At 36.1% G+C, this 115,343-nt stretch carries 95 protein-coding genes, 3 tRNA genes, 1 other RNA gene and 4 pseudogenes (2 of these 103 only partly in view); 43 read left to right on the plus strand and 60 right to left on the minus strand.

Features of this window, described 5'->3' with window-relative positions:
• From IPG37_04435 to IPG37_04460, 6 genes and pseudogenes are all read left to right on the plus strand, one after another.
• Positions 1 to 587, plus strand: partial view of a cation-transporting P-type ATPase gene (locus IPG37_04435; GenBank protein ID QQR53675.1) — the final stretch only. It extends 2,143 nt beyond the left edge of the window; 587 of the gene's 2,730 nt are visible here — the last part of the coding sequence; the start codon falls outside the window, past its left edge; its stop codon occupies positions 585 to 587.
• A gap of 60 nt (positions 588 to 647) precedes the next feature.
• Entirely contained in the window at positions 648 to 1,289 is a 642-nt protein-coding gene (locus IPG37_04440; protein ID QQR53676.1) for an OmpH family outer membrane protein, read from the plus strand.
• Positions 1,290 to 1,297: 8 nt separating this feature from the next.
• Positions 1,298 to 1,846: an aminoacyl-tRNA hydrolase gene (locus IPG37_04445; protein QQR53677.1), complete on the plus strand. Its 549-nt coding sequence runs from the start codon at positions 1,298 to 1,300 to the stop codon at positions 1,844 to 1,846.
• A gap of 205 nt (positions 1,847 to 2,051) precedes the next feature.
• Positions 2,052 to 2,540, plus strand: a pseudogene (locus IPG37_04450) (pentapeptide repeat-containing protein).
• Positions 2,541 to 4,527: 1,987 nt separating this feature from the next.
• The gene (locus IPG37_04455; GenBank protein QQR53678.1) at positions 4,528 to 4,716 is read left to right on the plus strand and encodes a helix-turn-helix domain-containing protein; all 189 of its coding nucleotides are present in this window, start codon (positions 4,528 to 4,530) and stop codon (positions 4,714 to 4,716) included.
• Positions 4,717 to 4,808: 92 nt separating this feature from the next.
• The gene (locus IPG37_04460; protein ID QQR53679.1) at positions 4,809 to 5,207 is read left to right on the plus strand and encodes a hypothetical protein; all 399 of its coding nucleotides are present in this window, start codon (positions 4,809 to 4,811) and stop codon (positions 5,205 to 5,207) included.
• A gap of 74 nt (positions 5,208 to 5,281) precedes the next feature.
• Here IPG37_04460 and IPG37_04465 read toward each other — a convergent pair whose 3' ends face one another.
• Entirely contained in the window at positions 5,282 to 7,597 is a 2,316-nt protein-coding gene (locus IPG37_04465) for a hypothetical protein (GenBank protein QQR53680.1), read from the minus strand.
• A 151-nt stretch (positions 7,598 to 7,748) separates the two neighbouring features.
• Here IPG37_04465 and IPG37_04470 point away from each other — a divergent pair, with 151 nt between their 5' ends.
• The 4 genes from IPG37_04470 to IPG37_04485 all read left to right on the plus strand — a co-directional run bounded on the left by IPG37_04470 (position 7,749) and on the right by IPG37_04485 (position 10,986).
• On the plus strand, positions 7,749 to 8,855 hold the full coding sequence (locus IPG37_04470; protein ID QQR53681.1) for a hypothetical protein: 1,107 nt from the start codon (positions 7,749 to 7,751) through the stop codon (positions 8,853 to 8,855).
• A 34-nt stretch (positions 8,856 to 8,889) separates the two neighbouring features.
• On the plus strand, positions 8,890 to 9,984 hold the full coding sequence (locus IPG37_04475) for a hypothetical protein (GenBank protein ID QQR53682.1): 1,095 nt from the start codon (positions 8,890 to 8,892) through the stop codon (positions 9,982 to 9,984).
• A gap of 12 nt (positions 9,985 to 9,996) precedes the next feature.
• Entirely contained in the window at positions 9,997 to 10,560 is a 564-nt protein-coding gene (locus IPG37_04480) for a hypothetical protein (GenBank protein ID QQR53683.1), read from the plus strand.
• A 108-nt stretch (positions 10,561 to 10,668) separates the two neighbouring features.
• Positions 10,669 to 10,986, plus strand: coding sequence for a hypothetical protein (locus IPG37_04485; protein ID QQR53684.1), 318 nt, complete (start codon positions 10,669 to 10,671; stop codon positions 10,984 to 10,986).
• On the opposite strand, the gene IPG37_04490 is transcribed toward IPG37_04485, so the two are convergent.
• The 6 genes from IPG37_04490 to polA all read right to left on the minus strand — a co-directional run bounded on the left by IPG37_04490 (position 10,980) and on the right by polA (position 18,587).
• Complete coding sequence (locus IPG37_04490; protein ID QQR53685.1) at positions 10,980 to 12,185, minus strand: type II secretion system F family protein; 1,206 nt, start codon at positions 12,183 to 12,185, stop codon at positions 10,980 to 10,982. The two genes, IPG37_04485 and IPG37_04490, sit on opposite strands and share 7 nt — an antisense overlap.
• Before the next feature lie 12 nt (positions 12,186 to 12,197).
• Positions 12,198 to 12,488, minus strand: a complete 291-nt coding sequence (locus tag IPG37_04495; protein QQR53686.1) for a DUF167 domain-containing protein — start codon at positions 12,486 to 12,488, stop codon at positions 12,198 to 12,200.
• A 109-nt stretch (positions 12,489 to 12,597) separates the two neighbouring features.
• Positions 12,598 to 14,151: a transcription termination factor Rho gene (gene rho, locus IPG37_04500; protein ID QQR54286.1), complete on the minus strand. Its 1,554-nt coding sequence runs from the start codon at positions 14,149 to 14,151 to the stop codon at positions 12,598 to 12,600.
• Between the two features lie 267 nt (positions 14,152 to 14,418).
• Positions 14,419 to 15,300 (minus strand): protein translocase subunit SecF, encoded by an 882-nt coding sequence (gene secF / locus IPG37_04505; protein ID QQR53687.1) that lies wholly within the window; start codon positions 15,298 to 15,300, stop codon positions 14,419 to 14,421.
• Between the two features lie 67 nt (positions 15,301 to 15,367).
• Positions 15,368 to 15,625, minus strand: coding sequence for a 50S ribosomal protein L27 (gene rpmA / locus IPG37_04510; protein ID QQR53688.1), 258 nt, complete (start codon positions 15,623 to 15,625; stop codon positions 15,368 to 15,370).
• A gap of 124 nt (positions 15,626 to 15,749) precedes the next feature.
• Complete coding sequence (gene polA, locus IPG37_04515; protein ID QQR53689.1) at positions 15,750 to 18,587, minus strand: DNA polymerase I; 2,838 nt, start codon at positions 18,585 to 18,587, stop codon at positions 15,750 to 15,752.
• A 67-nt stretch (positions 18,588 to 18,654) separates the two neighbouring features.
• Between polA and IPG37_04520 the strand changes: the two genes are divergently transcribed.
• Both IPG37_04520 and IPG37_04525 read left to right on the plus strand, forming a co-directional pair.
• Positions 18,655 to 19,227: a hypothetical protein gene (locus IPG37_04520; protein QQR53690.1), complete on the plus strand. Its 573-nt coding sequence runs from the start codon at positions 18,655 to 18,657 to the stop codon at positions 19,225 to 19,227.
• A 358-nt stretch (positions 19,228 to 19,585) separates the two neighbouring features.
• Positions 19,586 to 20,359, plus strand: a complete 774-nt coding sequence (locus tag IPG37_04525) for a hypothetical protein (GenBank protein QQR53691.1) — start codon at positions 19,586 to 19,588, stop codon at positions 20,357 to 20,359.
• Positions 20,360 to 20,546: 187 nt separating this feature from the next.
• Here the strand turns inward: IPG37_04525 and IPG37_04530 are convergent, their stop codons facing one another.
• From IPG37_04530 to IPG37_04540, 3 genes are all read right to left on the minus strand, one after another.
• Complete coding sequence (locus IPG37_04530; protein QQR53692.1) at positions 20,547 to 20,867, minus strand: DUF4143 domain-containing protein; 321 nt, start codon at positions 20,865 to 20,867, stop codon at positions 20,547 to 20,549.
• A gap of 198 nt (positions 20,868 to 21,065) precedes the next feature.
• Positions 21,066 to 21,320: a TfoX/Sxy family DNA transformation protein gene (locus IPG37_04535; GenBank protein QQR53693.1), complete on the minus strand. Its 255-nt coding sequence runs from the start codon at positions 21,318 to 21,320 to the stop codon at positions 21,066 to 21,068.
• A 26-nt stretch (positions 21,321 to 21,346) separates the two neighbouring features.
• Positions 21,347 to 22,357 carry an aminoglycoside phosphotransferase family protein gene (locus tag IPG37_04540; GenBank protein ID QQR53694.1) on the minus strand — a complete coding sequence of 337 codons (1,011 nt, stop codon included), beginning with the start codon at positions 22,355 to 22,357 and terminating at the stop codon, positions 21,347 to 21,349.
• A gap of 157 nt (positions 22,358 to 22,514) precedes the next feature.
• Between IPG37_04540 and IPG37_04545 the strand changes: the two genes are divergently transcribed.
• Together IPG37_04545 and IPG37_04550 are read left to right on the plus strand one after the other, a co-directional pair.
• Positions 22,515 to 23,624, plus strand: coding sequence for an ISAs1 family transposase (locus IPG37_04545; protein ID QQR53695.1), 1,110 nt, complete (start codon positions 22,515 to 22,517; stop codon positions 23,622 to 23,624).
• Positions 23,625 to 23,728: 104 nt separating this feature from the next.
• Positions 23,729 to 24,280, plus strand: a complete 552-nt coding sequence (locus tag IPG37_04550; GenBank protein ID QQR53696.1) for a GNAT family N-acetyltransferase — start codon at positions 23,729 to 23,731, stop codon at positions 24,278 to 24,280.
• Here the strand turns inward: IPG37_04550 and IPG37_04555 are convergent.
• Both IPG37_04555 and IPG37_04560 read right to left on the minus strand, forming a co-directional pair.
• Positions 24,272 to 25,249 carry an alpha/beta fold hydrolase gene (locus tag IPG37_04555; protein QQR53697.1) on the minus strand — a complete coding sequence of 326 codons (978 nt, stop codon included), beginning with the start codon at positions 25,247 to 25,249 and terminating at the stop codon, positions 24,272 to 24,274. The two genes, IPG37_04550 and IPG37_04555, sit on opposite strands and share 9 nt — an antisense overlap.
• A gap of 91 nt (positions 25,250 to 25,340) precedes the next feature.
• Complete coding sequence (locus IPG37_04560) at positions 25,341 to 26,222, minus strand: aminoglycoside phosphotransferase family protein (protein QQR53698.1); 882 nt, start codon at positions 26,220 to 26,222, stop codon at positions 25,341 to 25,343.
• A gap of 228 nt (positions 26,223 to 26,450) precedes the next feature.
• Between IPG37_04560 and IPG37_04565 the strand changes: the two genes are divergently transcribed.
• The 5 genes from IPG37_04565 (at position 26,451) to IPG37_04585 (ending at position 31,376) form a co-directional block, all read left to right on the plus strand.
• The gene (locus tag IPG37_04565) at positions 26,451 to 27,902 is read left to right on the plus strand and encodes an ATPase (protein ID QQR53699.1); all 1,452 of its coding nucleotides are present in this window, start codon (positions 26,451 to 26,453) and stop codon (positions 27,900 to 27,902) included.
• Positions 27,903 to 28,059: 157 nt separating this feature from the next.
• A complete protein-coding gene (locus tag IPG37_04570) occupies positions 28,060 to 28,710 on the plus strand; it encodes an IS30 family transposase (protein ID QQR53700.1) in 651 nt (216 codons plus the stop codon).
• Between the two features lie 319 nt (positions 28,711 to 29,029).
• Complete coding sequence (locus IPG37_04575; GenBank protein QQR53701.1) at positions 29,030 to 30,046, plus strand: SPFH/Band 7/PHB domain protein; 1,017 nt, start codon at positions 29,030 to 29,032, stop codon at positions 30,044 to 30,046.
• Between the two features lie 66 nt (positions 30,047 to 30,112).
• Positions 30,113 to 30,802, plus strand: coding sequence for a hypothetical protein (locus tag IPG37_04580; protein ID QQR53702.1), 690 nt, complete (start codon positions 30,113 to 30,115; stop codon positions 30,800 to 30,802).
• A 22-nt stretch (positions 30,803 to 30,824) separates the two neighbouring features.
• On the plus strand, positions 30,825 to 31,376 hold the full coding sequence (locus IPG37_04585; protein ID QQR53703.1) for a hypothetical protein: 552 nt from the start codon (positions 30,825 to 30,827) through the stop codon (positions 31,374 to 31,376).
• Here IPG37_04585 and IPG37_04590 read toward each other — a convergent pair.
• From IPG37_04590 to IPG37_04625, 8 genes are all read right to left on the minus strand, one after another.
• Positions 31,361 to 33,616, minus strand: coding sequence for an ABC transporter substrate-binding protein (locus IPG37_04590; protein ID QQR53704.1), 2,256 nt, complete (start codon positions 33,614 to 33,616; stop codon positions 31,361 to 31,363). The genes IPG37_04585 and IPG37_04590 overlap by 16 nt on opposite strands.
• 10 nt (positions 33,617 to 33,626) lie before the next feature.
• Complete coding sequence (locus IPG37_04595) at positions 33,627 to 34,739, minus strand: hypothetical protein (protein ID QQR53705.1); 1,113 nt, start codon at positions 34,737 to 34,739, stop codon at positions 33,627 to 33,629.
• Positions 34,712 to 36,088 carry a hypothetical protein gene (locus IPG37_04600; protein ID QQR53706.1) on the minus strand — a complete coding sequence of 459 codons (1,377 nt, stop codon included), beginning with the start codon at positions 36,086 to 36,088 and terminating at the stop codon, positions 34,712 to 34,714. The genes IPG37_04595 and IPG37_04600 overlap by 28 nt, the downstream gene beginning before the upstream one ends.
• Before the next feature lie 187 nt (positions 36,089 to 36,275).
• Positions 36,276 to 37,652 (minus strand): hypothetical protein, encoded by a 1,377-nt coding sequence (locus tag IPG37_04605; GenBank protein ID QQR53707.1) that lies wholly within the window; start codon positions 37,650 to 37,652, stop codon positions 36,276 to 36,278.
• A 313-nt stretch (positions 37,653 to 37,965) separates the two neighbouring features.
• Complete coding sequence (locus IPG37_04610) at positions 37,966 to 39,705, minus strand: hypothetical protein (GenBank protein QQR53708.1); 1,740 nt, start codon at positions 39,703 to 39,705, stop codon at positions 37,966 to 37,968.
• A gap of 123 nt (positions 39,706 to 39,828) precedes the next feature.
• A complete protein-coding gene (locus IPG37_04615; GenBank protein ID QQR53709.1) occupies positions 39,829 to 41,997 on the minus strand; it encodes a hypothetical protein in 2,169 nt (722 codons plus the stop codon).
• A gap of 149 nt (positions 41,998 to 42,146) precedes the next feature.
• A complete protein-coding gene (aspS, locus tag IPG37_04620; GenBank protein ID QQR53710.1) occupies positions 42,147 to 43,913 on the minus strand; it encodes an aspartate--tRNA ligase in 1,767 nt (588 codons plus the stop codon).
• 28 nt (positions 43,914 to 43,941) lie between these two features.
• On the minus strand, positions 43,942 to 45,825 hold the full coding sequence (locus IPG37_04625; protein QQR53711.1) for a hypothetical protein: 1,884 nt from the start codon (positions 45,823 to 45,825) through the stop codon (positions 43,942 to 43,944).
• Positions 45,826 to 45,976: 151 nt separating this feature from the next.
• On the opposite strand from IPG37_04625, the gene IPG37_04630 reads away from it, so the two are divergent.
• A complete protein-coding gene (locus tag IPG37_04630) occupies positions 45,977 to 46,858 on the plus strand; it encodes a deoxyribonuclease IV (protein QQR53712.1) in 882 nt (293 codons plus the stop codon).
• Between the two features lie 568 nt (positions 46,859 to 47,426).
• Here IPG37_04630 and IPG37_04635 read toward each other — a convergent pair.
• Positions 47,427 to 47,687, minus strand: coding sequence for a TfoX/Sxy family DNA transformation protein (locus IPG37_04635; GenBank protein QQR53713.1), 261 nt, complete (start codon positions 47,685 to 47,687; stop codon positions 47,427 to 47,429).
• An 85-nt stretch (positions 47,688 to 47,772) separates the two neighbouring features.
• Between IPG37_04635 and IPG37_04640 the strand changes: the two genes are divergently transcribed.
• Positions 47,773 to 48,252: a hypothetical protein gene (locus IPG37_04640; GenBank protein ID QQR53714.1), complete on the plus strand. Its 480-nt coding sequence runs from the start codon at positions 47,773 to 47,775 to the stop codon at positions 48,250 to 48,252.
• A gap of 103 nt (positions 48,253 to 48,355) precedes the next feature.
• Here IPG37_04640 and IPG37_04645 read toward each other — a convergent pair whose 3' ends face one another.
• The 7 genes from IPG37_04645 to IPG37_04675 form a co-directional block, all read right to left on the minus strand.
• Positions 48,356 to 48,844, minus strand: a complete 489-nt coding sequence (locus IPG37_04645; protein ID QQR53715.1) for a hypothetical protein — start codon at positions 48,842 to 48,844, stop codon at positions 48,356 to 48,358.
• A 49-nt stretch (positions 48,845 to 48,893) separates the two neighbouring features.
• Positions 48,894 to 48,985, minus strand: a tRNA-Ser gene (locus IPG37_04650).
• Between the two features lie 5 nt (positions 48,986 to 48,990).
• A tRNA-Arg gene (locus IPG37_04655) sits at positions 48,991 to 49,067 on the minus strand.
• 15 nt (positions 49,068 to 49,082) lie between these two features.
• Positions 49,083 to 49,173, minus strand: a tRNA-Ser gene (locus IPG37_04660).
• Positions 49,174 to 49,310: 137 nt separating this feature from the next.
• Entirely contained in the window at positions 49,311 to 50,366 is a 1,056-nt protein-coding gene (locus IPG37_04665) for a hypothetical protein (protein QQR53716.1), read from the minus strand.
• A gap of 4 nt (positions 50,367 to 50,370) precedes the next feature.
• Positions 50,371 to 51,531, minus strand: coding sequence for a hypothetical protein (locus tag IPG37_04670; GenBank protein ID QQR53717.1), 1,161 nt, complete (start codon positions 51,529 to 51,531; stop codon positions 50,371 to 50,373).
• The gene (locus tag IPG37_04675; protein ID QQR53718.1) at positions 51,521 to 52,894 is read right to left on the minus strand and encodes a hypothetical protein; all 1,374 of its coding nucleotides are present in this window, start codon (positions 52,892 to 52,894) and stop codon (positions 51,521 to 51,523) included. The genes IPG37_04670 and IPG37_04675 overlap by 11 nt, the downstream gene beginning before the upstream one ends.
• 186 nt (positions 52,895 to 53,080) lie before the next feature.
• Here IPG37_04675 and IPG37_04680 point away from each other — a divergent pair, with 186 nt between their 5' ends.
• A complete protein-coding gene (locus IPG37_04680; GenBank protein ID QQR53719.1) occupies positions 53,081 to 54,211 on the plus strand; it encodes an ATP-binding protein in 1,131 nt (376 codons plus the stop codon).
• A 20-nt stretch (positions 54,212 to 54,231) separates the two neighbouring features.
• Here IPG37_04680 and IPG37_04685 read toward each other — a convergent pair whose 3' ends face one another.
• A complete protein-coding gene (locus IPG37_04685) occupies positions 54,232 to 54,858 on the minus strand; it encodes a hypothetical protein (protein QQR53720.1) in 627 nt (208 codons plus the stop codon).
• 124 nt (positions 54,859 to 54,982) lie between these two features.
• Between IPG37_04685 and IPG37_04690 the strand changes: the two are divergent.
• Positions 54,983 to 55,744, plus strand: a pseudogene (locus tag IPG37_04690) (IS5 family transposase).
• On the opposite strand, the gene IPG37_04695 reads toward IPG37_04690, so the two are convergent.
• Positions 55,727 to 56,602 (minus strand): hypothetical protein, encoded by an 876-nt coding sequence (locus tag IPG37_04695; GenBank protein ID QQR53721.1) that lies wholly within the window; start codon positions 56,600 to 56,602, stop codon positions 55,727 to 55,729. The pseudogene IPG37_04690 and the gene IPG37_04695 overlap by 18 nt on opposite strands.
• Before the next feature lie 168 nt (positions 56,603 to 56,770).
• Here IPG37_04695 and mutL point away from each other — a divergent pair, with 168 nt between their 5' ends.
• From mutL to IPG37_04710, 3 genes are all read left to right on the plus strand, one after another.
• A complete protein-coding gene (mutL, locus tag IPG37_04700; protein QQR53722.1) occupies positions 56,771 to 58,684 on the plus strand; it encodes a DNA mismatch repair endonuclease MutL in 1,914 nt (637 codons plus the stop codon).
• A 66-nt stretch (positions 58,685 to 58,750) separates the two neighbouring features.
• A complete protein-coding gene (locus tag IPG37_04705; GenBank protein ID QQR53723.1) occupies positions 58,751 to 59,644 on the plus strand; it encodes a hypothetical protein in 894 nt (297 codons plus the stop codon).
• Between the two features lie 11 nt (positions 59,645 to 59,655).
• Positions 59,656 to 60,561: a hypothetical protein gene (locus IPG37_04710; protein QQR53724.1), complete on the plus strand. Its 906-nt coding sequence runs from the start codon at positions 59,656 to 59,658 to the stop codon at positions 60,559 to 60,561.
• 123 nt (positions 60,562 to 60,684) lie between these two features.
• Here IPG37_04710 and IPG37_04715 read toward each other — a convergent pair.
• Positions 60,685 to 61,453 (minus strand): annotated as a pseudogene (locus IPG37_04715) (IS5 family transposase).
• A 186-nt stretch (positions 61,454 to 61,639) separates the two neighbouring features.
• On the opposite strand from IPG37_04715, the gene IPG37_04720 reads away from it, so the two are divergent.
• Complete coding sequence (locus tag IPG37_04720) at positions 61,640 to 62,110, plus strand: MerR family transcriptional regulator (protein ID QQR53725.1); 471 nt, start codon at positions 61,640 to 61,642, stop codon at positions 62,108 to 62,110.
• Positions 62,111 to 62,212: 102 nt separating this feature from the next.
• Positions 62,213 to 62,668, plus strand: coding sequence for a hypothetical protein (locus IPG37_04725; protein ID QQR53726.1), 456 nt, complete (start codon positions 62,213 to 62,215; stop codon positions 62,666 to 62,668).
• Between the two features lie 54 nt (positions 62,669 to 62,722).
• On the opposite strand, the gene IPG37_04730 is transcribed toward IPG37_04725, so the two are convergent.
• From IPG37_04730 to IPG37_04775, 10 genes are all read right to left on the minus strand, one after another.
• Positions 62,723 to 63,712 carry a hypothetical protein gene (locus IPG37_04730; protein ID QQR53727.1) on the minus strand — a complete coding sequence of 330 codons (990 nt, stop codon included), beginning with the start codon at positions 63,710 to 63,712 and terminating at the stop codon, positions 62,723 to 62,725.
• On the minus strand, positions 63,712 to 64,491 hold the full coding sequence (locus IPG37_04735; protein ID QQR53728.1) for a prolipoprotein diacylglyceryl transferase: 780 nt from the start codon (positions 64,489 to 64,491) through the stop codon (positions 63,712 to 63,714). The genes IPG37_04730 and IPG37_04735 overlap by 1 nt, the downstream gene beginning before the upstream one ends.
• 12 nt (positions 64,492 to 64,503) lie before the next feature.
• On the minus strand, positions 64,504 to 65,745 hold the full coding sequence (locus IPG37_04740) for a hypothetical protein (protein QQR53729.1): 1,242 nt from the start codon (positions 65,743 to 65,745) through the stop codon (positions 64,504 to 64,506).
• A 9-nt stretch (positions 65,746 to 65,754) separates the two neighbouring features.
• Positions 65,755 to 68,496 carry a hypothetical protein gene (locus tag IPG37_04745; protein QQR53730.1) on the minus strand — a complete coding sequence of 914 codons (2,742 nt, stop codon included), beginning with the start codon at positions 68,494 to 68,496 and terminating at the stop codon, positions 65,755 to 65,757.
• 96 nt (positions 68,497 to 68,592) lie between these two features.
• The gene (locus IPG37_04750) at positions 68,593 to 69,114 is read right to left on the minus strand and encodes a hypothetical protein (protein QQR53731.1); all 522 of its coding nucleotides are present in this window, start codon (positions 69,112 to 69,114) and stop codon (positions 68,593 to 68,595) included.
• Positions 69,115 to 69,153: 39 nt separating this feature from the next.
• Positions 69,154 to 70,341 carry a M23 family metallopeptidase gene (locus IPG37_04755; GenBank protein QQR53732.1) on the minus strand — a complete coding sequence of 396 codons (1,188 nt, stop codon included), beginning with the start codon at positions 70,339 to 70,341 and terminating at the stop codon, positions 69,154 to 69,156.
• Between the two features lie 72 nt (positions 70,342 to 70,413).
• Positions 70,414 to 71,925, minus strand: coding sequence for a hypothetical protein (locus IPG37_04760; GenBank protein ID QQR53733.1), 1,512 nt, complete (start codon positions 71,923 to 71,925; stop codon positions 70,414 to 70,416).
• Between the two features lie 32 nt (positions 71,926 to 71,957).
• Positions 71,958 to 72,315, minus strand: a transfer-messenger RNA (tmRNA) gene (gene ssrA / locus IPG37_04765).
• Between the two features lie 98 nt (positions 72,316 to 72,413).
• Positions 72,414 to 72,863, minus strand: coding sequence for an SsrA-binding protein SmpB (smpB, locus tag IPG37_04770; protein QQR53734.1), 450 nt, complete (start codon positions 72,861 to 72,863; stop codon positions 72,414 to 72,416).
• A 7-nt stretch (positions 72,864 to 72,870) separates the two neighbouring features.
• Positions 72,871 to 73,338 (minus strand): DUF2062 domain-containing protein, encoded by a 468-nt coding sequence (locus IPG37_04775; protein QQR53735.1) that lies wholly within the window; start codon positions 73,336 to 73,338, stop codon positions 72,871 to 72,873.
• A 65-nt stretch (positions 73,339 to 73,403) separates the two neighbouring features.
• On the opposite strand from IPG37_04775, the gene IPG37_04780 reads away from it, so the two are divergent.
• The 3 genes from IPG37_04780 (at position 73,404) to IPG37_04790 (ending at position 76,514) form a co-directional block, all read left to right on the plus strand.
• A complete protein-coding gene (locus IPG37_04780) occupies positions 73,404 to 74,084 on the plus strand; it encodes a hypothetical protein (protein ID QQR53736.1) in 681 nt (226 codons plus the stop codon).
• Positions 74,085 to 74,093: 9 nt separating this feature from the next.
• A complete protein-coding gene (gene tsaD / locus IPG37_04785) occupies positions 74,094 to 75,119 on the plus strand; it encodes a tRNA (adenosine(37)-N6)-threonylcarbamoyltransferase complex transferase subunit TsaD (GenBank protein QQR53737.1) in 1,026 nt (341 codons plus the stop codon).
• A 114-nt stretch (positions 75,120 to 75,233) separates the two neighbouring features.
• Positions 75,234 to 76,514 (plus strand): hypothetical protein, encoded by a 1,281-nt coding sequence (locus tag IPG37_04790; protein QQR53738.1) that lies wholly within the window; start codon positions 75,234 to 75,236, stop codon positions 76,512 to 76,514.
• A 5-nt stretch (positions 76,515 to 76,519) separates the two neighbouring features.
• Here the strand turns inward: IPG37_04790 and IPG37_04795 are convergent, their stop codons facing one another.
• The 6 genes from IPG37_04795 to IPG37_04820 form a co-directional block, all read right to left on the minus strand.
• Positions 76,520 to 77,158, minus strand: a complete 639-nt coding sequence (locus tag IPG37_04795; GenBank protein QQR53739.1) for a hypothetical protein — start codon at positions 77,156 to 77,158, stop codon at positions 76,520 to 76,522.
• A 317-nt stretch (positions 77,159 to 77,475) separates the two neighbouring features.
• Complete coding sequence (locus tag IPG37_04800) at positions 77,476 to 78,552, minus strand: hypothetical protein (protein ID QQR53740.1); 1,077 nt, start codon at positions 78,550 to 78,552, stop codon at positions 77,476 to 77,478.
• Between the two features lie 184 nt (positions 78,553 to 78,736).
• Positions 78,737 to 79,345 (minus strand): hypothetical protein, encoded by a 609-nt coding sequence (locus IPG37_04805; GenBank protein ID QQR53741.1) that lies wholly within the window; start codon positions 79,343 to 79,345, stop codon positions 78,737 to 78,739.
• A gap of 61 nt (positions 79,346 to 79,406) precedes the next feature.
• Entirely contained in the window at positions 79,407 to 79,985 is a 579-nt protein-coding gene (locus tag IPG37_04810) for a hypothetical protein (protein ID QQR53742.1), read from the minus strand.
• Between the two features lie 105 nt (positions 79,986 to 80,090).
• The gene (locus IPG37_04815) at positions 80,091 to 81,209 is read right to left on the minus strand and encodes a hypothetical protein (GenBank protein QQR53743.1); all 1,119 of its coding nucleotides are present in this window, start codon (positions 81,207 to 81,209) and stop codon (positions 80,091 to 80,093) included.
• Positions 81,210 to 81,254: 45 nt separating this feature from the next.
• The gene (locus tag IPG37_04820; protein ID QQR53744.1) at positions 81,255 to 84,002 is read right to left on the minus strand and encodes an insulinase family protein; all 2,748 of its coding nucleotides are present in this window, start codon (positions 84,000 to 84,002) and stop codon (positions 81,255 to 81,257) included.
• A gap of 142 nt (positions 84,003 to 84,144) precedes the next feature.
• On the opposite strand from IPG37_04820, the gene IPG37_04825 reads away from it, so the two are divergent.
• From IPG37_04825 to IPG37_04850, 6 genes are all read left to right on the plus strand, one after another.
• Positions 84,145 to 85,242, plus strand: a complete 1,098-nt coding sequence (locus IPG37_04825; GenBank protein ID QQR53745.1) for a ComEC/Rec2 family competence protein — start codon at positions 84,145 to 84,147, stop codon at positions 85,240 to 85,242.
• A 50-nt stretch (positions 85,243 to 85,292) separates the two neighbouring features.
• Positions 85,293 to 86,759 carry a hypothetical protein gene (locus IPG37_04830; GenBank protein ID QQR53746.1) on the plus strand — a complete coding sequence of 489 codons (1,467 nt, stop codon included), beginning with the start codon at positions 85,293 to 85,295 and terminating at the stop codon, positions 86,757 to 86,759.
• A 22-nt stretch (positions 86,760 to 86,781) separates the two neighbouring features.
• Positions 86,782 to 87,360: a uracil-DNA glycosylase gene (locus tag IPG37_04835; protein QQR53747.1), complete on the plus strand. Its 579-nt coding sequence runs from the start codon at positions 86,782 to 86,784 to the stop codon at positions 87,358 to 87,360.
• A 436-nt stretch (positions 87,361 to 87,796) separates the two neighbouring features.
• Positions 87,797 to 88,861, plus strand: coding sequence for a transcription termination factor NusA (gene nusA / locus IPG37_04840; GenBank protein ID QQR53748.1), 1,065 nt, complete (start codon positions 87,797 to 87,799; stop codon positions 88,859 to 88,861).
• Between the two features lie 26 nt (positions 88,862 to 88,887).
• Complete coding sequence (locus IPG37_04845) at positions 88,888 to 91,053, plus strand: translation initiation factor IF-2 (protein ID QQR53749.1); 2,166 nt, start codon at positions 88,888 to 88,890, stop codon at positions 91,051 to 91,053.
• Positions 91,054 to 91,225: 172 nt separating this feature from the next.
• Positions 91,226 to 91,663: a hypothetical protein gene (locus tag IPG37_04850; protein QQR53750.1), complete on the plus strand. Its 438-nt coding sequence runs from the start codon at positions 91,226 to 91,228 to the stop codon at positions 91,661 to 91,663.
• Here the strand turns inward: IPG37_04850 and secA are convergent, their stop codons facing one another.
• Positions 91,664 to 94,201 (minus strand): preprotein translocase subunit SecA, encoded by a 2,538-nt coding sequence (gene secA / locus IPG37_04855; protein QQR53751.1) that lies wholly within the window; start codon positions 94,199 to 94,201, stop codon positions 91,664 to 91,666. It abuts the gene before it with no gap.
• A gap of 318 nt (positions 94,202 to 94,519) precedes the next feature.
• Here secA and IPG37_04860 point away from each other — a divergent pair, with 318 nt between their 5' ends.
• Positions 94,520 to 95,539: a hypothetical protein gene (locus IPG37_04860; GenBank protein ID QQR53752.1), complete on the plus strand. Its 1,020-nt coding sequence runs from the start codon at positions 94,520 to 94,522 to the stop codon at positions 95,537 to 95,539.
• Between the two features lie 641 nt (positions 95,540 to 96,180).
• On the opposite strand, the gene IPG37_04865 is transcribed toward IPG37_04860, so the two are convergent.
• The 4 genes from IPG37_04865 to dnaG all read right to left on the minus strand — a co-directional run bounded on the left by IPG37_04865 (position 96,181) and on the right by dnaG (position 101,761).
• The gene (locus IPG37_04865; protein QQR53753.1) at positions 96,181 to 96,540 is read right to left on the minus strand and encodes a hypothetical protein; all 360 of its coding nucleotides are present in this window, start codon (positions 96,538 to 96,540) and stop codon (positions 96,181 to 96,183) included.
• Positions 96,541 to 96,690: 150 nt separating this feature from the next.
• Entirely contained in the window at positions 96,691 to 97,998 is a 1,308-nt protein-coding gene (locus tag IPG37_04870; protein QQR53754.1) for an HlyC/CorC family transporter, read from the minus strand.
• Between the two features lie 36 nt (positions 97,999 to 98,034).
• Entirely contained in the window at positions 98,035 to 99,987 is a 1,953-nt protein-coding gene (rpoD, locus tag IPG37_04875) for an RNA polymerase sigma factor RpoD (protein QQR53755.1), read from the minus strand.
• Between the two features lie 10 nt (positions 99,988 to 99,997).
• Positions 99,998 to 101,761 carry a DNA primase gene (dnaG, locus tag IPG37_04880; protein ID QQR53756.1) on the minus strand — a complete coding sequence of 588 codons (1,764 nt, stop codon included), beginning with the start codon at positions 101,759 to 101,761 and terminating at the stop codon, positions 99,998 to 100,000.
• 186 nt (positions 101,762 to 101,947) lie between these two features.
• Between dnaG and IPG37_04885 the strand changes: the two genes are divergently transcribed.
• Positions 101,948 to 103,189 (plus strand): hypothetical protein, encoded by a 1,242-nt coding sequence (locus tag IPG37_04885; protein QQR53757.1) that lies wholly within the window; start codon positions 101,948 to 101,950, stop codon positions 103,187 to 103,189.
• Between the two features lie 86 nt (positions 103,190 to 103,275).
• Here the strand turns inward: IPG37_04885 and IPG37_04890 are convergent, their stop codons facing one another.
• Entirely contained in the window at positions 103,276 to 103,641 is a 366-nt protein-coding gene (locus tag IPG37_04890; GenBank protein ID QQR53758.1) for a hypothetical protein, read from the minus strand.
• A gap of 172 nt (positions 103,642 to 103,813) precedes the next feature.
• On the opposite strand from IPG37_04890, the pseudogene IPG37_04895 reads away from it, so the two are divergent.
• A pseudogene (locus IPG37_04895) lies at positions 103,814 to 104,573 on the plus strand (IS5 family transposase).
• Between the two features lie 73 nt (positions 104,574 to 104,646).
• Here IPG37_04895 and IPG37_04900 read toward each other — a convergent pair.
• Positions 104,647 to 105,198, minus strand: a complete 552-nt coding sequence (locus tag IPG37_04900; GenBank protein ID QQR53759.1) for a hypothetical protein — start codon at positions 105,196 to 105,198, stop codon at positions 104,647 to 104,649.
• 24 nt (positions 105,199 to 105,222) lie between these two features.
• On the minus strand, positions 105,223 to 106,152 hold the full coding sequence (locus IPG37_04905; GenBank protein ID QQR53760.1) for a hypothetical protein: 930 nt from the start codon (positions 106,150 to 106,152) through the stop codon (positions 105,223 to 105,225).
• 347 nt (positions 106,153 to 106,499) lie between these two features.
• Between IPG37_04905 and IPG37_04910 the strand changes: the two genes are divergently transcribed.
• Entirely contained in the window at positions 106,500 to 107,501 is a 1,002-nt protein-coding gene (locus IPG37_04910; GenBank protein ID QQR53761.1) for a hypothetical protein, read from the plus strand.
• A gap of 55 nt (positions 107,502 to 107,556) precedes the next feature.
• Positions 107,557 to 108,849, plus strand: a complete 1,293-nt coding sequence (locus IPG37_04915) for an APC family permease (GenBank protein QQR53762.1) — start codon at positions 107,557 to 107,559, stop codon at positions 108,847 to 108,849.
• On the opposite strand, the gene mraY is transcribed toward IPG37_04915, so the two are convergent.
• The gene (gene mraY / locus IPG37_04920) at positions 108,805 to 109,890 is read right to left on the minus strand and encodes a phospho-N-acetylmuramoyl-pentapeptide-transferase (GenBank protein QQR53763.1); all 1,086 of its coding nucleotides are present in this window, start codon (positions 109,888 to 109,890) and stop codon (positions 108,805 to 108,807) included. The genes IPG37_04915 and mraY overlap by 45 nt on opposite strands.
• Before the next feature lie 132 nt (positions 109,891 to 110,022).
• Between mraY and IPG37_04925 the strand changes: the two genes are divergently transcribed.
• Complete coding sequence (locus IPG37_04925; protein QQR53764.1) at positions 110,023 to 111,519, plus strand: hypothetical protein; 1,497 nt, start codon at positions 110,023 to 110,025, stop codon at positions 111,517 to 111,519.
• Positions 111,520 to 111,591: 72 nt separating this feature from the next.
• On the opposite strand, the gene IPG37_04930 is transcribed toward IPG37_04925, so the two are convergent.
• From IPG37_04930 to IPG37_04945, 4 genes are all read right to left on the minus strand, one after another.
• Entirely contained in the window at positions 111,592 to 112,803 is a 1,212-nt protein-coding gene (locus IPG37_04930) for a hypothetical protein (GenBank protein QQR53765.1), read from the minus strand.
• A gap of 59 nt (positions 112,804 to 112,862) precedes the next feature.
• Positions 112,863 to 114,143: a hypothetical protein gene (locus IPG37_04935; protein QQR53766.1), complete on the minus strand. Its 1,281-nt coding sequence runs from the start codon at positions 114,141 to 114,143 to the stop codon at positions 112,863 to 112,865.
• Between the two features lie 114 nt (positions 114,144 to 114,257).
• The gene (locus IPG37_04940; protein ID QQR54287.1) at positions 114,258 to 114,794 is read right to left on the minus strand and encodes a dihydrofolate reductase; all 537 of its coding nucleotides are present in this window, start codon (positions 114,792 to 114,794) and stop codon (positions 114,258 to 114,260) included.
• A gap of 12 nt (positions 114,795 to 114,806) precedes the next feature.
• Positions 114,807 to 115,343 carry the 3' portion of a hypothetical protein gene (locus IPG37_04945; GenBank protein QQR53767.1) on the minus strand. Its footprint extends 204 nt past the window's final position, so only the last 537 of its 741 coding nucleotides appear in the window; its start codon lies off the right edge, out of view; it ends in the stop codon at positions 114,807 to 114,809.

The raw sequence follows: 115,343 nt of genomic DNA on the forward strand, positions 1-115,343 counted from the left end.
TAAACATATGGTTAAACTTCTTGCATCGCGGCATAGTTCCTTTCCCATTGAACATCGCCCAACTTTTATGGGTCAACCTTTTTGTTGATACTGTTTTAACTCTGAGTATTGCTTTTGAAAAACCTGACACTGAACTCGTTGCACAACCATGGTCAGAAAAATATATCTTAGATACATCATCTTTTTTTCAATCGATCGCAAAAGGTTTTTGGATTGCATCTTTCTGCAGTATCGTTTTTTATCTGTATTATCAAGACAATGTACTATACGCACGCTCAATGGTTACAGCATTGTTAGGCCTCTTCCATTTAATCGATTCTTGGAGTTGTAGATCAGAAAGAGTGCAAGCAAAAAAAATAGGTTTTTTTTCAAGTAAATGGTACTTAATATTGGTATCTATTGCTCTGTTCATGTATATTTTGCCCTTTTCAACCAGAAGAATGAATAGCCTATTTGAAACTGCACCGCTGGAACTTTATGATTTTTCAGTCACTGTCCTGCTCGCAACTACTATTTTACTTTTTGAAGAGATTCGTAAATGGTGGAAATATACTTTTTTGCATAAGTTTAAGTTGACTAATTGGTAAAACCAGATACATTTTGATAGGTATTAATAGTTTAAAATATTACAAATCAATGAGGATCCCATGGAAAGAGGATGTTTTAAAAAACTTATATTCATGAGCATGGCACTGATCATAACTGTAAATGCTGAGCAGGCAAAAAAAAAGGAAGCAAATCGTGGAATCAAAACAGAAGTTCCAACTGTTACGAAAACAAAAACTGAACTCCCATTCAAGCATCTGAAAGTTAAAGTCGTCAATGGACATCAGGTTGCTAGTAGTACCAAAAAAGGTGCAGTGGTTAGGGAAGATTTTATCGGCAAAAAAGAAAAGGCAGAAAAACAGCTACAAACCGATCATCAAAAATTGATCGAAGCCAACAAAGAGTTCACCGCAAAAGCTTCAACGTTAAGCGATACTGCAAAAGAGGCTGAGGAAAAAAAGATTGCAAAAATGGATCGCGATTTAAAATTAAAGGCTCAAGAATTAAAAGAAGAGCTTGAAGCCGATATGTACAAAAAAACTGAAGAGCTTGGCATTGAATTTGAAAACGTCGTTCGAACCTATGGAAAAGAGAATCAACTTGATCTAGTTATCGATGAGTCCTCTGGCAGGATCATCTATGTTGCAGATAACCTAAAATGCAGCGATGACATCATCAAACTGATGGATCAGAATTTCGACAAAAAAGATACCAAACTTTTAACTGACAAAACCCTTTCTTAAATAAAAGCATGTCAGACACAAAACATTCGATCAAAGCAGTGATAGGGCTGGGTAATCCCGACCCTAAACATTATTTTCAGCGGCACAATATCGGCTTTCGAATCATAGATGCTTTTGTGCAAACGTATGGAAACGGTACAGCACTGTGGAAAAATAAACCAGCAATGGAAATCTGCCAGATTGTCATTGCCGAAAAAGAGCTTACGCTCATCAAACCGATGACATTCATGAACAGTTCTGGCCAGGTGATTCCGCATCTTTTAAAAACAGGCATACAATCAACTGAAATTCTTGTTATTCATGATGAACTTGAAAAACCATTTGGCAATATATCAATCAAAATTGGTGGCAGCCACAAAGGCCACAACGGCCTGAAGTCTATCATTCAATACTGTGGTCCAGAGTTTGCAAGACTCCGTTTTGGCATCGGCCGTCCGGGAAAAAAAGAGGATGTGCCTGAATATGTTCTGCGACCATTTTCTGAGCCAGCAGAACAGGTTAATCAATGTATTGAACAAGCGATTGAAGCTCTGCAGAATTATTTAAAAGAATTATAAATCGAGGTTGCCTTGATTTTACTGATCTGTTGGTATTGTTTTTGGATGCCATGGATTCCAAGAAGAAAGATATTGATACACGGTTGTAGCGATTGAGGATCCAAAAGCCCACGTTTTTTCTTTGATCCAACTAAAAGATGCAGATAAGAAATTAGTGCTCTTTTTTTCTTCCTGTACTGTTGAGTATGAACTTTGACTTTCTTCTTCTAATCTTTCTTTTTCTAATCTTTCTTTTTCTAATCTTTCTTTTTCTAATCTTTCTTTTTCTAATCTTTCTTTTTCTAATCTTTCTTTTTCTAATCTTTCTTTTTCTAATCTTTCTTTTTCTAATCTTTCTTTTTCTAATCTTTCTTTTTCTAATCTTTCTTTTTCTAATCTTTCTTTTTCTAATCTTTCTTTTTCTAATCTTTCTTTTTCTAATCGTTTTTCTTCTGCTAATCTTTCTCTTTCTAATCTTTCTCTTTCTTCTCTTTCCAGCCTTTCTTTTTCTAATCTTTCTGCTCTTTCTCTTTCTTCTCTTTCTCTTTCTTCCCTTGCTACTTTTGCTTCTCTTTCTTCTCTTTCCAGCCTTTCTTTTTCTTCTCTTTCCAGCCTTTCTTTTTCTAATCTTTCTCTTTCTAATCTTTCTTGTTCTTCTCTTTCTGCTCTTTCTCTTTCTAATATTAAATCCTCAATTTTCAAATTTTGTGATTGAGATGGTAATTGTTCTGATTGAGCTGGATTACCTGTTTGCTCAAGAGGAACAGGCTGAGTTTTTTTGGTCCCTGTATCCCCTATTGAGACTTCATCGAATTTAAAATCATCTATTTTAAGATTTGTGGAAGTTAAAGGTAGTCGTTCTGTTTTACTTGGTGTGTTATCAAAAACGTTTGCGGCAACATTTTTGTTTGTTTTGTTATTTATTACAGTTGTGCTTAATTGCCCATCTATTTTTAAGCTTTTTTGAAAATTATCATTGCTATTATCGCTGTTTTTGCTTTCTTCTAGTTCCAATTGTGCAAGGTGCTTACTTGTCATTTTTTCTTCTGCACGATCCATACAGAGCAAAGATTCTACGATGTCATAAAAGTCATCATTGTTCTTAATGTATCCGCGCTTTAATCGCTCATAAAAGTATTTTAATTTTGTTTCGACATTAACGATCATTTCTGTATAAAAAAACGTTAAAAGGACAGATTGGTCCTTTACAGCTTCGATTAACTTTTCTGATTCAGTGGTGTTGTCTCCGACCTCAGAGAATCTTACACGGTCTTTAGCGACTTTTTCTTTTGAATTCTTGTTATCACTTTGCGTTATTGTTTCAATTTTATTGACAAAAGATGTAAAAATTGTCCATTCGTTATTTAGTAAACAGTTAAATGCAGAAATCGATTCATACTGTTCAGAGGTAGATAGAAAATCTTGTAGTGTTTTTATATATGTTTTTAAGAATTCTTCTACCTTGTTATATCTTTGCTTTGATTCATACAATGTTGCTGTAATGCCTAGTTTTATGCTAAGTTCTTCAAAATCCATTGTTAGTAGCTCATTTCTAATCTTTAAAAGATTATCATAGCTTGTATCAAGTTCATATAGCGATTGAAGGTATGTGTATATAAGGCCTCCCTGATCGTTGCCAAGTTGGTTTTGGTTGCCACGTCTACGAGTTCTCGCTCTAGATTTTACCTGGATTTTTTCTATTATTATATCTGAGTTTACTGTTTTTTTTTGAGTATCTAAAATAATATTAAATGTATTCTCAATAGTATTGCGAAGTGTCTTTAATTCTTTACTTATTATTGGTTGTAATAACCCTTGCATTACTTGTATTGCTACGTTAATCTTGGAACTGAATGTATCAAGCTCATTGCGTGTAAAATTCAATGCAGTGACTTTTTTTTCATTTTTAGTTGCGTTGTCTAGTGAGCTTTCATTATAAAAAGTAATATCCGATGCACTATTATTTAGTTTCTGTCCACGAAAGATATATTCAGCATTGTTCTCTTGCAAATAATTTTTTGACAGACAGACTCCATTGAAAATAAGAGCTTTAGCCCATTCAATAAATTTTTCATCAGTTTTTTGGGATGAAGGCATAGTATTGACTTGAGATTTTTGCGAGTAATGTTGACCAGCAATTTGTTTTCTCTGGAGATTATCTTGAAATAAGTTTTTGTCATAATCGGTTTTGTTTTCAACATATACAAATTGACTGCCATTGAGACTTTGGCAATAACTAACAAAATCATACATTCCATGAAAAATTCTTTTAGGGTATTTCTCATAATGCAGTTCAAATACTTTTTTTAGTATAACTATTAAAGCAAGTACGTATTTGTATTTTTCTTTTTCTTCTGAAAACCTTGAAACTGCTATACTTGGAATGGTCGAATTCCATATATTTATGAGAGGAGTATTTATATTTAGAGGGTCCTGCTCAGCTATCTCGATTTTAAAATTAGCAAGAGTAAGCGGTTTTGATAGAAAAGTTAGACTGTTATCAAACAGTTCTTTGGATAAGGATTCGCTAGAAATTAAAAAATTCGAATGCAATAGTATATAAATAAAAAAAATATAAAGGTAAAACACAATGAATCACTCATCAATGATTAATTTTCTTTAATAATTGTAATATATTAAATAGCGCAATAGCAAGATTTTGTATAAAATAACAGACAAGGATAAGCCCTTTCAAGTGCCAAATGCACCACCAAGTAGAAAAAAAATCAGGTGATCATAAACTAGTCTCTGAACAAAAACACAACAAGAGTTTTATGAGCCAAACAGATGGCAAACACCTGATTTATAAACAAAGATGCCAGATAGAAGTGCTTCTGGATAGTGGTCATTCAAAAAGAGAGATTGGAAGGAAACTAGGAATAAGTCATTAATTTGATACCCTCAGAGGCCTTTTATGATCAACTTTCCAAGTTGTAACAGTGCGCTTCAGATTTGAATCGGGGTTTTTATAAACGCCCCTTTTATGCAAAAAACGTTGACTTTTGGTTGCACCTATGAAAAACTTTCATTGAAATTCTATTGGTCATTTAATCATGAGGATGCTCAAATGACCAATAAAAGATACTTGTTACTCTTTTTGACAATAAGTTTATTTTCAAACAAGGCGGATGCAAATTGGTATGAAACTGCAAAAGATTTTCATATCAATCATGGAAACATAGTTTTTCCTGCAATCGGTTTCACACTGGGATTAACAGGAGGAGGTTATATAGTTTGGAAGGCGACACAAGATCAATCTATGGTAGTAACGAATAAACAGGCACTGGCTTGCGTATGCTTTTTAGGAACCGTAGGTGGAATTAGCGGTTATGGCGTGCAAAATATAGCGTTGCGTATGCTTTTTCAAACATGGGGTAAATAAAATAACAGAAGGCGGGGTGCGTTTTACTGCACTCCGCCTCTTTATTTAGATCGCTTCTTATTTTCAATACCTTTTCAACTGATCGTCCTACCAACCAGATTCATCTTACTCTCTTTGACCTGTTTGGTTAAGACGGTAATCCAGTCAACAAACCTGTTCGCTTTTTCGCTTGGTTTAAACCACCAGTCTGCAGCGCCTGGCAACAGTTTGAAGGTACGTTCAAACATACCGTTGGCCTGCTCTTTGATCTCCATCTGACCATTTGAAAAATCATGTGGATACTTCTGAGCAAAATAGGTAGGCCCGACCACGTGTGTTTCTAAAGCCATGATAAAATGCTTATTTGACCGCAGTCCTTCGCAAAACTCTATAACCTTACGATCGGTCTGAGGGTCCGGTGTGCCACGATACGGCTCACCACACAAAATGAGTCCTTTATTTTTCTCATGTATGGTTGCAACGTAACTCTTAATTCGTTCAACCGCATCATGAGATGCCATGTGTGTTGAAAGTCCTTTATTAATGTTGTCGGCAATGTTCAAACTTGTTCGCATTCCCGAAAAGAAGCTCATTATCGCTTTTTCTGCCGGTGCAATTGCAAAACAGTGTGCAAACCAACCCGCACATCCAACGGTTTTCAGAATCGTTGATTTTCCACAACCATTCGGCCCTGTCAAAATAATGGTGTTGGCGTATGTACCACCCAAAGCAATATCATTCAATATCGGTTTGATTGCACCCCATGAACCATCAATCTTGAGCGATTGAGCTGACACAAGCGGCTGCCACGAGTTTTTCAAGGTACATTCTGTTCGTTGTGTATCTTCAACAAAATCAACAAAACAGACAGGGTTACCATTACTATTATTAGTTTTCATAAATTCAAGGACAGAAATATAACTGTCTACCGTTGCAAGGTTTTGGAACAACCATGTTAACTCACCATTGTGTGCAAGTTGTGCAAGCTTTTTATGTGCAATAAGCATCTTACCACGGTTGTACAAGGCTGACGTACCGTCAAAGGTACCGCTATGCAGATCCTTCATCACCTGCGTATAATCATCCGAATGCGCCACTTGCGCAACCAGATCTGGACATCCAAACTTGACAGCCAGCTCCTGTAATTTTTCCATATTTTTTATCAAACGAGCAACTTTGATCATTTTTTTATGCATCTTTTGCATATTTGTTTTGTAACTTTTCAGCCTATCGACCATCGACTTGTATATGTGATACACCTGATATCCCGCATATATTTGCAATGGAAGCGCCACAGTTGCAGCAGCTGCAGTTGGCATCCATGAACCGTATTTTTCTAATTTCCTAGTTCCCAAAAAGCCATGAGCAACCTGCTGCCCTTCACTATTATCTATAATTCCCAAGGAAGGACCTCGTTTAAGCACATCTATTTTATCACCGAAACTTGAGTTCAAGGAAAGCAGTATCTGTATACAATGAGCAGGCGGAAGAGACCATTGCAGATCAAGCTTTTTTAGTAAATCTGATTGTATAAATGGATTAATGACAGTAAAAGGCAGTCGCAAACCATTCGAAAGCATGCCAATTAAGGCATTTTTAACACTACTTTTTATAGTTTCATTTACATTTTGATCTGGTTTTACAAATGTGCCGCCCAGACCATTTAAAACCATATCCATTATAGCTTGAGTTACTTGTACGCCAAAAAAACTTCCTGCAATACCACCAATGGTTGAGAACAATGAAAGGTTCATTAATGTAGGATTCTGGTTACATAAGTCAGCAATTTTGGGAAGATCAAAGAGCCACAAAAAAGTCTTTGGTTGCGTCCAGTACAGTTCATGGAACTTTTCTTCCTGACTTGCAAAATAACTTAAAATACTTTTCTGGTCTTTTTTGATAGTTTCTAACAAAGACTTCATCTCGGCGTACGAACTGCTATCGTCGTGCACCTGTTTTAAAAAAGCCTGCCTTTTTTTCAGTAGTTCAAAATCGGTAATCGGGTTGAGCATTTTAAACAAACCGTATGAACCAAACATCGTAAATGGTTGAATGAGCGGTTTTTGTACTAAAATCCCTTGTTCTTCATCATTGTCACTCGTTTTCTCAAAGCGACCATTCAAAATGGTTGAAATGTCCAACTCATTCCATTCCTGCCGACCGGCAAATGATAAGGGTGCTTTGAAGATCCACTCATCAGCATCAACGCTTTGTAACACTGATCGAGCCCGCATACGCTCTTTAATCTGTTTTCTCATTGCTGCAATACGCTCTTTTAGTGCCTTTTCTGACGCAATTTCCTGCTCAGTTTTACTTCCAAATGGTCCAAACCACCCAAAAACCGGCTGTATGGACAGAAACACGATAGGCAAAAATAAGCCTTTTACAAGCTTTTTAACACGATTTAACATAGCAAATCCTCCATTTATTCTATTTTAGTATATATTATAATTTTCAGATTGTAAATACTGGTGGCTAAAAATAGTTTAATTGGGGGTTTTTTAGACAGAAAGCGGCAAATCTAATAAACTAAAGGAGTAGGCAAAGATCGAAAGGATAAGAATGTGTTTTAAAAGGTTTTTTTCCAGCTTTTTATTCGGAGTAAGCCTTCTGTTTGCGCAGGGCCCGAATCATACTGTGCCTGAAAGGATACAGATTTCCAGATTTTATACCTCAAATCGATCAATCAAAGGATATGCAAGCTATATACTTATCAGATGCTTTGCCGCTGTACGAAATTATTGCGTTGCCTGTTTTGAGGATTGGCACCATTATTTGTATGGACACTATATTGATAGGTACACGATCAACACCAATCTTGAAGAACTGAAAAGTAATTTACAACAAAGTTTAAAAGATTCCAATTCAAAACTGTGGCAAACACTGCAAGAATACAAAACGGTCAAGGAGGTTGTAGCAGCAATTGACAAAAAAGAAACCCAATTGAAAGATGAGCTTTTCCATGACGTTGAAGCATTTTTAATCGCAAACTACGACAAAGAGATCGCAACAGAACTGAAAAATGAGGCCGAATGTCTCAAGTTGCGCAATTATAAAACGACTAACCCTAAAAATGTCATTCATGAGCTCAGTCCAACAACCCCATATATTTTAAAAATTATCAAGCTCTGTGGTATTGACCCAAAATATGTATCAATCAGATTTAAAGATACTATTCCATGGGGCAATGGCCAAGCTCAAAAACACAGTGAATTAAATGATTACGAAATAAACCTTCCGTACGGAAACCTGTATTTTAAAAATGTATCTTTTTTACCTTTTGTAGTTTTACATGAATGTTCACACATTTTATTGAAACATCCTGATACCAAACATTTGGTACATTTTCTTGAGGCTAAATTAAAAAAACGTAACGCCAAGTTTGAATGGCCACCTGAACTTTTCAAAAAATATGCCTTACTTTTACGCACACAAGAGCTTCATGCAGACCTATGTATGTTTTGTCAACTGCAAGGTAAAGTTTCAAAGAAAATTTTGAATAGTTTTATACAAGAAAGTTTATATTGGTCAGTTGCCCATATTAATCGTGATTATACACACCGCAGTCCATTGTGGGAAGAAGACAATGATTCAACTGAAGCTTATCATACCTATTACATTCGGTTTGCATATGCAATGCGAATATATGAGCTTTTAAATCAAAAATAGAAGGAAACAGATTAAAATGAAACGGTATCACAAAATGAATAGTAAAAAACTTTTTTTCAGCTGTATATTAATCACAAATTTTGCACATGATGCTTTTGCAGAGCCATGGCTTTCAAAATTGTATACTTTTGTAGAAACAGTGAAAGAATGTGCAAAATATATCATTAATGGAGGCCCTTGCGTAACAGACGGAAAAACAACGGCCTATTTTGAAGTATTTAGTGACGATAAGAGCTCAATCTGTGTTCCTAGAGAAATAGTAATTCATATGGATCTTGACGAGTTACAAAATAACTTACAAAAAAGTTTAAAAAATTCGAACTCAAACCTCTGGAAAACTCTACAAGAATACAAAACCATTGACGAGCTGGTGGGCACAATCCAAAAAAAAGAAAATCAACTCAAAGATGAACTATGCAATGAGATTGAAACATTTTTAATCGCAAACTATGACGAAGAAACCGCAACAGAATTTAAAAATGAATATGAAAAGCAAAAGAATCTTACTTACAAAACTATTGATTCCAAAGCTGTTGTGCATGATCAAAATAAAAGAGCTCCATATATCTTAAAACTCATGGATCTCTGTGGAATAGATCATCGCTATGTATCGATCAGATTTTGGCCCATGTTTGAATTTTTTTTTGACGCATATGTTAATCGAGACGATACCTCTTATATTTATAAAATGGTTTTACCATACTTCGATCTTACTTTTAAAAACATATCATTGTTTCCCTCTATAATTTTACCTTTGTTTGCACATATTCTATTAAAACATCATGAAACTTACTATTTAATGAACTTTATTGAATACAAAATCAGAAAACAGAATACTAAATTTGAATGGCCAGCTGAAATCACAAAAAAATTGTATTCACTCATGAGAACAGAAAAATTACACGCACATATCTATATGTTCAAAAAGCTGCAGTATACTTGTACAAAAAAAGAGCTAATCGATTTTGCAAAAATAAGCTTGTATGCATCAACTTTCATGACACAGTACATCTGCAAAGATTATGCTCCAGTATGGGAAGAAGACGATGACTCAACAGAGTTTTTTATAATGCCTTACATTCAGTTCGCATATGCAATGCGAATCTATGAGCTTTTAAATCAAAAATAGAAGGAACTAAACATGTTTAAATCTACTTTTTTTAAAACAGTTTTTTGTATTATATTCGTACACGCGATGCGTGCTACGCAGGTCGAACTTGAAAATTATCAAACTACAATTATTCCGTATCCTGAACAACTTGAACAGTTTACCAATCAGGTACAAAAAGCACTCCAAGAACCCGCTTCAGCTTTGTACAGTCAACTTTCAGAATATAATAACATTGATGAGCTGATTCAGTATGCACTATTGCGTCAAGACGAAGCAAAAAACGCATATTTAAACGAGGCTACAGGTCTCCTCCAGCAAAACACAGAAGAGATAAAAGAGATTGGTATGAACCTGTTACGTTCGTTTGATCGCGCAACCGAAATCGCTGTGTATGAATTTCCTGATGCGCCAACAGACCATCCATGGTTGACACAGATCAAAAAAATTATCAATCGCTACGATTACGATGAAACAACCTACAAAATAGAATTTAGCCAAAATGAGCCAGGGGATATTGTTCCAGAGATATACATAGTACCACATGAACCAGAGCTTCATGTAGCCATGCAGTATGTAACCTGTAGCGCAAAATAGCATGGCCTTGAATCAAAAAATCCTGATTTAGATTTTCTGATTTCACGCAGCATAATACAGTTAGCATCTGGTCAAATTGCTCAAACTGCTTATGCGCAAGAGTTAAACATGTTATTCAAGCCAGATGAAAAGATCTTTGATCTGTTTAATGACTGGCAAAGGAAACAGGAATTTGTAGCTGATCTTTTGCCTTTGCACTCACAATTTTTAAAAGTTACCGAAAAAGATCGTAAAAACTATATTGACCAAGCAAAAAGATTCTTAGCATTGCACGTGTATATCGATGAAGCACATTCGACTATGCATGGTTTGAAATCAAACCTCTGGCAAGCTTTACATGCTGAAAATAAGGCTTCTCGGTATCCAAGTTATGCGGCAAGACTCGCATGGATATTCAAGTCAGAGGAGCTATTACACCTTCACTGACCAACGGTAAACGAAAGCTGCATCAGTGGACTGTAAATACCAAAAACTAATAACGCGATACAAAGCCCCAATACTATTAATAAGGTTGGGCCAATCAAAAAAACTATCCTATTTAACAGTTGATCTAAATATGAAAAGGTACTGCTTCCAATTTTTTGACTGGCAGAGCCAACTGTATTGGTCTCTTGGGCAATGCGAATGACCATTATTTGATGAAGCGTAAACAGTTCTAGATGTTGTGCTAATGCAAATGATAGCGACCTGCCACTTTGTAATTGCAATGAAATCTTTTGCAGGCTCACATGCAACTTCGTATCTTTATCAACCATATTGGCAATCATATAGACAGCTTGATCAACTTTGATACCTGCTTGAAGCAGCACACCAAGAAAAGAAAAAAATTGCGCCTGATCATATGCATGCTTAATCAGACGTAAAAACGGAAGGCGTAATAGCAAAAACTCTTTCACTGCTTTATATTGTTTTGATTGCCTCACAAAATAGATCAGTATTACGATCAAAACAGACATGCTCAAAACCATCAACAAATGTGAAACATCATGCAGCCACGCACTGAGCTGAATCATGTATTGCGTTGATGTAGGCAAGGTTATACGCATACTTTTAAATATATGTGCAATATGTGGCACAAAGAAAAAGAAAAACATAAATGCCACTATTAAAAGAAAAACTGCTGTTACTAGAGGCATCATGAGCGCATTGTATATTTTTTTATGAAAATTCGCTTGTGTTTGATAATATGCTGCAAGTAACTTACATACAACCTGCATATTATTTGTCTCTTGTCCAACAAAAAAAGCTTGGCATGCAAAAGAATCAAAAAAAAATGTATACGACTTCAATGCTTCGTAAATTGATAACCCATCAGACAGTTTTTGACTTACACCTAAAAATACTTCCTGTATTTTAGGATTTTGAGACTGTCGTCCTATCATTAGGCATGCATCGGTAATATGCAGACCATATTCTAATAATTCATTCAAAAGCATGAAAACATCTGCTTTGTCCTGTGATGTAATCGACCATTGAAACATAAGCCATGAAGTGTCTTTTGCACCAAGTAACGCAATATGCATCTTAAAAAGCTCTTCATCCAGCTGTTGCACCGACTGAGCAAACAGATAACCATTCTTGGTCTTTCCCTGAACTGTAAGACCCCTCCATTTATAATAAGGCATCTGCAACTATCCTTATAAAAGTTTGATCTGGTTTTCAATACCCAATAACTGTAACACTACTTCTAAAGTCAACGGAGTTGCAACCGCTATCCTTTTTTTCCGAGAGGTCGCTCCATTTACAATCGACACATCTTGTTGGACAAGGCCCAAAATACCTGCGATATATTTTACTAATTCGCAATTAGCTTTCCCTCCCTCAGGAGGGCTTTTTAAGAAAAGTTTTATCCTACCATTTTTATCTTTAAGGATAGCTTGCCTTCCTGACAAGGGAACTACAACTAAGTCGATAAAAACCCGCTTCACTTGCGCTCCATCCCTTCAGATTAGCAAACATGAACGTAAAACAATGGATATGATTAATACGTAGCTAATACATCCTCAAAGCACAGCAAACAAACAAACAACAGTTCATTTAAATATTATTGCTATTTTGGGTATTTTTATCATCTTTTTTATTCATAGAATCCAGAAAATCGCGATTTACTTTGTGCTTTTTCATCTTTTCAATCAAAAATTCCATCGCTTCGATTGTATTCATATTGGATAAAAATTTTTGTAAAATCCATACACGATTTAAATCCTCTTCAGGATATAACAGATCGTCACGACGCGTACCAGAGATTAAAAGGTCAAAGGCAGGGAAAATTCTTTTATTAGATAGTTTACGCGTCATATGCATTTCCATATTTCCCGTACCTTTAAACTCTTCATAAATCACTTCATCCATTCGCGAACCATTATCAATCATAGCAGTAGCCATAATTGTTAAAGATCCAGCTTCTTCAGTTGCTCGCGCTGCCCCGAAAAAACGTTTTGGACGCTGTAATGCATTCGCATCAATACCACCAGTCAATATCTTACCGGAGGCAGGCGCAATGGTATTATAAGCACGGGCAAGACGGGTCAAAGAATCTAAAAGAATCACAACATCTTTACCACACTCTACAAGCCGTTTTGCTTTTTCAAGAACCGTTTCTGCAACCTGCACATGTCTTTCTGCAGATTCATCAAACGTAGAACTGATCACTTCAGCGGTAAAACCTTTTACCGTTCGTTCCATATCAGCAACTTCTTCAGGACGTTCATCTACAAGCAACACAATCAAAAATACTTCAGGATGATTTGCGATAATACTTTGTGCAAACTCTTTTACAAGAAGAGTTTTACCCACTTTGGGTGGGGCAACAATTAAACCACGTTGACCTTTACCAACTGGTGTAAAAAGATCCATGATTCTGGTTGCAAATTTTGTAGGTTCATGCTCTAAATTAAATTTTTTAGAAGGATGCAAAGGGCTTAGTCTTTCAAAATGTGGCCTATCGATAAGTGAGGCTGGATCCTGATAGTTAATTTTATTGACCTTAAGTAGTGCAAAATATTTTTCACCCTCTTTTGGTTTTCTAATAACCCCATTAATCATATCACCAGGTCGCAAATTAAATCTTCTAATTTGTGATGGTGAAACATACACATCATCAGGACCAGATACATAATCATAATGAGCTGAACGCAAAAACCCAAATCCATCAGGCAGTTTTTCTAATACCCCCTCAACTTCCATTTCCAAATCTGGATGAGCTTGAACATATTTAATTCTTTCAATAAGTTCAATTTTGCTTTTCAAAGTTGAACCTACAATACCAAGTTTTCGCGCGTATCCTATAAGCTCATTTAATGAACGTTCTTCAAAAGGTCGATTGTCATTAAAGGTTGCTTGCTGTGCAGATCCACCTTTATCTTGAGATTGACCATCAGCAGTATTTTGTGATTGATGTGTAACATGACGCGGGCGCTGCTCATTACGTTCTTGGTAAGATCTTGGCGAACGACGTCGTACATTACCTGATTGATTTCTGCCTGAGCTATTACCTTGATGAGGTCTAACAGCATAATCAGTTTCATTATGAGCACCTAAATCAGCAGCTTTTTCAGTAGTAACCGGTTCGGTTTTTTGTACTAGCGCCAATTGATGAACAGCTGATTCATCCTTGGGATGATCAACAACAGATTGTTGCGCAGATACTTCTGAAGAACCTTCAAAAGTTCCCACTTCTTTCTCTTTTTCACTTATCACACCAACTCCTACTGTTTGAACATACAAACATTATGCAAACTCCTGCAATCTTACGCGAAACATCGATAAGGTGAATTTTAAATATCAAAATCTAGAAAAAAATACTAAACATTTTTTTGAAAGTATTACCCAACATAACCAAAATCAAAAAAACCTATTTTATCGTGGCTCACGATAAAATAACATCATAATTGGACTTGCAATATAGATAGACGAATAAGTACCAAAAAGTATGCCCACTAAAAGCGCAAATGAAGATGTATGCAACGCCTTTCCGCCAAATAAAAACATTGCAAGCACAGGCAATATAGTTGACAAACTTGTCAAAATTGTGCGCGTCAAGGTACGGTTTATACTTTCATTGACAACGTCAGCTAAGTCCTGATTCTTCCTACGCGCTAGATCCTGTCTAATTCTTGAAAAAATAACAATCGTATCATTGATTGAATAACCTAACACAGCCAAAATTGCTGCAATAACATTCATTGATATCTCTTTGTCGAAAAAAAACAACATTGCAAGCATCGCTATAGAATCATGCAAGAGTGCAAACACTGCACCAAGAGCAAAAGCCACAGACCAAAAACGGAATGCTATATACAAAAGCATAGCTAAAAGGGATATCAGAATCGCTTTGAAAGACTTAGTCCTCAGACTTTCACCAACTGCTGCACCAACACCTTCTGTTTGAAGAATTTCTAAAGGCCCTTGCACAACGGGTTCTAATACTGTACGTATTTTTTCTGCAAGACCTTTTGGATTATTCGAGAAATCTTGTACCTTCACCATGAATTCATTATTTTCAAATAACCGCACATCCGCATTAAGCCATCCATTAGTAGACAATGCATTCATCAAATCATCTACATTGACAGGAACATTAGCCTTGCAAAGAACCTGTGTACCGCCGGTAAAGTCGATGCTGTAAGAAAAAACTATACCCCTGTCAAGATATTGACGAACCGCCATAACGCAAAAAGCACCCAAAAAAAGGAATGAACCAAACGCAACAACCGCACGATATTTAATAAATTGAATCACGACTTCTCCACTTACTTCTGTATGGTTTCCATGAAAATCATACGAAAATTTCTAAATAAATTTTTTTTTAAGGTAAAGGTATAATCGAAATATAACGGCGCCCTTTTCGTCCATAGTGAAAACGGACAGATCCTTCATCTATAGCAAACAAGGTATCATCACCACCCCTACCAACACCACTACCAGGATGGAAGTTCGTACCACGCTGTCTTACAAGTATTTCACCCCCTGTAACTTTCTCTCCACTAAAGATCTTAACGCCTAAACGTTTGCTTTCGCTATCGCGACCATTCTGTGTAGAACCACCAGATTTACTTGTTGCCACCGCACTTCCTTCAAAGTTTTAAAAATTCTGATTACTATCCGAAATGAACGAGTCTTACATTGCCTCTTTCGACATTATTCCATCTTATTCAAAAAAGTCAAGCCGATTTCATGCAGAAAAAAATTTACTTACTCACCTCTTTCCAATTATGGCCCATTTTAAATGTAACTTCAAATGGTATATTCCATGATTGAACGGGACTTTTTAAGGACTCTTCGATAATCGATTGAGCTTCAACCATGCATGTCAAAGGCGTTTCCAGTATTAACTCATCATGAATCTGTAATAACATTTTAATATCAGTTTTTGATTTTTTAATTCCTAAATCTAATGCTATCATACCTTTTTTAACAATATCAGCGGCAGTTCCTTGAATAACACTGTTAACCGCTACGCGACAGGCTTCTTGGTATAAGTTCTTATTTTTTTGATTAATATTGGCAATATATCTTTTTCTGCCCCAAAATGTTTTTATATATCCATCTTTTTGAGCCTGTGCAATAACAGTGTCCATCCACTCGCGCACAGACGCACAATGAGCAAAGTACCCATCAATATACAGTTGCGCGTTAGTATGTGAAATTTTAAGCTCTTTTGAAAGACTATGCGCACCCTGTCCATATAAAATAGAAAAATTAATTCGTTTTCCAATCTGCCTTTGTTCAGAGGTAACCTGATCAATAGTAGTTTTGAAAATACCGGCAGCAGTCATTGCATGAATATCTATCTTTTCATCAAATGCTTTTAATAGCGCTTTGTCTTGCGTCATATATGCAAGCACACGCAGTTCAATCTGTGAATAATCCACACTAATCAGCATTTTTCCAGGCGATGCGATAAACGCCCTTCGTACTTCTAGTCCAAGGCCAGAAGCAGGAATATTTTGTAAATTCGGCTCAGAACTTGACAATCTCCCTGTTGCGACAATGGTTTGACTAAAAGATGTATGTATTCGCCCTGTTTTTGGATTTACAGCCAGAGGTAAACTCTCAACATACGTATTTTGAATTTTAGCCAATTCTCGATACTGCAACATAAGTTTAATGACAGGATGTAGTTCCTCTAGCTGTTGCAACACACCCTGATCAGTTGAATAACTACCACTCTTTGAAAGCTTTTTTTGCGGGGGAAGGTGCAATTGATTGAATAAAAACTGTTCTACCTGTTTTGGCGAATTGAGATTAAATGGCTCATTCGCAAAAGAAAATATATGTTCTGAAGTCTTTTGTAAAAGCTCTGTTATTGTTACTCCAAGCTCTTTTAAAACTTGAAGATCAATCAGTATGCCCTCGCATTCCATCTGGCATAAGATCGAAACAAGTGGATGCTCAACTGTTGTATAATATTCAAGCTCATTCTGATCGCTTAATGCTTGCAATAAAAGCGGTACCAGTTTTTGTGTCTGCATCGCATCAGCGGCCGCGTAAAGAGTCGCCATTTGCATGGGAACCTGTGCAAAGGTATCATATTTTTGACTCGCAACGACCTCATCAAACGTAAGCATTGCTTCTTGAAAATATTTTTCAGACAACACTTTGAGCCCAATTTTTTGCCACTCCGGATTTACCAAGCGCGCCGCAATCATGGTATCAAGTTCCAAGCCTTTAATTTCAACACCATGAGTTTTGAATACAAGCATGTCAAATTTGGCATTATGCATATATTTTTTAATGGCAGGATCTTCTAACAATGGCTTTACATGTTTTATGACAATCTCATACGGAATCTGCTGGTCTGTTTCATGGTGACAGGGAATATAGTATGCACAATCATCATCGGTTGCAAGCGAAACACCAACCAACTGGCTCAGTAACGGATGTTTGCCATCAGTTTCAGTGTCAACTGCGCATTCTCTTTTTGCTTTTATTTGCTCAACAAGCAGTACAAGCTGCTTTTCATCAAGCACGGTGATCAGTTTTTTTGTTTTCCAAAACTCAAGCTTTTTTTCAAAAGCCGTAGGATCTGAGATTGATTGCGTATGTAAACCAAATAAACTTAAGTTTTGATCGGTTGCTTGAAACTGTTTTACAAGCGAATGAAACTCAAGCTCAACAAATAATGGCATTGCACCTGCAAGCTGTGTGATGTTAAAACTGTAATCACTTTTTGGTAACATGATCTGATAGTAACGCAGAGTGAAAAGCTCTAAGCTCAGATAGGCATTAGCTTTATGTGCAAGCAACGCATTAGCTACTTTTGGTTTCAGTTTTTCTATATTTTTGTAAAGCTCGTCCATGTTTTCATACTGAGCCACCAACTCCGTTGCAGTAACCTTGCCAATACCAGCAACACCAGGAATGTTGTCCGAACTGTCACCAACGAGCGCATAAAAAAGAGTAACTCTTTCTGATTGAAAGCCATGTTTTTCAAAAAACAGTTTCTGATCAATAAAAACCTCTTTGAGTGGATCATACATAATAATAGCATCTTGCAACGCCTGCTGCATGTCTTTATCTGACGTAACCAGTACCGCAGACATGTTCCACTTGTCCGTTGCATCAAGCGCCAATGAATACATAATGTCGTCAGCTTCTATGCCCTCTTTTTCCACCGCGCAGATGCCGGCAAGCTCGATAAATCGCTTGATGTAATCCTTTTGAACAAACAGATCATCCGGTGGTGCTTGTCGTGTTGCCTTGTATTCAGCAAACAGCTCATGCCGTTCCGTTTTGCCCTTGCTGTCCCACACAATTATCAGTTGGTGCATTGAAAGTGTTTCTGCAAGCTTTTTAATCATTCTAATAAACGCATAGACTGCCTGAACAGGCACCCCTTTTGAGGTATGTAAAGGTTTCAATCCGTAATATGCACGATACAAAAAAGCTGAAGCATCGATCAGAAAAAGTTTATTTTTAGCATCATTACCATTGATCATCGCGCACTCATTCATAGGTTTAAGAAAAATTATACGCAAGAATTCGTTTTTTACAAACTGCTCCGCTTTTGCCTGTTTTTTTGACATTTTGAGCAAAAAACCTCAAACTTATATGAGAAAAATAAAAACATCTGTTTTAAAATAAGGATTATCTATGCATATTAAAAATTCGGTTTTGCTTATCTTTTTAACCGTTTTTGCTACACAATGCTACGAACCATCGTACGCAGAAATCAAAGAAACGGTCAATATAGCAACAAAATTTTGCTACCACACCCCTAACCTTGAAACGTTTTTTAAGCTTAAAGCTTCTGAGCTAGGAGAAGAGGCTTTTTTGAAGGATAAGGTAAAGATGATTGCCGATTGCATCAATTTTGAGTTTGACAAAGCAACTGAGAAAGAGCTTAACTCCACTCAAGAATCCTGGAAGAACAATTTAATTTATAAGCAGACGACAAACGGTAAACGGATGATAGCCGATGATCAAAAAAACTGCCATTTGAAGAAGAACATGGCAAAGTTAGCGAAAAACAATCCTACAAATAAAGGTTACTATAGACAGAGTAGAACGTGGAAAGAGGAATTTTTAAGAGGCCAAGAAGATTACAAAAAATCTCGCCCTGGACTTGGGTGGGCGTGGTCGGTTGCAAGGGCTTTATATCGCAACCGAAGTTTTTATGATATAGGGTATATGTGGGCACAAAAACAAGCTAACACAAAAGAATAACACTCATCTATTTAAAAATTTTAAAAAGGTGCCATGGAAATTCACCATGGCACCTGGTTTTGAAACTCATCGAATCTCATTTTTTATACTTTAAATCTTACAAAAACTATGGTAAAATAATTAGAATAACTGGTTTTATATGTTTCACCTAATCTCTATTTCAAGGATTGAAAATGATAAACAGTTTTGCATTACCCCTGATTTACTTTATTCCTATTTTCGTATTTGTTTTCATTCTTTTATTTATGGTACCAATTCATCCACGGCCTTAAAAGACCGTGGTTTTCTTGGCACATAAATAAAACGGTTTAATATTCTGCATAAAGATGGAGGTGAGCCAGAATTTTTAGAACGGATTTTGAATATTGCAGAAAAATTAGGTATCAATACAAAACAGGTTCAGTTTACCATAAAAAATTCAGATACACCATCTGATGTAGCTATTGAAATTGGATTGTGTGGAAAAAAGGAAGCATTTCTTCCTCTAATTAAGATTCTTTTTAAAGATTCCTTAAAAACATGCTCAGATACAGAAATAGCCGCAGGTTTACTTCACGAATACGGGCATCTTTTAGATGGTATCATTCTATCAAACTCTCTTGAAAACACTAAAAATCCATTTAACATAATGCTTTCGCATATTCAAGAAACAAGCGCAGACATGAATGTTATCAAAAATCCAAATATTCCGATTAAAGAAAAACTTGAAATTGCTCAAGTTGCTTACATGCATTACTTTGAAAACCATGATAAACAAGGTATTCATATGTTAAAAAGAAATTCAATCTACCCTTCGAAGTTCAAACGTGCAAGAAACTTCAAACATGGCGTACACGTCCTTTTAAATGAACCTGGCGCATTTGCCGCTGCACCAAAAACATGGCTGTCAATGAAACTGTTTGGTTTGTTGCCATCTGAAAAACATTTTGCATACTTAGCGGCAAAAACCCCGGTCGGCGACTCATTGATCACAGCAACCGTTTTGACTGCTGGTTATTGTGTCGTAACCACCTGCAAAAAATGGTATCAGGCGTACAAAGAAAAGCGAAAGAAACAAACAGCAAAAATTGATGCTGCATCAAACCATCAAACTCCAACTGCCCAAAACAGTAATCTGGTCCTCAACCCTTAAATCAAAAAAGATTCAATTCATCAAACTGGCTGCAGGTTTTTTAATCCAATCACAGTGATATTTTCAGCCAGGGAAAATGTCTGATCGTGTGGCCAGACGACATACAGATGGTCCAACGCAAGGTTTTGCAAGGCCACGTGCATTGACCTGGTAATTTTGGGCGAATCGGTGTATTTGAATTCAAATCCTAACCTTTTCCCATTTTTGATAGTAAAAAGATCAAGCTCCGCACCACCCTGAGTCGACCAAAAAAGCAATCGTGCGACTGCAACTCATACTGGTTGATGATCGCTTCCAGCGCAAAGCCTTCCCACGACGCACCAAGTTTTGGGTACACATACAACGCTTCAGGCTGCGCAATTGAAAGCAACGCGTGCAAAATTCCCGAGTCACGAATATAGAGTTTCGGTGATTTTACCTGCCTTTTGGCAATATTTTCAAACCAAGGCCGCAAAACACGAACCATAAACGTGCCTTCCAGGATATCGATATATTTTAAAACCGCCATCGCTTTGCGCTTTTGATTTAATGAAACAATCAAGCTGCTTTGACAATTTTATCTGTATAAAACAAAATTATTTGGTTATAGCATTGAAATACGCAGAAAACGCATGCAAAGTTAAATTAAAACATCATTAAGAATAGTCACGAGTAGCACTGAAAAGCAAATAGACCGCGTAAAAAATCCACTTATGGAATGTTTATCCTATGATTTTTTACGCAATTTTGAAAAATACCACCAAGGCAAAGCATTACCGGTATTTGCTTGATGAATTATCGCTGCAAATACATCCCAAACGCATGGATTCTGTTTTGACCCAGTTACTTTTTGTAGTTTTTCAAAAAGATCATCTGGATCCTGTGTTTTCAGTTGTTCTATTGAATGAACACCAAGAAGCTCAAGATCCTGCAAAACGGCTTTGCCAACATTTTTAAGCGACAATAACTCTTTATTCTTCATTAATCTTTACCTTTTAAACTTGATCCCTATATTAATGTGTCAGATTCATAAGCTTTCTCAACAGTACGACCTGTCAAAAAGTTTGAAGCTAGATACTCGAATGCTTTTAATTTAAGCTTTATATCATCATTTGAGAAAAAAATCTGTTGACAATAGATCGCTATATCTTCAACGATACGGACATATCGATAATATGCAATTGCATTATGATTCACATCTGTTTTGCCGTATCCATGATAGAATAGTTCTGATTCTTTATCAATGTTGCTTTGATCTGGCTCAATACCTGCACCAATAAACATGAGATCCCGTTCTTTTGGTGCAAAAATCAACGTATCCCAATCGACAATAAAAACGCACCCTGTTTCAGAAACAAGTAGATTCCATTTATGAAGATCTGCATGGCATAAAACATATGGTAGATTCTGTTTTTGCAACACATCAGCAAGTTGTTTGGTACGCTCAATAATGTTTTGTATTTGAATGCTTTTTTCTTTTAAAAATACCGCTGTTTTGTGTAAAGCTACGTCTTCAAAAATATTTTGCTCGATATATTGAATCGATGATTTTAAAATGGTACACCATTTTTCTGAAAATTCTTCCTTCGGAATTACCGCTGCCATGTCAGTTGGTATATTGACACTATGCAGCTTTTTTATACTTATGCCAAATTCTACCATCTGTTCATTTGAAAATGTTCTTTCAATAGCATTTTTTCCATTAATAAATGGATATAAAATAACCTTGAATCCCATTAATGATGACCAAAGTTTTTGATCTATCGTTTCTACTGGTGCAATAACATTTTTACATCCTGAATCAGAAAGATATTTGGGAATGGTCACACTTGATTCATGAAAGGCGTTTTCTTTTCTTAATTTAAAAAAATAATCACACATTGAATTTGTCTTGACCTGATAGACCTGTGTATCTAAATCGGCTCCCAAATTAAGGCGTGCTACATGCTTGACATCAACTGCATAGGTTGTTTGCAAAAATGAGCATATCATCTCATTGGAAATTAAATCAGAAATCAATACAATTACCCTTGTTAAAAAAAGTTAGCGATGTAATCATTGTACCTCTGAATGATGCAAAACTCAATGAAATATGGTATTTTAGCAGGGCTTACGCATGAAAAAGCTAGTAAAGAAAGGATAAAAAAGAGATAATAGTACTAAAAAAGGTATTATTATGCAAAAAAGCTTACTGGAATACTTTGAAGAGATAAAAGACCCAAGATCAGATAGGAACAAGAAGCATCCATTAGAAATGTTGATTGGAACGACGCTATTAGCATTTTTATGTGGGATAGATAGTTTCAGTGGAATAGAAGCATTTGTAGAGGGACATGAAGAAGAGCTTGCAAAGTATTTTGATTTTCCGGGAGGTGTGCCAAGTCATGATACATATCAAAGATTATGGGATCAGATAAGGCCAGAAGAGTTTGTAGACGCTTTTCACTCGTTCACTGCAAGCATTGTAACGATACCTCAAGAAATGAGTCTTGTAAGTATCGATGGCAAAACAATACGTAACAGTGGAAAGGAAAAGCCTTTACACATAGTTTCTGCGTGGTGCGAAGCAAATCAGATGGTGATAGCGCAACATAAAGTGAAGGCCAAATCAAATGAAATTACTGCAATACCAGAGTTATTAAAACTGCTTGATTTACACGAAAGAATAGTAACCGTTGATGCAATTGGAGCACAACGAGAAATCTGCACTCAGATTGTCCAGCAAGGCGGTGATTATCTCATTGCAATTAAAGGAAATCAAGGCAACTTACATCAAGATATCAAGGATTATTTCAAAGACTCTGAATTATTGGAACAGGCTGACTCTTACACAGATATTACTAAAGGTCATGAGAGAATTGAACAACGAACAGCATATGTTATTGATGACATTCAGTGGCTTATCAATACCCATCAATGGCCATCATTACGTTCGATCGGAATAATTGTTTCTACGGTCACTAAAAAAGAAAAAACTTATACTGAAAATAGGTTTTACATCTCATCTTTGGATCGAAACGCAGAACGCTTTAACAAGGCAGCTCGCGCACACTGGGGCATAGAAAATAAACTCCATTGGCGTTTAGATGTTGTATTTAACGAGGATAAATCTTGTATTCGCAATGATAATGCCTCTGAAAATATCGCTATCATGCGAAAATGGGCCCTCAACGTCATTCAAAAAATCAAGGATAAACCTGAGCAATCTTTAAAAGGTATCATGCGCAAAAACTGCATGTCTTTTAAACATTTGATTAAATCTCTCAGTAAAATTTTTCATGCGTAAGCCCTGGGTATTTTAGAGATTATTTGAAAATTGATACACTGACAAACTTCAAGTCAGCAGGAATAACCCAAACCAAAAAGTATATTTAAAATAATGGAAACAAGATGGCGATTATTATTGAAACAGAGAGGCTGATTTTAAGAACTTGGGAACAGAAAGACGCTGAACCATATTTTCACATCAACCAAGATCCAAAAGTCCTTGAATTTTTACGTGGTCCGTTAACCATGCAGCAAGTTAATGATTTTATTCCAGCCGTTAACCAACATCAAGAAAAACATGGCTATACTTTATGGGCAACAGAACTCAAAGAAACTGATCAACTGATAGGTTTTGTTGGCCTTAATTATACAGACTGGCCAGCTCCATTTACACCTGCCGTTGAAATTGGTTGGCGACTAGGATCACAATATTGGCAAAAAGGCTATGCAACTGAAGTTGCAAAAGCATCATTAGATTATGGGTTTAAAAAGTGCAAACTGCAAGAAATAGTCTCATTTACCGTCCCTGCCAATATCCGTTCTATTCGAGTCATGGAAAAAATCGGTTTAAAACGGGATTTGAAGGGCGCCTTTTCCCATCCAAAACTTCCAGTTGATCATAAGCTGTCGCTGCATGTTTTGTATAGATTAAAGGCAACAGAATATTTAAAATGAACTAAATGATTTGACAAAATCTGCACATAACGAAGCTGATTTTAACATACTACCAAGGTGAGTTGCTTTGGGAATTATCTGTGCAACAGAAGAGGCTTGAATTTCATTTGCAGCGAATTTTTTATATTCGATTAGTTTTTCTGGAATAAACTGTTCATCATCTGAAGCAACAACCAATAAAAAGGATTTGTCTAAAGTTTTAAATAATTCCTTTGGGTCTTCCGGTGAGGTTGCCGTGGTCATAGTAACTGAATAACTTGGAACAATTTTTGGATCAATCCTAAGCAGCGCTTGAGGATAGTTAAAAAAGACCGCAGGACTATGCCCACAAAAAAAACCTCCCGTCAATGCATTCACAATAAACTTCCACACACTTACACTTTTTATAAATGAAGTTGTTTGATCAAAATGATTTTTAATAGCGCCGCAATTCCTACCTAAATAAGGTGTAATCAATACATATCCTTTCACCAATTGATGGTGATTATAGTTACTATAATTGAGTATCATGCCAGCACCTGAAGAATGCCCGCCCACATACAATGCAGTTTCCGGATGTTGCTTATTCACAACATTAATCGCTCTTGTCACATCATCCCAAACCTGAGTAACTGCAGGCGCATCGCCTCGAGGACCTTGAGAATAACCATGTCCTCGAATATCAAAAAGATAACAACCAATGTTTTCACGAACTAATTGCTGTGCAAATGATTGATACAATGCACTGCTATAAAATCCAGCACCATGATAAAAAATAACCACAGCTTTTGGTGCAGTCGGCACAAATGAATAATACGCTAACTTTACACCATCAGAAGCTTTTAAAAATTGTGGCTTTTTTATAACAAAATTATGTAACTCTTCGTTTAATTCATCGAACAAAAATGGTTCCGCACTTGTGTTCTGCATGCCAAAACTCAGTACCATCAAAATAAAAGTAGTTAAAGCGTTGATAATCTTAATAAGCATTATTTCGCTAAAATTTATTAAATATATAAATAACAAGGCATTTATAGTCTATTGTAATTCATTATTTTTGTCAAAAACAGCAACCTCTTTATCAATTCATCACATCCTCAATAATCTTTTTTTGTATCTGCGCAGCCGAACTATTTTTCTCTGCGATTTGACACAATTCATATGTTGCTTTCCATAATACCCACGCACGTGCACGAAGCCATGTATCAGAATCCATATTCATTTCACTCATAAAAATTTGACGTGATTTTCGAGAGAAATATGTCCATGCAATAACAAGATCACATGCAGGATCTCCGATCGCTGCACCACCAAAATCAATCACAGCAGAAAGTTTGCCATCATCCATCAATAAGTTCCCGATTGCAACATCACCATGAATCCAGACGGGAGCGTTGTTCCATTTCGTCGCGCAGGCCTGATTCCATAATTCTAAGGCCTGATTTACATCGATAATCCCAGCAAGTTCTTGAATCTGTTTTCGGGCCCCTTGATCGTACACACTAACATGATCACCACGCCACCAGTTATGTTGACCTGGCAAAAGCTCTTTTAGTCCTTTAATCGTTTGTAGTTTCTTTAAAAACTGAGCCACATCATATGCAAGCTGTTCTTTTTCTTGCTCGGTTAAAGTCAAAAGATTGATACTTTTGCCAGGCAACCATTTGCATATAGAAAATGGATATGGATAATCTGTTGAAGGTTTGCCCATTTTGATAGGAACAGGAATGTTAACGCTTAAATATTTTGCTAATTGCGGCAGTAGTTCTTGTTCTTTTGGAACTTTTAATGCATAGTCTTCGGCTATTGGCATACGAATGAGTAATTCTGACCCAAGTCTGAACGTACGATTATCATGCCCCTGTTTTTCAATATTGCTAACTGGCAGATGACTAAATTCAGGAAACTGCTTCAAGATCAATTTTCGTGCAAGCTCAACTGTTGGATTTAATACGGCATTCATAACTTCTGGTTCCTTTCGTCAAGCGAGTATAACCTTACTAAACATGATCAATCATACCACATTACAAAAAATTTATGAAAATTGAAGCTAAACAGGATGTAATAATCATTTTCCACAAATTTTTATAGCTTCTCAAAAACCAAAAAATATCGTTTTGAGCATTTTTAATTGACTTACGATTCTGCTCAAAATATGCTTAAAAGATATTTCAAGCATAAAAAGGTCTTTATGTTCAACTCTGCATTTGTTGGCCGCAACTCTGAATTAGCACGATTAAAATCTTTATACAAAAAACAAAAGCCTGCCATTGTCGTTGTAAAAGGCCGCAGAAGAATTGGCAAAAGTAGACTGATAGCAGAATTTGCCAAACTATCAGGAACCAAAAGATTTTGGAGTTTTGCAGGCCTTGCCCCAGAAAACGGCATGAGCGCACAAGAACAGAGAGATCATTTTGCTCGACAATTTGCATTCATGCTCAAAATTCCACCGCTCACTTTTCACAATTGGAGTGATGCTTTTGAGCATCTAAGTCTTTATCTTCAACCAGGAGATGTAATTCTTTTTGATGAGATTTCATGGATGGGATCAAAAGATCCTAGTTTTATTCCCAAACTCAAAGTCTGGTGGGACAAACAAACCATGCATATGCTGCTTGTATTTTGCGGATCTGTTTCTACTTGGATTGAAGAAAACATTTTGAAAAGTACCGCATTTTTCGGCCGAATTAACCTAACAATGAACCTCGAACCACTCCCCATTCCCAATAGCATACAACTATTAAAAGCACTCGGAATGCAACTTTCTGCCTATGATACGTACAAACTGCTTAGCATTGTTGGTGGAATACCATGGTATCTAGAACAGTTTCATCCTCACATGACTGCTGATGACAACATCAAACAGCTTGCTTTTGAAAAAAATGGACTCCTTGTTACTGAATTTGATCGTATTTTCAACGATCTTTTTGATAGCAAAGGCACAACCTATAAAAAAATTCTGCATAGCCTCAAAGACGGCGCACAAACGTTATCTGAAATAAGGACAGGTATACACTTTCCACACAGCGGCACCTTAAGTCAAATGATAGAGCATCTGATCGTGGCAGGCTTTGTAGTCAAACAGTCTCTCTGGTCATTTAAAACTACAAACCCTTTAAAACAAAGCTTATATAGAATCTCAGATCCTTACATGAGGTTTTATCTTAAAGTTATTGAACCACATTCAAATATCATCGCAGAAGGTGGATTTGACCAAGTACCACTATCAACCATAGCTGGTTTTGAAACACACCTAGGCCTACAACTTGAGACCTTATTACTTCAAAATCGCCAGTTATTGATTGAAAAACTAGGTATTTCACCTGTCGATATTGTACGTAGCGGACCGTACAGGCAAACAAAAACAACTACTCAGCAGGGTTGTCAAATCGATTATCTGATACAGACAAAAACCAACAGCTTATTTATTTGTGAATTTAAATTCAAAAGGCGTGAAATTGGTATCGATATCATTGCCGAAATGCAGGAAAAAATAGCCAGATTAAAAGCGCCAAAGGGATTTGCAAAAGTGGCTGTATTATTCCATGTGAGTGGTGTAGCCTCTACCGTCGAAACAAGCTCCTATTTTTATCGCATCGTCGATATTGTAGATTTTTTAGAAGATCATTACCTGTCTTATTGATAAAATTACAACACAAAAATACCTTAACTTTTATCTGCTTGCACTATTTATAAGCAGTTTACCAGTATGGCCCATTCAAGGGTGAAATGCGACACTAACTAGAAAAAAAGTCAGGTGATCATAAACTAGTCTCTGAGAACAACCAAGGAGACAATTTATGAGCCGAAAAGCTGGCGCACACCTGACCTATGAAATAAGATGCCAGATAGATGTATTTTTTTCAATAGGAATGAGTAGAAGAGTGATAGGGAGGAAGTTATGCATACACCACTCAACCATTGCACGAGAGATAAAGCGTAACAGTAGTAAAAAGGGCTACAAATTTCAAGAAGCGGAAGCAAAGAAACAGAAAAGAAGGAGTGTTGCAAGCAGCAGATCCTATCGATTGAAAAAAGAAATTCAGGAACAAATAAAGCTGTTATTGTTCGATGTTCAGGCGAGTTCGCAACAGATATCAGGGCGATTGAAAAAGCAAGGTATTTCGATAAGTCATCAAACGATTTATAGTATGATCAAAAGAGACAAAGCAGATGGCCAAACGCTGTACCTCCATCTGAGACACAAAGGCATACTGGTGACGCTTGTTGATCGTGCGACTAAGTTTACATTGATCCGTCTGATCGATTCAAAAACAGCATTTAAAACCACCGATGCTGTTTTGCGTATGCTAAAACCTTATGAATCTTATGTCCAAACTATCACTGCTGATAATGGATTGGAGTTTGCAGATCATGCGACTGTCTCACTTAATTTGCCACATTGTGACGTTTTTTCGCAAAACCATATCATTCTTGGGAACGTGGCTTGAACGAACATACCAACGGTCTCATTCGTCAATATTTGCCAAAAAAAACAGATTTCACTACACTAACTCATGCTGATATACAGATTATTCAAGACAAACTGAATAATCGACCTAGAGCAGTTTTGCATTATTTTACACCTTCACAGGCCTTTTATGATCAACGTTTTCGTTCTTAGGTGTCGCATTTCAGATTTGAATCGGCCATTCTTTTTAAAAGTAATCAAGTCTCATTTTTTTACTTTAAATCTTACAAAAATCATGGTAAAATAATTACGATAACTGGTTTTATATGTTTCACCTATCTTTATTTCAAGGATTGAAAATGATAAACAGTTTTGCATTACCCCTGATTTACTTTATTCCTATTTTCGTATTTGTTTTCATTCTTTTATTCCAAAGTATCTTTTTGCTTGTCCATGAAGCAGAAGCGGTCATCATTGAACGGTTTGGTAAATTTGACCGCATATTGCAACCAGGCCTCCATCTGGTTATACCACTCGTAGAACAGCCTCGAAAAATTTTATGGACCACTGTCACATCGTATCATAACGAATATATCCGCAAAACATCACAAGAAATCAAAATCGACGTACGTGAATGTGTTTATGATTTTCCAAAACAGAATGTGATTACAAAAGATAATGTAACTATGGAAATCACTGCTATTCTCTATTATCAGATCATCAATCCACATGCGGCGGTGTACGAAGTTTATAACCTTTCTGAAGCGATTGAAAAGCTTGCGCAAACCACATTACGCAATATTATCGGTTCAATGGATCTTGATGAAACCTTGGTATCACGTGATGATATTAACGAACGACTTCGCACTGTTCTTTTTGAAGCTGCAACTAAATGGGGAGTACAGGTAAACCGTGTAGAACTGCAAGAAGTTAATCCACCGATCGACATCAGGCACGCCATGGAAAAACAGATGCGTGCAGAACGTGAACGCAGAGAGATGATTTTGAGAGCTGAGGGTGCAAAAACTTCTGCCATTTTGGAAGCCCAAGGCCAACAAGAAGCTCATATTTTAAAAGCCAGAGGCCAAGCGACAGCAGAAGTTGCAGAGGCGGAAGGTAAAGCTTCAGCACGGCTAATACTTGCAGACGCTGAAGCAAAAGCTATTGAAAAAATCAAACATGCATTGCCGTCACAAAATACAGCTGAATTTTTGATAGCTCAAAACTATATTGAAGCTTTATCAAAGATGACCACAGGAAAAGATAATAAAACCATTATTATCCCATACGAAGCACAATCACTTGTCAATTCAATAAGCATGATTAAACACGTTTTTGAAAAAGACAGCTCTGCAAATACACCAGAAAACAGATAATGTTATTTTTCAATACTTGTGCTACACTTTTGATTAAAGCAGGCGTTTTTCTAAAAAGTGTGTTGTATGTATTATGATGGACGAGTTTTTTTGATCTTCTTTATTTTTTCATATTTTTTTGCAAAAACAGAACCTGATTTTCAAACAGTTGTTCTCATTCCCGGTGGAAAACAGGATGTAGAGGATCGCTCAGTCGGCGATTATTATCAATATGGCCTCACGCAACAGATATGCCAACAGATAACACAACATATCAGTACTCATCATAAGCAACTAAAAATGCCTCTCAAGGTGATCACCTTGAGAACAAAACCGATCAAAAGTGGTAACTTTTTTCACGCAGAACAGATCAATAAGATGAATCCTACTGTTGCTATCCACGTAGGCGTATACGCACAACCACTTGAAAATTTGGAAATAGACATCTATTGTTATAACACTCTACCCAATAATACAGAGTGCCTTATACACAACAAAAAAAATACGCTCGAATTTGTTAACGTAAGCCATGCGCATTGCAATAACAAAGCAGTTTCAACTAAAATGAGCGGACTGTTTTTTAACTTCTTTAAAACAGAAGAAAAAAATACTTTTTATAAAAGTTCATATTTTACAATTCCATTCGTACCTTTAAAAGGAATTGTCTGTCCGGCTTTTGGATTTGAAATAGGAATCTCAGACGCAGAAAAATGGAAAACAGCAATACCCGATATTTGTCAGGCAATCGTTACAATGCTTGAACACAACTATACTTAAATTAATGCAATAAAGGATAAGTATGGGGCATAATAATCAAAATAACGCTTTATATATAATCATATTTTTGCAATCAGTAGTACTAGGCGGTCTTTATGTGTTATGGAATAATGATTTTTTAATTTGGCAAGGCAATCAGCCTAATAAACATAAAACCGAAGCAAAACCGACAAGCGAAAGAGTTGATGTATACTTCATAAAACATGGTACACTGCAAAAAGAAAGCCTACTCATTACATACAAATCTGACCATGAAAAAATTTCAAAAGTACTTACTCAATGGACCGAAACAGTATGGGAAGAAAAGATTATAAATCAGAGAATAGGGGTAGATTTTTTGTCAATTGATAACGCAACAAGCACATTATATTGCTCATTAACAAAAAAACCGTTTTCCAACCAATCATCAACACGCAAAAAGCTGGAGATGTTTTATGGATTATTTAAGACTATTGAGAATACAAACAGTAGTATAAAATACTGTATAATCCTCTGTCATAATCATGTGTTTCAGGATGATCATATCGATTTCAGTTTTGCTTGGCCAATAGATCTGCTTCATGACCTCTTTTGATTACTAATTTCAATCCACTGATTTTGATTAGTGGCACCAATCCATAGAGGGAGATTAAATGAATTTTCTGCACGGTCAAACGATATATTCATAGCTCCAAAATCAACATTTTGCATCTTTTGAAATAGATCTAAAAGATTATTACTGTTAACCGAAGTATTATTTTTCTCTAGTACATTAAAAAAGAGCCGTGCACCCAAATAACCCTCTAATGAAGTTGTATCTAAAGGATATGAAAAACGCTCCATTAATGCGCGATATTCTGCTGCAATAGCCCAACCACTACTGAAAACATTCGGTACTCTCGATGTAAAAAAAAGCACTAAACCTTTCTGCTTTAAAAACTGCTTAAATGCGCTCGAAGTCAAAGTAGAAAGTCCGAATAATACCTTATTTTTTAGACTTTCTACACCAACTTTACGAATAAACTCCTGCGCAACTTGCGGGGTACACAAAAATCCTAACGCGTCAATATTACTACTATTAAGTTTTTCAATTTGATTTTTCAAATCTATTGCACCACGAACATATGGGATCACTGTATAATCTGAAATTCCAGCAGTTACTAGTACCTCATGTGCTTTGTCCAATGTCTCTTTGCTATATTCATCTTCCTGATAAATGAATGCAAAGTTTTTTACAGACTGATTTTTTAAAAGAAACCTAATCAATGCTCCTATCTCTTGCGTATACATTGCCGTTAAATTTACTATATTCTGCAATTCAGAACTACTAAAAAAAGGATTTCCTGTGATCGGAAAGATAACAGCTATATCTTTTTTTACAACTAGATCTACATAGGCATTCAAGGTTGCACTACCAACCGGCGCAAATATAAACTCTACACCTCGTCTACGCAAATCCTCAATATTACCACGAGCAATAAATGGAACATAATTATCATTGCGAACATCGAATTTAATATGACGACCTGCAATACCACCCTTCATATTTTTTTCATTTACAGCTATGCTAATGCCCTGTTTCGTACGATGACTTACCACTGGTAAGCCTTCTATCAATGGCATGGTAGAACCAAGCAAAATATCATTACCAACAGCTTCATGACCTCCAGCCAAGACTGATCTACCAGTAACCAAATTAAGCTCTTCTTGCTGAACAAAATCATTTTTATCTTTATGCTGATTAATACATGCAACAGTAGAGTTTCTCAAGCTCGTATTAAGAGATATCTTTGCAAAAGCATGATACACAAAATTATAATACGCTTGATGTACTTGAATAGGAGCAGAAAACACTGCCCAGGTCGTCGCACCAAAAATCTGACTCAACATTCCTAAGCCATTTATTGCACAATGCCCCTCTTTCCAGTCTTCAGTTTTAAAAATAACCTCCGGAATATGGAGCTGACCAGTATAATCATACTGGTCAAAGACTAACGCTCTATCGTGCAATCCAATCATCATTGATAACGGTTGATTAAAATGAATATACGGATCTACAATCCCATTAAAAGCAAAAAGAAGACTCCTATCAGGTTCTTTTGCAAGATAGACTAGTAGATAATCTGGCAATGTATTGAAAAAATTATTCACTAACTCTTTCACCTTTTGATGCTCATCCATCGAAGCATTAATTAATATTTGTATTTCACGCTTTAATGCAAAATTTTCCCAATATTTAAACGATTCATGATTACCCTTAATATAATGAACCTGAGTAGGATTTTTTTTCAAAAGCGCTATAATAAGTGCAAGCGTTGCCATTGAGCACGATCCTCTGCTAACCGCGTCACCAAAAATGATAAAATGTGCTTCTGAATTCCTAATTTGAAGCTCATCATTAATAACATTCTGTTTCTTTAAATAGAGCAATGATTTAAGCAACGTATGGAATGAACCATGCAAATCACCCCACACATATAAACTACTTCCGGGCTCTAGACAAAGCACACTGCAATTCTCATGTTTAGGCTCAACCGATTTAAAGGATGATAACAAATCTAAAAATACATGTTCTAATGAAGCGGTCTTATCAAAAATTCCATAATTATAACAGAGAGACTGTAAATAGTGTTTTTTAATAGATTTTAGATAATTACTATAATCAGGATCAATCCAGTTTAAATTATCACACGGGGGAAACTCAATCAGTTTTTTGCCAAGTATTACAAAATGATCCAAAGTGTAATTCGTACTATCATTAGCATATCCAAACTGAATATTGCATACAAAAATCAAAAAAAGTATTCTATAATTTTTTAACCTTAAAAAAGTCACTTTGATTCCTCTACCAATATAAAAGATACCAGGATAATGCATTGATCATAAAATGCATCCCTATAATAATGCATTTTTTTATTCTTAAACCAATAAACTGCTTATAAAATACATCATTTACATGTGTCAAAAAAACAATCACCCCTCCAGCAAGCAGCAATAAAAAAAGATAGTCAGTCATCATAAAATAACCAACCTGAGGTGATATATTTGCAATAACAAAGCGATAGGCAAGAATAGTTGTCACACCACCTACTGCTAATGAAAAGCTAATCGAATTTTCAACCACACTAAAACAGAAAAGAATCACAAAGAATATCAAAATCAATGGTAAAAAAATAGTCAGTGCATACTGTGTACCATAACGCATAATATCAAAATAAAATAATACAGTTGGGTGATATCCAGTATTTTTATTCTCCACATTTTCTGAAATACGCATCAAAAAACCACTTTTAACACGCTTGTCAAACAATATCCAACCAAAGGGCTTCAATTCGCCATTGATGGCAAAATTGTCCAACCTTGGTTCAAACAAAAGTTCGTTAGGACTTACATACGGATGATCAATTTGAATACAAATAGTATGATTATTGACAGGAAAATCAACAAGATTCAAATATGTACTCATCTTGACTCTCACACGATAAATCACAAATAATTTTTCATCTTCAACAAAAAGATAGGGTTGTGATTTAAAAATAATCTCACCTCGTGAAAAATAAAATTTTTCCAATGCATCCAAAGAAATCGACCCAGGCGTCATACTAAACCATACCTGACCCGCGAACATAATATCATTTTTAACAATATCAAATGTTTCAAAAGCATCTATCTGCAAACCAACGCCTACTTCATTTGAATATGCTCCAAATTCTTTAAATTTTTGTGGTGAAATAGTTTCACACTGAACAACCGGATCACGTGATTTAAAAAAATAAAATCTATACGCGAACATTGCACATAAAGAAACGGCCGTCAACATAATAAAAACTACTTGAAATATTGGCGGGACCAGTTCACGTTGTTTGATAGTTAATTCTTCCTTCATTTCAACATTCAAAACCACATCTTGATCCATTTTTACTCCACAAGCTAAACGGTTGCACCAATTTTGACCCATGCACCCCATTGAGTCATTGAACCTTCAAGTTGTGCCTTTTCCACCGAACCACCAAAACCTATAAACCCATCAATTCGGGAACCTTTTTTTGTTATTCCTACTGAGGCATGAAATATATGATTTAATGCACTCAAAGCGGAACCTGAAATGAGATCAATATCTGATAACTTAACGGGAATAAACTGTTCATCATCAGTCGCTTGTGTGCCAATAGTGCTTTTACTTGCAGAGGCACCCTGCTGCACGCCAGCAATACCAATCAGATTATTAAATGATGTATCTAGGTGTTCAATGCGCTCGGAATCATGTCCCCACACACCGTACCCCACTTCAAAATGTATATAATCACTGACCAAACGAATGCCACACGAAAAGTCAACATATGCTTGCGGTTTTAAATGTGCTCTCAATGTCAAAACATTCACACCTTGAAGTTTATTCGGCTGCACCTGATTATTATCAATATAGGGCAAAAAACGGCTCCACGGCTTTTGTTTTAAATCAAACGTACGATACACATCGGTAGCAAAAAAATAGTAACTTTCAATACTTGCAAACAGCAACATATTCCAAATACGCGCAGCTTCATTCAATGCAAATTGCATATCAACACCACCATAAAAGGCAAATCGGCCATTATTGCCACGCGCTGGAGAAAAGAGATACGTATGGGAATTTTTGGGAGCGGTTGGCAACACTAAACCAGAATGGGCTGCAAAAATATAATGATCTTTGCAATACGAAGAAGAGCTTATTGAAACTGCAACGTCACTCAAGCCGACCGAACTTTGATACTGTTTTATCCTTTGTCCAATCCATACAGTATTAGAAAAAGCATCAATAATCTGTCCTGGAGGCACACCACTGAGATTCTGTTCATCCAAAAAAAGAAAATGTTCAGCAATGACAAAAGGCAGTACTAGCTCGCATTGTAACGATGAAAAAAAATCAGTTGGCACAACATCTTTTAAATTCTTATTAACATGAACAGCAAATCCAGTCACTTTGTATTGTGGTACTAACTGTAGTGTAGCTTGCGCAGATGAAGGCAAGTTCAACCATTCAGCTCTTACATCTCTTTTCTTGACGGCATCTGGTGCTGCTTGATCCCCAACTATAGTAATATGCGACTTATGTTTTGGAAGAAAATAGTTTTGGGTCGTACTATTCAAAAATGACTGGTAATGAAAGGGTGTAAACGAACAGGTCAACTCTAAATTACTTCTTTTTTGATATACATACTGCAACGCTAAATGATTATGTCGCGCGATATTCATATATACTGGTTTTGTTTGCAAAAAGGTACGCGTTCGTTTATAGGTGCAATCGCTTTCAAAATCAGCAGACACAAAAAAAGCATTGCATATCATAAAACATGCAAAAAAACACTTTATGATGAAGACTATTTTATTTTTCATGCCCATTTACAATACTATCATTTTGTAACGATCGTAGAATGAGTTTAGGCAAATTACAAATGGTCGCAAGCTAGGTATTTTAAAAAGGATTTTAATCGAAAAAATAGAAAGCCACCTTTTATTGAACAATGCAAGAAAAAGGGTTAGTGCAGTTTTTTCTGCTTGAAGGATCTGTAATGGCATGCACCTTCACGTAATGGTCTTCAAGCACCTGAATCGAACAACCAAGTTGAAAGCAGCTATAAGCTTTCTCTGAACCGTATTGCTTACTTTCAATGGTTAAAGGTTCCAGGAAATTTGCAAATAAGTTTTCCTGACCAGCGATGAAACCATTCAAAACCATTGATTTGAATAAAAATTTTGCAGATTGAGATGGAGCTGTATAGAAAACATAGTGACCATCGTAAGTCCAATTACCAACGCTTTTATAAAAACCAAAATGTGTTCCGTCTCGATACAAAAGAAGCGATTCCTCAACTTCATTTTTGGAATAAACAATCGCCTCGTCCAGTTCTTTTGTAAGCGTCTGTTCATCTATTTTATGAAAAAAATTATTCCATGGAATAACGTACCAATTATCTGGAATTTTGGTTAACTGTCTATTGCAATATTTCGTACTTTCATCTGCCAAAAAAAGCTCTATTTTATTTTGCTTTAACTTATTTTTTAAAGTATAAATTGTTAAATATGATACAGGCAAAAGAACAGATTTTCCTGTATCAAGAAAAAACTGTTTTAGCAAAAATAAAGCTATATTTTCAATATTATTTTGCAATTTATTCACAAAAATCATATCATGTTGCCATTCAATACCTTCGTCGGTCGGTTTTGAATTAGAACGATTAAGATACGTAATTAACTCCTCCTCTGTATCATATCTCATTGCAAGAGAATAAAACCCTTGCAAATTACCATATTGTGCAGCTAATGCTAATCTATACAAACAATGTTGCATAGAAGAAGTACAGCTAGACAGATTAGAATTGCATGGTACATTTTCTAAAAACAATCGCGCTTTCGCCAAAACCTTAGCAAAACGGTTCAGTGTGACTATCTTCTTGTAATCAATAAGAGTTTCATTACCTTGTCTCAGAATAAAATCAGAATTAGTTAATGGAATATAGTGAGTTTGCTTTTCTCCAAAACATAAAACAGCAGTTGTCTCACTCCACAAGTTCAGAAAAAAATATGACAACATATGTGTTTTGGTTAACTTATAAAACGTCTTTGAACATTGATTTAATGACGAAAGAAACAATATTTTGTCCTTCACAAAAGCCTGGTTACTTAAATCATCATAACTGAAATCATTTTGTCCCGCTTTGATAATAAACTCATTTATCCCCGGCATTTCAAGCTGCCAAATCACAAATGGAATAAGAGCCTCACGAAAAGCCAGATTATTACGAAAATCAGCTTCGCTACTTTCAGAACTTCGAAGATTTTGTACTGTTATTATTGTAAAAAATAAAAAGTTAAAATAGCTTTTAAACACAATTGTTCCTTTGTTAGAGATCTTGAAAAGTACAGACATCAAAAAAATTTTTTATTTTTCACACCAAAAACATTGTATAAACAATGTTTCTAAGCTTTCATTGCCTGATTTTAAATTATTTTATTAACACAAGTTTAGATTATTTTTATACAATGTCAAATCGAAATAAAGCAATCGTAACTGTTTATTAAAAATACAATATTTTTTCAGAATATATACTGTTATAAAACAGCAGTACAAAAAACATCAGATGACCATGTGAGACCAGGAAAATGAAGGAAATAGCAAAAGTAATGCACAATTTATAAAAGCTCTACCACCACCAAAACAGATTGTTTTTCAGGAATGCGAAGAATGTTACAGTACCATTCCAGAACCACTGCAACCACGGGGTTGGTGTGCCCGTTGACGAACCGTTGCCAGTACCTACCCGGAAACCTGATTGACCACGGCCTGCACCTTGTGACTGTTCATCTCGATTAGCTTCATCAGAAATATCTGCAGAAACCCAACCCTGACCAGAAACAACTTTTTGGTCACCAGGTGTAGGTCCAACCATTGCCTTTTTCGATTGCAGAAATTCGTTTACTTGCAAAGCTTGCAAAGATGATGGTAACAAAGTGGCCGCGTTGTCAACAGTTGTAATATTCATAGCAGTCTCCACTTGCAATAGTGATTCCAACAGATCTAACTTGTTATCAGAATCAACTTTAGTTGTAAGTTTTTGCAGTACGGAAATAATCTGATCTATATCGTTGCGCTCATAGGCATCTATTATAAATGTAAGTAATACCGGCTTTTGTGCTAAATTTTTAACTGACAATGTTCCTTCGTTCTTGAATCGAACAGCCGAAGGATCTGTTTCTGTTCCACTAGTCCCAACTCCTGTAATTGCATTACGAATTACTAACAAAGCTCCATTTAAAGCTTCTTTTAATGTATTCCATTCTATTTGCATCCACGCAATAAAACGATTATCCTCTGACACTTTTGCAAGCAACCTAATAAGTGGCATACTTTTTTCTGTAATATCTTTGATTTCTTTGAAATATTTAATTGATGTAAGCAGACTTTCGCTGTTACTTAAAGAATTATTAAGCAAACTTAAACAGGTAAAAGGGTCTTTTTTACTACGAGTAATAACATTCAAAAGGGCTTGCAATTCAATTTCATATGATGAAAAGTTGCCAAGATCACCCTTTTTAAGGAATCGATAGATTAACTTGGGATTGCTATTTATTAAATCTGTCGATTGATTAGTTTGATCATCAGTAAAGACCATATTGCTAATCTCATTCCTTAATTTATAATCCTTATTCTGTTCCAACGCAGTTTTTACATTCGAGATATTTTTACTAAGCATATCTATCTCAGCTTTTGCCTTATCGTTTAAAAAAGTTTCATCTTCAACTAATTTTTCTAATATTGATGTAATATCCTTTTCTATACTACTTCTCAATAATGCAACATCCCTATTTTCCTCTTTATCAGGTACCACAAGCAACGTTTTTATAACTTGCTCGTCAATAATTTTCTGAGTTTTGTCTAATCCGTTTACGGAATATAAAAAGTCAGAAAGCTTCGTTTGATCTACCTTTTGAAACCGAAAATAAAGGTCTTTAAATTTTTTTTGCGAATTAAGGACTTGCGTCGTACTATTCAAAACATCTTTCAATTTTTCTGCAAATGGCCACCAATCAGCCGACCTAAACAAAAGCGCCGCAAAGAGAGAATGTGCACGGTCTTGAAAAACCTGGTCAACTAACAATGGCCCATTTACAAGAAATCCTAATCGCCTATACGTTTCCAATGGCCCCATAAACAATCTGAATGGAAAATTTTTTTTGTGATTTTCCAACAATGTTTCTAAAAACTCTACCCTACATTTAGCAGAATCAGTAAAAGCGATATTCTTCATAGCTGCCACTTCTTGTCCAAACTGCTTCCACGCAGCGTCAATTGGTACGTTCTCCATTGCTAATACATAACCATACTTTTGAACGGTAAACATGAACACAGTGGAAAGATAAATAGTTTTTTTATATAAAAACATATACCTTTGTTCAACATTTCATTTCAATATAATGATTACTGTAATAAACAATAAGAAATAAAAGCAATCATTGAAAAGAAGTAAGCACAATGTATCAAAAGTTACGCGAAAATTATGCAAGTTTTACCACCACCAAAACAGTTTGTTTTTCAGGAATGTGAAAAATGTTACAGCACCATTCCAGAACCACTGCGACCACGGGGTTGGTGTGCCTGTTGGCGAAGGGTTACCTGTACCAGATGGATTGATAGTACTGCTTGCACCTTGTGACTGGGTATCTGCATCAGATTGATTCGGGTCGGCAACATGTGGTTGTATAACTGGTTGTGTAGCTGGTATAGGAGGAACTACCGCATCGCCAACTTCATTCGCAACAACAACAGGAGTTTGCAGTTTTTGATCAACAACAACTGCAGTTTTTACTTCGCCCTGATTATTAAGCTTTGTAGGCTCAGTCGGGCCTCTTTCTGGCTCGCCCCCAACTTCGCCGGTAGCAACTTGCTCCTTCAATTGCTCTTGTTTGGGCTTCTCCTGTTCTTTTTCTTCAGGTTGCTTCTGCCATTTAGCAGTTGCAATAGCAATCTCTTGATCCGTAACTGACAATTCCAAATTCGACAGGTCTTTAGACTGAGAAATGGATACACCCTCTTTTAATTGATTTGCTAATGCATTGATAGTTGCAAGGTTTTCCTCTGTCTCGGCTTTCAATAAACGGTCCAACAGATCTAATTTTTTGTCCAAATCAGAGTCTTCGTTTTCAGACTTGTTTGTTGCCTCAGACTTCGTTGCAAGTTTTTTCAATAGAAACCAGATGTAACGCAACTGGCTTTTTTCCTCTGCTTGAATCATAAAAGTAAGCAAGTTTGCTTTTTGAAAGTTAAACTTTAATAGTGAGCGAATAGACTTTTCCTTATCTTGCTGCCAATGACTATACATACCATTAGTATAAAATCCTGTTTTTCGCTTTTGATCAATGTCACGCATAAGCACATTAAACGTATTTTCTAAATGATCCTTTAATTCATTACACTCTTGCAGCATCCATTGAACAAAATTCAAGTTGTTCGTTACACAGCCAACAAACCAAAGAGTTGGCCAAATGATCGTATCTATAATACCTGCTACTTCATTGAGATATTCAATCGATTTCAAAAGGCTACCTTTATTTGAAAGAGTAGCATTAATATCACTTAAACATTGACAAGGATCTTTTTTAGCTGTTTCTTCCCATTCAGGCTTTCGGTCCCTGAGCCTTTTAATTCTAGTGGCATTCAATTCACCCCTTAAGTTACCCTCCTTTATATAGTGGTAAATCAGCTCGGGCTTATCATTAGTAAGCAAAGTGGTAACATTATTTCGACTACCTTTTTCCGGCATATATTCTGTAATGACCTTTTCAAATTCGGAAGACTTTTGATCAAATAGATTTATCACCTTCTGTACATTCTCAAGAATAATATTCACCTCTTTTTGAGCTAGTATAGTAAGAAACGCTTTTTCTAATCTGTAATTTGAAGCTATTTTCACGCCATATTCCGTGATACTGTTTATCAAAAACAAAGCCTCGTTTCCCCCTTGAGTTGGTGGCACCAAAAGTCCTTTTATACATTCTTTATCAATAGGCTTTGCCTGCAAACCTGTCTTTTGGCGTTCATATAAAAGCTTAGCAAGCTCTTCTTGATAAACCTCTTGAAATCGGAAATACAGCTTCTTAAAATTACCTTGCGGATCTGGTGGTCGATTATCTTTTCCTTGCACATTACCTGCAACATCAATCTGTCTTGGAGCATCTGGTACATTTAATGGAGCCTGTTCATTAAAAACCTGATAGTTACGATTAAAAATATCTTCAAATTTACTATTATTTGTCCAAAAACCCTGCGAACTGAATAGCTGTGCAGCAAAATAAGAGTTGATACAGTCATAAAATCGCTCATCAGTTAACTGTTGTATCTTCATATTAGAATGTTTGTTCAAAATAACGAATCTCAAACTTGGATAATCTTCGGCATAACCCATAAACGGTCTAAACGGGAAATTTTTTATGTGGCTTTCAAACAAGGTCTTTATTAAATTTACTCGTGAAACATCCAGCCTGTCTGCCTGCCAGCTGGTTATTGCAGTTGAAAGGAAAGACTGAACAGTTCCATATTGCTGCCCTATCTCATTAAGCTTGTTTTCTACAGCAGCATCATCACCTTTCACCATTTCCATTGCTGATACATAGGCATATTTTTGAACCGAAAGCAAGAATACTATAGATAGACAGATAGCTTTTTTATGTAACAACATATAACTCTTTTTTATATTTTAATTTCCATACAATCATTATTATCATGAAAACTACTCAAAAAAGCAATTATTACAAAGCCCTATCTTTTTTCTTAGTCATTTTTGTGTCAGCAGTATCATCACAAACTATCAGTTTTACAGACAATGGATCATGCTTTTCGGTTATGAACTACGGCAATGCTATACTCTGAAAGAATTTTTTGATCAATGGGTGTTGGTGCATTCATCATCATATCAAAACCTTTTTGTGTTTTTGGAAAGGCGATCACTTCTCGAATTGACTGAGATTTGGTCATCATCATCAACAGACGATCAAGCCCTAATGCAATGCCACCATGCGGCGGAAAGCCATATTCCTGCGCTCGCAAGAGAAACCCGAACTTCTGTTCCATCTCTTCAGCTTTTAATCCAAGCATATCAAAAATCTCTTGCTGCTTTTGACGATCATGTATTCGAATGGAACCGCCACCAATTTCAACCCCATTCAACACAACATCATATGCTCGAGCTTTGATCTGTCCACGCTCCAGCTTTTCATAACCATCTTGTGGCGCAGTAAACGGATGATGCATCGCATTCCAACGCTTGTCTTTTTCGTCATATTCCAGCAGTGGAAAATCGGTAACCCATAAGAAGTTAAACTCATCTTTGACAATCCCCAGCTGTTGCGCAAGCATCAATCTAATTTGGCCCAATAAGGTCCATGTTTTTTGGTATTCGCCTGCAATGATAAACAAGGTGCTGCCAGCCGTGAAATCTGGAATGACGTGCTGTACTTGTTTGACAAAATCAGCTGGTAAAAACTTTGAGACGGGAGAATCGACTGATCCATCGTCATTTACCTGTATCCACAACAGGCCTTTTGCACCAAGCTGCAATGCTTTATCGGTCCATCGATTCAACTCAGAATGGGTAAACGGATGCTGTGCAACATGCACAGCCCCTATTTTGCCGCCAGCTTTAAGCACAGCTTGCAGAAACTGGAGATCTAATGGTTGAAAGATGCTTTCGACATGCACAATCGGCAGCTCAAATCGCAGATCAGGTTTATCACAACCATATACATCGAATGCAACGTCATACGTCATGCGTTTAAATGGCGTCTGAATATCAACGTCCAAAACTTCTTTGAACATATTTTTCAACACACGCTCAATCAACGATTGAATTTCATCCTCGCAAATGAACGACATCTCAATATCAAGTTGGGTAAACTCAGGCTGCCTGTCAGCTCGCAGATCTTCATCACGAAAACAGCGAGCAACTTGAAAATACTTTTCCATGCCACTGGCCATCAAAAGCTGTTTGTAAAGCTGTGGTGACTGTGGTAACACATAAAACGAGCCCTGATTTAACCTGCTTGGAACAATGAACTCTCGCGCACCTTCCGGTGTATTTTTGGTCAACATAGGCGTTTCGATCTCATAAAAACCTTCTTTTTGCAAAGACTGTCTTGCAATAAAGATCGCTTTGTTGCGCATTGCAAACTTTGCATGCATTTCGGGCCTACGCAGATCAAGATATCGATATACAAGACGTGTCTCTTCATCAACATTGTGCGCCTCATCCAAAGAAAAGGGAGGCGTTTTTGACCGATTTAAAATAGAAACGGATTCAATTAACAGTTCCCATTTTCCCGTTGGAAGTTTAGTATTAATCGTTTCGACAGTTCTTTCGACAACGACACCTTCCACATGAATAACATATTCAGAACGAAGTTCATGTGCAATTGTATGACTATTTTTATTATGTGTCGGATCAAAAACAAGCTGCATAAAACCGGTTCTATCCCTCAGATCAACGAAAATGAGATTTCCATGATCACGTCTGCGGTGCACCCATCCAGCTAAACTAACTACTTTTTTCAGATGTAGCTGATCAATTTCTCCGCATCCTACACTTCTTTTAATAATCATACAATTAGCACCTTACATTACAGAGTAATTAGAAAGTAAATTTAAGACCCATATTTAAAGTCAATGCAATATTATCATTCAAACCTTTTACCGCATCAGCAGTAAAACCTGTAACGTCTTGCTGGTCAGCCACATCTAACTGTTCTTGGTTTAAATATGCAGCGTCTTTGCGATCTGTATAAAATGATCCAGGAATGAATAAAGACCCTGTCGTGAAGAACTCTAGGTTTTCCAACATGCCATAATGTACAAATAGATTGAGTTCAGTGCCCAAATATGGTCTTGCATTGCCCGTTGGATAATGTTGCCAAAACGAGATTATATTTGGTTGTACCTTGATTAAATGATCATTATTAACTGGTTTCCACAAAACACTGGTTCCTAGCGCCATCAAATTTGAAAAACCAGAAACAGCCGCCGTTTGAAACTTATCTGGAGCTTCATCAAATGTTGGTTTTGAAAATGGCCGCTTCATTTTTCCAGCTCCACCAAGCAGAAAGGCACTTTTTACCCGATCACCAGCATACAATTCTTGAATCCCAACAAACCCACTATAATTACCATCAATAGGGTTAAAGTTTGGAAAATCATCACCGGACGCAATTGCTGCCATTCCACTGAATCTAACCGTTTTATTTGCAAACCAGTAGGATGCATCTGCAATCGCCATATACCCATTAAAAATATTCACATATGGATCTCTGAATCTATTTGTTCCATTAAAAACTGAGCTTTGGCTTGTTAGCCCATCCGCAACCCCAGTAATTTCTAACCCATTTTGCTTGACGCTTCTGAATGCCTGATCAACTGCTTTTTGGGTTGCACTACCGGTCACATACACCAATCTTTGTGAAGTATCAGCTGTGGGCGTTCCCGCAAACACATGACTATTTACTGCCGTAGGCACTCCATCACGTGACTCGAAAATTATCGCATTACGATCCCACCCTTTCACCTGCTGTTGACCAAGGTTAATTGCACAATCAAACCCAAATTCAAATTCATTAAAATTCATTTCAGATGCAAAACCGATTGTTCCAAGCAGCATCTTTGCATCAGCAGGATACTCGACATTTTGTTCCGGTTCATGTGTCACAAGCCAATAAGGCTGCAATTCAAGTTTGTTCGCCTGAATATCTTCAAAAACTCGCCATTTTAAAGCTCCGGAAACAAGAAAATGAACACTGCCAAATCCACGAGCAGGTGTTTGCAATCTCCCATATTCCTGTCCAAGTATTTTAGCATTTATATCAGACAGGGAACCCGCCTTATTTTGAAGCAACGCAACATAAAATTCGTGATTTAACTTATTTTGTATCAACTCATCAGAAATCAATAGTCCATAAGCAAATCGATCAACTGCTGAATCACTATAAAATCCAAGAGATTCAGAACCAACAGCAAAAGCATCACCTAACGCTATTCCTCTGCCCAGCTGATATGAAAACGAACCAAACTTAACTGTATGCAAAAGCTCGACTGGGATAGCGGCTACTTTTGAAAGATCAATTTCTGCGTAAAGTTCACGAAGCCAAAAAATATTGCGGGGCAATGCATGCGTATGTTCCCCGACAACAACTTCGTTCATTTTAAAAGTAGAACTGGTAGTTTTTGCAATACCATCTTCTGAGCCCCAAGGCGATTTATTTCTTACCGTACCTTTAAAAGTTATTCCGCTATTTTTGTATGTACCACTTACATCCAGAGTATGTCGTGCAAAAAAGTTCGTATCACCCTTGTTAAAAGTACTAAACTTATCACCAAAAAAACTTTCAGGTTTATACGTTCCTGAAATCACAATGTTATTCTTTTTTTCCTCTTTTAATAATTTAACAGGTTGTTCAGCAAACGTATGCATAAAACAAGCTGCTACCAACAAAGCATAGGTTGATTTTAATAAAAGGTAATTCATGTTATTCTCCAATACGATACGTTTACCAAACTATACATGTCCAATTTTAAAACACAAAGTGTTCACATGATTTTTGCATGCACACGATCAAAAGAACATTACTGATCATGATAGTTCTTTTTCATTATTTGTCAAAATAAGAGGATCTCCAGTGGAAACTAAAAAACTTCAACGCCTATGTTTAGGCGCTCATATGTCAATTAAAAATGGCTTTTGGCAGGCAGTCAAAGACGGAGCTTCAATTGAATGCCAATCAATTCAGTTTTTCAGTAAAAGCAATCGCCAATGGTATGCAAAAAAAATTACACAAGATGAAGTTACAGACTTTCAAAATGGGTTAAAAGGAACTAAAATAACACTACAATCAATAATGGTGCACGCTTCATATCTGATTAACATAGCATCATCAAATCAAGAGGTATTCGCAAAATCTAAAAAAGCACTTTTGATAGAAATTGAACGGTGCGCTCAGTTAGGTGTCCCTTTTTTGGTGCTCCACCCCGGCTCAAGACTCGATTTTTCCATCAAACAAGCCATTGAACAGGCAAGCAACTGCCTCGATGAAGTTATTTACGAAAGCAACGCTCCGGTTACCATTTTAATTGAAAATATGGCGGGGCAAGGAAGTAGTATCGGATCAACATTTGAAGAACTAGGCATGCTATTTAATCTTCTCTCTCAAACAAGCAAACAAAAACTTGGCTTTTGTATTGATACCTGCCACTTATTTGCAGCAGGAACCGATTATCACACAACAGATGCCTATGAAAATTTATGGAAGACGGTAATGCAACATATTCCACTTGACCATATCAAGGCTTTTCATATCAATGATTCAAAAACAAAGTGTGGATCACACGTTGACCGTCATGAACATATAGGCCACGGGCTCATTCCTCTTCGCTCTTTTCAACTGTTACTTCAAGACAAACGATTCTGGCACATACCAAAAATTCTTGAAACTCCCTATGCTTCACTTGACGATCATAAAAAAAATATATCTATCTTAGTACAACTTGCTTCAAAAACATAAAAAAAGACGGGCATGAACAGTGCCCGTCTTTTAAAGCAGCGCTTCTTCGTATGTTGTACTTCCAACCATCAAGGAATTGAAGTCCTGAATAAGCTACTTCAAGTCTCACTCTTTTTTTTAATTATAACAAATATTTTTGTGTTGCAATACCTCAGGCAACAATTTATCCTTTATATCCAACCATTTTTTTGCAACACTTATTGTTTTTAAGAAAAATAATTGAAAAGCAACATCATTTTTCTTATTACTTGATTTATCTAAAAATAAAACTACAATTAATAATTTCAGAATACAACTAATTATTTTTTGTTTAATTAGTTGTATTACAAATTAAACTTAGATTTTAGCGCCCTATGTCTTTTAAAACCGCCATCGCTTTGCGCTTTTGATTTAATGAAACAATCAAGCTGTTTTGACAATGTTATCTGTATAGAAACAAAATTGTTTGGTTATACCATCTGAAATACGTAGAAAACGTATGCGGAGTTGAATTAAAGCATCATTAAGAATAGTCACCAGTAGAACTGAAAAGAATATAGACCGAATAACAAATCCACATAAGGAATGTTTATCCTATGATTCTTTTGCGCAATTTTGAAAAATACCACCAAGGCAAGGCATTACCGGTATTTGCTTGATGAATTATTGCTGCAAATACATCCCAAACACATGGATTCTGTATTGACCCAGTTATTCTTTGTAATTTTTCAAAAAGGTCATCTGGATTCTGTGTTTTCAGTTGCTCTATTGAATGAATGCCAAGAAGCTCAAGATCATGCAAAACGGCTTTGCCAACATTTTTAAGTGACAATAACTCTTTACTCTTCATATTTTTTTACCTTTTAATGCAACCCTTTAATCGCCTGCAGTTCCTTTAAAAACTGAGCCACGTCACTAGAATTTCAGATCCTTACATGAGGTTTTATCTTAAAGTTATTGAACCACATTCAAATATCATCGCAGAAGGTGGATTTGATCAAGTACCACTATCAACCATAGTTGGTTTTGAAACACATCTAGGCCTACAACTTGAGACATTATTACTTCAAAATCGCCAGTTATTGATTGAAAAACTAGGTATTTCATCTGTCGATATTGTACGCAGCGGACCGTACAGACAAACAAAAACAACTACTCAGCAAGGTTGCCAAATCGATTATCTAATACAAACAAAAACCAACGGCTTATTTATTTGTGAATTTAAATTCAAAAGACGTGAAATTGGCATCGATATCATTACCGAAATGCAGGAAAAAATAGCAAGACTAAAAGCGCCAAAAGAATTCGCAAAGGTAGCCGTATTATTCCATGTAAGCGGTGTAGTTACTACCGTTGCAACAAGCTCCTATTTTTATCGCATCATTAATATTGTAGATTTTTTAGAAAATCATTAAATGTCCTATCCAGTTACTTTTTTTAGAAACGCAGTATCAGGTTTTTCAAGAGCTTCGTACACGTATGCTTCTATTTGTGTCAACATCCATAAACTCAAATCTTTTAGTGTGCAGATCCCAACTTTTTATCCTGCTCATCTCCTGTCAGTACATGAGTAAGCTCATCTGTCGAGACAATTTTATTATTCATAATTTTATGGAATGCAATAACTTTAATCTCCACTTTCGTACCATCTTTTTTACTTGCTTTAGCCCTGTGGACAGTACATACGGTGTTTTGATCTGCAACAATGTCATCATAGATTATCTCTACCTTTGAAGCCAATACAGACTTTAAATATTTCACATGGCTTAACAGATCATCATAATTTAACACTTTACCATCTGAATATTGTTTATATGATACATCATGATATTTCGCTACAGCCTCTTCTAGATAAGGTGCATTAAAAATATCAAAAGATTTTTTTACTAACTCAATATTACTTTCAATCCTTTTATTTTTTAAAAACAACGATATCGAATAAGAAATTGCCAAAAGAAAACAAAGTACCATAAGCGAATATACATTTACCTGTCTCAAAAAATTCATTTATGAAATCCTTAAAAAATACTTTAATAGCCAAAATGATTGTAGAAGCTGGAGGAGAGAGGGGGATTCGAACCCCCGATTTCCATCGCTGGAAATAACGGTTTTCAAGACCGCCGCATTCAACCACTCTGCCATCTCTCCGCATGTGGTGCGCCTGAAAGGAGTCGAACCTTTAGCCTTCAGATCCGTAGTCTGACGCTCTATCCAATTGAGCTACAGGCGCATAATTTCAATGAAATGGTGGAGAGAGAGGGATTCGAACCCTCGCGCCCAGTTTCCTAGACTCTTGCTTAGCAGGCAAGCGCTTTAAGCCACTCAGCCATCTCTCCGAAAAAGACATTTTAAATAGTTTGCAAGATAATAATACCTGATACAGTGTTTTTTGCAAATAAATCTCACAAGCCCAAAAAATACCCACAAACCAACCTCACATTCTCAGGCTACGATTATTTGTTGCTCAATTTTATCATTGAAATATGTTTTGTAAAAACCACTCCTTTACCGCCTGCTCGGGACGATCAAGCTCAACTTTTATAGTTGGTTTATATCGCTCTCGGTTTTTCCTTTTTCGATTCTTGTAAACCTTTATTGGCAAAAACAACGCTCCCGTTTTGCTTGGCAAAATCTCTTTTCGACATTCCATATACACAGTATCATAGCCCGTTTCTGAACCGATCAATGTACATGAGCTTGCTGACGTAATCCGATCTAAAAAATCTAATGTTGCACTGGCGCAGTTCTGATCAATTAATACAATGATTTGCGCGCTACATTGGCATTCAGCTGGAGTAATATCTTCAGAATATTCATCTTTTAGATATGCATCATAAAAGATATGATCCTTGCTAAGCGCATCATCCATTCCTTTCTGTATTTTTAATACATTTTTATATTCAGTTGAATGTACTCCAAATGCCTTTTCAATCAACGGAAGGACAGATCGAATATAATTGCAGTTTGCTTTACTTGCACGCCATCGAGCGTAGGTACTTTTTTCATATTCATAGGTTTTTGCTTGTATATAATCTTTACCAAATAATGCCTGACAGATCTTTTGACCCCAAAACGAACTTCCTCCACCATTGCCGCGAATATCGAAAATAATATACCGGTTATCACGCATCGAAGGTAATACTTGTATGAGGTTTTCCATGCCGTTTTTTTGTGCTCCATCAAGATCAAAAGTTGGAATGGCAATATATACCGTTTTTAAGTCGTCCCATTGCTTAAAAAAGATACTCCTTGAAACCGGTACAAGATTGTCAATTTTTTTGTTAGACTGATACGCAACCCTAAAATGGGGATCTTCAAATGAACTCATAAAATTTTTAATGGTTGCTTGTTGTTCTTTATGATTAATCAGATCTACTGCTGCAGTCACATATGCCCTGATTAACCGCTTTGAAAACTCAGGATCTTCTGTATTGTATATTCCTGGATGATTTTCGACAGTTACTTGAAAAATAAAGTTAAGATCAACAAGGCATTCGCATAAAGCACTTAAATGAATAGCAATTGTCATGAGACTAAAGCTTATTTTCATTCATTACGCTCTCTTTCATTCCACATTTTTTTTCATTCTTTTTCTTACGCGTCATCAAGCTATGAATTTTATACACAGCAAGACAGACTGTGCCTGCCACTTCACTGATTAATGTACCTTTGAATACGTGTGAATAGGTTAAAAGACCAAAAACTGTTTGATTTGCCCGGCCGCCCAAAACTGATCTGCTGATCGATTCCAGGAATGAGATTTTTTCAGGCGCAGGTTTTAATGCTTGATCTTTTTGGCCAGGATATGAACCATTCTTTTTTTGGTCAGGTGGAAGGATAGCACCTAAAAGTTCCTTTTGACCTGAAGTAAGTTCAGTTTTATTTTTTTGCTTGGTTGTTATTACCTCTTGATTGGCACTTATGACTTTTGAATGTAGCTGCATTATGTTCTTAGGATCACTATGTATCCGATCAGTGAAACCACGATCTAGGCCATACCTAAGTCCCGCTTTTTTTGCGACTATTTTTTCGTATCTTATACAGTCCTTAATATTTAGCGTGGCTTGGCTTGCTTCTTCAAACTCTTTTTTTAGGATTTTCTCATATTCTACCGGATCTTTTATCCAGGCCTTTTCCTTATCAATTTTTTGGCCAAGTGAGTCATAAAAATAGCCTATTATCGTTTTTTCATTTATTTTGATTTTTCTTTCAAATTTTCTTTCAAATTGTCTGGTTAAAAAATCAAACTCTGCAAGAAGTTTAAACGAGTTGTTATCAAAGTCGTGATGGAGAGTGACAATATTTTGATAAGTTTCATTGTCATTACATATTGTTTGAGAGATTTTTAGTCCTTCTTTTGCCAGATACAATCTGCAAAGGCTCCAACGCGGGTCATCTTCAAGTCCACGTTGATTCTGAGCATTAAAAAGCAATGGTTTGTAGTGAGTATAAAAATTGCTTGCAATATGATCCAGTTTTTCTTTTATGAGTGCTGTTAATTCTTCTATTGATAATTGATTGATAGCTGCTTTATTGAGTTGTTTTTCGTGATATAAGTCAGAAGCAAGATCGCGTGTATTAGGAAGGCAATCAGTCGTGGCATGGTCGGCGTAAAAGAAGTCTGCGTTGATTTGCAAGAAGTGCAAACTACATAAAACTCCGACAAAAAGAACGACTTTTCTACTATTTTTCATGATTATTCTTTTCAAAATAAGCAACCTTTTTTGTCTCAGCTGTTTTTATCTTTGACTGATTCTTTTTGTTACGCGTCATCAGGCTATGAATTTTATATACAGCAAGACAGACTGTGCCTGCCACTCCACTGATTAATGTACCTTTGAATACGTGTGAATAGGTTAAAAGCCCAAAAACTGTTTGATTTGCACGGCTGCCCAAAACTGATCTGCTGATCGATTCAAGCAATGAAACTTTTTCGGGCGCAGATTTTAATACTTCACCTGCTTGGCCAGGATCTAATTCATTTTTTCTTGGATCAGGTGAAAGGATATCATTTAAAAGTTCCTGTTTGTCTGATGTCGGTTCAGTTTTATTTTCTGATTCATTTAATGTTTCGTTTGTATTTTCATCTGAAACTTTGAATTCGGTTGATTCATTCTTGCTTTGTTCGCCAGAGCCATGATTAGTGTCTGAGATTGTCGATATTTTGTGATTATCTATAATTTCTTCCTTGATATCTTGGCCTTGCTTGGCAGTTACATTTTTCTCGTATGCTTCCATTATTGTAGGGAGGTCATACTCCATTCTGTTACGTTCTTCGCCAGTGTGCTCGTTGATTTCGTAAAAACCATAATTTGTGGTATTGAAACGATGTTTTCTTTCATTTGATGTGTACAGCGTTTTGATTAGTCGAAATCTGTCAGGCGCTTTTTTTTCAGCGTCTATGCAAGAATGTACTTCTTTTCCAAGGTATCGTGCTTCTGCTAGCGTAAGCTTAAGCATTTTTTGATATTCTACCGGGTCTTTTATATAAGCCTGTTCTTTTTCAATTGCTTTTTCAAGAGAATCATAAAGATATTCATTTATGTTTTTTCCATCAATCTTAAGATCTGCTGCAAAAATGTCATTCAAAAAGTTGATCTCTACCAGAAGTTTGTATGGATTATTCTCAAAATAATTATTTTTATTGATAATATTTCGATAGGTTTCATTGTGTACACACATTTTTTGTGATATCTTTAGCCCTTCTTTTCCTGCGTATGTTCTAAAAAGTCTCCACCTCATATCATCTTCAAGGTCACGTACAGTCTTATCGTTAAAAAGTAATTTCTTATTTTTATCATAAAAATCTTTTATAACGTAATCTAATTTTTCTTTTGCAATTTCTGTTACTTTTTCTTTTGATAATGTACGGATAGCTTTTTCGTTAAGGAGCTTATGATTGTGCCAGCAAGTCTTGAGATAGCTTGTATCGGGAATGCCTAGTGTAGTTTTATAGTTATCTGAAAATGATGCGTGCGAGTGCAAGGATGGGCGAATTTGTACGTACGAACTACATAAAATACTGACAAACAATACTAATTTTTTAATATTTTTCATTATAATTCCATTATTTTGTTAATTTTTTTAAATAAAAATAGAAATCATGTCAAATATAGCGTATCGGTTATTTTGAAATTGTCAATAAATCGTTCGTTATTTAACTAGATGTTACAAGCCATTGCAAGTTTGCCACTATCCTTGTAAATTGGAACTGTAGATTCCAAATTGCAAGGATGTTTTCAAATGGACCGTCTTTATTGGCTAAAAAAGATTGCAGATGAGCTTTCTGTCCATCCTGCTTGTGCCCTTTTGGGGCCCCGCCAGGTTGGCAAAACAACGTTGGCAAAAGAATATGCAAAAAATGTTAAAACCGTTCACCTATTTGATCTTGAAAATCCTCTGGACCTTGCGCGGCTTGAAAACCCGATGCTTGCATTTGGTAGTCTGGCGGTTGATCTTATTATTATTGACGAAATTCAGTTGCGTCCCGACCTGTTTCCCGTTTTGCGAGTTCTGGTTGATCAAAAGACTCATCGATTTTTGATTTTGGGCAGCGCATCACGTGATCTATTAAAACAGTCGTCAGAAACGCTGGCGGGGCGGATCGGGTACATTGAGCTGACGCCTTTTTGGTTGACTGAAACAAAAAATCACGATCAGCAGTGGTTGCGTGGCGGGTTTCCGTTGTCATACCTGGCAGCCAGGGATGAGCAGAGTTTTCGGTGGCGACAGGCTTATATTGCAACGTTTATGGAGCGTGACATTCCGTCACTCGGCTTTGCCATCCCACCCGCTTTGATGCGACGATTATGGATGATGATTGCGCATGTGCATGGATCCATTTTAAATGCCACCGATCTGGGCCGTGGTTTGGATCTTACGCATCACACGGTTTTAAAATACATCGATATTTTGGAAGGCACGTTTATGGTTCGTGTTTTGCGACCTTGGTTTGAAAATATCTCCAAAAGGCAGGTAAAATCACCGAAACTCTATATTCGTGACTCGGGAATTTTGCATGCGTTGCTTTCAATTTCACAGCCTGAAGCATTGTATGTGTACCCAAAACTTGGTGCGTCGTGGGAAGGCTTTGCACTGGAAACGATCATCAATCAGTATGAGTTGCAGTCGCACGATTGCTATTTTTGGTCAACTCAAGGTGGTGCGGAGCTTGATCTTTTTACTATCAAAAATGGCAAAAGGTTAGGTTTTGAATTCAAATACACCGATTCGCCCAAAATTACCAGGTCAATGCATGTGGCCTTGCAAGATCTTGCATTAGACCATTTGTATATCGTCTGGCCGCACGAACAGACATTTTCCCTGGCTGAAAATATCACCGTGCTTGGATTGAAAAACCTGCAGCCACTTTGATGAATTGAATGTTTTTTGATTTAAGCATTCAGGACTAGATTACTGTTTTGGGCAGCTGGAGCTGGATGGTTTGGGACAGCGTCGATTTTTACTGTTTGTTTTTTCTGCTTTTCTTTGTATGCCTGATACCATTTTTTGCAGGTGGCTACGACAAAATAACCGGCCGTCAAAACGGTTGCGGTGATCAATGAGGCTCCGACCGGAGTTTTTGCTGCTAAGTATGCAAAATGCTTTTCAGATGGCAACAAACCAAACAGTTTCATTGACAGCCATGTTTTTGGTGCAGTGGCAAATGCGCCAGGTTCGTTTAAAAGGACGCGGACGCCATGTTTGAAATTTCTTGCACGTTTGGGCATTGATGGATATGTCTGGTTTCTTTTTACACCGTCAATACTCAGATTTACTTTATTTTCAGAATAAAATGTGTGCATCGATTCTGCAAGTTCAATTTTTTTTGCGATAGATATATGTTGATTATCAATGATAAATGCTAGGTCTGCTTTAGTTTCTTGTATATGTGAACAAATTGCATTAAAGTCATCTGGTCTTCTTATAATTTCTGCGGTATTAACTATAACTCCATCCTCTAAATGAGCATATTCGTGACTTAAAAGTGCTGTTATTTCATTGTCTGACAATGTACTCACGCTTTTATCTATGGCACACTGAAATAGTAAGGTGTGTCCTCAATTTGAAATGAGGTAATGACGTTGCATTTTCACTACAAAATGATAAGTTTTTTGTATCAGAAATCAGCAACGAGGATAAGCAATGGTACGTCGAGTTATTACAGACAGTATTTGGTCACAACTAGAAGAGATACTATGTAAACATGGATGCCACCTGTGGGGCAATGAGCGGAATATAATGGAAGCAATCCTTTGGAAATTGCGGACTGGAGGACCATGGAGGGATATTCCATCCGAATTTTGTCCGTGGCAAACAGCATTTAATCGATTTAATCGTTGGTCAAAAAAGGGCTATGGGAAGGTTTTTTTTTATGCTACGAAAAGAAGTTGATAAAGAATGGGTATTCGCCGACGGAAGTTATGTTAGAGCTCACCAACATGCGACTGGAGCTCAGCGTGGTCAAGAGCGAGCAATTGGAAGATCCGCTGGTGGACTTACTACAAAGATTCATATGTGCACCGATGCGCATGGAAATCCGCTCAATTTTAAAATCACTGGGGGTCAAGTGCACGATTCAAAGGTTGCAAACGAATTAATCGACCTGGCCGAAGGAGCGGAATATTTTATCGCTGACAAAGGCTATGATGCTGATAGTATTCGTATCTATGGACGGACAAAAGGAATGCAAGTAATTATACCAAAAAGAAAAACAGCACTAGACCAGATCCAGAATTTGATGCTCATTTGTATAAAAATCGACACTTAGTTGAAAATCTTTTTGCACGACTCAAGCATTTTCGTGGCATTGCTATGCGTTTTGAAAAACTTGCTAGAAACTTCCAATCTATGCTCTACATCGCATCTATGCACATATGGTTGAAGCTTTTATGCCCTACTAATTAAATTGAGGACACACCTTAGTTTGTTCGATTCGTCTTCTGTTGGTATTATTACTGGTCGTATCCCTAGGGGCTGATTTTCATTTCCAGAGGTTATTGTAAATACGATTAACTGGGTGTCAAGTCCTAAATTTTCTGCAATAGTTAAAATGCGTTTCAAAAATTCTGTATTTCCACCATCATAATGGGGGAGTCCTAATGTTTTAATTGTATTTTTAGATTCTTTCCTTGATTCTTCAATTTTTTCCAAAGATAACGCAGAATCAAGTGCTATATGAAGATCATTTTCTTTTGTTTTATTTATAAGCTCATTAGGGGTTTTTTCAATTTCTTTTATCCTTCTTTCGAGTGATTTTACTTCTGAAGCAGTTTTGATTTTTAGGTTCATAAATTCTTTAAGTTCTTTTACTGAATGTGGTTTATTTTTTTTATAGCCATTTTCATGATTTAGTAAAAATTGATAAAGGCTAGCAGGCCGCAGTAAGAAATCCATTTGAATCAATTGATTATCAAGGGTTATTTTTGTGATTTTTGCCATTTTAATTAAATTTTTGCAATCCTCATCTGTATGCTTTTCAATTGTAGATATTTCTGAAGTGAAAATTTTTATTGCTTTATTATAATCATTTTCTCTTTGTTCTACTACCTTGATCAAAGCGATTAAATTATGTTTTTGAAAAAACTGTTTTATAGTTATTTCTTTTGTCTTTTGTGCTTCCAAAGTTGTAATAAGTTCAGAAATATTTTGAAGAGCTTCAGTTTTTAAGTTAGCACTATGCTCTTCAGAAAGCGGTGTTTGTTCATGTGAAAATAGAACTATAAAACTGAAAAAACAAAAAAAAATAGATAACAAATACTTCATATCAACCTTATTTTAAAATTTTAATTGTAATAAATTTTTGAAACTTTTCTAAATATATATGCTTTTATTTTATACAAAATACCTTTTTAGTCAATTTGCGTTTATCCTCGTATACTTTATACTGTTACCTGCAGTGTATGCCTATTTCAATTAACAGCTTGGGTTCTCATGTCGATCATTCAAAAACTTCCATTACACGAGATTCACAAGATCGCCGCAGGCCAGGTGGTCGAACGGCCGGCCAGTGTGGCAAAAGAGCTTATTGAAAATGCGTTGGATGCTGGTGCAACGGAGATTACCATCCATATCAAACAGGGTGGCAAAACGTTAATTCGTGTTCTGGATAACGGCAAAGGCATGGATCCTGACGATGCGCAGTTCTGTTTTGAGAAGCATGCAACGAGTAAAATTCGCTCGGTGGACGAACTATCTACCATTGATACTTTTGGATTTCGTGGCGAGGCATTGCCAAGTATTGCGGCGGTGAGTAAAGTGACGCTTGTCACGCGGACAGCTGATGCGTCTTATGCATGCAAAGTAACGGTTGAAAACGGCATTATCTCCTCCCAAGAGGCTGCAGGCAATCAGGGTACCGATGTTTTGGTTGCCGATCTTTTTTATAACACGCCTGCACGATTAAAATTCTGCAAAAGCGACCAGACGGAACAGCGGCATATTGTCAGTCTTGTGCATGCGTTTGCTTTGTCGCATGAGCAGGTTGCTTTTAAGCTGTATGCAGATGATGTTTTGATTTTAAATGCAACGGCTACGACAGATATAAAAATGCGGCTGTTACAGATTTTGCCATCCAGTTTTGAACAATCGGGCCTGATTGCGTTTGAGAAAGTGTTTACTGCAAAAGGTTTTTCAATAAAAGGGTATATCACGCATCATCAGTTTGGTACCTATGACCGTTCGCTTATTTTCAGTTTTGTGAATGGACGATGGGTGAAAAATTTTGGACTTGCAGGCGCGTTTATCAAAGGCTGCAAACAGGTCATTCCTGCAGGCAAATTCCCTGCAGGTGTTATTATCATTACGATCGATAAAAAGCTCGTTGATATCAACACGCATCCGCGAAAAGAGGAGGTTGTGTTTGCGCATCCGAAAATGGTTGAAAGTGCGATTGAATCAACCGTTACAGAGCTTTTTTCAGATCAGATGTCACAAAAAATCGGTTATGCGCCATTTTCTGCTCTGCAGAACTCATCTGAACCACGATCACCGTTTGCTTATAAACCGTTTGAGCAATCGGCTCGTTTTGAGGCAGATGTAATGCCTTCGTTTGGGCATACAATTTCGTCGCAATCAGGCCATGAAAGTTCTCAAGAATCTGGTTTTGAATCAAATACGGATAATCAACCAGGTATGCGGGAAAATAGAACAGAAGCTGCGACACACACTGAACCATTTTTTGATATTCTAAAAACAGATTCTGCTGAACAGGCAGATTTAAAACAGTCACATCTTTTGCATAATGATACGTTTGATCTGCAGTTGACTAGCCAACGTTTTGTAGGACAGCTGTTTGATACCTATCTTTTGATAGAACGTGCTGACGAGCTTTTTATTGTCGACCAACATGCCGCACACGAACGAGTTTTATTTGAACGGCTCCATGATGCCGCTCAAAAACCTGAACCGGTTGCACTGCTTTTTGCGCATACGATACATCTGAGTGAAGCAAAGCTTGAGCTTTTGGTACCTTTTTTGCATCTGTTGGAACAGCAGGCGATTATTGCAGAGCCGTTTGATACGCAACAACTTCTGATCAAGGCGATGCCAGTCTATCTGAAAGATGCAAATCTGGATGAACTGGTACATGAGTTTATTACACTGATTGAAAAAGATGAACAAATCGAAGAAAAAGATTTTTTATACACAGTGACCTACAATTTGCATGCTCAAATTGCATGTAAAGCTGCAGTAAAAGCGGGATATAAACTGGATACGCATTTTGTAAATCAGCTATTAAAAGATCTGCGTAGCACAAAAGACTGTTTTTCCTGTCCGCATGGCAGACCAACGGGGTGGACGATTACGAAAAATGAATTAGAAAAAAAGTTTAAAAGAAAAGTGTAGAACCTTAAAATTGGTTCTTATAATTGCAATACAAAATATTCAGTTATCAAAACAAGGAGTTTGGAAATGAAAAGTATTTTAACAATACTCGTATGTCTCTTTGCAGTGCCTATTAATTGCATGAAGCAAAAAGTCAATTTGCATGCACCAGTAAATTTTACAGATATAAAAAACTATAGAATTAATGATACTGATTTGTACATTGCGTACGATACCCAAGAGTTTAGTATTAATAAACCATTTATCGAAGCATGGAATGGTTTTATAAATGATAAGTGGGTATCAGGCATAAAAAATAGTGAACAATCAGTTAAAATTAATCTGTTAGTTTTTAAGACGATACTCGAAAAGCATAATTTAGAATATCCAAAACGACTTTTATTTGGCATACATGGAAGGTTCAGGGTGTTGCAAGAAAAATTTAAAGAAAAACCGTATTATGATCATCAGCACAATTATTTTTCAATTTTAACGAGTGATTCGAATACCCCTATTTTTTATAATCAATGGTGGGCAATGAACTTATACATTGCTTCATCCGAATGGGAAATATATCATTCTTATGAAAAGGATAGCAAATATTGTGATTATACAAAAAAGCTTGCTGCATGTCAGTGGCGTAAAAAAATTTTTGATGCGACGCAACCACTCCTTAATAGGGGGCACACGCCGTATTTTTATTTTGAAAAGGGAACTTTTGATAAGCAGATTGGTACGCTTTTTTTTAGGGAAAATAAGATAAATCGAACATGGCTTACAAAAATCTTATATCCAGCTAAACATGATTCGTATTTAAACATTATAAATCCTGCATTGCAAAAACCTGAATATATAGAAGAAAAACAGAGCGTGAAACATATTGAGGGGCCAAACATTGTTTCTTTGGAAAATACATTTAGGTTGTTAACAAATAGGCTTGACCTTGAACTAAAAAATATATGGAGTCACTTGAATTATTAATAACTACACAGATGAGCATTATTCATAATACAGTTGATAAGGCCTTTGAAAACATTACAAATGGAATAGTAACTTTACGCATGATGCAGGAAGCATTTGAGATTGAAACTGACGCTGATCGTTGGGGAAATAGAGAGCCTGTTTTGAAAAATGATGATCCAGTTTTAATTTACAAATATATAGCAAATAATATAGAACAGTTTTTTGATGAAAAACTTGATCAAAAGGTATGGACAGAAGAAATGGAGCCATTCTTTTTAAAAAAATTTAGCAGTCAAGAACTTGATAGTGCTTTTTTATTCATTATAAGCAGGATGATTGGGAAAAATGATATTTATACTGTTTTAAAAAAGCTAAAACAGCCATTGTTAGAAGCAGACTTTATAAGGTTAACTTATCCTAATCTTTTAAATAATGCAGGCAGCCTATCACAATCTAAAGAAAGACATGATGAAATCGATAAGTTTGTTAAGAAATATATTGAAATTATAAATACATTTATGCAGCTTTCTGAAAGTCATACAAATATAACCAGACTTATAGCTTTGCTAGAGAAAGAGTATAGTGTTTTAAATGAATTTTTACCAAGCTTACAAGTTACAATAAAAAATGATTGGGAACAGTTTCCTCCATTTGGTAATTTTCATGGCTCAACTCTTTCTGAGGGAGCTCAAACAAACACAGAAGAACTTTTAGATAAAATTACCTATGATTCTTCGAGGTTGTTGTATCTAGAAAACAAAAATATTATGTCAGTGAATAAAACAACTTCTTCAGCGTTAGAATATATTAAGAATCTTTTAAAAAAAAATATTATTAAAAACAATGATGATTTTGATGATATTTTAGAGTCGATGTTACAGGCAACACCTCAAGAATTAGAAATTATTTATCCTTATTCTATCATGAGAGTTTAAGCTTTGAAATATAAAGGACGAGCTCGTATCATTTTGTTTTACTTAATCGTCTTAGATAAAACTCGTGCAAGCTCTTCGTAGAAACAAAACGCTGCCATAAAAAGGACATCTAAGAACCAGTATTCATGGACGACATAACCGTCGCAAAAGAAGCATGGAATGGGCAATCATGACCATATTTTCTGCTACCGTGACTACGATTTCATAATCTTTAGACAACCTTCTAAAGTTATTGAGCCAAGCGAAGGTTCTTTCAACAACCCACCGCTTTGCAAGCACAGCCCATCCTGGAGTGATGCGTTCTGATATTTCTATAATTTTGTTCAATATATTTTTCACAAATTCCTCCATCGTTTTTCTGTAACCGGCATCAGCACAAACGCCTTGTAAACTAGGGTATTTTTGCAATGCTTCTTCAAAAACTTTGCATCCAGCGACTGTATCATGTGTATTTGCTTCATGCACTTGGATGTGTAGCAGATGGCCTTGCGTATCAACTACAATGTGCCGCTTACGACCCTTTATTTTTTTTTCCGCCATCAATGCCTTTTTTTTCTGCTGCACTGGTAGTTTTGACACTTTGTGAATCAATAATACTATAACTGGGATCGGCATTTCTCACAGCCTTGATTCGACAGGCTGTGACCAGTTCATTCATAATTTTTTCCCATATGCCCTTCAGTCTGCATCTACGATAAAATGAATGTACTGTCGAATACGGTGGAAAATCTTTTGGCAGCATACGCCATTGACAACCAGTTTTGATAATATAAAACACAGCATTCACAAGCTCTCTTTTGCTGTATTTCTTTCTGTTACCATAGTTGCCACAAGTAAAATTGTGTGCTATTACTTCCCATTCACTATCGCTTACGTCGCTTGGATATCTCATGTTTATTCCATCTTGCTTTGTTTATATCACTTTTTCATATCACAGATACTTTCAGTATATCACAATTTTTTTCCATGAATACATTTTCTAAAAAACTGTAACTAATATTTTTTGAACATGTTATACTGAAAAAGCTTTGTATTATATATATATTAAAAAATTGAAATATAAAGCTCAAAGGACAGTATGAAAGTTAATAGAAAAAAAGGGTATTTTTCAATATCAGCTGTTGCAAAAATGTTTTCAATCCACCAACAGACTGTGCGCCTATATGAACGTGAAGGGCTCATTAACCCGAAACGATCCTCTGGGAATACAAGGCTTTTTTCTGAAGAGGATATTGATCGACTGGAAGAGGTTATCTATCTAACACACGAACTAGGAATCAACCTTGCCGGTGTTGAGATGATTTTAAAGCTGAAAAAACAGATTAAAAAGATGCAAGATGATATGAATAAGTTATTTGAAAATACGAACGATCAACTTGATAAAGAACGGATACAGGCACAAGAACTTTTTCAAAAAGCTGCAAAACGTATTAGTACCCTTAAAAATGACTCATTAAAATTAAAACAATACTCAATGGCTGAAAAAAAAGACAGTTTGTCTGTGCCGGAAGAAGCAGCTGATCAATGGAAAATAGATTATGAAGACTAATAATATGGTAGTTTATTGTTAAAATCTTTTTTTATGCAATAATTTTTATGTAATACAATACTACATAATGAATTGTATGTTTTCATTCATAGAGGAGCAATAATGAATTCACAAAACCAAAATACTAAGCTCAACCTTTCGTATGAACTACTTTTGCTTCTCAAATGGTTAATTACTCACGAAGAACAGAAATTTAGACAGATTATCAATAAGGCATTAAAGCATGGGCTTAAAAGTCAGATCGAAAAAACCTTAACACATGATGATTTAGCGGACGATTTAAAAAAACAACCAGAAACTCAGATTATAGAATTTTTTCACACGTTGGAAGACTTTTTATACGATTCCATAGCAAGTAACACAAAAAAAAATAAAACAGTTCATCTTGACACCTTCGTTCATCAGATAGATTCATTGGCAAAACAGGATGACCTTATGATCGACACCATGAATAGCACATTCAAAACCCTTGACAAAGATCCCTATGCAAACGCAAAAGAGACGCTGATGAAAGAGTTTATCAAAAAATGGAAACCGGTCGATGAAATAATGCATTAAAAAAGAAGGACGTACGTTAAAGATACGCCTTTAAAAGTAAGCTCACTATAAGGTTTAAAGACTATTATTTTCAGACATGTATGTTTTCTGAAGGCTACACAAAATAATTACCATGACAAGGTGTATGGACTGAGAAAAATACAAATATGAACTAGTTACTTCGTTCAACATAACATATTGAGGATGTTTTTTTGCAATCATTGAAAGACCAATTGGCAATAATATATCTATCATCGTATAGAAAAATGGATCCTTTGCACATAATGATCCAAGGGTTGGGTATTCAGCCATACAATTCAAAAACGATGTTTTGCGAAACAGGAGCAATAAAAAACCTGATATTAGAAGTGCACAAGTAATATTGCAAACACAAATAGATTCATTTTTTCGATCTGTGTTTCTGTTTTCATCCATCAAGCTTCCACCCGTGTAAGATTTGGTCCCTGAATCAGAGCAAGAAATCGGGCTGGTACCATCGAACCACTTTTTTTTATAATATTTTAGAATATGAGTATAGATATGTGGAATCTCTATTTCATGATCATCATTTTTAAGAAAATTGACTCTAGTAATTAGCTTACTTATTAACACTGTTTTGGTAAATCGCCATAATAACATACACATTGGTATCAATCGTTGATCAGGCAAATGATGATTTTCTGGATTATTGAAAAAAGGTTTATAAACACAAGCATATAATAGATTAAAACCCAACAAAGGCAAACTATTTGATACCTGACAAGCCGAAAACACAGAAGATCCCAACCACAGATTTGCAGAGCTTGACGTTTGCCACGTAGGAGTTTTAAAATAACTGTAAGCTAAATGGTATGCAGCTTCCCCTAAAACATGCAACCCAGATCGAGTTACATTGCTGTTATAAAAAGCTTTCCCACCAGATATTACTACATTTGTAAATACCTGAGCTACTGTATTTCCAACAATCTGAGAAGCATTTTGCATAAAACCTGACACAATCTGATTCTCAACCATCCCGGAAAGCTGAAAAGTAAAGATAAAAATTAACAAGCAACGTAGATGCATTACGATTTTTCATTCCCAGTTTTTTTAAAACACCAAAAATAAAATAACATAACTAAAGCAAATGTCATTAAAAATATTGAAATAATTTGATTAAAAGAAAATAATGCATATATTTTACCTCTATCTCCGCGAAAAAAATCGGTAAAAAATCTTTCAGATGATGCAAAAAATAGATACAAAAAAAAGAATATTCCATTTTGTAACACCGTTTTTTTGGATAAAAAATATAAAAAAAGAAACAAAATAAACAATAAGAAAGAACTCAATAGCTGTGAAGGAAAAAGCGGAACGCACAGAGGCGCAAGTGAATTACCATCGGTGTATAGTACATGGCAACAGCCTGTAAAATAAAAACCATGGCAACAGCCAGCAAAAAAACATCCTAATCGTCCCACTGACTGCAACAACGGAGCATACGTTGCAGCGATATCTAAAAAGGGCAATACGGGTTTTTTGTAAAAGTAAAATACTGTAACGATCGTTAGACATATGCTCATAATACTTCCTAAAACCGAAAGCCCTCCTTGCCAAAAAGCAAAAATATCGAACCAGGATTCAATGACTTCATCTTCAGATACTAGATATAAAATTCGTCCACCAACGAGTGCACTCAAGGTGTTTAATACAAGTATATTGATTAAAAAATCTTCTGAATACAAAGAAGCATAACGGCTATCACGCAGTAAAAAATAGACAAAAAAAATAAAACCCACCACAATACAAAGACCATACGCATGGATGGCAAATGATCCAAAAAGAGGAACTAATACCGGCACCATGTTTAATCGCTCCTAAAACATAATCTGAAAACCGGCACCAACCATAGGTGTTAAAACAATATTAGATCCATTGAAAGGTAGTTTAAAAAAACAGTTAACAGTAGGCTGCACAGACCATTGACGATTGCATAATTTTTCAATACTGCAACGCCCATCAAGCAACAGATGATGCGCAGTCTTTTCCTGCAGATACCGCGCATTGTTAGCAATCGACTGATTATATAAACTATTATTTAACGTAATCTGATCATCACCATGCTTGAAATATTGATACGCAAAAGTAAAATCAAGACCCCGTTGTTCATATAAAAACTTTCCAAATAACATCACCGACTGATTCATACCAAAATCAATGTGTACATCTGATTTTTTTAATAAAAACAGCTCACTTTGTTCTACTGCAGTTTTAATGCGTTGTGTTACGGTGCGATTAAAAAGATGTGTCAACTCAACATCAAATCCGCATAAAAAATAGGTCCCTAACCTCAATTTCAACTGTGCTCCAAATGGCAATCCAGTTGCCCCATTATTTCCAAATGAATGGCTTAAAAGACGGTGAAGTGAAACGGTGTGTGCAGTCGGTAGCTGTAAACCAACACGAATCTGCAAAAACACATTTTTCAAAAATGGTTTATACTGCACAAAATCATTCTCCCATTTCACATAACACCCAATATCACCAACTCCTTGAGATATCCATTCGGTCAAACTAAGGTTTCCATATTCACTTAAAACACTGCTTATCTGTTTTGTAAGCCGATCTTTTACCTGCCGATCACCAAGATTATTTGATTGCGTTAAATCGGTCATTGCAATATTGACAAGTTCAGTCTGATACCAAGGTATGAATAAAAGAAAAGAAAACTGTTCAGCTAATCGTAACTGCGCACTCATACACACTGCGGCTTTTAATCGAAAATCACCATCAAGCAACATATGCCCACGAACACCATCATCATCCGCATTAAGCGAATTTAAAAATTGTGTTTCAGGTGCCACTGCCGACAACCCCTCAAGCATTTTGAGTGTGTTTTCTGTGTGATACCATAAACGAAATGGTGACGACACCGAATGCCCGTCATAATTAAACTGCTTTGCTTTGGTAAATCCACCTGCAGCTAGAAACGAAAAATCAGCCTTATCTGGGATCTCCCTTGATAACAGAAGTGCATCATTGAAGGGCTGATAAAAATACATACCATAAAAAGGATTAAAAAAACTTGTTATCAGCAAAAAAATAGTTTTCCTTTTCATCTTTTACTCCTATTGATTAACATACATAGTAGATGAATCAGTAATCAACCAACCCCCATGACCTTTGATTGCAAATAAGCCAGTAACCTCTGGTGTTAAAGTTAATGGAAGCAAATGATGAGTTAATCCCAAGAACTGATTATAACCACTTGCTAGTTGCGGCGCTATAAAAAAAAGTTCTCGAACAAGACTATTCAACCAAAGATACCCATTCGTTTTACAAAAACGAACCTTTGTCCCAAAATCAAGCAGATGAGACAAGGTGGACTGTAAACGTCCATCAGTAAAAACTGAAACCATAACTTGATTCACCAATGTACCATTGGTATTTAAAAACAGCCTGTTGATTCTGCTCGTATTCAAACTAGAATCAGAAGACACAATATAAACCACCCCAAAACTATCAGTCAAAAGTGAATCTGAACCGTTGATCGAGTTAATAGATTGGACTGCTTCGGGTAATAAAAGCGAGGTAAACTCACCCTCCTGCATAGTTGAAGCAGACGTATTAATGCGATTCTGGAACAAGCCTGCTGTTGTACCTAGCAATACTAACGGACCATTAATAAAAAGCTCGGTAAAGAAAACTGATCGGTCAAACACCAAGCTATCCTTTTCTGCCAACCTTACAGGATTAAAATTTCCAGTATTAATCGCATGAGGATTTAATTCCATGCGATTAAGTACATTATTGTTGAGGCAAAATAAAAAACCGTCTGATGATGCCAGTTTTAAAGTGGGTTGATCACTTATCTTTTTAAAACTCATTGGAACATGGATACCTGAAAACATTGTACCAATACCAGTTGCACTATTCCATCCATTTCCATTGTCATCTGCTAAAACTGCAATGCCAGCAGTACCACTTACTGTTAACCATGCATTTTGACTACTACTATCATAAGTAATTACAATATCTGTTAATAATCCAATTTCCGATAACGCTCCACCATGGATAGCTATCGCATTAGAAATAATAGGTTGGTCAATGCGCCCCTCAGCATAAACATCAAAAGAACTGAAATCATCCGCTTGCAAGGGAAACAGAGCACCTGATACCTGATCACGTCTATTTAAACGATATAAAACCACTGAATTGTTACCCAAGACCGCACAAATATCTGATGTAACCATGCCTGGTAAAGATGCTTGCAAAACAACCGTTTTTTGTATATTGCTTTCCAAATCTGCATGGTATTTTTGTATAAACTTACCAACTGCGGTCATAGTACTGTTTTCAGAGAGCGCTGATAACCACTCAGTTTTTCGTATTAAGGTCTGCGTACCACCATTAATGGTAGTTGCAAAAAGACTATTTCCTGTTTTAGGATTTGTTGCAAAAAAAACAATAGGCTCTTCCTGTAACAGCACTGCCTGCCAATCAGTCCACCCAATAATTTTACCAGAACTATCAATAACAGCTTGAGTACGCCAGATTCCATTAAATCTTGGATCTCCGTCGTTCTCAATAGTAACGCACACAGCATCACCTTCTGTCCACATCGACAGAATTGTGCCAGGCAATACAACATTTCGTCCAACTTTTGCTGCTTTGTCAGTAGACAAAAATAGGTCACCGGGTAACTGAGCAACCGATGGGACTACTGTTTTCTGGTGATACTGAATGTCTTTTATTCCTTCAACGAACACTTTATCTACAGAACTGTTTTTTGAAGCTATTTTTCCTTGATCTGCAGCAATGGAACTTTGAACTAATGGAAAAACCCGGATATCAGCAACAGTGTTGCCAAGACCACGAACAACCAGATAACTGGTGTTACCAGTTGTATGCATCACGGTCAAATCAATAATACCAGTCTCAACCGATTGCCCTTTTTTTCCTATTAATAAATCATTATGACTAGCATCAAACACAGCCTCAGTCACAAGTTCATCAAGCACAAGCTTATGTCCCTCTATTCTACCTACACAAACAGTACGTACGCCGCCATCAGACTCGGTACCACTAATGCCCTGAAACCCAACATATAATCGTTCTAATTCAGCATCCCAAAACATAACTTTACAATTCAACCAAGCAAGCACATTGTTATTGAACTGTAAAAAACTACTATGAATATCACATGGTTGAGCACGGATACTATCTACCGCACCGGTGAGTGCGTTCACTTGCTGAAAAAAACGTATCTGTGTCTCCTCTACTTTTTTTATTCCTCGCAAAATAACAGCAATACCAGAACCGGTATTACCAGCAACACTAGTATCTGCATCAACGTACGTAAAAATATGCCCATTATCATCTGCAGCAAGCTGTTTAATACTCACTCCTTCGGTTCCGGACGCATCACAAATCGCATTACTCACCACAATGGACGCAGGATCTGTTTGCAATGATTCAAACATAAAAACTCTTGTGCCATCTTTTTTCAAAAAGACTGGCAACCGTTGACCAAATGAAAACATGCTAGTTAACGCAGTAAACCCCGCATCATACAAAGGATTATCTTGCTGTACACTGGTAATGTTCAGGGTGGTTTTAATAGGAGCTAAAGGCTGAAATTTAAGTGATCCTGGCAACAAAAGCGATACCGCAAAATCTTTTGCCTGATCAAGCCCATTCATAGATGTATCGGCAGCGCACAAAAGATAATCATTTAAAGAAAGGTAAGCAAAATGTTTTACAGGAAAAGAAAATGTTGCCGCACTACTCGTGCCATCTCCTATCACAATTTTAGCTGCAAAAAGCGACGTACAAAAAAACAGGCTGTTCAAAAATATCAAAATCCTCACATTATTCCTTTTTATACTCATTCAAAATGAGTATATGCTACATTTTTCTGTTGAGCAATTTTAATATTTTGACTCATCACAAAAGCGATAACTCATTTAACATTCCAATGTACACGTAATAGCAACCTCTTTTTCACTACTAAAAACGCAATCACAGGAAAGACAAACGACATCCTGATTAAGATCATTTTTTAATGCTGTAAAGAACAAAACCATTTTTGCTTTTGGCAGCAAAATATTGAAAAAAATTGACCGCTTCTTTCCCTTTTTTGCATGTTTCTGAATCTTCAAAGTATTGATTTTTCCGTTACTATCACTTACAAACCGCATGATACTATCAAGATACCTTTGTACTTTTTCAGACGACGCAACGGCAACAGGCAGACTTTCATACTTCACTTCTTTGCGTTCTTGAGACTGCAACTCCTTCAACATATGTTGTTTTGCAAGCTCAGCAACCTTAATCTCATTATTACTGCCTTTGTATAGTTGTAAACCGTTGTGTAAATACAGATGAAAAAAATAAATCGCCAGAAAAGCGAAAATAAGGTAAGAAACAAGTAAAAAATCATACAATGCACACTTTCTCACCTTCTCAATATAATTATATTGTAGCATCGCCACATTTCGAATTTAAAAATACCGTATCGAGTCTATTTAAAAATTAGGCTTTGTCCATTGCATAGGATCAACAGGCACATTTCCAACTCTCATCTCCCAGTGCAAATGATAACCACTGGCATATCCAGTTTTTCCTAATGTTCCAATTGGACTCCCTTTTTTCACCGCATCGCCTACATTAATTTTTGCAAAATCATCTAGGTGCCCAAACAGTGATAAGATTCCATAACCATGATCAATAACAATCGTATTGCCCGAGTACAAAAATCTTTCTTTTACCACCACAACGCCGTCTTGAGGAGCCCATACCACAGAACGGGGCGCATTGATAACATCGACTGCTTTATGAGCATAACGACCCTTGCGCTGAGTAGTACGTATAGTACCAAAATCACAAGTCGTTCGTACAATATCAATAGGGGTACAAAAGACCCCCTTCCATAACTTCTGTTTTGGTGATCGGTTGGTTAAATCTTCCAATAATAATCCTAAATCTTTCTCACTTTCAACAAGCTCTTCCTCTTTTTTCATCTTTTCTTCAGAGACAGCAAGTGTATGTTTTTTGAAAGGAAACAGAACGATTTGAATCTTAGTTTCTAAAGTCAACGTATTACCAACAGCATCTACTGCTTCAACTGTTAAGAGATATTCATTAGGGTTTTCCTCACATTGAACTGGAATAAAGGTTTCATAGACCATTGAATGATTTGACTCTTGAAAACAATCATATGTTTGAGATAAAAAACGAGCTACGACGCTACTGACCAACTTGTTAAACTGTATTTGTACATGAATCGTTCTACCTTGAAAAACTTTATGTATCTCTTCAAAACCTATAAACACACCATTCAATGGTTGATTATCAACAATAAAAGGATAATCAACAACTGTTTTGTTTTGCGCAAAAGTTGTATCTATAGCTTCCACCTTAAGATTGTGCTTTCCATTACCCATCGTTTTGGTAGGGATAATAAAATTATGTATATCAGAAGCAGGCACAAGATGTTTATCTGCAATCAAAACCATGTCAAGCCACATAGTAACTTTAGATTTTTTATTCAAAAGGAGTGAACAGTTAACATCACCAGCATACGAAGCACCAACGGTAATACCGGTAAGCACTAACAACGGGGCTTGTTTGTCAAAAAAATAATAATAAATGAAGCGGCTAACCAAGACAAAAAATAAAAATAACAACGGCCACATCACATGCCTGATTTTCACCACCAACTCCTTTTCTATTCACTACAAAATAAAAACTCCAGACATCCTGTACAAAAAATAAAAATTACTTTCTTAAAATTTGTTTTTAAAAAATGATTCATCTTTTCGCAATAAACCGTTATGAAAGATACAGAAATGATCCATCTTAAGATTTTTCAAAAACCTTTGATCTGTGTCTTTATAATCCTGCTTGGTTAAAACAAGATGCCAACATGATAGCGCATTAATTTTATATTGATAATCAGTTGCATTATAATTAAAAACAGATGATCTATTCGGACGTATAAAAGAAAAAAATCTGTCGTCCCACCACCGTTTATTGCTTAAATCAACAGAAGTAACAGTTCGCAAAAGATACGACAAAGCAATTCTGTCACGAGGGGAAAAAACATCCGGATTGTTTTTTGATTCTTCATATTTTTTATATAAAGAATCTACAAGCTCATAGGAGAACTGCTCATAATCTCTTTGCTTAAAAAACTGGTTTTTTCCAAGTAGACTCGGAAAATAATCATTGTTGCGGTTCAACTGTTTTAAAACATATAAAAAGATAGCTTTTTCATCATCCGGCTTATTTTTTAATCTTTCAGGAGAAACTGTATAAATCTCATTTTTCATATCAAACCCTTTATCCCGAAAAGCCAGCTCGTGCTTTACAACATTGTGAAAATGCGTCATTCTTTGCATTTGGTAAGGATTCTGTTTATTCTTTTTTTGAATGAGTTCAATTGCCATTCCTGTATGATTATCAACTAGATGCCTACTTGCTGTAAATATATTAAAGTCATGCCGTAGACTTTCTTGGACTATTGCAGACTGTGTTTCAATCTGACTAATAAAATACAAATTTAACAACTTCTCCTGCGCACTCCTCTTTTTAAAGTAAGTATATAACTCCATGAAATCAGTCATATTCTCAGGTATCTTATCCTTATGTAATGCATTTTCAATCAAACCATAAAAATATGAAAACGGCAAAAAATATTTGTCAAGCTCATTCTGCTCTTTAATAGTATTCTGATTTTTCTTAGCATTTTTAATCACTTGGTAATAGTTTTTATGTAAAAATTGAAAAAGAGGCACAAAGTGGGCCACCACCAGCTGATTCGTACATCCAATAATGTTTTCTGTTGTTTTCATTATCTGCTCATCTTCCAAAATACCATAATTCCTGCCAGAGCTATTCGCATAATCAGACGCTTCAACAGCATTATACAAGATATTCCTCAAGTTATGTGCGATTTTAGCTGCAGATTCAGGCTTTTTCAATAATAAAGGAACACCTTCTTTATCTTTTTTTTCACTTAAAAGCGCATCGAAATCAGCTACAAGCTCATACGTCTCACCCAGTACTTGTTTGATACCATCTTTATTATGATTTAAAAGAACTGGTAGAAACTCAAGCTCTATAATCTTTGCACGGCCTACACAGGATTGAAATGTAGGTACAACGTGATCAGACGGCATATTTGCTGAATCTTGCACAGACAAAACTATTTCAGAAGCATTTGCTACAACAGAAATCGTAAAATAAACGATCGTACAGACTACCCATGATTGACTATAAAAAATCTTTTTATACATACTGAATTTTCTTGATTAAAACTGTTTTTAGATGGTGGAGGCGATGGGAGTCGAACCCATGTCCGCACTGCTTTTAGCAACAAGCACTACATGTTTATTGTGCTTAATTCAAACGTGCCCCGAGCACACACGGTTGGCACGCAAGGCGACTTATGCTATTTAAAAAGCTATTAAATCGCTCACCTTCGCTTTTTAAATTCTATCTGGGTAATACGAGTTAAAACAGCTGATAGACACGCCGTTAGAACAAGAATTAGAGCTTACTTAAGCACCAATTACGCCGACTTCAGCGCCAATTATTGTTTTATGCCTACTTGTTTTACGAGAATATAGACAACACTCGACATGCGCTTATTGGTAACAACAACACGTCGAAACCAGTACGCCCCCACGAACTATTTCAAAGATTACAACTATGCTTATTTTAAATGGTCCATTTTTTCTGTCAATGCATTATTTGAAAAGATATTGCAGAAAAAATGCTTATTTTATCGGTAAGATTTAATCGCACGATCAGTTTCACGCCGAATATCCCGTTCTTTGATTAGCTCTTTTTTTTGCGACATTTTCTTATGTTTGCCAATACCAAGCTCAACTTTTACTCGATTGGTAGATGAAAAATAGAGTTTCAATGGCACAACGACTACCCGTTTTTGTGCAATTTCGCCAATCAGTTTCATAATTTCCCGTTTATGTAACAACAACTTTCTTCGATCCTTGGTACCGTCAGTTTTGAAATACGCATGTGAATATTGAGTAATATTACAGTTAATAAGATACAGTTCACCTCCATGTACAGTTGCAAACGCGCCAACAAGAGATACTTTGCCTTGACGAATCGATTTTACCTCATCACCACAAAGCACAACACCAGCCTCAACAGTAGACTGAATATCATAGTCAAAAAACGCCTTTTTATTAACTGTTACAACTTTCATAGCAAGCTCAAGCTTTCTTTAAACGAACAAAAATAACAAATATAAAATGCGCACAAATAGTCACAAAGAGCGATACAAAGAGTCCGCCGAGTAAAAAAACGAATAAGGAAAAATCAGCAAACGGCAGATACTGCTTGATGTATGTCAAGACAGCCTGTAACACCTGTGGATTACTTTTGATGAATACCTGTTGTTCTGGACTAAACAGTGAAAGCAAAGCAACGCCAGCTTGATAATCAATATAATAAACAGGCACCATGGTCCATGGATTATTGATAAGCATTGAAACACTCAATACAATCGCCGTATTCAAAGAAAAAAACCAAGAAACCACAAGCGCAATGGCTGTATGCAAACCAATGAAGGGACAAAAAGCAATCCAGATTGCCCATAAAAGCGATCCATAAAACCTTTTTATCGACGCTTCGCCAGATAACAGCTGTTTGACTGTTTGCCAATATGCTTTAATTTCCATATACTTATAATAATCGCTTTAAAAACAGTTATTTTATTCTTTAAAATTATATAGGTTTATACTTTATGAATATAACCTGTCGTTCCTCTTGGTTATTATTGCTTATTTTTTTATTTTTGCCAACCAACTCAAAAGCTACACATTGGATCTTAGGCTCCGTACATTTTGATGAACCAACAAACGAAAAACCATTAATCTATTTCGAAGGCAATACTATTCGTGTTCTAAAAAATCAAACCGCAATGAAATACGATTTTGAACTTCCTCGCCACCCAATCGACAAAGTTTATTACGTACTCGTAACAGAAAGCAAGCCGATTCCAGTAAGCAAAGAGACTGCAAAATCTGAGCAGATTACCAATACCTTTGCCTATTTCAAAATTCATCAATCAAGCCCATATAAGCTATATAAGTTGACATTGCAATCTGAATTTTTCATCAATCCTGCACAAAAAAAAGAAGAGATTCATTACTGGGAGGTGCAAGAAGAGGAGCTTGCTCAAACTGGAAGAATTCCAGATAAAACCATTATTATCTTACAAGTTCCCGATATGATAACACGATTTGAAAGCGGCGGTTCCTTATTGAATATACCAACATTATACTTCAAAAAACCTTCCGCAGACATAAAAGACCGCCTCGTGAAGATGTATCTGTCTGCGCCCGACATGAATACCCTGCACATACCAATTAAAAAGATCTTCGTAAAAGACAAAAATAAAGTTATTGTAGCTTGTAAATCCTAAGGAATGCATATGTCAAGGCAAAACCTTGTCCTGGGAATTGAAACCTCGTGTGACGAAACAGGCATGGCGCTTTATTGCCCAAAAGAGGGATTGTTGACTCATACTTTATTTTCACAAATAGATCTGCATGCGTGCTATGGCGGAGTTATTCCTGAGCTAGCATCAAGGACACAACTAGAAAAAATACACCTTATTTTTCAAGAGATTTTCAACCACTCCTCATTTAGTTTTCAAGATGTAAAAACCGTAGCCGTGACTAATCGACCGGGCCTTCCTGGATCTTTACTCGTTGGCGTTTCATTTGCAAAAGCAGTTGCCTGGGCAGGGCAAAAAAAACTGATCGGGATCAATCATCTTGAAGGGCACATTTTTTCTTCATTTTTAGAACACAATGTTCCCTTTCCACACCTTTGCTTAACCGCATCAGGCGGCCATACATCATTATATTTGGTTGAAGATTTTAGTGTTTTTTCACTCATCTGCACCACCAAAGACGACGCAGCAGGAGAAGCTTTTGACAAGATTGCCAAACTTATGAATCTGCCATACCCCGGCGGACCGGTGATTGAAAAAATGGGAGCAGAAAAAGATTTTTATGATTTTTATGCATATCCCCGCTGCACAGCAGGTGCACTTGAATTCTCATTTTCAGGCCTTAAAACAGCAGTTTTATATCATCTGGTCAAACTTGGTGCATATGACCTGAAAACAAAACAGTTTTGCCAAACGGAGCACGATTTAAAACAGCAAGTCGCAAGCTCACTGCTTGTCTGTATCAAAGATATCTTCCTTGAAAAAATTGGACTTGCACTCGCAGTTCACAAACATATCAAAGCAGTTACATTCGTCGGCGGATGCGCAGCCAATACATATCTGAAAAAAACTATCGAAGCCTTTTGTATAAATAAAGGCCTGCAGTTTTTTGCTCCATCACCGAAGTTCTGCACCGACAACGGTGCTATGATCGCATTTGTAGGTAATTACAAGGTTGCAAAAGGTCAATTTGATTCATTCGATCTTGATATTACACTGTAAAAACCGTCCATCAGACCTATCGATTGGAAATTGACCGATGAGAAAACAAACTATTGCTTATCTGTTTTAATGTATATTATGATAAAACTAAAAAACAGATAGGTTGAAATAGTCATGTTAAAAAATTGTTTTACCAGGTCACTCTTATTCGTCATAACTACTCTCACATTTAACTGCAAAACAGAAGAGATAAAAAAAGTTGAAACTCAAAACGTACATGACATAACCTCAATTCTGCCAGCAATTTACATGAATAAAGACACTGAAAGAGAAACAAACCGTGATGAATGCGCATTAGTGCTTGCAAAATTGAATACCCTCGCTTTTGTAAATATTACCAATAATCAAACTATACACGGAGACATGACATTTAAAGAACCACTAGCCGTTTCAGATCGATTTTTTATTTTCCAGGAGGACCAAAAGAGTATCATTGGACATTTTTATTTTGTAAAAGCAGTAACCGGTTTTATGGGTTTTGGCCAAAAGTATGGCATTTTTTCCTGCGAAGTACGTATTAACAAAAATAAGAACGAGATCAAGCAGATCATTCAGGCCACAGAACCGATTTATACACACAACACACCGATTCAAAAACTATTTATACACGAAAATGGTGGCTTTTTTTCATCATCAAACGTAAGTTACAAATACTTTAATCCAGAACTTGACCAATCTGATAACGTAGAAACGTATTCAAAAAAAATACGTAGCGCAGCATCGCTGGGCCAAAAAATGGATCGCTTTTTTAACGTTTCCTCAAAATTTACTTACGCAGATCTCACAAAAAGCACCAATCTAGATAAGGCTCTACCATTAAATCGTATTATAAAATACTATAGCAACAAAAGAACTTTTATATATTGTAATCCGGACAAAAAAAAATGCCTGTATTATGATGAAGCTGCAAGATCGCGTGAACTACCACTCAATGATGCAGAAATTGATAACTTCACTAAGTTAGATTTGCAATTGCTTGACCCATGTATTGTTGATATAAACATTAAAAATAATCCCGGAAAGAGAATGACTCCGCAAAAGTGCTTTTATGAACCTCTACAATCTATATTTTCGTTGAATTTTGACCCAAATACAGAAAAACTCTTACCGGTACGGCATGTCACAGAAGGCAAGCTATATTTTCCAGTTTTTAATACTAAAACAATGAAGATCATAATAAAGGAACAGACTAAAAATAGCGTTGGGTCAATAATGCAGGACAAAGAAATAGCTCTAAATGAGTTTATTAAAAACTCGGATGTTGAATTTCAATCTGCCGTCAGAACACCAAACTCTGTTCTATTATTACTTTACAAACCAAACGAGAAGCAAACAGGAAACCACAACCTCTTGCTGTCTGTGCCTGTCGCATTGTTAAAACCAAAAACAGAATAGATAACTTAGGATACTTGTATCATCTGGAGGCGGCATAGATTACATATCTTTGTTTCATCTAACTTATCAGCCACTTTTTTAGCGGCCTTTTCTATCGCCAACTGCTGTTGTTCGGCAAGATAGTTTGGATGTTTCATTAAAAACGCACCATTTTTAACCGTTACTTTTCGTATATTTTCCAACTCTTTTAGACTGTTTTTAAACGAGGATGAATGATTATCGAGTTTATTTCCATGTTTTGATAAATAGTCAATGTAAGAAACAGCCTTCTGACAAAGCCCGACGCCAGCAGAAAAAGGTCTTTCTACTGAAAAATTGGTTGCCAGGTATTCATCCACATTTTTATCTGAAATTATCTCTTCAGTATCCATACATTTATACGTACTTTTAAACCATCGAAAATAAGCAAGCCATTTTTTTTCTGTATTCGGGTACCACGAGTAAAAATAATAACCAACCGATAGTGCTGCAGTAGCCATTCCACTCGCAAAAACGGCCAATGGAGTCACCTTTTTGCGACACTCAATAATGAACCTTTTATTGAAAAATCCACTTTTTTTGGTTGTTTGCGCAGCACAGATAAACGATTGCATGAACAAACTATTAAGCAAAAATACTAAAAAAAGAAGCTTTCTTCTTTGCATGACACAGGTCCTTGAAAAAATGACACTCTCACTCCTTCAATATATAAGAACCAACTTCATTTGACAAATTATATTTATATATTTAGTAAAAAATAAGCTATTTAATTATTTATAATTACAGTTATGAAAATAAGTTGCGCGCTCATGTGTATGGGTCCAATTTGAAGAATATGTACCCTACAGAGAAAGACCAAAACAAGTATCAAAGCTGGAAAAAATAAACATACCAAAAAGGGTTACAGTAAACGAATACCGTAACCCTTTTTCATTAACTTTGTTTGAGACAGATAATCTACATAGCTCAGCTGATATTATACCTACTTTTCAAGCTTAAACTGACGAATTGCAGCTAAAAGTACCACGGATAACTGTATTACCTTATCTTGATAATTCTGCAAAATATCCTCAATCAAATGCTCATGTTTTAAGGCCGCATAGGCAACTGGGGTTAGCCCCGATCTGTTTTTTTGTAAAATCAGACACCCTGATTGCATTAATTCTTCAACCATACCTTTTAGCTCATCCTGCTCGAAAAAGAATCGACCTTTCATATCGGATAGTTTATGCAGTAAAGAATTTCCTTCGTTATCTCTTACCAATAAATCCACCGCATGCATATTTTTTAATGAACGTAAATTATTCTTAGTACAATATTGCAAGACATTCATAATCGGATATTGCCCAGTTTTACTTGCATGATTAATATTAACCCCTAGTTTATTTTTTAAAAAAACAAGCATTTTCGGCGTTACCGCATAATGTGCAATGTTTCCATCAGATTCAGGATCAACAAGTCGTGAAAAATGAACCCTTGGCACCACATTTAAAAAATATAAAATACTATAATATTCATGTTGGACAAGGAAAGTTGTTGCAACTTTCAAGTCAGGTTCAGATAAATCAATATTAAAATTTAACAATGCAGATTTCAAATGCGCTCTATGTCGATCATCAAACTGACAAGCCATACAGATGTTTTGAATAGTATGAAAAAAGAATCTTTTATTAAGAGCCCTCCTTTGTTGGGAATCTTGTATATTTCTAGACTGATTATTTAGCCTATCGCAAAATTCCTCATCTACCGTTGCTTTCAAAGTATATTTAACACCTTGAATTCGATTAAAATCAGCAATTCTAAACCAAGAATTTCCATCTTTTAAACCTAAATAAACAAATGGGACAAAGACGGAATTCTTATTGGGCTCTCCCACCGTAATAAATCCCTGTGTAAAAAAATTAATACCTTCAGGTGGTTTTACGTAATATGCACCATCTTGGTGATTGTACTCGCTCCCATAGTCTTGAAAACAAGCTCGCGTAATCATTTTAAACTGATCTTCCAAATGATTAGGCTGCATCGCATAAAACAGATTACTTATACTTATAAAAGTCACAAATAGAATACTTTTTAAACTAAACATAATACCTCTCAGAAAATATTGTTGCTATAAAATTATTAATCTGCATTAGTTTAATTAAGATTGTATTATTGTCAAAAAAATATTAAAAAACAAAAAGAAGGGGTTACGGTAAAAAATACCGTAACCCCTTCTTTTCATTTCTTGTATGCTTGCGTCACTATCGATACTGAGAAACAGCTATTCGAGCCGCCGCACTATTAATTGTTGCTTGCAACTGCTCGGAAGCATAATTCGGATGTTTCATCAGATATACGCGACTTTTTACAACGTTTTGGCGAACTTTACGTAAATAATCAGCACCCCTCATTATCATTGGATGAGCAGCGAAACGAATTGCATGTTTTAACAGATAATCTATTTCATCCAAACAGGTATTGCACTCTCTTACACCAGCACTAAAGGCACTGTCACATGAATTTTCCAAAAACTCATCCAAAGAAAAATCTGAAACACCCTTTTGACAATAAATGGTTTTGTCATATTTATTCAAAAACCACTCATAATACCTAAGCCATTTTATTTCCGTGTTTGGATACCAGTACCAAAACCAATAACACCCATACCCTATTGGAGCAGCTATAGCGGCACACGTCACTGCCTTCATAACTGTTTCACTGATAGGATAATCAGTCCCTACACCTATTGCCCACCAGTCCCTACCTAGAGTTACATGCGAGCGGCCTCGCCAACCTTTGAAAAAGGCCTCAGAGTCAAAAGAATGCAACGCGATGGACATTAAAAAAAGCATCTTTATTTTTGAATACATCTTAATATGCCTTTCTAAAATTCAAGCAAAAACTACATTTTTACACAGAACTAAGTGTATATCAAGTCTTTTTGTTTAGCAATTTTTGACATTCAAAAAACTTCTTCCTGCTCATTTTTTTAAGATACTGACTAGCCAGCTTTTCCGCTAAAATATTTTGAAGCTCTTTGCCAGCCACTTGAGTCTCACAACTATTCTTATATAACAGACGTTCTACACAAAATTCTGCTAACATTCCAGATAGAGAAGAATCAATTTTTTCAATACCATTATCTGCAGTACATACAAGCTGTAACTGATTATCAATTTTATTGTTAAAATATTCAATCTCTTTTTGCCGTAACTTATTATGGATCACATTAGGACAGCCAGATTGAACTAACAGATCATCTGCAAGTTCCAACTCAAATGCCTTAACTTCCTGTGTACATATATCAACCAACATGTTAACTGTATTAAAATAACGTATGGCAACTTTATCAGCATAATGCGCAGATTCAGAAAGTAACTGATAAGGATTCTTTGGTTGTATCAGATAAAAAAATATACTTTTAAATAATGGTAAAAATACCGGCACTGCTTCACCACTTTGGTGCTGCATCAAGAATACTATCAAAAACAGTTTTTGTCTCTTATACATATAAAAGCTTCCTTATTGCATACTGTACATTTCACAACTAAAACACAATTATCTGGCATACAAAATAACTCTATTGATATTCTTTTCGTATGCCAGATAATCATTTTAAACATTTACTGCAATATTTAACTGCAAAGCTTTATCATTTTCTACTGCTGTATTCAATTTAGATTGTAACTGCAATAAGTTACGCTCAATTTCAATACGTTGCGCTTCCCAACGGGCAATCTCTGTTTCGGCAACCAACCGCACTCGAGCCGCTTGAAGCTCTGCTCGCTTTTGTTCAAGCTTTATACGCTCTTGCTCAAGTTGATCACGTTCTTTTTGAACTAGTTGAGCACGATATCGACTATCCAAGGCAACGGTAATAAGTTTTAATTTTGACACAAAATCATCCGTCCAGTTAATCAGATATTGATAATTGTAGCTTATGTTCGTTCTAAAATTCATAAGTCTATCAATACTATCATATACATTCATAACATAGGAAACATAAGGATAACGATAACCTGTATATTTTGCATATACACATGCATCCAACCGCTGACCTAGACCATACAGATCTGAAGAATACATCCCCACCCAGTCAATCTCTTTTTTGTAACTTTCCTGAGCTTTATAACAGTTTTCAGACAAAGCAAAATATGCCTGATGCAACATGAGATAATCTTTTACCAGCTCAAGCTCTTCCGATAACCTACTGATAAGCCTGACGAGCGTCTGCATAGAAGACAGATTTTTTCTCTGCAATGCATCAAGAGAATAATATCTATTTAAATTGTCTATTCGCTTGAATAACTCAGCAAGACTCCTCTCAAGTGCCTTGCAATGTTCAACAATATGTAAAGGAAATGTCACATTATGAAGCTTATAATTTTCGGATGCCACCTCAAATAGAAATGTTTCTGAAAAACTACTCATCAAACGTTGTCTCAAATCAAACGAATAGGTCGTCCAACCAAAAGTACTTTTACACAGATTAACCAATTTTTCATGAGTAACTGCAATATGAGAAATCTCTGAATTAAGCTGCCTACAATACTCCTCATCTGTTGGAGTTAACCACCAGTTTACTCCTGCAATAGTTCCGGCAGTCGCAACTAACGCGCCACCAACACCAAGCATCACTTTTGCAAACTGGTTCCAATCAGTCGCAAATGCCCGATCAGAAATCAAAAACAACCCAACCATAATCTTTTTAATAAAGAAATTACATTTTTTCATAATTCATATCCTTGTCTTTTATGAACAAACCTTACTTGGTTTTCATCAAACTCTTCCGGCCCGAATCAGTACGAAATTATCTTTTGAAACTATCTTTTTTACTGCTTCAATCATCTGATCCTTAGTGATATTTTCTAAATGCTTTTTACGATCAGAATAATACGTACGCGGCAAACCAAATCTATCAATAGTTAAAAATGCAGTAGCCATATATACATTTGAAGTAAAATTATGCATTGAAGCATTGATAATTGCTCTCTTCGCTTCTTCAAATGCTGTATCAGAAATATTATCAGCTGCATGTTGAATGACAGCTTCAATAGCTTCTTGCGCTTCGCCAACTCGATCAAGTGAAACAATAGTAAACACCTTGAAACAGCCTGGTTGTTCATCAGATCCACTCAAAAAGGTACCATTGATCGTATAAAAAAGGCCCGTTTCTTCACGTAACTGAAATAGTTTGCTATGCATGGAACCCAAAAATCCACCACCAAAAATCTGATCAAAAATCAGCAACTTATCGTAATCAGGATGTTTGCGATCAATTGATGGCATTCCATACAACAGAACTACCTGATCACGATTAATATAATAATCTTTAATCTGTTTTTCAACCTTTGGCAACTCCGGATAAGCAAGTAATTTAAATGGTTTAGCCTTCCAATCACTCAAGAGTTTATTACATTCCTGTTCGACGTCATAACCAGTCAGATCACCAACAATTGCAATCGTCGTACCCCATGGATTCACATAAGTTTTATAAAAATGTTCTAAATCAGCTTTCGTAATACGACTCACTGAATCGACTGTTCCCAAGATATTTTTTTGATATGGATGACCCTTATAAATAGCTTCTCTCAACAGTTGACCAGCAATCGATTTTGGATCATCCCAAAAATGCTTCACATCATTCAACAACTGAGCACGCACCTTTTCAATCGCCGCCGGCTCAAAAGAAACATTTTGCAAAAGCTCTTTGATAACCGAAAGCCCATCTTTCAGATCATCCTTAAGCATTGTCAACATAAAGGCACCGGCATGCGTCCCAAGCGTCATACCTTTTGCTTCAATAAATTCTGCCAACTGCTCAGCTGTATAGTTTTTCGTTCCTTCTGGAATCATACATGCTACAAAATTAAACAGTCCTTCTTTATCTTCCGGATCATACACATACTGTGCTTTAAACTGTACCACGATTGCAATTTTAGGAACCTGATCATTCTGCGCATACAGAACTTTTAATCCATTATTCAACGTAAAGCTAGTTGGCATTGCATACGCAAAATCAACAGGCTCTTTTGCAGAAACTTTATTGACATAGACAGGATCTTGCAAAGGCACTGTACGCTTTCGAGCTGATAAAATTGCATTATCCTCAGCATCTGAAGACTCTTGCAACTGCTTCCACGCTTCCTTTTCACGGTCATCAGGCAAAGGAAGCACAGCTCCATCATGCATAACTGTGGGTCTAAATACAGTTCTTAATAGATGGTTCACCTCCTCTTTTGCCTTTTCAAACGGTACATTCATCATATTAAAAAGGTACTGCTCATCACCTGTCGCCAAAAACGCTGAACCTATCATATAAGCCTGGCTGTCCACGCTTTCAAGATTGCTATAAAAAGTAGATTTTGCTTTATTAATCGCTCGAGTCAACTGCTGATCAGTCACTCCATTTTTTGCCAACGATTCAAGCTCCTGTTTAATAACCGTCGAGATAGCCTCCTGTGTAATGCCTTCCAATGGATCACACGCAAAAAAACTGATGCCACCATCAAAAAGATCCCATGAACTCATATTGATGTCACTAGCAAACTGCAGTTCATTAACCAGTTTTTTATACAATATCGATCCGCGACCATTCGCAATAATCCATTCGATCAACTGAATAAAGTAATCTTTCTTTTCTTTCAATCCTGGAATCGTAAATCCAAAACAGTAAATAGGTATTTGGACATCGCGATACATCGTAACCGACACACGATCCAATCCCTGCTCAAATGGGATAGACTGTTTTTTATAACCTGGATCAGCTGGTATCGATTCAAAAGTACGTTTTGCTAAGGCAAATACCTCCTCAGCTTCAACGTCGCCAACCACAATCAATGTCGCATTATTCGGTTTATAATGTTTTTTATAAAATTTCTTTAAATCATCAGATGCGACCGTCCATAGATCACGCTTAAACCCAATAATAGGAAAATGGTACGGGTGTCCAGAAAAAATACGGCTCATCATCTTTTCTGCAAGATCTCTGCCATAATTGTCACGATACATTTTAAGCTCTTGAATGACCGCTTTCATTTCGGAGTTTAACATCTGAGGATCGAACGTGCAGTTCTGCATACAATCGGCAATAATATCAAACGCAACCTTATAATGTTGACTTGGAAAATCAAACGTATAACCCGTATAATCAAAGGAGGTAAACGCATTGCAATATCCCGACAGCTTATGCGTAATAGTATTAATATCTGATTCAGACAGTTTCGTGGTTCCTTTAAAAATCATATGCTCAATCAGATGGGCTAACCCCTTTTCACCAACCTGTTCATCTTTAGATCCCACGTGATACCAAAGTTCAACCGCTACTTTTGGTACCGTGGTTACTCTTCTGACAAGGACTGTCAAGCCGTTTTTTAGCACATATTTATCCACATAACCTTTTGTCATACCTACAAGCCCCGTAGAAGATTGTAAAAAAAATAACCACCCCAGATATACTGCAAAAACACTTGCCACCCCACCCACAAAAAAAATAACACCTTTTTTAGCGGCTACATTTATAAACACATTCACCTCATTTCTTCTTCCAAATAGATTACAAGATATCCAAAAATACACAATACCAGTCAGTATCCTAAACTCATTTTGAAAAAAAATATTTAATCAGTATAATTATTTTAAACAATTTAAAATAATTTAAAAATTCAAAATGAAAAAAGCAACATCTTTTGTTATTCCATCTCTCTCTGTGCTCACGGTAGCAGTTGGACCATTTGCTTTTGGAATCATGCTTCCCGTTATACCTATTTTCATTGTATGGACCTGTGTTGCAATTTTTCTTTTCATTTTATATAAAAAAATCTCTATAAAACCAGCGATGACCGCACTGCTCATTATTTTTGGCAACTATTATTTCCATTTTCGAACCAATCTATGGATTGATCATATCAAAAAAATAAAAGACAAAACTATACAAATGAGTGGACTTGTTACAGACTTTACTGAAGCTACCGCTCAAAACAAACAGTCAAAATATCTCATCACCATACATGAGTGTTCAGAACAATCGCTTATCGGAAAAAAAGCGTCTCTTTATATTCGCGGCAGACATATACCAATAATGCCTGGATCGATAATAATATGCCAAGCATTAACAATCAAAGATATCCCTGAAAAACTACGCCCCTATTTAATGAAAGATAATATTGCAATCAGTTTTTACTCAAGCCCCAAAAATATCAAACGAAAAGCGCAAAAGCAGGATATCGTGGCATACTTTTATAAAGTTACAACCAGATTGAGTCACTCTATTAAAATAAACCTATCTGCTGAAAGCGCAGATCTATTTCAACTTCTATTCCTTGGCAACAAAAAATATGAGCTAGATAATTCATTACTATCATCATTTAAATACTGGGGAATTAGTCATTATGTAGCACGATCAGGAATGCATTTAGCACTATTAACCCTATTTTGGCAATACCTGTTTTTCCTTATACCCTTGCCATGGATTATGAGGCAACTTTTGCTCCTGTTCTTAACTCTTTTTTACTTCTCCTTCTCATGGACCTCTGTATCGTTTTTAAGGGCGTTCTACTGCTTCTTATCGATTAAACTACATTCAATCATAAAAAAAAGGTCGGAATTTCTTCATATCCTTTCACTGACCACCTGGGCGATGCTTTTGTATAATCCTATTTTAATTTTTTTTCTAGATTTTCAGTTAAGTTTTGGAATGACCTACACACTTGCTTGGTTTAGCTCTATTACAAAAGCACGCACTAATTTAAAAACTATTGCAGAATAAACATCTCTTTTTTTATCCTAGAATCGTACAAAAAAAAGGAGTAAAGAAGAATGATACTTGTTAAACTTTTGTATTGTATTATCGGTCTATGGCAGAGTGCATTATTCAGCTCAATCTACGAAACAGCCTTGCATCAACCAGAAACAATATATAGCCATCAAAACGAAAATTATCTATTAAATCATACTTTACATAATATGGAACACTGGGAAAATGAGCACTTTCCCATTTCACGCAACGCAAGCCCTTCTGTTCCGCTACAAAAAAAGCCTTGGACATTTATTGTGTATATGGCGGCAGACAATGATTTACGCGGATTTGCAGGTAGAAATATTCAACAGATGGCACAAGTTGGATCTAATGACAATATAAATATTTTAGTACATCTTGATATCAGACTTTCTGCTACCGAAAAAATAACGCGCCATTATTTTATTAAAGATAGTACAGCCATTTACGAGATGAACAAACAAGACCCCTATACTCAATCGATGGATAGTGGTGACCCAAAAACACTGATTACCACCTGTATGTGGGCAGCAAGAGACTTTCCTGCTGATCAATATGCACTCATTCTATGGAACCACGGAACTGGTACATTAGACCCTTCGCGACATCGCATTAGTAATCCCTTAAATCTCTATCATTTTAACAACGATACCCATATGCTTGAACTAGACCGATCAATATCGTTTATAGACTATGTGGAAAGAGGCTTAAGAGGCGTATGTTGGGATGACACAACAGGAAACTATTTAACAAATCAGAAACTGAATACAGCACTTGCCTACATTTGTAATAATGTAATTGGGAAAAAATTTAGCATCATCGGATTCGACGCATGTCTGATGGCAATGGTAGAGATCGGTAATATACTAACGCCATACGCAGATATGATGGTCGCTTCACAAGAGGTTGAAATGGGGGCAGGATGGAATTACCAGTCAGCCCTTGCAAGCTTTTTATACAGATCCCCTTCTACGGGAGAGGTAAGTAATAATATAGTCAGATCTTACCAAAATGCCTATGAAACAATCACTCGTGATTATACATTATCGAGCATAGATCTAAGCAAAATGAGCAAAATAGAGGGAAATGTACATATGGTAGCTGAACTATTGTGTAACTGTTTTGATTTGCAAGAAAAAAACAATATTACACTGCTTGTTAAACAGGCAGGAAGTAGTCAGGTATGCACAAATTTTGAAGAACCAACTTATATCGATCTTTTTGATTTTTATACCAACCTTTTGGGAGCTTTGAAAAAATTTAAATTTAAAGTCAACAATCAAGACACAAACTCACTTTTAAATTCTCTGGAAATGATTATTAAAACAGGTCAAACTATTATTCTGAATACTGTTACCGCAAATACTACAGGGGCAAATTTAAGAAAAGCCAGGGGCCTGTCAATCTATTTTCCTCAAAAAAGTATTCATCCGTCATATTATGCTACACAATTTGCTCAAAAAAATAGCTGGCTTAAACTTATCAGGAGATGTATCAGCGTAAAATAGGCAACACTGGAGACAAGAAACAATGGATGAAAAAAACAGAAAAGCAGCGGCACTCACAGAACTTTATAGTTTATACCAAAACTGCACATCATGCCCACTTGCAAACCTTGGCAGAAACAAAATAGTGTTTGGAACTGGCAACCTAATGAGTAAAATAATGCTGATTGGCGAAGGTCCAGGAGAAAAAGAAGATCAGTTGGGCCTGCCTTTCGTTGGCAGATCGGGCAACTTACTCACCCGTATGCTTGCAATTGCAGGTATCAATAGGAAAGATATTTTTATTACAAACATAGTAAAATGTAGACCGCCACACAACAGAAAACCGACAGCACTTGAAAGCACTACTTGCAAAAAAATACTACTTGAAAAACAGATTGAGATCATTAATCCCGATATGCTATGCACGCTTGGAAGTTGCTCACTAGAAAGTTTACTAGAAAGCAAAGTCTCCATTACAAAAATACGCGGACAGCTGCTTACCTGGAATAATAGACACCTCATTCCAACATTTCACCCGGCATATATCTTGCGTAATCCAGCAATGCTCGATTACTGCATCGAAGATTTCTTAAAACTTCAAGAAGTTGTGACGCAGAACTAAAGCATGGTGGATAACTGGTGGATAAGTGGTGGATAAGTGGTGGATAACTGGTGGATAACTCTAAAAGCAAGTTTTCAAGCCCTAGTCTTTTCTCTTGATGGTAAAATATATTCTGCTGTACAAGCAGGAGAGCCAAAAATTTATTTTTGTGAAAAAAGTTTATCCACCAGTTATCCACCACTTATCCACCATGTAAAAAAAAATTAGATTCGCCTCTCAGTGCCCCTATCGCACGACAGTGTAGAGAGTTTTCCACCAGTTTTATCGTTGCTTATTATTATATAAATAAAAATAACTATATATATAAAGTAAGAAATAGACAGCGGAAGATCTATCTACTTCCGATTGCAAGATTAAATATTTTGTATTATCATAAGAAGGATTTTTCAGATTATATCCCAAAACTTAGTTTCAGATGTTCTAATATGGTGAAATTGTGAATTTAAAACAGGTTATAGATCAACTTATTGACGAACGCGGCCTTGACCGACCGGTACTTGAAACACTGGTCAGACAAAGTATGGAAGCTGCTTATTTAAAAAAATATCCAAATGTGACTTTTGCAATTCATTATGATTATGCGACAGGTCAACTTTTAATCGAAGCTCTTAAAGAAGTTGTTCCTGTTGTACAAGATGCGGACAAGCAGGTAAGTTTGAAAAAAGCACGGTTTTTGTTTAAAGATACACAGCCAGGGCAGACGATCAAAGTCCCCTTTGAAGGCACTATTGGACGTGTTGAAGTGATGCATGCAAAACAGCTGCTTGCGCAAAAGATTAAGGCTATTGAAGCAACTGCTGTTTATAATGAGTTTAAAGATCGACGCGGCGAAATCATACATGGTGTATTTCACAAAGCACAACGTGGGGGATTTGTGGTTACGCTTGATGATGGAACAAGTGCCTTTTTGCCTTCTTCGCATATGAGTCCTTTAGATAGAGCAGTAATAGGGGTATCTGTCCGCTGTTTACTGTTTGAGGTATCTGCTGATCCCCTTAATGAGTATCAGCTTATTTTAGATCGATCTTCGGGTGATTTTGTGCGAAAGCTTATGGAGCTTGAAATACCAGAGATTTTTGAAAAAATTGTACAGATTAAAAAAATTGTTCGCATAGCAGGGTATAAATCTAAAGTCCTTGTTTTTTCACAAGATGATAATATTGATTCAGTTGGCACCTGTGTAGGCATTGGGGGCAGTCGAATAAAGCCTATTCTAAATGAAATCAGTGGAGAAAAAATTGATATTATAGCCGAATCTGACTCGCTTGAGCAGTTTATAAAAGATGCTTTGAAGCCAGCGCATATCGATCGTGTTCAGATGATTGATGATCAAAATGCTCGTGTATGGGTTGATGAAGAGCAGCGTTCTTATGCAATTGGAAAAGGTGGACAGAATATCGCTTTAGCGTCAAGACTTGTTGGTTTAAATATTCAGTTAAATCAGAAAGATGAGCAGCGACATTCAGCTTCTCTGCCTGAAGGTGTTGATGATACGTGGTAAATTTAAATAATGGATTGTGATCGATAATGCGTGTATATGAACTTGCAAAAAAACATAATCTTTCAAGTAAAGAGCTTATAGAAATACTGAAAACTGGTGGTTTTTCAGTTGTAAGTCATATGAGTGTGCTTTCAGAGGCAGAGATGTCTTATTGTAATACAGAACTTTCAAATCAACGTAAGCGAGAAGGTGTAAGTAATAAAAAAATAGAAAAAAGCGATACAAAAGTCTCTGATTCTGTATATGCCCATCAAGACCAGTCTTCAGTTGTAGAAAAAACAGTAAGTAACGGTAAATTTAATCCTGTTCTCCAGGATGCTGAGGAGCTGCGGCTTTCAAAAAAAGACACCGATTTCACAAAAAAAGGTCATGCAATAAACAAAAACGAGCAAATCTCTAGTCCTTCTTTAAGTAAAAAAGAAGCTCCGGTTTCTGAGGAATTAACTCATAAAGACAAAAAGAAAAGCCCTTATTTTACGGTGAACTCAATGACTGTCTCTGAGTTTGCAGAAAAAGCAAATATTCCCTTAAGCAATGTAGTTTTGCAGCTGCTTCGTACTGGTGTATTGGCAACTAAGAATCAAAGTTTGTCCGAAAAAACTGTTGCTAAACTTGCCAAACATTATGAGCTGCCTATCACAAAGGAGCAGTCAAATACGGTGACTTCTGGTACAGTTGGCCAAAAATTTTCTTCTGATAAGTCTTATACTGAGGTCCGTAGCCCTATAGTTGTTGTTATTGGTCATGTTGATCATGGTAAAACAACGCTGCTTGATTTTATTCGCAAGACACGTGTTGCAGCTAAGGAAAAGGGTGGTATCACGCAGCACATTGGTGCTCATGAAGTTGAAACATCTCATGGTAAAATTGTCTTTATTGATACACCTGGGCATGAAGCTTTTGTTAAAATTCGCCAGAGAGGTATCCGGGTTGCAGATATAGCAATCTTAGTTGTTGCAGCGGATGATGGAGTAATGCCGCAAACTATTGAAGCAATTCGACAAGCAAAATCTATGAATTTAACCATTATTGTAGCTATAAATAAGATTGATCGTGTAGCTCCAGATCGTATTGAAATCGTTAAGCGTCAGTTAACTCAATATGAGATAGTGGTAGAGGATTGGGGTGGTGATGTCATTTGTGTTCCTATTTCTGCAAAACAAGGAACTGGTATAACTCAGTTGTTGGATATGATTAGTTTGCAAGCCGAGTTACTTGAATTGAAAACAAGTCTCACACAGCCTGCAAAAGGTTATATTTTAGAAACAAAACTTGAACGTGGTAGGGGAGTAGTTGCAACTATTATCTGTCCTATAGGTGTTTTACGCGTGAATGATTATTTTATGGCAGGAAATACAACAGGACGAGTTACTTCTATGATGAATTCTACTGGTAAAAACGTTGTTTCTGCTTTGCCAGCAGTGCCTGTTCAGATTTCAGGATTTGATAATGCACCTGAGGTTGGAGATATCTTTTCTGTTGTTTCAAAAGAATTGTACAGCAAAACAAAACAGGATGCGGTTTTGGTAACCAAACAGAATCCTTTATCGTTAGCAAGTAGCCAAGAAGACGGAATTAATATCATCTTAAAAACTGATAATGAATCATCAAAAGAGGCGGTATTAGATTTTATAGCGTCTTTAAATAAGAAATACAAGAAACAGTTGGTAGTCATAGTTGTTGGCATTGGCACGGCAAATGAGAGTGATGTAGAGCTTGCATACAACGCCGCAGCGCATATTGTTTTATTGCATGCCAAAACCGAAAATAAAGCCATATCGTTAGCACAGGCTCGAAAAATCAGTATTCATTCTTTTGATATCATTTATAAACTGACTGAGTTTTTAGAAAGTTGGATTATTGCTGAATCAAGTGAAACAGTTGAAGTTCGGAAAAAAATTGGACAAGCGGAAGTATTAAAAGTCTTTGATATTAAAGGGGTTGGCGTTATTGCTGGGTCTATTTTAAGAGATGGGCGTTTTGTCAAAGACGGCTTTGTGGTTGCGATACGGAAAGGAAAAAAAATAGGTGAAGGTAAAATTTCTGGTTTGCAGCGTGATCGCAAAACTGTGAAAGAGGTCCACACCGGTTTTGAGTTCGGTTTTTTTGTTGATGGATTTACTGATTGGCTCCCCGATGACGTGGCAGAATGCTATGTTTTACAGAAAGAAATCATACCGGCTAAGCATTAATTCTGCTCTTTCTTCTTATTCTTCTTTTGTTTGTGGTGAAGGAAAAAAAGAACCATTTCTTTTGGGGAATGTGTTTGTTTTTATTAGTAAATAAAAAATTGTTTTTATGGAAATGCTTCCATTTTTTTAAAAAAAGTTTATTTTAAATATTAAGCATTTTTTAGGATTTGCAATGCGTTTATATATTGGAACTATACAATTTTATTTTTTCTTACTTTTAATGCAGTATTGTCTTCTTCATGCAGCTGTCAAGTCTGATTATAGGCATACATTTGAATGGATACCAGTTAGTATTGAGCAGCTTTCGGTAAGATCTTTTTTTGCATATGAGAAATGGATTATGTGTGCACAGATGATCAGTACAGCTTATAGTATTCATTGTTTCAAAAAACACAATGACAAGGAATACAATGATCAACAAACATGTTTTTCACATGAGAGGCGGAGGAATTCCCTTGGCTGCTTTACTGGTTTTATATTGCTTTATCGTTACTATGTTTCTATCTGTCTATCAAATCAGTCAGAACAAAAAAAGATAACATCTTTTACTTCTTATTGTTGTGCAAACATATTGGCAGCAGCCTTAGGTTTTATTGTTCCTATTCAATGACTATTTTCCATGACATTTTTTATATTTTTTGCCAGAACCACAGGAGCATTGTTCATTTCTGCCAACAGTAGGTTCTGAATGACGTATTGTTTGAACTGAATCATCCTCAGTTGCGTTTGTTTTTATTTTGTCTAATTCCCGTTCTCTTTTTGATTCAATTGCTTCTTGATTGAACTGTTCAATCTGTAATCGAAATATATGAAAGATGACAGATTGCCTTATTCCATTCATCATCTCTTTAAACATATCGAATGCTTCACGTTTATATTCAATTAAAGGGTTTTTTTGGCCCCAGCCTCGTAATCCGATGCCCTCTTTGAGGTGATCAAGGTTAAGCATGTGCTGTTTCCATGATTGATCAATTGTTTCTAATATAAGCCATTTTTCAGCCTGCTCAAAAATTGTAAGATCTTTGTTTTTATGTAAACTATCATATTTTTTTAACAGGTTTTTTGCTATTTCAATAATCAACTGATCAGTGGTTTTTCCCCCTGTAGGTGTTGTTGTTAGGTCACTTTTTTGGCAGCCAAACAGTTTTACTAAATCTTGTATAATCTGTTGAAGTGTTTCTTGGTGAATCATTCTACTGTTGTTTGCTATCATTGTTACAATTTCAGAGACTGTATGTTCTATAAAATCGTAAACAAGGTGTTTTGCTTCTTCTTTTCCATCTAATGCTTCTTTGCGATAACGGTATATAACAATGCGCTGTTGATTTAAAACGTCATCATACTCGATTAAATGTTTACGCATTTCGTAATAATGTTTTTCAACTTTTTCTTGTGAGCGTTCGATAACCCGAGATACTGACCGTGATTCGATCACCTCGTCTTCTTTCATTCCAAACCATTCCATCTTTTGTTTGAGTGAATCACCCGCACTAGAAAATACACGAATAAGATCATCTTCAAGCGAGATATAAAACCTTGATTCACCAGGATCACCTTGTCTTCCTGATCGACCACGTAACTGATTATCTATTCGACGACTTTCATGCCGCTCTGTCCCTAAAATATACAAACCTCCAGCTTCGATAGACTCTGCCGCAAGTTTTATATCTGTTCCTCGGCCTGCCATGTTAGTTGCGATTGTCACTTTTCCTGGAAGGCCTGCATTTTTAATGATTTCTGCTTCTCGTTGATGTTGTTTTGCATTTAAAACATCATGCGGGATTCCATGAACATGAAGTATTTGACTTAATCTTTCTGATGTTTCAATTGCAATAGTTCCAATTAAGACCGGCTGTCCTTTTTTATGACGCTCTGCAACATCTTCAACAATTGCTTTGTATTTTGCATTATTTGTTAAAAAAATAAGATCTGCTTGATCTTTTCTGATCATTGGTTTGTTAGTTGGAATTGAAACAACGTTGAGTTTATAGATAGAATAAAACTCCTCGGCCTCAGTAGTTGCCGTACCGGTCATACCTGCCAATTTTTTATACATTCTGAAGAAATTTTGCAGAGTTATTGAGGCTAGTGTTTGACTTTCCTGTTCTATTTTGACATTTTCTTTTGCTTCTAATGCCTGATGTAATCCATCGCTATAGCGCCGTCCTGCCAAAATTCGACCAGTAAACTCATCAACAATTAATACCTGTCCATCTTTTACCACATAATCTACATCAATCTTAAAAAGTGCGTGTGCCCGCAAAGCTTGATTGACATGGTGCAATAAGCTTAAATGTTCTATAGCATACAGGTTATGGATATTGAAAGCTTTTTCGATAATATCAATACCTGCATCAGAAATGAATACTTGTCGATCTTTTTCATTAACGTCGTAATGTGTATTCTTCTGCATTTTTGATACAACGCGATTGACGTCTATGTAAAGTTTGCTGCTATCGTCAACTGATCCTGAAATAATGAGTGGAGTACGTGCTTCGTCGATCAGGATCGAGTCGACTTCGTCAACGATTGCAAATGCAAGTTCTCGTTGTACGTAATCTTCAAGTCTAAATTTCATATTATCGCGCAGATAATCAAAACCTAACTCATTATTTGTTCCATACAGGATGTCTTTATTGTATACTTCCCTTCGTTGTTCATCTGACATTGAGTTTTGCAGGCATCCTGTTGAAAGCCCAAGAAATTCAAATACTTTTCCCATCCATTCAGCATCTCGACGTGCAAGGTAATCATTGACAGTGACAAGATGGACACCTTTTCCTGTGAGAGCATTAAGATATAACGGTAACGTTGCTGTTAAGGTTTTGCCTTCACCGGTTTTCATTTCTGCTATTTTGCCTTGATGGAGTACGATGCCACCAATTAACTGTACATCATAGTGTCTTTGACCTATCGTGCGCAATGCGGCCTCTCTGACAAGTGCAAATGCTTCAGGTAAAAGTTCATCCAAAGAAGAACCGGTCTGATACCTTGTTTTTAAAGTTATGGTTCTTTGGGGAAAGTCACTGTCTTGTAGATGTTTAATCTCATTTTCCAATGCATTTATTTGGACCACTAACGGCTGTAGCGCTTTTAATGCGCGTTCGTTAGCGGAGCCTATTATTTTTGAAAGGATCTGTGTAATCATTTACTTTACCAACCGTTATGATAATTAAAATATTTTTTTCAACATCTAAAATATGTTTTAGCCTATCACATTTTAAATAAAGGCTCAATGAAACTAGCTTAATAAGACTTTGATAAATCTAGAAATGGTATTTCTTATCAAAAATGTAAGCCATAAACTTTGAGTAAACTTTATAAGTTTTTGATTTTACTGTAGTTTATCACAAAATGTTTTTCCCTGGTTTTAAAATTTGATAATTAAGTTAGTGAAATTTGACTATTAAACAGCAAAGTTTACAATAAATTTAAATTAACGATTTATTTTATAGAGGAATATCGTATGACGACTAGATTGCTTCTTGGTGCACTCTTTTCTCTGGTAATGAGTGTAAGTTTCTGTGTTAATTCAGGTGAAAGACAGTTTTTTGATGATGCGGGGCATGGTAAAGATTCAGTATTAAAAATGATAAAATCTTCTGACATTGCAGTAACAGAAGGTGTTTTTGAAAGCTCAATTGCTGAATGGTTTGCTTCTTTTGAAAAAACAATCGATTTAAAAGCCACACAGTTTGCTGCATTTTTAAAGAATAGTACAGGCGTTGAGCCCAAAATGGAAATGGTTAAAGATCAACTCTTTTTGACCAATCTAAAAGAAAAAAGTTTTGATTTAAATAGATTTATTGTTTTATTATCGAAAAATTTAAAGGAGTTAAAACTACTCGAACTGCATGTTCAAACTATTTTTCAAGAAAAATTCTCCTATTTTGAGTGGCAACTTTTTTCTACACAAGATATAGTGTTCAACGGAAGTAATTTTGACAATCAGAATATGTTGGTTTCTGATTTTTGTACGCTTTATACGATATATATGGAAGAGTTTTTCAACTTGTTAGAAGATCGAATAAAACTTGTAATCGATCTTCTCGTACTCTCGCAACAGCAAGTTTCTTACAATGAGTTTTTAGTGTTTTTGGCTCCGTATATTTCAGAGGATTTGGAGCGCTTTGATTTCAAGGTATTGCAGGCAATTTACAAAATTGCCTATAAACAGGAGATATTGCCTTGCCTGGTCAAACAGGAGTCTGTGTATACACAAACATTTAAGAATAAGCAAAAAGAGTTGACAGAAAAGCGGTTTTTTGAAGCTATGCCTGAGAAATACGTAATAAAAGATCGTAATTTTTATTTTTATCAACAGAAGCTGTTAGCTGCAAAAATTCCTAGTTTAATCAATCATTGTAAGAATGTTGTTTTTACTGTTGCAGCGCAATCGTATACAGCTTCAAAAAATCTTATTTCAAAAGTTTTACCACAATCTGGGTCGGTTCAGTTAGAGTGTGAGGAAAATAATATAAAATAGGGAGCGTATAGTAAAATAAAAAACAGGATTTTGAAGTTATCGTTTTCTGTTTTATCTGTTACAATTTCGCGAGTTTATTATATGTAAGCAAAGAGAAGGTAGCAGATCTTTCTGCTACCTTCTCTGGTTTTTTGTTTGTTATATGAACGGTTTTATTGAATTACAATTACATGGCTTATACGATTTAAAGAATAAAGGGTTGCAATTGACCCTATTTTTAAAATCATTGATACAGCTATTAACATAACAATCATCATTTCTTCATACGTTTTTTTTAACATTCCAAGCTCCTTTTGCACCAATAACGGTGTATTTAAAGAATCATCGTAGTGATGAATAAACTATAAGAGACTAATAGTTAGCCTTTTATAATGTTTGCTTGTTTTGAAATGTAAAAATCTGAAAAACGTATCCGATAGGGTAGTAACGCCACCACATTGTGCGTAGTTCGACACTGTTCATATGTCTCACTCCTTGGAAATACAACATACTATACAACACTGCTTTTATTAGACTATATCATTCATAGCACAAAAAAAATATTGTATCAATTTTTTTATGCTAATTAGGTATTTAGAATTAACGATTAGATCAGCTCAACGTTTATTTTCTTTTGGATGAAAATACAAAAAATATACTGTTTATTGAGCAAAAATTTCTTTGAAAGATAAGGCAAAATTTTCTATTAAGTTTCTAATTTGAATAGCTTTTTGCGTGGCATCTTTAGAAAGAATAAGAGTTGATCTTTTTCCGGTTAAAAGAAGGTCTGCGATTCCATGTGCTAATTCATGAAGACCAATTCCAAACTCTTTTTTTTCTTCTGGATTGTCTTTATGTTCAACCATTGAAAGTGCTCCGTGAACGATTGTGTTAATTGCGTGTACCAGTTCTTTTGCATTTTGATTGAGAGGTTTTCGTAAAGGATGATTTTCCGCTTTACTATTAATCTGTAGGTTGCACAGTAAACATAGTAATAAAAGATCTGTTTTTATCAACTTCATGACTACCTCTTAAAAAAAAGATTAGAAAAATTACCATGTACTTATTTTATAGAGCTGTACTGTTTTGTAGTAGACTTTTCAATCAATAGCAAAGTTATATCATGATATACAGTTATATTTTAAAAATAGATTGCTTATTTTTTATCTTTGTTAACTCTGAACACCAATTTTGAGGGTATTTTTTGATACAATGACTTGTAGAATTCGACGTTGACTTACTTTATGAACAGTAAATTGATAGCCAAATCCGTTATATCGCTCACCTTTGCGTGGCATATGTTGAAATTGTTCAATTAAAAAACCACTCAAAGTAACAGCATGATCTGTTTTGAGACTGATATTTAAAAATGCACTTAAGTCTTCCAGTAAGATATTTCCTTCAATTAACCAGCTGTCATCTTTTAGTGTCATAATTTTGGAACTAAAGGACTCATGTTCATCTGTAATCTCTCCCACAATTTCTTCCAAAATATCTTCAAGGGTAATTAGGCCTGTTACGATTCCATGTTCGTTTATTACCATTGCGATATGAATATGCTCTTTGCGAAACTGCCTTAAAAGTTGATTGACTTTGATCGTATCTGGAACCATCATTATTGGTCTAATGATCTCTTGCAAATTAAGAATGTTTTGTTTTAATAAAAGGACAAATACATCTTTCAGATGTATCATTCCAACAACATTGTCTGGACGTTCTTTATAAACAGGAAGCCTTGTAAATCTATGTTTTGAAAATACCTCTAAAACTTGTGTCGGTGTTCTGTCAATATTGACAGAAATAATATCACTGACAGATACCATGATATCTTTTACCGGTTTATCACCAAGTTCAAAAATATTACGTAACATCTCTGTTTTTTCTATTTCTAACATTCCTTTTTCATGGATATAATCGATCAGAAAGCGTATTTCTCGTTCTGATGATACCCATTCGCCATGATCATTTGCTGGTGTATCTAATTTGTACATGACCATATCGGCAAACTGCATTAGAACACTTACTAGGGGGTATAAAAGGTGGAAAAGACCATTAATAAACCAGAGTATTGATGGTAAAAAATGGGGCCCGCGGCTTCGGGCAAAGTTTTTTGGAATGATATCTCCAAATAATATGATTGTAATAGATGCAAGGCCAACTCCAAAGGAAAAACCGATACTACTTGATAACCTTAAAAAACTAAAAATAGTTGCAGCGATTTTTGTTGCAAGCGAAGCTAATATTACATCTGAAACGCTGCTTGCAATTAAAATTGTGATAATAACCTGCTGTGGGTTTTTTTCTAAGGTCTGAAATAATAAACGGTACTTATTCACTGACGCTGCTAGTTCTTTTAGTTTAAATAATCGTAGTGCAGTAATACTTGTTTCTAAAAATGAAAAGATAGCTCTACAACACAATGCGATAACAAATATGCCAACTGGGGTTAACAGTTGACTAGATAAAGAGGAGGTATCCATATAGTTTCAAACACCTTTTAAATAATATTATGTACTTTATTCACCATTATCATAACTACCATAATCATTGTCGTCGTCATTTTCCTGTGAAAACAATATATCATCATCTTCTTCATATGATTCATTTATATCTGCACTCTTATCCTCTAGTTCTTTATCGAAAAATGCAAGTAGTTTTTTGCTACGTGACGGATGCTTCAGTTTTTTCAATGCTTTTACTTCAATTTGTCGAATTCGTTCACGTGTTACTGAAAAATCTTTACCAACCTCTTCAAGTGTATGTTCTGATGCAACGTCGATACCAAACCTCATTTTTAACACTTTTTCTTCGCGCGGGGTCAGTGTTTTAAGCACCTCTCGGATACGCTCTTTTAAGTCGCCACCGGCAACTGCATCTGCTGGAGAGGCTTCGTTTTCATTTTCGATAAAATCTTGAATATAGGCATCTTCACTATCGCCAACAGGTGTGTGGAGAGAGATCGGTTCTTTTGAAATTTTGATGATATTTTTTATCTTTTTTTCGTCAATGCCTAACTCTTTTGCTAATTCAGCATAGGATGGCTCGCGTCCATTTTCTTGAATAAATGTCCGTTTAATTTTATTAATTTTGTTTAATGTTTCAACCATATGCACAGGCACGCGAATTGTTCGTGATTGATCTGCGATTGCCCGTGTAATTGCCTGCTTAATCCACCAAGTTGCATAGGTGGAAAATTTAAATCCACGTTCAAATTCAAATTTTTCTACTGCTTTCATAAGTCCAATATTGCCTTCTTGAATGAGGTCAAGAAAATGTAATCCACGATTCACATATTTTTTGGCAATATTTACGACAAGTCTTAAGTTTGCTTTTGCTAAATTGTCTTTTGCAATCTTATCTTTGCGTAATCCAATAATAAGTTGGTTATAATTTTTTTTAATAGATTCAAGTGGAAATCCTACTTCAACTTCAATTTTTTTGATTGCTTTTTTTGCTGCGCGTATTAATGTTTCGAATTCATTAATATAAAGTTGTTGTTCGGGCGTTGGATGTTCAATGGACGAAAGAGCAAGTAATTTATGTTGATTTTCTTTAATTATGAGATCTTTTTCAGCAATTTTTGTTATAAATTTCTGTATCTTATTTTCACACTTTCTTATAAGTTTGTTCGCAAATTTAATTGAACAGATTGTTTGTGCAATTTTTTCTTTATTTGCTTTTACTTTACTAAGCATCTCTTTCTTGGCAGCTTGAGATTCTATTTGATTTCTATAGCTATAATAAATCTGAACTTCGTTTTCAATGAGTTTTTTTATTTCATCAATGATAAGAAGAACTCCATTTTTTTCTGCCTCGATCATTGGTAAATTTTCTTCATCAAACTCAGAAAACTGTATAATATCTTTTAAATGAATAGAGTTTTTTCGCAATCGTTCGCCGATGCTTACAAACTCCTTATGTAAAAATGGAAACCGTGAGATTGCTTCAATGCAAAGATGTTTACTTTCTGAAATCTGAGCAGCAATTGCCGTCTCTGTTTTCTTGTTCAATAAAGGAATTTTGCCAATATCTCTTAGATAAGATTTAACGCTATCGGTAACTTGCGCCGTACCGGCTGCATGTCTTACTTCGGTGTTATCATCGTCACTTTCTTTTTCAAGATCTATATCTTCTTCAATAACATCTTCTGTAAAATGTTCAGTTTCTATATCTTCCTTCACAAAACCGAGATTGCCGGACGCCTCATCTTCTTGTTGAATAGTATCGATTTCAACCTCGTCTTGCGTGACAAGTTCAATATTTTTTTTCTCTATTAATCGTAAAAGATTTTCGCTTTCTTTTTCAGATAAACCATGTTCTTCGCAAAAAGCAATGACTGTTTCATACGTTAACGAGCCATTTGTTTTGCCCTTTTCAATTAACTCATCTAATTGATCTTGTGAGACATGGGTTATTTGATCGTCTATTTCGGAATGAGGAAGGATTTTATTTTCTGGTTTTGTTTTCATGAGATCCTACTTAATTAAAATCATTTTCTTTTTTTATTTCTTGTGTCAGCATTTTACCTTGCAATAATACAAAATCTTTTAAAAGAATGTTAACCTTTTCTTGATCTCCTAGTCGTTTTGCTTCTAAAACTTGTATTTTAATCCTTTGCGCAATTAATTTCCACCACTTCTTTTTTAACTGATTGATTAATGTGTCAAAGGTGGCCTCATCCACCGGTTGTTCGTGTGAAAAGAGTAACGAACTGACCGCTTTTTGGTCATCTTCATGTAATGAGTTAAAAAATAAAGAGAAGTTTACAGGACCTACATGCGTTGATAGCCATTTTTTTAAGCTTACTAAGATATTTTTTAAGGTGATAGGCAGGTAAGTAAATAGTAACTCGATCGATGGTTTTTCCAGGAGTAAGGGATTTGTTATGATGGCACTAAAAATTCTTTTTTCTGTCTTAAATTGATCGGTCTGTTCTGTTTTTGGTTTTTTTGTGATAATTGGTAGCGATTTTTGCTGATGACTTTTTTTAATTTCTGTTCTTAAAAGGTCTGCTTTTAGATTGAGTTTTTCAGCCGCTTTATTAATAAGTATGTTCTGTTTAATTGGATCTTCAACTGTTTTTATGATTTCAATAATATGTGTAATGAGTTGTAATTTTTGGTCCAAAGGTAGCGTAATAAAATGTTCCGATATTTTTTTGATTTCAAATGAAAATATATCTTCCCGTTTTGCCACTAAGTCTTGAATCGGATAGCCACTTTTTAATAAGGAGGCTGGATCATGCTTTTCTGGAAGCAGAATTACTGACGGTTCTAAGTTTGACTTCCAGCACATCTGTGCAATACGCAAGATCGCCTGTTGACCTGCAGAATCTCCATCATACATAATAAAAATCTCATTTGCATAGCGTGCAAGCAGATTCAGATGTGTTAAGCTGCAGGCGGTACCCAGCGTTGCAACCACATTAGTAAAACCTGCTTGTGCCATTGCAAGACAATCTGTATATCCTTCTACAAGAAAGACAAATCCTTTTTCTTGTATTGCTTTTTTTGCTTTATCAAGGCCGAATAATAAAGTACCTTTGCTAAACTGTTCGCTGTCTTTTGAGTTATAATATTTTGCTCGTGTATCATTTTCTTTATAGATGCGGCCGCCGAATCCACATATTCGTCCTGCATGATCTGCGATAGGAAAGATGATTCGTTCTTCAAACGGGGAAAATAGAACCGATTTTCCCTGCATGATGATGCCGGCATGTATCAGGTCATCGCTTAAAATATGTTCTTTGCGAGCGTCATTTAACAGGTTTTTGATTACATGTAGTCCGCCAGGCATATATCCAACTTTAAAATGAGTTACTACTTTTTCTTCAATCATGCGGTTGTGTAGGTATTGTCGTGCTAGCGTGTCTTGTTTCAACTGTTTTTCAGTCCAAAGTGCAAAAAATGCACATGCATCATAGTAAGAGCTATTTTTTTGTACCGGCTCTTTGAGGTGTTCACTGATATCTATATTATACCGTTCTGCCAGTTGACAGGCAGCCTCGAAAGAGGAGCAATTTTCAATTTTTGCTACAAATGCCATAACATCGCCAGATTCATGGCAACCGAAGCAGTGGAAAATCTGGATATGTGGACTTACCGTAAAAGAGGCCGTTTTTTCCTGGTGAAATGGACACCGTCCTTTCCAGTAGATGCCTGCTCGTTTGAGTGTTACATATTGACCAATAACTTCTTCAATAGCGACGTTTGCTTTGACAGTTAAAAATATATTTTGGGACATACATCACACTAAACAGAACGAACCAATACCACTTTCTCAAGTATAGCAGACGTACAAAACTTGGCTATGATTTTATGTGAAAGTATGCTAAAAATATAAGTAAGGCTTGCAAAATGCGTGACATTGCCATTTTTACAGGCTCGGTATTTATTTTTTAAGTATTTACACAACCAAGAGGATTTTTCTATGAACAACAAGCAAAAAATAATATCTACCTGTGTGTTTCTTTTCCATTCTTTTCTTCCAATGTACGCTTTCAAAACTACTTTGTCGGGGTACCTGAAGTCTGATTACTTTGTTGATTCGAGACAGTCGTTTGGTTCATCTGATGGGTACAACCTCTTTTATCCTTTGATGCGCAACGATGATTTTGTGGGGGTTGATATTCATCGTAAAGGTCAATCGCAGATAATGGCGCTTGCATCTCGTGTCAAATTGACGGTTGATGCTTCTGGAAAATTGAAATCAAGAACGAAGGGTGTTTTTGAGGTTGACATCAATGGTCGAAATAATATTTCGCATCTTTTTAGAATAAGGCATGCTTTTTTTGAGACCGAGTATGATCAGTTTATGTTTCTTGCAGGTCATACCTGGCATCCATTTTATCAATCCTCGCATGCACCAACGTTAATCTCAAATAACTCTGGTCAGCCGTTTGAAACGTACTCACGACATCCGCAGATGAGGCTGACTTTTTCGTCGGGTAATACCTCGTTGATCGGCGCACTGTTAAGCCAGGTTGATTTCTGTTCAGATGGACCGCTTGGCAATGATAATATATATCTTTTTAATTCGATGATTCCTGAGCTCCATGTGCAGTTGCAACAGGTGTTTTCTGGGCAATGGATCGCTTTTGGCGTTGATTTTAAAAAGATCAATCCGCGCATTGTAACAGATAAAAACTTTTCCGTCAGAGAGTATGTACATAGTGTGATGGCCGGGATCATGGGTGATTTTACCTACAAAAAATGTAATCTCAAAACAAAGCTCATGTATGCACAAAATGCTTCTGAGATGGTTTTAATGGGTGGTTATGCGGCCAGCTCAGTCGATCAGTCAACCGACTATCGAACCTACACCCCATTATCATCAATTTCATGGTGGGCACAGCTGAGTTATAAGATAAATGATGCAGTTGAGCCAGCTCTTTTTGTTGGATATTCGTACAATCTTGGTGCTTCCGATCCTGTTATTTTGTCGATCAATAATACCAAAACAGTCTATGGATTTGGTACCAACATCAAACAGCTTGCTCGTGTTTCACCCCGTATTCGTTTTACTTTGTTTGAAGTGTTAGAATGTGCGGGTGAACTTGAATATACGCATGCGTGGCACGGTACTTTGCAAACCAGTGGTAAAGTTACAGAAAATGTTAAAGGGTCAGTCGGCGTAGTTCGGATGCTTGCATCGACTAGATACTGTTTTTAGGTAAGTTTTTTTGTGTAAAAGAAGAGCTGCACGAGTAAGTCTAATTGCCCGTGCAGCTCTTCTTTTACACAAAAATAGTTTTAATGTTAGTTTTTGTTGTATTCGTCTTCAAGGTAGTTTAGCGATATTGTTTTAATTGTTTTATTCAGCATTTTAAAATGTTTATCTAGTTCTGCTGGTGTACCTTTGCTGTCCGTAAGATCCATAATATAAAGTAGGGTTTCATGACTAAAACTATCTCCTACTTCCCTTAATAACTTTTTTGTATCATCTGTGAGATTATTTTGTTGATTGATTAATTCATCATAATTTTTTAAAAAACATTTCTTATAGTTTTGATAGAGTTCTAATCTAGATCGGTCTTTGAATTCTTCTATTGTTTTCGATTTAGCAGCGTGTACTATGTGTTGAATTTTTTCTATTTTTGTACTGTTTCCATTAAAAAAACTCATAATTCGGTAGATATCTGAGGGTTGTGCCCCATAAAGATGCCAGTTGGCCGCATTGATATTGCTTGCACTGATTATTAAGGTGTGTCCTCAATTTGAAATGAGGTAATGACGTTGCATTTTCACTACAAAATGATAAGTTTTTTGTATCAGAAATCAGCAACGAGGATAAGCAATGGTACGTCGAGTTATTACAGACAGTATTTGGTCACAACTAGAAGAGATACTATGTAAACATGGATGCCACCTGTGGGGCAATGAGCGGAATATAATGGAAGCAATCCTTTGGAAATTGCGGACTGGAGGACCATGGAGGGATATTCCATCCGAATTTTGTCCGTGGCAAACAGCATTTAATCGATTTAATCGTTGGTCAAAAAAGGGCTATGGGAAGGTTTTTTTTATGCTACGAAAAGAAGTTGATAAAGAATGGGTATTCGCCGACGGAAGTTATGTTAGAGCTCACCAACATGCGACTGGAGCTCAGCGTGGTCAAGAGCGAGCAATTGGAAGATCCGCTGGTGGACTTACTACAAAGATTCATATGTGCACCGATGCGCATGGAAATCCGCTCAATTTTAAAATCACTGGGGGTCAAGTGCACGATTCAAAGGTTGCAAACGAATTAATCGACCTGGCCGAAGGAGCGGAATATTTTATCGCTGACAAAGGCTATGATGCTGATAGTATTCGTATCTATGGACGGACAAAAGGAATGCAAGTAATTATACCAAAAGAAAAAACAGCACTAGACCAGATCCAGAATTTGATGCTCATTTGTATAAAAATCGACACTTAGTTGAAAATCTTTTGCACGACTCAAGCATTTTCGTGGCATTGCTATGCGTTTTGAAAAACTTGCTAGAAACTTCCAATCTATGCTCTACATCGCATCTATGCACATATGGTTGAAGCTTTTATGCCCTACTAATTAAATTGAGGACACACCTTAATAATAAAGGCAATATTATTTGCTTTTTCATGAAAGCCTTTCTTATTTTAACATTATTATTCTGGTTTTAACGGTTCTGCGCCTTTAAACTGTTCATTCGCAACATTCAAAATGACTTTTGTGGTGTATTGTGCTGCAGTCAATCCATAGGACACTGCTTTTTTTAGGAGCTCTTCTCCCTTTGGACCATATTTAGTTGCAAACGCTGCACATTGATCCGCTGGTCCTTTGAGTACCAGTTCTCCGTCTTTATTAACTGTAACGGATATTTTTGGAAATTTTTTGAGTGCTTCTTGTTGTGCCCATGCAACAAAAGAGGTCTGTGCATTGTTTATTCGTATGCGTTCCTGAATTGCGCTTCCACATCCTATGAACGCGCTCGCTGGCAGTCCTACGCAGACCATGTTGTGTGCTACGATTTTTTTAAAGCGTGCAAATCCTTTCAGTTTTTCTTCCTTTCCTTTGCAATAATCATAAACGGCTCCACAGGCGGTTCCGGCAACAAGGCCAATCAATGCACGTGTTCCGTGTAGCTGCATATTAAGCTGTTGTGGTTTGATTGCTTGTGATGATATCAGACTAAGGCATAGTAAAACTATTTTTTTCATTGTATATTCTCCATTTTTTTATTATTACGTTGAAGGTATTATTGAAGGTATTTTGCTCAGTGTTGAGTGCAGTACGACTAAAAACAGATTAAACGCTTTGTCTGCGCACCAAACTGCTGTTTTAATACCATATTTTCCTGTATAAAAGATTGTTTTGCCGGCCATTTTGGTTGACCACCACGCGCCGTTTTTAATCTTTGTACCTATTTTTTTATCGTGAAGCATCTGTTTATATTCCTTGAGCTTTTTATCTAATCCGCCTTCTGGATGGTTGCTGAGGTATATGCGTTGCAAATCTGCATAGACCGCTACGATAAAACGTATATCTATAGTTGGGTGGTTCAAAATCGCAAGTTTTTGGTTGAGCCATCGAGCTTCTTTGATAATGTTTTCAAGTACATATGCGATCTGTATGTCAAAATCTATACTGAGATCAAGTGCATCGCTCCCACTCATGTTTTTGAGAAGTTGTCCAGTCGTTACATCCCCTTCTATCAAACCGGCGATACTTACATTTACTGTTTTTGCATGCAAGATTAGATTGCTTAAAGCGGTTGCAATCGTTCTTAGTTCTTCTGTTCGCTTGATAATTGCCTCAGCGTTTCTCTGTTCCAAAATGGCATGTGTTTTATAGGTTACGTAGCCGGCAACCAGTGCGCCGACCGCTTTTATGCCGGCAAGCTGGTTGGAAGAAAGATCATTTTTCAGTGCTGCATCTGCTGCAATAATAGGTAGTCCGGTCAATGCTCCCGCGGTTAAAGCGAACGTTTTTTCCAATCCTTTTGGAATGATGCCATTTTTAAGCTGCGTGAGCCAACCTGGTGTACGTTTTGCTTGTTGGTACGTAACCTGCTGTTCTGATACAATCTGTGTCGGTTCTTGGAGGGTTGCTGGCTGAACCATTGTATGCAATCCGACCAAGATAGTAAAAATGTATTTATATACTGTTTTCATATAAAATGTCCTTTTCTTGTTTTTATTATTAATATTATAGTTAAAGTGAAAAATATTCAAAAAAAGATGATAATCTGTGTGTTTTAAGCCTATTTTTATGTTAAAATTTTCTATTATAAAATATTTGTAGATGTGTAGCTTCTATAAACAGGGGCAAGAAAATGCTTCATAATTCTGCAGGATTACCAGTCTTATTCAAAGTTTTAGGTTTGATTTATGCCGATTTTTTATATGTAAAAACAATGAACTTGTGCTGATCTTTTGCTGCTTTTTACCGTAACCTTTTTTTTGCTTTTCTGTTTTTTTTACACTGTAGCTATAGTTTGTTCAAAGTAGAGGCAGTATTTATGAAGCATTTCCTTTTTTCTTATTCGGTGTACTTTCTTTTTATCTATGTGTCTAGCATTAATTTTATGCATCTATCTGCAATGATGCCTGAAGATGTGCCGCCAACCCAGGGAACTTTTGATGATCGGAGGGCCCTTCAGGGAAGTACGCGGCAAAATTGGCCTGAATCGACCAAAACCAGTGCGCGATTTGGAGCTTCTGATCTAAAAGAAAAAAAAGAGAAGATAAAAAATATTACAAGAAGTCGAAAGCCAGTTAATGAGGGTGGTGGTGAAAGTGCTAGTGACCTTGGTAGTAATCTTGCAAGAGGCCGTGAAACATGTGATTCAAAACAGCGTGTAAGTGATCTTTTAAGTGATCTTGCAAAAGGTCGTGGAACAAAAGAGTTTCATGTAAAACGAGGTAAAAAAAATAATTTTAATGATCGTGATTCTGATGAACAAGATATACCTAGTCCGATTGTATTTATTAGTGCTCCCTCTTCTATTAATTTTGATATAACTGGTTCTAAATTTGAATTACTTGAAAGAGCTATGACAGAAAGTTTTTCAAAGTTTCTTCAAACAATAGAAAATGAACAGTGTGAAGTAGTTTATAAGAAATTCGCCATCTCAAAAATGTATTCGAAAGAAGACTTGAAGAACATAGCGTCCTTTGAACAAAAACTTAATGCAATAAAATACTTTTTATATGTTATGTCATGTGCAGGAGTTTATGCATTGAATAAGGCTAAGTACGATTTTTCAGACTACAGAGTATTGATACCGCTGGGTTTGGGTGGTGCAGGGCTTGTGTATTTGACCACCTGGTATTTTAATCAACTTAAAGATTCTCACAGAGGCCAGTTTACTGAAGCATACTGCGTTGAAAATTCTGAGCAAAAAGAAAAAGTTGAAACTCAAATCAACGCTATCAAAGAAAGATTTAAAAAATATTGTAATGAGTCGGAAATAGGTATTAACGATAGAGTGCCAACTAGCATAACGTATTGGCAACAGTAGATCTTGATCTGGACTCATGGTACACTAACTACATTGTACTAAAAGAAAGTGTTCTGTGAGTAAACCTGAAAAAATATCTTTATTTCATGCGGTTTTTTTAAATATTAACATCATGATCGGCACCGGATTATTTATCAATACGGTTGAAGTTGCAAAACGGATGGGTCCATTCGGGTTTGTGTCCTACGGAATCGTTGCGCTCTTGATGTTGCCACTTGTTTTGGCGATGTCTCGTTTGCTTAAAAGGATTCCTGAGGGAAATTTTTTTACTTTTGGTCGGCAAGGCTTGAGTTCATTTTGGGGATTTTTTAATACCTGGAACTATTTTTTTGCAAAGCTAGGATCGGCAACACTAGGTATTCATATTTTTGTTTCAATAATACAACAACTTTTTCCATTATTACAAGCTTTTAATGTGTATTTACTTGATTGCTTTATCCTTATTTTTTTTCTTTTATTAAACCTTTTTCATGCCAAAATTGCCTCTTTTTTGCAAAAGTATCTGGTCATTTCAAAACTGGTACCAATCGTTGCCGTGATCTTTTTGGGTCTGCTTGCCAATCGCACGTTTGCAGGTTTTTTTCATTCTGCAGTTGAAGTTGACTTGTTTTCAACCATTCCCATTGTACTATTTTCTTTTTTAGGATTTGAAGCGATCTGTGCGTTGAGCAATCGCATCGAAAATGCTGAGCGCAACAGTTCCTATGCGGTCCTTTTTTCGTATGGAATCGTTGCATTGATGTACATGACCTATCAGTTTCTTTTTTATCATCTGGTTGGCGAACGGTTTTTCCAGATGAACGATTTCAAGCAGGCTTTGCCTGCGCTGTTTTTCAGTAGTTTTTCAGTTGATGTAGCATCATTTTTGGGTGCCTGTTTGTGTATCTGTATCGGTTTTTCTGCGCTATCAAGCGCATACGGAATCTTGTCGGCCAATCAGTGGAATCTGTTTACCGCAGCTGAGCATAAAGCGGTGTGGGGGCATCGGTTTATTGTAACTTTGAATAGTGCGCGCGTGCCCGTTGTCTGTTTGTTGATCGAGGTTTTAATATGTGCTCTGTATCTTTATGTTTCACATGGCAAGCAGTTTATTTTACAACAGTTGGCTGCGCTCGGCTCCACGGTAACCTATGCAATCTGTGCGCTTTCGCTCTTTCATAGCTCACCGCATCTGTTTGACCGTATACTCGGTGTTGCAGCGCTGGTCAGTTGTACGGTGCTTTCTGCTGCGTGCGTGAACGGATTTTTAAAAAATGGCACTGCCGTTTTATATCTGTACTGTTCGATTTTGTGTATCGGCTGCCTATTCTTTTTTATAGAGAAACTGCAGCAGAAAAACGAAGCTTGAACATAGACTGCAAGCCCATGAAATCAGTGATGCTCTTTTGACAATGCGCGCTTCGTGCAGGCCAAGCAGTTCAAAATGGTGGTGCAGCGGAGCCATTTTAAATAGTCGTTTTTTTGTGAGCTTAAAAAACAGTACTTGTAAAATTACTGAAACGGTTTCGATGACAAAAATAAGGCCACCCAGAATTAACAAGAACTCCTGGTTGAGTATGATAAAAAAGTACGCAAGGACACTCCCCAGTGCCAACGAACCAATATCTCCCATCATAATCAGTGCTGGATAGGTATTGAACCACAAAAAAGCAAATAATGCGCCAATAACACTTGAGATCGCATAAAAAATAGCATCGAGCTCCAGTTTTTGTAGTTGATAATAGGTGGTGAAGCTATCGTTTGAAAGCAGCGTTGTTGCAAAAAGAGCGGTGATTAAATTTGGGATAATGCATTCGGACGCCAATCCATCAAGCCCGTCGGTCAGATTGACCGCATTGCAGGTGGCCGTGATGACAAAGCATATCCACGCGATAAAAAGAGCTGGCGAAAGGGTTATGTCCATCTCGTCAAAAAAAGGAATGTGTATTTCGAGTGGTTTGAGTTTGAAATGAAGTAAAAAGAATCCAACTGCGCAGCCGGCCATTATCTGTAGCATCGCTTTCAACAATGTGGAGATGCCTTTTTTGTATACGATTTTACATGCGTCATCAATCAGGCCGACAAACCCAAAACAGCCCATAGCCAGAAAGAACCCCTGCAGCCGTCTGTCCAGATAACCGGCGTATAAAACGGTGCTTGCCGCAGAGCCAAGCAGAATAAAGATGCCTCCCATTGTGGGGGTATTTTTTTTGGTTGCATGATTTTCAGGTGTGTATGCTCGAGGTGCAGTACAAAATAGGCAGTTATATTTTTTTAAAAAGAAGATAATTGAAACAAAAGTAATAAGAAACGCTACCCCTGCAACCATTATAAAATTATTTGGAGACAGCGATTTTACGGTGTTTTCTAAGGTGTTTAGTATGCGATCTTGCAAAAGTTTGTTAAACATTGCGCTCCCCTTATTTATAGCTAAGCTTTTACTTTGTGATTGTATATGTTTATTCGGAAATTTGCCATATGTTGTGTTTATTTGCGCAACTATATTACCATGAAATCGGAGTATTTTAAAAAAAGTGTTTAGATGTGTAATAAACATTGTTGGCAGGTTAAAGTACTGTCGTTATTTGTAGTTTTTTCAAATACGCAGGCTTGTGCTGGTGAGGGTAATGAGACTGTTTTTAAAAGGAAAAAAGCTATTTTTTTTGAAAGCGAAAAAAATAGAGATTTTTTTAAACAGGCTGATCAGATCAAGCAGTTTTTAATATACGAGAAAAAATCAGATTCTGGTGAAATAGTAGACAAAAAAGTGCATATATTAACCAAAAAGGGCTTGATGTTTCAGTCACATTTGAAAATACAACAAGGAACGGAACATCAGCTTACTCAGTATAAAGAAAATATGCTTATTAATAATAATCACGCGATACTGTTTGATTTTTACCAAAAAAATGACTATGGCCACAACGTAGTCATTCTTAATAATCACCATGATCTGTTAACAGATTTACATGTACATTGGGGTTTGAAAAAAATTTGTGATTCAACACCATACATGTTGAAAACGCTTAGCTTGACAAAAAAAGGGAAACAACAAGAGAAGCTTTCTTCTGTTGTCTTTCTTGTTGCAAGTAGTTGGCCGAATATCCATTTTGTTGAACAAGGTGCTCTTGGGCTTTTGCAGAATGAACCGGTGACAAGTAGGGCCAGGGGGCTTGTTAGTTCGATACAAAAACGCTTGTTATCGTCAAAAGGATTAAAAGAGCAAGTTCAAAAGCGATGTACATTAAAAAATGCATATCTGTTAGCGGTCGGGCAAGATGATGAAGAAAATCAATATATTATATATGCGCATGTTGAAAAAAATAATAAAGGTCATGGTCCTAAAAACGTTATTTCCACTTTTCGAAAACTTAGAGCCAGCTATTCTACCTTTACCATAAAAAAATGGATAATTACGAAAGACCAGTCTTTTGCAGATCTTGTTACATTTGTTGAGAGAGAAAATAATCATGCTGACAATGCCGATGAAGCTGAAAATGAGCGTCAGTCAATGTTACAAGACAGTACTATTGAGCAAGAAGAACTGCAAACCAAAAATCCTACAACTTTGTGTACCATTGAAAATGTACCTGTTGACGGTTTGCATGTTCCATTCATCATCGATTATCGTGATGATGATCATTGGGCAGTTGTGTGCAAAAAGAAAGATGCGTTTTATTTGAAAACAAATAATCATAGTGAAATTGGCTTGTCGTTTATGCGTGGTCAAAAGTTTAGTAATCCAGCCATTTTGGCAATAAGATATGGTATAGAAGATGTAACTTTTTATTGTAAAGATAGCTTTGGTCAGATCACTTCAGATGAACTTGAGCTTAAAAAACCTGTGTTGTTGTCGCTCAATAATTATACGGTTTCGGTTGATTCGCAGAATAATACAAAAAGCTCACTGGTCGGATGTTTTGTTGATCAAAAAAATATCTATCTTCTTTTGGCCGAAAGATTTAAAAGCTTTATTGATCATGTAAGGTATGGAATACGAGCGTTGATTTTACAAAAAGTTTCCAAGCAATGGGTTTAAATAACCAGTGTAAGTGCTGTGCAGACAGATGCTTAGCAAATAGATCCTTATTCGAACAAAAGGTACATTGTTCTACTTTTTTGTCTCGAGTTTCTTCTTTGCTGTCTTTTTATGTTTCCACCATTGATGGATTTTATAGCCGACAAATCCCACGCTTGCACAACAGAAAGAGCCGATTGCGGCATAGCGTAAAATATGGTTGTATGGCCGTAGTTTTGACCAGAAGCTTGTTTCTTGCGTAGCTTCATTTTCATTATTTGGCAGGGTGGGTACATGTTCATCTGCAGTTAAAAAATAGGCATACTTAGATCTTTTGTTCGTATCTATGCGTAGTGTAATTGAGGGGTATTTTTCATCAATACTGATATTCTTTGGATTGCCCAAAAATCTATCAAAAACTGCCTCTAAAGTAACAGGAAACATAACCCACCGCCCTTCTTCATTTTTTTGACTATATTGAGTAGAAAAAACCCTTATTTCGTTTGTTGCTTGAAAGCTGCGAAAACGGTAGTTGACTTTATCTGGATATAATGTTCTGAGTTCTGCTTTTTTTTGTTCCAGTTCTTCTGGCGTGTACGGTCGTATATTTTTGATTTTAAGTTCATCTTCTACTTCTTGATTGAACTGTAAATCATATTCTCCATCTCTTAGTCCTTGGTCATCAAATGATCGAATGACTAAAATTGGATTTTCAGAAAATATATGCTTTTTAGCTAACATACTTTTATAGAAAGGTTTTTGTAGCTGTATTTGTTGTTCTGCTGCTAATGCATGATCATAGCGATTTAACCACAATCGCTTGAGGCTTTCTAGTCCTTCAAAACTGTGTAAAACTTTCTCATTACACAGTTCGCCAACATCTTTGACAAACAGTTGTGCTAGTTTTTTGATCTGCTGATTGATGGTTTGTTTATCAAATTTTTGTTTAGGTGGTAATCCTTTTTCGACGTATGCAGTACCTTCTGGACCGTCCCAGTCAAGGTCTCTTCGATCTCCTCTGGAAACAGAATCTAAGGTTATCGGTTTTAATGCTTCTCCATCTGGCCATTGTCCTGGATCGACTATTGCTTTCCAGATCTTTTTTTCTAAAGGTATAGCAAGGGTTTCTTTTGCTTTTGGATCAGCGCTTTCTAGGTATAAATCAAAAGGAATTTCTGTTGACAGTTGAGGATCTTTACTGTTTGTTTTTATATCGAAAATAGCCATGCAAAGCATGACCAATATTAAAAAAGTGGCGGCAAATCGGTACGTTTTACCAGTAAAAATTTTTAAAAAAGCTTTCATTATTATACTTTCGTGTCCTAATTTTTTTAAATAAAATGCATGGTTTATCAGTCTTTATTCTACTTTTTTGTCTCAGGTTTCTTTTTTGCTGCCTTTTTATCTTTCCACCATTGATGGATTTTATAGCCGACAAATCCCACGCCTGCACAACAGAAAGAGCCGACTGCGGCATAGCGTACAATATGGTTGTATGGCCGTAGTTTTGACCAGAAGCTTGTTTTTTCTTGCACAATAGGTTTCTCTTCCGGCGTAGTATTATTTTTATCATCTTTTACTGTAATTTCATTTTGCAAAGTACCTTGAGATTGTGTTAAATCAACTTGCTTACTGTTTTGAGTACTATTTTCTTCGTGAGGTAAAAAATATGTATATCTCTCTCTATCACTTGTACGAATGATGAAGCAGATTGATGGGTCTTCTTGTGTTGCGGTAAGGTTTCTTCCTTTATCCAAGAATATATCAAAAACCCTGTTTAAAGTAGCCAAAAAGCTGATATGTATTGGGCTTATTTCCTTTTTTGGATCGAATTGAGACGTAAAAACCCGTATTGGGTTACATTCCTCTTTGTCATATCGATAATTAACAGTATTCTGATAGAGGTTTGTAAGTGTTGTTTTTTTCTGTTCCAGTTCTTCTGGTGTATATGGTTTTATATTTTTGAGCTTGAGTTCCTGTTGAACTTCTTGGTTGAACCTTTCGTCATATTCTCCATCACTTAAGCCTTTCCAGGGGAGTGATCTGATAATAAATGCTGGATTTTCAGGAAATTCGTGCTGCTTAATTTTTGCTTGAATTTTATAAAATCGCTTCTGTTGTTCTGCTGCCAATTCATGATCATAACGGTTTAACCATAATCGCTTGAGACTTTCTAGTCCCTCGAAACTATTTAAAACGTTATCGTTGCACAATTGACCAACATCTTTGACAAATAGCCGTGCAAGCTTTTTAATCTGTTGATTAATAGTTTGTTCATCAAGTGCTTGGTAACGCTTCAAGCCTTCTTCAATATATGCTGTACCTTCTGGACCACAAAAGTCATAAGGTCTATGATCTCCACGGTATACTGATTCCAGTGTCATTGGCTTTAATTTGTCTCCAGTTGGCCATTCTTTTTGCTCGACAATTTTCCAGGATTTTTCTTCAATAGGTATGCCAATATTGATTTTCTGTTCTTTGCTACCATCTTTTTGAAAATAATATGGTACAATCACTGTGTTTTGATCTTGTGTGGCTGTAAATCCTATTCCTTTTACAATAGCGGTGTAAATCATGCCCGATATTAAAAAAGTGGCTGCAAATCGGTACGTTTTACCAGTAAAAATTTTTAAAAAAGATTCCATTATAATACTTTCTTTGTAGTAATACTGTAGTAATACATAGTATTATTTTAGTAAAAATTTCGAAAATGTCAAAAATTTTATATTTTAAATTGAAATATATTTATAAAATCTAATCTAATTTTTTACATACATTTTCTGAATCATTCGATCAATTAATGCTTTTTCATCAACAAGTTTGAATTTTTCAAAAGACAGGCCAAGTGGAATACCGGTTTTTAATGTTTGTGGAACAATGGTGAGGATAATTTCATCAATCAGATCAAACTGAGCAAAACTCCGTGCAAGTGCGGCGCCACCCAGCAGCCAGATGTCCTTTTGGGACTGTTGGTTATGCATTGTTTGCATAAATTCGATTGGACGTTTATCTGTTATGCTGATACATGAAAGTGGAGAGTGGATTTTTTGCTTGCTGAACACATACGTCTGTTTGTCTGACCATGCCCAATCGCCAAACGTTACAATCTGTTTGTAACTCCGACTGCCCATGACAATTCTGTTGGTCCGTTCCATTAAATCAGTGTAACCGACAGTTTGCAGTTCGTGGTCATCTTTTGATTGTGGTAACCAGTCAACGTTGCCATTTTCATCTGCAATGAATCCATCTTTTGAGATTGCGATGTAAAGGATCAGTGTTTGTTCATGTATTTCAATTTTTGCATATGTTTACTGAATTTTTGCTAAGCTGGCTCCGAGTTGGCAACACAGGAGTGTCACTGCAATAAGGCCTAAGCACGACGGTATGACATGACATGTATTGTTCCAGTTGTCGTGTGCAGTTTTTGCCCAGTATACTTCCCGTTTGCGTTCTGTTACATAACTGGCAAATAGTCCTTGCTTGTATTTGGTTAAACAATATTCTAAGGTATCCTTAGTATCTCCGGGCTCCATTGCGGTAGTTTCTTCAAGTAAAGTTGGCAGTTGTTTCGCCAATTCTACTGGGGCCATTGCTTGCAAACTTTGAAGGGTGATTGGTATCGTTATGTTATTTTTTTGTAGGAAGAGTGTGGCTTCCTCTAGTACTTTACCCTGTTCTGTTTTGTCTATACTTTCAAATTTATCAAAGTTATCGGGCATTTGAGGGTGGTTTTTTATAATAAATCTCTGATGCGCTGCCATACCTGCAGCTACCAGTGTTAAAGAACCAAGTAATCCGACAGATGCACGTATATATGGATAGCCGTCTGCTTGCCAATAGACAAT

Source organism: bacterium (assembly GCA_016699125.1).
Lineage (GTDB): Bacteria > Babelota > Babeliae > Babelales > Vermiphilaceae > AWTP1-30.

What these genes read in the sequence shown, in the direction of transcription:
- IPG37_04695 (QQR53721.1), bottom strand. Translation starts at nt 56,602, where the DNA reads ATGAAGTATTTGTTATCTATTTTTTTTTGTTTTTTCAGTTTTATAGTT.
- IPG37_04935 (QQR53766.1), bottom strand. Translation starts at nt 114,143, where the DNA reads ATGGAATCTTTTTTAAAAATTTTTACTGGTAAAACGTACCGATTTGCA.
- IPG37_04640 (QQR53714.1), top strand. Translation starts at nt 47,773, where the DNA reads ATGAGGTTTTATCTTAAAGTTATTGAACCACATTCAAATATCATCGCA.
- IPG37_04725 (QQR53726.1), top strand. Translation starts at nt 62,213, where the DNA reads ATGAATTCACAAAACCAAAATACTAAGCTCAACCTTTCGTATGAACTA.
- IPG37_04870 (QQR53754.1), bottom strand. Translation starts at nt 97,998, where the DNA reads ATGGATACCTCCTCTTTATCTAGTCAACTGTTAACCCCAGTTGGCATA.
- IPG37_04925 (QQR53764.1), top strand. Translation starts at nt 110,023, where the DNA reads ATGTGTAATAAACATTGTTGGCAGGTTAAAGTACTGTCGTTATTTGTA.
- IPG37_04595 (QQR53705.1), bottom strand. Translation starts at nt 34,739, where the DNA reads ATGGGTCAAAATTGGTGCAACCGTTTAGCTTGTGGAGTAAAAATGGAT.
- IPG37_04680 (QQR53719.1), top strand. Translation starts at nt 53,081, where the DNA reads ATGGACCGTCTTTATTGGCTAAAAAAGATTGCAGATGAGCTTTCTGTC.
- IPG37_04665 (QQR53716.1), bottom strand. Translation starts at nt 50,366, where the DNA reads ATGACAATTGCTATTCATTTAAGTGCTTTATGCGAATGCCTTGTTGAT.
- IPG37_04825 (QQR53745.1), top strand. Translation starts at nt 84,145, where the DNA reads ATGAAAAAAGCAACATCTTTTGTTATTCCATCTCTCTCTGTGCTCACG.
- IPG37_04735 (QQR53728.1), bottom strand. Translation starts at nt 64,491, where the DNA reads ATGGTGCCGGTATTAGTTCCTCTTTTTGGATCATTTGCCATCCATGCG.
- IPG37_04900 (QQR53759.1), bottom strand. Translation starts at nt 105,198, where the DNA reads ATGAAAAAAATAGTTTTACTATGCCTTAGTCTGATATCATCACAAGCA.
- IPG37_04865 (QQR53753.1), bottom strand. Translation starts at nt 96,540, where the DNA reads ATGAAGTTGATAAAAACAGATCTTTTATTACTATGTTTACTGTGCAAC.
- IPG37_04805 (QQR53741.1), bottom strand. Translation starts at nt 79,345, where the DNA reads ATGTATTCAAAAATAAAGATGCTTTTTTTAATGTCCATCGCGTTGCAT.
- IPG37_04830 (QQR53746.1), top strand. Translation starts at nt 85,293, where the DNA reads ATGATACTTGTTAAACTTTTGTATTGTATTATCGGTCTATGGCAGAGT.
- IPG37_04810 (QQR53742.1), bottom strand. Translation starts at nt 79,985, where the DNA reads ATGTATAAGAGACAAAAACTGTTTTTGATAGTATTCTTGATGCAGCAC.
- IPG37_04910 (QQR53761.1), top strand. Translation starts at nt 106,500, where the DNA reads ATGAAGCATTTCCTTTTTTCTTATTCGGTGTACTTTCTTTTTATCTAT.
- IPG37_04480 (QQR53683.1), top strand. Translation starts at nt 9,997, where the DNA reads ATGTTTAAATCTACTTTTTTTAAAACAGTTTTTTGTATTATATTCGTA.
- IPG37_04530 (QQR53692.1), bottom strand. Translation starts at nt 20,867, where the DNA reads ATGGCGGTTTTAAAATATATCGATATCCTGGAAGGCACGTTTATGGTT.
- IPG37_04750 (QQR53731.1), bottom strand. Translation starts at nt 69,114, where the DNA reads ATGCTACAATATAATTATATTGAGAAGGTGAGAAAGTGTGCATTGTAT.
- smpB (QQR53734.1), bottom strand. Translation starts at nt 72,863, where the DNA reads ATGAAAGTTGTAACAGTTAATAAAAAGGCGTTTTTTGACTATGATATT.
- IPG37_04845 (QQR53749.1), top strand. Translation starts at nt 88,888, where the DNA reads ATGCGTGTATATGAACTTGCAAAAAAACATAATCTTTCAAGTAAAGAG.
- IPG37_04835 (QQR53747.1), top strand. Translation starts at nt 86,782, where the DNA reads ATGGATGAAAAAAACAGAAAAGCAGCGGCACTCACAGAACTTTATAGT.
- IPG37_04740 (QQR53729.1), bottom strand. Translation starts at nt 65,745, where the DNA reads ATGAAAAGGAAAACTATTTTTTTGCTGATAACAAGTTTTTTTAATCCT.
- secA (QQR53751.1), bottom strand. Translation starts at nt 94,201, where the DNA reads ATGATTACACAGATCCTTTCAAAAATAATAGGCTCCGCTAACGAACGC.
- IPG37_04555 (QQR53697.1), bottom strand. Translation starts at nt 25,249, where the DNA reads ATGCTTATTAAGATTATCAACGCTTTAACTACTTTTATTTTGATGGTA.
- IPG37_04545 (QQR53695.1), top strand. Translation starts at nt 22,515, where the DNA reads ATGCAAAAAAGCTTACTGGAATACTTTGAAGAGATAAAAGACCCAAGA.
- IPG37_04440 (QQR53676.1), top strand. Translation starts at nt 648, where the DNA reads ATGGAAAGAGGATGTTTTAAAAAACTTATATTCATGAGCATGGCACTG.
- IPG37_04560 (QQR53698.1), bottom strand. Translation starts at nt 26,222, where the DNA reads ATGAATGCCGTATTAAATCCAACAGTTGAGCTTGCACGAAAATTGATC.
- IPG37_04570 (QQR53700.1), top strand. Translation starts at nt 28,060, where the DNA reads ATGAGCCGAAAAGCTGGCGCACACCTGACCTATGAAATAAGATGCCAG.
- aspS (QQR53710.1), bottom strand. Translation starts at nt 43,913, where the DNA reads ATGATTATTAAAAGAAGTGTAGGATGCGGAGAAATTGATCAGCTACAT.
- IPG37_04850 (QQR53750.1), top strand. Translation starts at nt 91,226, where the DNA reads ATGCGTTTATATATTGGAACTATACAATTTTATTTTTTCTTACTTTTA.
- IPG37_04905 (QQR53760.1), bottom strand. Translation starts at nt 106,152, where the DNA reads ATGAAAACAGTATATAAATACATTTTTACTATCTTGGTCGGATTGCAT.
- IPG37_04635 (QQR53713.1), bottom strand. Translation starts at nt 47,687, where the DNA reads ATGAAGAGTAAAGAGTTATTGTCACTTAAAAATGTTGGCAAAGCCGTT.
- IPG37_04520 (QQR53690.1), top strand. Translation starts at nt 18,655, where the DNA reads ATGCATATTAAAAATTCGGTTTTGCTTATCTTTTTAACCGTTTTTGCT.
- IPG37_04860 (QQR53752.1), top strand. Translation starts at nt 94,520, where the DNA reads ATGACGACTAGATTGCTTCTTGGTGCACTCTTTTCTCTGGTAATGAGT.
- IPG37_04705 (QQR53723.1), top strand. Translation starts at nt 58,751, where the DNA reads ATGAAAAGTATTTTAACAATACTCGTATGTCTCTTTGCAGTGCCTATT.
- IPG37_04790 (QQR53738.1), top strand. Translation starts at nt 75,234, where the DNA reads ATGTTAAAAAATTGTTTTACCAGGTCACTCTTATTCGTCATAACTACT.
- IPG37_04930 (QQR53765.1), bottom strand. Translation starts at nt 112,803, where the DNA reads ATGAAAGCTTTTTTAAAAATTTTTACTGGTAAAACGTACCGATTTGCC.
- IPG37_04455 (QQR53678.1), top strand. Translation starts at nt 4,528, where the DNA reads ATGCACCACCAAGTAGAAAAAAAATCAGGTGATCATAAACTAGTCTCT.
- rpoD (QQR53755.1), bottom strand. Translation starts at nt 99,987, where the DNA reads ATGAAAACAAAACCAGAAAATAAAATCCTTCCTCATTCCGAAATAGAC.
- IPG37_04670 (QQR53717.1), bottom strand. Translation starts at nt 51,531, where the DNA reads ATGAAAAATAGTAGAAAAGTCGTTCTTTTTGTCGGAGTTTTATGTAGT.
- mutL (QQR53722.1), top strand. Translation starts at nt 56,771, where the DNA reads ATGTCGATCATTCAAAAACTTCCATTACACGAGATTCACAAGATCGCC.
- IPG37_04580 (QQR53702.1), top strand. Translation starts at nt 30,113, where the DNA reads ATGTATTATGATGGACGAGTTTTTTTGATCTTCTTTATTTTTTCATAT.
- IPG37_04445 (QQR53677.1), top strand. Translation starts at nt 1,298, where the DNA reads ATGTCAGACACAAAACATTCGATCAAAGCAGTGATAGGGCTGGGTAAT.
- IPG37_04730 (QQR53727.1), bottom strand. Translation starts at nt 63,712, where the DNA reads ATGCATCTACGTTGCTTGTTAATTTTTATCTTTACTTTTCAGCTTTCC.
- IPG37_04550 (QQR53696.1), top strand. Translation starts at nt 23,729, where the DNA reads ATGGCGATTATTATTGAAACAGAGAGGCTGATTTTAAGAACTTGGGAA.
- IPG37_04625 (QQR53711.1), bottom strand. Translation starts at nt 45,825, where the DNA reads ATGAATTACCTTTTATTAAAATCAACCTATGCTTTGTTGGTAGCAGCT.
- IPG37_04485 (QQR53684.1), top strand. Translation starts at nt 10,669, where the DNA reads ATGTTATTCAAGCCAGATGAAAAGATCTTTGATCTGTTTAATGACTGG.
- IPG37_04610 (QQR53708.1), bottom strand. Translation starts at nt 39,705, where the DNA reads ATGTTTTTATATAAAAAAACTATTTATCTTTCCACTGTGTTCATGTTT.
- IPG37_04585 (QQR53703.1), top strand. Translation starts at nt 30,825, where the DNA reads ATGGGGCATAATAATCAAAATAACGCTTTATATATAATCATATTTTTG.
- IPG37_04675 (QQR53718.1), bottom strand. Translation starts at nt 52,894, where the DNA reads ATGAAAAATATTAAAAAATTAGTATTGTTTGTCAGTATTTTATGTAGT.
- IPG37_04645 (QQR53715.1), bottom strand. Translation starts at nt 48,844, where the DNA reads ATGAATTTTTTGAGACAGGTAAATGTATATTCGCTTATGGTACTTTGT.
- mraY (QQR53763.1), bottom strand. Translation starts at nt 109,890, where the DNA reads ATGTTTAACAAACTTTTGCAAGATCGCATACTAAACACCTTAGAAAAC.
- IPG37_04720 (QQR53725.1), top strand. Translation starts at nt 61,640, where the DNA reads ATGAAAGTTAATAGAAAAAAAGGGTATTTTTCAATATCAGCTGTTGCA.
- IPG37_04575 (QQR53701.1), top strand. Translation starts at nt 29,030, where the DNA reads ATGATAAACAGTTTTGCATTACCCCTGATTTACTTTATTCCTATTTTC.
- IPG37_04885 (QQR53757.1), top strand. Translation starts at nt 101,948, where the DNA reads ATGAACAACAAGCAAAAAATAATATCTACCTGTGTGTTTCTTTTCCAT.
- IPG37_04535 (QQR53693.1), bottom strand. Translation starts at nt 21,320, where the DNA reads ATGAAGAATAAAGAGTTATTGTCGCTTAAAAATGTTGGCAAAGCCGTT.
- IPG37_04760 (QQR53733.1), bottom strand. Translation starts at nt 71,925, where the DNA reads ATGTATAAAAAGATTTTTTATAGTCAATCATGGGTAGTCTGTACGATC.
- IPG37_04475 (QQR53682.1), top strand. Translation starts at nt 8,890, where the DNA reads ATGAATAGTAAAAAACTTTTTTTCAGCTGTATATTAATCACAAATTTT.
- IPG37_04470 (QQR53681.1), top strand. Translation starts at nt 7,749, where the DNA reads ATGTGTTTTAAAAGGTTTTTTTCCAGCTTTTTATTCGGAGTAAGCCTT.
- IPG37_04795 (QQR53739.1), bottom strand. Translation starts at nt 77,158, where the DNA reads ATGCAAAGAAGAAAGCTTCTTTTTTTAGTATTTTTGCTTAATAGTTTG.
- IPG37_04890 (QQR53758.1), bottom strand. Translation starts at nt 103,641, where the DNA reads ATGAGTTTTTTTAATGGAAACAGTACAAAAATAGAAAAAATTCAACAC.
- IPG37_04565 (QQR53699.1), top strand. Translation starts at nt 26,451, where the DNA reads ATGTTCAACTCTGCATTTGTTGGCCGCAACTCTGAATTAGCACGATTA.
- IPG37_04460 (QQR53679.1), top strand. Translation starts at nt 4,809, where the DNA reads ATGCAAAAAACGTTGACTTTTGGTTGCACCTATGAAAAACTTTCATTG.
- IPG37_04780 (QQR53736.1), top strand. Translation starts at nt 73,404, where the DNA reads ATGAATATAACCTGTCGTTCCTCTTGGTTATTATTGCTTATTTTTTTA.
- IPG37_04490 (QQR53685.1), bottom strand. Translation starts at nt 12,185, where the DNA reads ATGCCTTATTATAAATGGAGGGGTCTTACAGTTCAGGGAAAGACCAAG.
- IPG37_04710 (QQR53724.1), top strand. Translation starts at nt 59,656, where the DNA reads ATGAGCATTATTCATAATACAGTTGATAAGGCCTTTGAAAACATTACA.
- polA (QQR53689.1), bottom strand. Translation starts at nt 18,587, where the DNA reads ATGTCAAAAAAACAGGCAAAAGCGGAGCAGTTTGTAAAAAACGAATTC.
- IPG37_04615 (QQR53709.1), bottom strand. Translation starts at nt 41,997, where the DNA reads ATGTTGTTACATAAAAAAGCTATCTGTCTATCTATAGTATTCTTGCTT.
- tsaD (QQR53737.1), top strand. Translation starts at nt 74,094, where the DNA reads ATGTCAAGGCAAAACCTTGTCCTGGGAATTGAAACCTCGTGTGACGAA.
- dnaG (QQR53756.1), bottom strand. Translation starts at nt 101,761, where the DNA reads ATGTCCCAAAATATATTTTTAACTGTCAAAGCAAACGTCGCTATTGAA.
- IPG37_04465 (QQR53680.1), bottom strand. Translation starts at nt 7,597, where the DNA reads ATGTTAAATCGTGTTAAAAAGCTTGTAAAAGGCTTATTTTTGCCTATC.
- IPG37_04775 (QQR53735.1), bottom strand. Translation starts at nt 73,338, where the DNA reads ATGGAAATTAAAGCATATTGGCAAACAGTCAAACAGCTGTTATCTGGC.
- IPG37_04815 (QQR53743.1), bottom strand. Translation starts at nt 81,209, where the DNA reads ATGAAAAAATGTAATTTCTTTATTAAAAAGATTATGGTTGGGTTGTTT.